This window comes from Acidisoma cellulosilyticum (assembly GCF_020621385.1).
GTDB classification, from domain to species: domain Bacteria; phylum Pseudomonadota; class Alphaproteobacteria; order Acetobacterales; family Acetobacteraceae; genus Acidisoma; species Acidisoma cellulosilyticum.
Genome location: NZ_JAESVA010000005.1, coordinates 283831 through 398407 on the forward strand (window position 1 = coordinate 283831; position 114577 = coordinate 398407).

Here is a 114577-nt window from a genome sequence, read left to right on the forward strand (position 1 = left end):
GGCGCCATTCTCCCAGCCGATCGACCCCGACAGGGTGAGGGAGGGGAACAGCGCGGCCCGCGCCGCGCGGGTCGTGGCGACGGCCGAGATCAGCGTCGCCTCGGCTTCCGCCACATCCGGCCGGCGGCGCAGCAATTCGATGGGCAGGCCCGGCACCACGGCGGGCGAGCCGAGCGTCGCGAGCGTGCCGGGGTCGATCGTGATCTCCTCCGGCGGGCGCCCGACCAGGATGCCGAGCGCGATGACCTCCTGCTTCTCCAGCGAAACGAGGTTCGGGATATCCGCGCGCTGGCCTGCGACCAGGGCGGCCTGCTGGGCCACGTCGAGCACGGAGGAATAGCCGGCGGCGAGCCGCCCTTGCTCGACCTTCAACAGATCCTCGGCGGTTTTCAGATTGGCTTGCGCGACGCGGATCTGGTCCTGATAGGACAGCGCCGAGAAATAGGTGTCCGCGACCTCGGACACGACCGTCAAGGCCGTCACCTGGGCGGCATAGCGGGCGGACATGGCATTGGCTTCGGCCGCGTTGAAGGTCGCGCGGTTCTTGCCCCAGAAGTCGATTTCGTAGGAGGCCGACAGCTCGGCACTATAGGTGCGGGTATCGACCACACCGCTGCCGCCGGTGGTGAGCGTACCGTTGGAATTGACCACCGCACCCGTGCTGCTGCCGCTGGTATTCACCTGGCTCCAGGACACGCCCGGCGCGGTGCTGAGCGTCGGCAGCAGCGCGCCGCCTGCGACCCGCACGGCGCCGTCGGCCGCTTCGACCGCGGCGATGGCGCTCTGAATCGTATAATTATGCGCCTTCGCCTCTTCCATGAACTGGTTGAGTTCGGGTGAACCGAACCCTTCCCACCAGGTCGCAGACGGCCAAATCGGCGCCGGTCCCGTATTGGACGCGCTTTGCGCGCCAGGCGCAGTAAAGATCGGCGGCACGGCCGTCGCCGGCCGATGATAATCCGGCCCGACATCGCATCCGGTCAGCGGAAAAAGGGTGAGCAGGCCGATAGGGCCAAGCATCAGGCGGCGAAGGGAAGGGATCACGCAATCCTCTATGGGTCGGCGTTCGGTATCAGGGCCGGGCGCCAGGGCCTAAAGCTGGTTTGTAACGGAGCTATGTCCGCGACTTGTCTGGCGGGAAAAAGGCAAGGCGGCGAATACCTCACGCCGCAACCGCTGCCAAAACCCGCCGCGCCAGCGCCCGTCGCTCTCCCACAGGTAAGCGATGGCCGCCTTGCTGAGGTCCGCCGGCGGGTCCGGCAAGGCCATCGACAACCCGGCACGAATGCCCCGCAACCCCTGACCGGGCAGTCCTATCCTGAAGCTTTTCAACGCGTAAGCGGCTGCACGGCATATCACTGCCGGCGTCGATCCGCGCCACTTGCGGGCGATATAGAGCCGGTTGCGGACATACAGAAACCAACGGGTTTCGTTCCATTGGACCCGTCCGGCGGTCGCGCGCTTGTGATGCACCGCGATATCACCGGTATAGAGCAGCCGCCACCCGGCGGCGATGGCACGTAGCGAGAGGTCGAACTCCTCCCAGGTGAAAACCAGGGCCTCATCATAGCCGCCGATCGCCGTCCAGGCAGCGCGGCGAATGGCATGGCCCGCGCCGACGAAGGTCGCACAGGCGAATCGCTCGGCCGCGCGGGTGTTCAGCGCCGTCGGATAGCCCCAGCATTCGGCATCATCGGCACTGCCGTCGCCGTTCAGGATACGGAAAGCAAGCACGGCACAATCCGGTGTTGTTCGCAGCAGTGATACGGCGCGCGCCGCCGTATCCGACGCCGCAAACACCGCATCATTGTCGAGTGCGATGATAAAACTGGCTTGCCCGAGGGCGCTGGCCCGGTTGCGCCCGCCGGCGACGCCCAGATTGCTGCCGGCCTCGGCCAGCAGCGCGTCCGTGCGTCCGTCGATCAGCCGCGCGAAACGAGCGAGGTTTTCGGGCGTCGACCCCTGGTCGAGGACGATGACATGGCGGGTCAGTCCGGTCTGGCCGAGCGCGGAGAGAATGGCCGCCTCGGTCTCCTCCGGGCGGTCCAGGCTCAGAATGACGATATCCGCGTCATAGCCGGCAGCCTGGGGCAGCCGGCCAGCGCGGAGATCGGTCACTGCGGCGTGGGGAAGGTCGGGACGGAGAGATAGGCGATGCGCTTGGCCTCTTTGCGGCCGCGAGCGACCGAATCGAGGATCAGGCCGCAGGCGAAGGAGGCAAAGCCCAGCCCGACGAAGGCGGCGGCCAGAATGGCGGTCGGCAGGCGCGGCACCAGCCCGCTCCGCATGAATTCGGCCACGACCGGCAGGCCCAGGGCCAGCCCGACCAGGACCGCGAAGCCGGCGGTGGCAGAAAAGAACATCAGCGGCCGTTCCTCCCGCACCAGATTGACGATGGTGCGCAGGATGCGGACGCCGTCGCGATAGGTGCGAAGCTTGGAGGCCGAGCCCTCGGGCCGCTCCTGATAGCGCGTGGGCAATTCCCCGAGCGGCATGGCGAGTTCCAGCGCATGCACCGTGAATTCGGTCTCGGTCTCGAACCCGGTCGAAAGCGCGGGGAAGGATTTGACGAAACGCCGGCTGAAGACGCGATAGCCGGACAGCATGTCGGTGATCTGGTCGCCGAAGATATTGCGAACGATGCCGGTCAGCATGAGATTGCCGAAGCGATGGCCGCGCCGGTAGCTGGCCTGGGAATTGTCGACGCGCACGCCGGTGACCATATCCAATTGATTTTGCAGCAGCATCTGCACCATGGCCGGCGCGGCCGAGGCTTCATAGGTGCCGTCGCCGTCGACCAATATATAGGCGTCGGCCTCGATATCGGCGAACATGCGGCGCACGACATTGCCCTTGCCCGGCCTGGTCTCGGCGCGGACGATGGCGCCGGCCTCCTGAGCCAGCCGCGCCGTGCCGTCCGACGAATTATTGTCATAGACGAAGATGCGCGCGCCGGGCAGCGCGGCCCGGAAGTCCGCGACGACCTGAGCGATCGTCACGGCCTCGTCCCGGCAGGGGACGAGCACGGCCAGACGCGCCTCGGTCAGCATGATGGCGGGCGTATTGGTCAGGGCAGAGGCCGGGGTCGGGTCGGTTTTAAGCATCACGGTCTCAGTCACTTGAACACGACGCGGCGGGACATGACAAAATTGATGCCGAGGCCGGCGATGGACCCGGCGGCCAGGGCGATAACCGGATGTTTCACGCAAAGCGCGCTGGTCGCGATCAGGGCGATATAGACGCCACGGTTCAGCACGAAGCCGAGCGCATTGCTGGCCAGATAGCGCAGCCATTCATGATGCACGCGGCCGGTGCTGGCACCCCGGAAGGTCCAGATACGATTGAGAAACCAATTCGCCGTCGCAGCAACGAAAAAGGACAGAATCCCGGCCAGGATGAGGCCGATGCCGAAGACGAAATGCGCCGTATAGACGAAAGCGTTATCGACCAGAAAACCAAAGGTGCCGACAACGCCGAATTGGAAGAACTGCCGGACAAGCTTGCCATGCCGTTCGACCAGGCCGGCCAAGCCGGATTTGGGCGTCGCGGGCGGGTTCGGCAGAGTGGTCGCCTCAGGCAAATTTCCGTCTTTCTCAGTCATGTCGGGACAGTCGCGGGGCTGCTCTTAGCATTGTCTTTCCGGCCCGTCATGCGAGCATTTCCGCGACAACTTGGTTTCGCTGTCAGCGTAATGCGAGCGAGACCAAAAGCATGAGGCCGAGAAGCAGCGCCACCGCGCGCCATACTGTCACCGGCTCCGGCATACGGTGCGGCAGGATTGGTCGGGCTGCTGCCGTCTCTGACCGGCTGGCCGTCTGCAAGGCATTGGACAATGCCTGCGCCAGAACAGCGGCATGGGCTGGCCGCCTGGCCGGATCGGTCTCCAGGGCCGAGGCGATGGCCGCGCATAGCGGCCGGGGCAGATCGGGCCGCCCCCTTATCAGCGCCTCGGCGATGTCGGACCCGGGCCGGGGAAAGCGCCCCTGGCCGGCCAGTCGATAAAGGATGGTGCCGAGCGCATAAACCTCCGTCCGATCGTCCGGCGCGCCGCCGCGCAATACCTCGGGTGCCATATAGCGCAGCGTGCCGGCCAGACCTTGCGCGGTGCTTGCGTCCGACCCGGCCAGATAGGCGAGGCCGAGGTCCAGCAGTCTGAGCCCGCCGCCGTTCAGCATCATGACATTGTCGGGTTTCAGGTCGCGATGCAGCACCTGCACGGCCCGCAGATCCTCGACCGCTTGCGCCAGTTGCTGGCCGATGGCGACGATGTCCGGCACCCCGAAGCGCGGTTCGCTCGCGATACGGCTCTCCAGCGTTTCGCCCAGGTAATAAGGCATGACGATATAGAGCTGCGACTTTCGGCCGGGCTCCGACGCCAGGATACGGCCGATCACTGGGCTGTGGATGCCGGTGCCTATCCAGCTTTCCCGCGCGAAACCGGCCTGAAAAACGCGGTCGTTCAGCATGGCGGGAAGCGGGAATTTCAGCACCACGGCTTCGCGCGTTGACGTATCGATCGCATATTTCAGCAGCGTATAGGCGCCCCGATGCAGCGTCCGTCCGATTGTATATCCGTCCAGACTGTCTCCCGCCTGCGGGATAGCGCCGAGCGGCAAGCCGGAAAGCTCTGTCTCGGTCGCGGCGACGGAGGGTTCGGGCAGGCTTTCGATATCCAGAATGACGACGCTGCGCGATGCCACCGCTGCAGGTAACGCCGCGGCCCCGGGCTCAAACTGGGCGAGGCTTTGGGCGAGAGCGTCGACCGCGCCACTGCTGCCCGGCCGGCAGAGTGCCAGCAAGGCAGGGGTATCGATCCGCCCGCCGGCCGCGTCGCGGATATCGCTGATAAGAATATAGCGGTCGCCGGCCAGCGCCGTATCTTCCTGATAATCCAGCAGGATGCGGCTATCATTGCCGATCGCCCGGCGTGGCGTGAGCTGACCCTGGGCCAAGCGCAGAAGCTGCGGCGTCGTGACGCGGACGATCTCGCCGGCCCTTATGCGCAGAATGAGGCCGCCACCGATCTGGATCAGCCCCACCCGGCTGCCGCTGAAAACCAGGGCGGATAGGGACGCGGAAAGCCCGGCCCCGGTGGCGTCCTGCCCGCGGCTCGCGAACATCCAGCGGTTGAGGGCTTCGGTCGCCTGGGCCAAGGCCTGGCCGCGACCGAAGGTCGGCCGCGCATGGTAATAGCCGTCGACGAGGCCGCAGAGCGTCAGCGTCGCAGCCGCTGGTCCGGCATCGATTGCATCCGTCACGATCGCGGATTCCTGCGCGACGGCCGCCAAAATGCCGCGCGGCGGTCCCGGCACGGGCAATGGGTCCGCTGGACCGGTGGTGACGACGGCGCCGCTGCCCGTTGCCGTCACCACCGTTTCGGTTATCGCCCAGCCGGCAAGATCGATGCGTCGGGTCATGCTGTCCTGTGGGCTCATCGGAACTCGCGGTATCGGGGCGTCACCCTGAGAAGGCCGGGCTTTGTCGCGTGTTGGCGGCTTCGCAATTTTGAGGCCGGGCAGGGGCTCATCTGAGCTTCACCGAAATCTTAGAGGAATTTCATTTATTTACAGCTTGAGGCTCATAACACTGCCACATTCACCGATTAGCGAACTGCCTATGTCGCATGCAGTTATGACCGCGGATGGATTTTTGACCTTGGGGTCCGATCGCTATCCGGCCTGTTTCGGGCGGGCTGGGATCACGCGCGAGAAGGAGGAGGGCGATTTCGCCACGCCGGTCGGCCTTCTGCCGCTGCGTCGTGTGCTGTATCGGGCCGATCGTCTGGCGGCACCCCGTACCGTCCTGCCGCTGGAGCCGCTCGGCCCGCGCGACGGCTGGTGCGATGACCCGAAAGACCCTGCCTATAATCGCATGGTGCGTCTGCCCTATGCCGGACGGCATGAGGCGCTGTGGCGAGACGACGCCGTCTATGATCTGATCGGGGTCCTGGGATGGAACGACTCGCCGGTCGCGAGCGGTCGGGGTTCGGCGATATTTCTGCATGTGACGACGCCTGATCGCGCGCCGACCGCCGGTTGCATTGCGCTCAGCCTCGACCATCTGCGGGAAGTTTTGGCGAAGGGACTGACCGGAATTGAAGTTTACGGGGCTTAAGCCGGAGGCAGGCCGTCCTGGGTCCACAGGCGCCCCAATTTCTTGCGGTAATCCGAAAGGAAATACTTAGCAAAATATAGTAAACCTCGTGAGCGCCCCCATATCGGGGCCTTGAGCAGAGGTGGGTTAGGCAAAGTCTAACAGTATTCGCGGGCGAGGCGCCTTGAGGGCGGTCTAGCCCTTGCCGCGCCTGACCTCTCGGATGAGACTTGGGGTTGGTCGATGGCAGATGTGCTTATGCAGAATGAGAGGGTCACAGTGGCAGACAAACCGAGCGGGGACGAGCGCTCCATCCTGATCGTGGATGACGACCTGGCGCTGAGGTCTACTTTGGCGGAGCAGCTTGTCGTCGACGGCGAATTCTGGGCGGCCGAGGCTGCGTCCGTGGCCGAAGCCGATGAGGCTTTGAACAAGGCGGGTGCCCGGTACGACGCCATCATCATGGATGTGAGTCTGCCGGACGGCGATGGGCGTGATTTCTGCACGCAGTTGCGCGCGCGCGGCTTCAAGATGCCGATCATCATGCTGACCGGTTCGGCGGAAGAGACCGACGTCGTGCGCGGTCTCGATTCCGGTGCGAATGACTATGTGTCGAAGCCTTTCCGACTGTCGGAACTGATGGCGCGACTGCGTGCCCAGCTCCGCATGTTCGAAAACAGCGAGGACGCGGTCTTCACCATCGGGCCTTATGTCTTCCGGCCGGCGACCAAGCTGCTGCATGAGCCTGTGAAGAACCGCCGCATTCGCCTGACCGAGAAGGAAGCGGCGATCCTGAAATTCCTCTATCGCGCCGGTGCCAAGCCGGTAGCGCGACAGGTGCTGCTGAACGAGGTCTGGGGCTATAATGCCGCGGTGACGACCCATACGCTGGAGACGCATATCTATCGTCTGCGGCAGAAGATCGAGCCCGACCCCAGCCATTCCCAGTTGCTGATAACGGAAGCCGGGGGCTATCGCCTGGACCCGAAAGCAAGCTGAACCGGAAGGTAGGGGCAACCCTGCCTTTTCCCAGGCAAGCCATCCCCGCGCCATTCTATGACCTCGCCTTGTCGCGGTCATAGAATGGCGCGGGGATTTTTTTGTCTGGAGTCTGTCAGGTTTTAATAGATAATTTGTCATCCGCGCACTTGTTGCGCGGACTGCGCGCCCCGGACCTACCCGCCGCGGCGCCCAGCCGGCCGATTGCTTGCTCCGCCGGGTAGATGCGCGGGTCGGGGTGCGGCCGGCCAGGCCCGCGCACGACAGATTTGGTGGCGTTTCCAACCAAACCTGACGGACTCTAAGGGGCGGTTCCCGTCGCGACCGAGCGTCAGGTTGAGCGTCCTGCAGTCGGAATAGGGACAGGGCGAACAAGCGCCGGCGCGTCGCACGAGCGTTGTGGTCGCGCCGATTATCCTGCCCGCAGGGCAGGGGCTTGGCGCCAAGATCCTGCCGGGTTCAGAATTTCTTGAGAGTTGTTGCGGAATCCAGACGAATATTGGATTAGTTCAGCGCGCCCCCTGAAATTATATTTCGAAATAACATCAAATACTGCCAATCCCGATCTGGCCGTTGATTCGGTCAGCTTTTTGATGCGCTTGCATCAGGCGGGCGATATGTCGTTGCGTGGTCAGAATTTTAGTATAATATATCTAAATAGTAAAATTTTATGCATGATGATGGTCGATTGGTGGCGTGCAGGATCTGATTGGAAAATAATTCGCTTTAAAAACAATACGGTGACCATGAACGAGTATTCTTCGAGCCGAGCGAAAGGTCTTGCTGGACGTAAAACGGAGGGTACAAGGGTTGCTTGGATTGACGCCTATTCCTTAACCCGTGAAGCGATTGCGTTGTCTCTGACGAATGTGAATCCGGATGTTGATCTGGCTGTATTCGGTTCGATTCAGGATTGCATCGCCAAGGGTGATGACGGATTCGCGCTGATTCTATTTTATTCGCATGGCTCGTCGCAGGATTGCGTGCGTGCGACCTCGGCTTTACGCATCGCCTTTCCCCGTATTCGCCTCGTCATCCTGTCCGATCTGGAATCCTATCATCAGGCGGAATTGGCGCGCGACCTTTTGAATGCTGGTGCTGATGGATTGATTTCCACCAGGGTCATGGGCATGTCGGTGGCATCCTCAGCGGTTCGTTTCGTCCAGAGCGGAGACGCATGTGCGGCGTTTGAGCCGGTTTCCACCGCAACGATCGCATCCGCGTTTCGCTCGCCGAAATCAAAGAACGGTTGCGACATCACACCACGCCAGAGAGACGTGCTCATACAACTTCAACGAGGAAAATCGAACAAGATCATCGCCTATGAACTGGGCATGAGCGAGAGTACCGCCAAAGTCCATATCAGGAATCTGATGAAAAAGATGGGCGCCAGCAATCGCACGCAGGTCGCGTTCAATGCCATGAAACTTTGCCCGGATCTGATGGATCGCCCCTGACGTCAGGCGGCGGATCAAGCCGGACGCATGCCCTGGACAGAGTCCGGTGTTTGTCTGAAACTGGGCGTGGTCAGGCTGAACGTCTGCCCAGGCCCCGGTCGGAAGGCCGGCGACCTCGCATACAAAGCCATTGCCGGAGAATAGCATGCCGATCTACGCCACGTTCGGAACTAATGACCTCGACAAGGCGACGGCCTTTTATGACGAAATCCTTGGAATGATCGGCGCGGAACGCGTGGCTGCGATCGACCGTGGGGTTTTCTACGGCCGAGGCATGATGGAGTTCGGCATTCTAAGCCCGGCTGATGGCGAGCCTGCGGTCGTCGGTAACGGCGCCATGATCGCCCTGGATGTGCCCTCGCGCGCCCTCGTGCATGACATCCACGCCAAAGCCCTGTCGCTCGGCGGAGTCTGCGAAGGCCAGCCTGGTCTGCGCGACGATGACCCGGACGGGTTCTACGGCGCTTATTTCCGCGACCCGGAAGGCAATAAGATCTGCGTCTTCCGTATCGGCGCGGTGTGAGCCAGCGTCAGGACGGCAAGGTTAGTTGAGCCCGAGGATGCCGTCGCGCACGGAAGGGGGCGTCGCGTCCGGTCCGATATAACCGCGCAGAATGACGTGGGTGAGGAGCGGATCGGTGACCTGACCCAGGCTGCGGCCATTGACGGTAAAATCGACCCCCTGCTGGTTGAACAGAAGATCCACCGTATCGCCTTTGCTCATGGCCGGAACGCTGGCAAGGAATTTAGCGACCTCGTCGCTCGGCAGGTGGCAGGGCGCCTCGCAATTCGTCGCGAGAGACTTCTTCCAGGAATTGCGGCTTTTCTCGATATCGACATCGTGGACAAAGACGAAGCGCAGCAGCTTAGGTTCGGGGGAGGCCATGATGGCCGCCGCGTCGTGGCTCGGCTGGCTGAGGAAAAGCCCGGCGACAAAAATATGGATATTGAGAACGGAATAGGTGCGCAGGGCCATCCCGTTCAGCGTCAGCGGCACGCCTTCGACGACCTTATGATCGGGCATCTGCACCCCGGCAAGTTCGGCGGCATGGGCAGAAGGCAGCCCGAGGAACAGGCCAGCGGCGCAGGCTGACATACGGAGCAGGGTTGTCGATTTTTGAACCAAGGTTTCGCTATATCCCCAATCTCAGTCGCCTCACCGCATCCAACCTGCCGCACCATGGCGGCGGCGGTATAGGTGCGATCCAGTGACACCCATAGTCCGACATGTCGGATTGCTTTTCAACCGAGCATCGGCCGGCTGTACGTCACGATCTCCGGCATAACGGTGGCGGCAGGCGCGGCCAGTCCCAGCTTGGCGGCAATGCAAGCTCATGGGATAACGCCAAACCGCACAACAATCGTGCGGTCCAAGAATGAGAATAAAGGCGGAGGAAGACATGCCAGCATCGATTGACGCGGCTTATGATCTGTCGGGCCAGGTGGCCCTTGTCACCGGCGGCGCGCGGGGAATCGGCCTTAGCATCGCGACTCTGCTGGCGGAGCAGGGGGCCCGTATCGTGCTGGTCGATTCCAACCCCGAGGTCACGACGGTCGCGACAGAACTCGGCCAGGACGGTTTCGGTCTGGTCGTGGATGTGCGGGATGCGGCGGCGGTGGAAGCGGCGGTGGCCGAGATCATCGCCCGCACCGGCCAGATCGACATCCTGGTCAATAATGTCGGCGTCGGCATCATCGCCCCGGCGACAGAGCTGTCGAACGACATCTGGGATCTGACGATGAGCGTCAATCTCCGTGCGCCCTTTCTGTTTTCGCGTGAGGTCGGCCGCCACATGATCGGCCGCGGCTATGGCCGCATCGTCAGCATGGCCTCCCAGGCGGCCTTGGTCGCGCTGGACGACCATGTCGCTTACGGCGCCAGCAAGGCCGGCATCATCGGCATGAGCAAGGTGCTGGCTCTGGAATGGGGGCCGAAGGGCATCACCAGCAACACGATATCGCCCACCGTCATCAATACGCCCATGGGCAAGATGACCTGGGTCGGCGAGCGCGGCGACAAGTTCCGCGCCAAAATCCCGGTCGGCCGTTTCGGCGAGGCCGAGGAAATCGCTCATGCCGTGCTCTATCTGGTCAGCCGGGCTGCCGGTATGATCAATGGCGAGAATCTGGTGATCGACGGCGGCTATACGATCACCTGAGAGCGGGAGCGGCTGATGCGGCGAATGGCGGGGCTTTCGATGGCGGCGGGTTTCCTGTCGCTGGCTGTGACGATCCCTGCCTTTGCCGCCGACAGCACCGGTATCGTCGTCACCGCGGCCTGGTCGCGCATCACGCCAATCGCGACCATTCCGGCCGTCGTCTATCTGACCGTCACGGATAGCGGTGCGCCGGATCAGCTGACGGCCGCCGCCACGCCCATCGCGCAGACGGCCAGCCTGCATCAAAGCCATTTGGTGAACGGGTTGATGGTGATGGATCCGGTGACCGATTTGCCGGTCAGCTCCGGCCATCCGCTGATGCTCTCGCCCGACGGCTATCATATCATGCTCGAAGGTCTCAGCCATTCGCTGACGGTGGGCGAGACATTTCCCCTCACGCTCACCTTCGCCCATGCCGGTCCGGTCAAAGTCACCGTGACCGTGCAGCCGATGACCTATATGCCGCCCGCGCCGATTGGCGCCCCTGCGATGTCGGGCATGAAGATGTAGCCTGCGAGCCCGTTCAGACGATCGGCGGATTGAGACGCGCGAAACCTGCCTGTCGCTGATAGGGGAAATAGGGATAGGGCGCCGTCACGTCGCTCGCTTTGTCGAGCGACGCCATCTGCGCTGGGCTGAGCGACCAGCCGACCGCGCCAAGATTCTGGCGAAGCTGTTGCTCGTTCCGGGCGCCGATGATGACCGAACTGACGGTCGGGCGGTTGATGAGCCAATTCAACGCGACCTGAGCGACCGTCTTGCCGGTGTCCTCGGCCACATCGGCAAGCGCGTCCACCACGCGATACAAGTATTCATCTTCGACAGGCGGACCGAAGGATGCCGTGTCATGCAGCCGGCTTTCGCGGGGCAGGGGCTGCCCCCGGCGGATCTTGCCGGTAAGGCGCCCCCAGCCGAGAGGGCTCCAGACCATGGCGCCGACCCCCTGGTCGCGCGCCAGCGGCATCAGCTCCCATTCGTAGTCGCGGCCGATGAGGGAATAATACACCTGATGCGCCACATAGCGGGTCCAGCCATGCCGGTCGGCCAGCCCGATTGACTTCATGACCTGCCAGCCGGAGAAGTTCGAGACCCCGGTGTATCGCAGCTTGCCGCCCCGTACGAGCTGATCGAGGGTCTGCAGCACTTCCTCGATCGCTGTTCCCGCGTCAAAGGCGTGAAGCTGAAGAAGATCGATGTAATCCGTGCCCAGGCGTCTCAGCGCATCATCGACGGCGCGGATAATCCGCGACCGCGACGTGCCGGCGTCATTGGCTCCGTCACCTATCGGCAGGCCCAGCTTGGTGGAGAGAAGAACCTCCGAACGGCGGCCTTTGATGGCCTGGCCGAGCACGATCTCGGATGCGCCATTGGAATAGACATCGGCCGTGTCGAACAGGTTGACGCCCGCTTCCAGGCAGATATCGACCAGGCGTCTTGCCTCATCGCCCTCCGTATTGCCCCAGGCGCCGAAGAGCGGGCCGGTTCCGCCGAATGTGCCGGCGCCGAAGCTGAGAACCGGCACCTTTAATCCCGACGCGCCGAGATGACGATATTCCATGGTGATTGGTCTCTTGCTGGATGGGGTGAAAGGCTGCACGCCTTTCCATGCAGACAAGATGGCGCAGGAGCGCTCAATGAATTAGACCTCACGTCGGAATGTTATTCGTGAAGTGAACGCCTGGAGTGAGACAGGAGCCTAACCGCGCTGGAGAGATGGCGGCCTTCGTCCGCGTGGTTGAGCATGGCGGCTTCGCCCGTGCGGGCCATGTGCTCGGCCTGTCGCCCTCGGCTGTCAGCAGGCTGATCACGCGGCTGGAACAGCGCCTGGGCGCCACATTGCTGCGCCGCTCAACCCGCAAGCTGGCGCTTACCCCGGAGGGAGAGCAGTTTCACGCCCGGGCCTTGACCATCCTGGCGGAAATCGACCTCGCGGAGCGGGAGATTGGGGGAGCGAGGCTGCCATCGGGGCGCATCCGCATCAACAGTTCCATGAGCTATGTGGCCCATGTGCTGGCCGATATCCTGCCGGATTTCCTGGCCCGCTACCCCGATATCAGCCTGGAGATCATCCAGACCGACAGGGTGGCTGATCTGCTCAAGGACGGCAGCGACATCGCGATAAGGGCGGGCGAACTGCCGGCATCCAGCCTCGTCGCGCGATCACTCGGCGAGACGCCTCTGGTGGTGGTCGCCGCACCGTCCTGGATCGAACGGAACGGCATGCCCGTTGACGCGGACGCGCTTTCCGCTCGCGACCGTTTGGGCTTTGCCTATGCCCGCGCATCGGGCGATTGGCTGCGCCCGGGGGAAAGTGCGCCCGCGCGGGTTAGGGTTAGCGACGGTGAGGGCATTCGGCGGCTGGCTTTGGCGGGTGTCGCATCGGCAAGGCTGGCGGAGTTCACGGTGCGGAGCGCCATCGCATCCCGCCAGCTGATTGTCCTACCGACGAAAACGACCCCTACGCGGCAGGAGCCGTTTCACGCGGTCTATGTCGGGCAGTCCGGCCAACTGCCAGCTCGGATTCGCGTGTTACTGGACTATCTGGCGATATCGGGCCGGGTGGACCGGCCATTTCGCGGATAGGCTCAGGCGTCTGCTTGCTCGGCTGCGGCATCATCGCCGGCACCGGCACGGCGGCGCGACAGCACGGTTTCCGTCTTCAGCTGACCGCAGGCCGCCAGAATATCCTGTCCGCGCGGCGTGCGGATGGGGGAGGCATAGCCCGCATCCATGACGATATTGGCGAAGCGACGGATGGCGTTCTTCGAGCTCGTCTCGTATTTGCTGCCGGGCCAGGGATTGAAGGGGATCAGGTTCACCTTCGCCGGCAGGCCCGCGATCAGCCGCACCAGCTCCCGCGCATCGGCCTCGCTGTCGTTCACGTCCTTGAGCATGACGTATTCGAAGGTGATGCGCCGCGCGTTGGACGCCGGCGGGTAGCGATGGCAGGCCGCCATCAGCTCCTTGATCGGGTATTTGCGGTTCAGCGGCACCAGCTCGTCGCGCAGTTCGTCGCGCACGGCGTGCAGCGAGACGGCGAGGTTGACGCCAAGCTCGGCGCCCGCACGGTCCATCATCGGCACGACGCCGCTGGTCGACAGCGTGATGCGGCGGCGGGACAAGGCGATGCCCTCGCCGTCCATGACGATCTTCATCGCCTTGGCGACGTTCTCGTAATTGTACAAGGGCTCGCCCATGCCCATCAGCACGATGGTGGAAAGCAGGCGCGGGGTCTCGCCCTTCGGGCTAGGCCATTCATTATAGCTGTCGCGCGCGGCCATGAACTGGCCGACGATTTCGGCCGCACCCAGATTGCGCATCAGGCGCTGGGTGCCGGTATGGCAGAAGCTGCAGGACAGGGTGCAACCGACCTGGGAGGAGATGCAGACGGCGCCGCGATCCTGCTCGGGGTCCGGAATATAGACCGTCTCGGCTTCCTGTCCGTCGCGGAAGCGGAACAGGAATTTGCGCGTCGCGTCCGTGCTGGTCTGGGTGACGGCGGCCAAGGGCCGGCCGACGACGAAATGCTCGGCCAGCTTGTCCCGCATCGGCTTAGCCATGCTGGACATCTTGGAGAAATCGGTCTCGCCCTGATGATAGATCCAGTGCCAGATCTGTTTCGCGCGGAAGGGCGCCTCCCCGATGTCGCGCACGACCTCGATCAGTTCCTCCCGCGACAGGCCGACAAGCTCGCGCCGTCCGTCCGCCATGCGCGCGGGCGGCGGGGCGAACAAAGCCGCCTTGGCCAGGATGCGGGCCGCATCCTCCGGCATGGCGCCGACGAAGGGCGTGCTGGTTTCGGTCTTGCGGGCTTCGGTCTTCAGGGGTGGGATGGCGTTCACTTCGCGGGGCAAGCCTTTACGATGGCGCCGTAAGCGGCGCTGAAGCCTGAGAGGGAGAATTTCTCGGTATGCTTCTTCTCGCTTTTCGTGGCCCAGGCGGCGCTCGCGCCATTGCCCTTCTGCATCGCGATCACGGTCGCGCGGCCGTCGCGGGAATAGGCGTGCGGGCCCGCGGTATAGAAGGACATGGCCGTCTGGTCATCGACCTGGACCGCGACTTCGGTCTTGGCCGGATAATCATGGGTTGCATTGACCACGACTTCGTCGCGGGAGGTCGGGCGCTCGGTCACGATGATCATCGCGGCGGTCGCGGTCTTGGCGCTGCCGATGGCCCGCGTGAAGGCGTAGCAGACATGGGAGCCCGGCAGGGACGCGGCTGTCCAGTCCGAGAAGACGCCCAGCGAGGTGGGGCCGCCCGTCTCAGCGGCGAATGCCGGTGCGGAAAGGGCCATCAGGGTCGATACGGTGATCATGATCTTGCGCATGGTGACGGGATAAGGGACCAGCCGGCTGCTTCGCAAGTGAAGCTTGCGCCATAAGCTGCATGTCTCGCCAGCGCGCGCAGGAGTCTTTAAAGCGGCGGGCATGACCGACAGCACCGACGCCCAGCTCGCCGCCCAGTATGAGGCCTATCCCTATCCGGCCCGCGACCCGAAGGAGGAGGCCAAGCGCCTTATCATCGGCAGTCCGTCGCATCTGCGGGAAATCGACTACTGGGTTTTCGGCGCCCGGCGCCCGCAGGCGCAGCCGTTGCAGGCGCTGGTGGCGGGTGGCGGTACCGGTGACGGCACCATCATGCTGGCGACCCACCTCTCGCGGCGCGGCAATGCGGGTCGCGTGACCTATCTCGACCGGTCGCTCGCCGCCATGCGCATCGCCCGCGCGCGGGCGGAAGCGCGCAATCTGACCAATATCGACTGGGTCCAGGGCTCGATTCTCGACCTGCCGACACTGGGCCTTGGCCCCTTCGACTATATCGATTGCTGCGGCGTGCTGCATCATTTGCCCGAACCTGCGGCGGGCCTCGCGGCGCTGGAAGTCGTGCTCGCCCCCGGCGGCGGCATGGGGCTGATGGTCTATGCGCCGCATGGCCGCACCGGCGTTTATATGGTGCAAGACGCACTGGCGCTGCTGGCGCCGCCCGACCAGACGCCCGCCGCCCGGATCGAGGTCGGCAAGCGCGTCATGCGCCATCTGCCGGAAAGCAACTGGCTGCGCTTCAACCGCAATTTCTCGGACCATATTTCGGGCGGTGATGCCGGGCTGTACGACCTGCTGCTCAACCCCCGCGACCGCGCCTTTACGGTTTCCGACTTCGCGGCACTGCTCGGCACGTCCGGGATGGCGGTCGCGGCCTTCATGGAGCCGATGCGCTACAACCCCGCGACCTGGCTGCCGGACCCCAAGCTGCGCGCCCGCGCGGCGTCCCTGTCAGCGACCGCGCAGGCGGCGCTCGCCGAAAGCCTGACCGGCAATATGAGCGTCCATATCGCCTATTGCCGGCGGGCCGCCGAGCCCGTCACGCGTGCCGACCCGATGGCCGATACGGCGGTGCCGGTGATGCGTGAAGTGCCAGGGTCGGAGCTGGTGAAGTCCATCCTGCCCAATGGCCAGCTTCCCTTCCTGTTCGATGGGCTGCGCGCGCCCGTCAGCCTGCCGCCGCAGGCGCCGGCCATTCTGCAGGCGATCGATGGGGAAAGGACGGTGGCGGACCTCGCCGCATTCTTCGCCGAGCGCGGCATGGCGGCGGACAAATTCCGCCGTGCCTGGGCCGAGGTTTTTGCGGCGCTGGAGCCCGTCAACCGCGTGCTGCTGGCCGCGCCAAAAGGATAGCGGCACGGCCCTAAATGGAAGAAGCATCGTTCAAACGCCCCTTCGAACTGCGCCCGATCGAGACGCTGTCGGCGCGCTACGTGCAGCGGTCGTTCAAGCCGCACGCCCATGAGGAGTATTTGCTCGGCATCATTACCGCCGGCGCCCATTCCGTCTGGTGCCGCGGTGAGCATCACTGCGTATCGGGCGGAACGATCGTCACCATGCATCCGGGGGATGTCCATCATGGCGGGGCCGGCGACGCCGAGGGTTGGTCGCAGCGGATGCTCTATATCGGTGAGGACGAATTGCGGGCGCTTCTGGGCGTGGGGGCATCATCCCCCAGCTTCCGCACGTCCTTTCACCACAGCCCGGATCTCGCGGGCCGTCTGGCGCGTCTTCATGACATGGTCCATCGCTCGCCGCTGGCCATGCCGCGTGACACGGCGCTGACTGGCTTGGCGACGCTGCTGAGGCCGATGGTGGGGGCTATCGGTTCGCCACCCGAACGGCGAGACCTTCCGGACGCGCGGGTGCAGCGCATGATCGACTTCCTCCATGCCCATGCGGCGGAGGACATTGGCCTGGACGCGCTCGGCGCGCTCGCCGGGCTCGGCCAGCGGCATACGATCGATGTGTTCAAACGTCGGGTCGGGCTGCCGCCGCATGCCTATCATCTCGGTCTGAAGGTGCGCATGGTGCAGAAACTGCTGCGGCAGGGTGTGACGCCGGCACAGGCGGCGGCCGATGCCGGGTTCGCGGACCAAAGCCACATGACGCGGCATTTCATCGCGATCGTCGGAACCACTCCTGCGGCCTTCGTGCGTGCCTGAGCGTCACCGCGTTTTCGTTCTATAGGCTGCGCGCCTCCCCCGTTAGCTGAAGGCGATCCGCCCCTGTCGTGTGGACGGTGTGATCGGGATCAGAGACGTGAGAAAAGCAGACCAGACTTGGTCGATCGGCTGGGCCGATCTGGCCATCCTCGGCATCGCGGTGATCTGGGGCGCCAGTTACCCGGTCACCAAGGTGGCGCTGGCATCTGCGTCCGTCCTGACCGTGATCCTCTATCGCTTCGGACTGACCGGTCTCCTGATGAGCGCGCTGGCCTGGCGTGATCTGGCCGCGATCTCGCGCGCGGACCTTGGCAGAGGCGTCCTGCTCGGTGCGATTCTGTGCTCGATCTTCCTGGCTGAGGTCGCGGGTATCGCCCTTGCGAGCGCGACCAATGCGGCCTTGATCATCTCGCTCAGCACCCTGCTCACGCCGATGCTCGACTACGGCCTGTCCCGGCGCTTGCCCCCGCTCGGTGTCGCGGTCGGCGCTGCCTTGGCTTGGATCGGTATCGCGCTGCTCGCGGGCGGCGCGACGTCCTGGTCGATCGGCGATTCCCTGCTGCTATTGGCTGCCGGATTGCGGGCCGTGATGGTGGTGACGACCAAAAGGGTCATGGCGGCCAGCACGCTTTCCTCCACCGCTTTGACGGCGCTGCAGGCCAATACCGTTGCGGTCCTGACCCTGGCGGTGGCGCTGGCGATGCAAGGACCGGCCGCCAGCCTGATCGCGGCGCCGATCCGCTTTTGGGCGAGCATCGGCTTTCTGACCTTGTTCTGCACCCTGGCCGCGTTCTACGTCCAGAACACCATGGTGCGGCGCACTAGCCCGACCCGCGTGGCGCTGCTGATGGGAACCGAGCCGCTGTTCGGTTTGGCGCTTGCCCATCTCCTGATCGCGGAGCCGGTCACGACAGCGACCTTCATGGGTGCCGCGCTGATCGTCGGCGGCACATTTCTGGGCATCCAGGCCGAGACGCGCCGCATCAAAAACGGGGCGAGCAGCCAGCATTTGCTGCCCGGTTAAAGCGGCGGGTCGACCGGACCGGTCTATCCCTTGGCGGCGTTCGGCACGCCGCCCGGCAGCCGCAGCCGCAGGAAGCTGAGCCCCATGCCGATGACGGCGAGCGCGCAGGCCAGGCTCATCGCGATCTGCATCTGCCCGTGATGCGGGAACAGCTTGAAGACCACGGCGCAGAGCGTGGCACCCAAAGTCTGTCCCGTGAGCCGCGCCATGCCCAGCATGCCATTGGCGCCGCCGGAGCGGTGCCGTGGCGCGGAGCCCAGGATCGCCCGGTTATTGGGCGACTGGAAGAGACCGAAGCCGGCGCCGCAAATCCCCAGCCGCCAGCAGATGTCCCAATTCTCCGGATGCGCCGGCAGCAGCGCGGTCAGACCCAGCCCGAGCGCATAGAGGCCGAGCCCGATCCCGCCGAGCAGCCCCGCCGGCATCCGGTCGGATAGCCGGCCGGCGATGGGGGCGACGACCATCAGGACAACGGGCCAGGGCGTCATCAGCAAACCCGTCATGACCTCGCTGCGGCCGAGCACGTCCTGCACGTAGAAGGGGATGGCGATAAAGGCCAGCAACTGCGCGCAGAAGGAGAAGATCGAGGTCATGATCGATAGGCGAAATAGCGGGATGCGCAGCAGGTCGATCGGCAGCAGCGGCTCGGCGCGGGTCAGCTGGCGCCGCACCAGGAAAACGCCGGCCAGGATGCCGATGATCACCTCCGCGGCGCCCTGAAGCCAGCTTCTGCCATGCGACAGGCCCATGATGCCGAACATGCCGATGCCGAAGCTCAAGACGCAAAGCGCGGCGCTGGTGAGGTCATACCGCATGGTGGAACGCTGGCTCAGCGGCAGCGCCCAATAAGCGACCGCGAAACAGACGAAGCCGATCGGCACATTGATGGCGAACAGCCATTCCCAATGCGCGACGGCCAGGATGGCGGAGGCGATCGAAGGCGCGGCGGCCGTGGACGCCGCGACCGTCAACGCGTTGATCGACAGGCCCTGGCCGAGCTTCGCCCGCGGATAGGCAAAGCGGATCAGCGCGCCGGAGACGCTCATCTGGCAGGCTGCGCCGCAGCCCTGGAAGATGCGGGCGATGGTCAGCTGGTCGAGCGTCGAGGACATCGCGCAGCCGAAAGACGCGCAGGTGAACAGCACGACGCCGTACAGGAAGATGCGCTTATAGCCGAGGATTTCACCGAGCGAGGCAAAGGGCAGCAGCAGCACCAGCACCGCGATCTGATAGGCATTGATGATCGAGACACTGTCATGCGGGCTGACATGCACGTCCGCCGCGATCGTCGGCAACGCCACATTGGCGATGGCACCGTCGAGCACGGCCATGACGAGGCCGAGGGCGACGGCGAGCACGGCCCAGAAACGCTGCGGCTGGTCCAGCCCATCCTGCGGGATCGCGTTGGAAAATGCGGTCATTCAGCTCAGCCTCTAGCAGATTGTCTCGGCAAATTATTTCTTTTCGGTTGTATCAGGCGTGTCGAGTTCGATCTGCTGCCAACCGCCGCCCAGCGCCTTATAGAGACTGACATAATCGGTCACGAGTGCGAGATCGCTCTGTGCCACCTCGTCACGCGCGGCAAAGACGGTGCGTTCGTCGGTCAGCACCGTCAGGAAGTCTGTCAGGCCGGCATGGTAAAGCTCGGTTGATTGGCCAAGCGCCTTCTCGGCGTCCTTCACTGAGGCAACGAGGGACGCATTGGTCTGCCGCTCGGTCATGACGCGGATCAGCGCGTCCTCGACCTGCTGCAAGGCCGAGAGTACCGCGGATTTATAGGATAGCTGCGCCTCGTCGGCGACAGCGCGAGCTTCGCGGATTTTCGCGTTGAGCTTGCCACCGGCATAAAGATGCTGGCTGCCCTCGATCGCCGCCGTGAAGGTTAGGGCCGCGCCCTCGAACAAGGTCGAGGCGAGGCTCGCTTGCGGGGTCAGCGTCAGCGGGATCGCGAAATGCGGCAACTCGGCCGCGATGGCGACGCCGATCTGGGCATTGGCGGCCGCATATTGCATCAGCGCCGCATGAACGTCCGGCCGGTTCGCGATGACGTCGGAGGGGACCGAATCCGGTAGCGTCGCCGGCGTCACCATCAGCGGCTGCGGCACGGTCAGCATCGCCTCCAGATCACCCGGATAGCGGCCGAGCAGAACCGCAATGGCATGCGCCATCACCGCGATGCCGGCGCGCAGATGCGGCAGGGTCGATTGCGTCTGTTCCAGCTGGGTGCGGGCCTGCAGCACGGCGACCGTGGTGCCAAGACCCTGCGTTTCCAGGTTCTCGGCGTAGGACAGCACATCCTGCGCCGTCTTGACGTTGCTTTCGGCGATCGCCAGCTCATCCTGACCGGACCGGAGTGTCGCGTAATCGGTCGCGAGTTCGGACAGCAGGCTCACCAGCAGCGCGCGGCGTTCGGCGATGGTCGCATCCACATTATAGCCGGCGGCTTCGGTCGCGCGCCGGTTCTCGCCGAAAATATCCAGCTCCCAGCTCGCATCGAAGCCAAGCTGGTAATACTGGTAATTGCCCACGCCGGGCGGCCAGACCAGTTCGGTGCTCGACCGGTCGCGGGAATACTGGGCGCCGAAATCGATCTGCGGCAGGGCACCGGCCGCCGCCTCGATCTTTTGCTGCCGCGCCTGCACCAGTCGGTCACGCGCGATCTGCAGGTCCAGATTGCCGGTGATGGCTTCGTTCACCAACCGGTTCAGTACCGGATCGTTGAAGGACTGCCACCAGCGCGTCAGCTCGGCATCCGTCAGCGCGATCTCGGTCGGCGTCGCCGGCTTTTCAGTGAATTGCGGTGGCAGGTCCAGCTTCGGCTTGGAGAAATTGGGCCCGACCGTGCAGGCAGCCAATAGGCTCGCGAGCGGCAGCGCCAGCGCCCCTTTCAGGGAGAAGGAGGGACGGCGCATCTTACAGATTATCCTCGAACCAAGACTGGACGCGGCCGGTGATGCCGTGGGCGACGGGCACTTCCCGCCCGACATTGACCGAGCAGGTCATGCCCGATGCCAGCACGACACCCGCGGGCAATTGGTCGATCGCGACATAGACGGGAATACGCTGGGCCAGGCGCACCCAGTCGAAGACGGGATTGACCTCAGGCAGGCCGTTCGGGTTGGCGGCATCGTTCTGATTGGCGATGCCGAGGCCGATGCTGCTGACTTGGCCGGTCAAGCGCTGCGGGAAGCCCATCAGCTTGATGCTGACGGCGTCGCCGATATGGATTTTAGAGATCTTGGTCTCTTCGAAATAGCCGATGACCTTGAAGGACCCGGTGTCGATCAGCGCGACATCGGGATGTCCCGCCGTCGCGAAATCCCCCGCCTGAAGACGCAGATGGCTGACGACGCCGGAGACCGGGGCGTAGATCGTGGACCGCGCGAGGTTGAGTTTCGCGAGGTCGACCGCCGCCTGCGCGCCTTCGACATTGGCCGAGGCGACGGAGGAGGCGATGCCGGTATTGACGACGTCTTCCTTGGAAATCAGACCGCTGAGGCCACGGCGCCGCGCCACGTCATCCTGCGCCTTCTTTTCCTGCAACTGAGCGGCGTCGAGATCGGCCTGGGCCTGTGCCAAGGCGATCTGGAAGCGACTTTTGTCGATCTGGTAAAGGACCTGGCCTTTCGTGACCGCCTCGTTATCGCGCAGCGGCATCGAGACGACGGTGCCCGAGACTTCGGGCGCGACCACGACCGTTTGCGCGAAGACGCGGCCGTCCCGCGTCCAGGGCGCCAGCATATAGACGTTCCACAATTGCACGACGATGAAGACCGCAACGGCCAGGATCGCGAGCGTGATCAGAAAGCGGATAAGGCGAAGGACAACAGACATGGGGTTCCGGTCAGGCCGCTAGGAGCACGATGGCGCCAGTGATGATGAAATACAGAGCAACCTCGAACAAAGCAGGGTGCCAGACGATGGAAAACACCCTGAGCCTGCCGAGTATAAAGCGCACCGGGACGAAGATGATCGCGCCCAGAATGCAGTAGAGGACGATCGGGGCGTAAAGAATGCTGCCGATTTGAGCTTCCGAAAACATGCCGTCATGCGCCCTTCGGCAAAGGCGCTTCAAGCGCCAGGAGGTGTTCCGCCTGGGGCATCAGCGCCGCGATGGTGCGGAAGCTGCCGGCGACGCGCAGCAGCCCGGGTCGCGCCTCGGCGCCGGCTGCGTGCAAGGCGAGCAGGCTCTCGCTCGCCCTCTCGGCACTTTTCGCCGCGCGGCGGGGCTGGCGCAGATGGGTCAGGTCGCGAATGGCGCGCGCTGTCTCGGCGGCTTCCGGTGCGGGCAGGGTGATGCCGCGCAACAGCGACTGCAGCCGGATGGCTTCCTGCGCGATGATGAGCAGCGCGCCGCTATCGCCGATGGAGCGGTTGCGCAGCGCAGGATTGACCTGAAGGCGCAAAAACAGCCGCTGCATCGCCTGATTATAGGTCACCAGCCAGCCCAGCCAGTCGCGCCGCCCCCGCGGGCGGCCGCAGCTTGCGATCATATGTTCGGTCGAACGGCGCATGCGGCGGGCCAGATAGCTCGCATCCCGCATCGGGTTAGGCGGCAGGATGACGCGGAAGACCAGAACCGTGCCCCAGGCGCCGAGCAGAAAAGCCATGCCGCCATTGGCGAAGGAAATGATGTCGTATTTCATGACATTCGCGAGGTTCAGCTGGGTGATGAAAAAGATCACGAAGCCCAGCGCCATCAGCCCGTATTTGGGGACGATCGTGTAATAGATCGCGATCATCAGGACCGGCGTCATGCTGAGAAACAGCATCGGATAGCCGGACAGATGCGGCAGGATCAAAAACTCCCAAACGAAGGCAAGCAGGGTCGAGAGCGTAATGCCTTTCGCGAATTGAAGGCTGGCAGCCGAGGCGCTGGGCGCACCCGACAGAAGGGCGCAGGACGCGGCCAGAATCAGCAGCAAGGTCGGGCCTTGGTCCCAGGCCGTGACATAGGCGAACAAACCGCCCAGCACGACCGCGATCATGCTGCGCAGGCCGTTGCGCCGAGCGGTCGCGTAATCCTTGAAGGTGATCAGCCGGCCGCCACGATGATAGGGCCGCTGACGCGCGCGCCAGGTCGCGAACGGCGCCACGGCGTCATAAAGCTGCTCCAACTCCTGGTGGATGCGGGCGAGGGTGGTCGCTTCGTCCAGCGTATGCGCGGCGGATTGCAGCGCCGTCACCTCTCGCGCACCGACCGCGATCTTTTCGGCCATCGCGATCGTCTCCCGGTCGGTGCGGGGCTCGAACTGCGATAGCTCCAGCAGCAAGCCGCGAACTTTCTCGACGATCGACGGGCTGTGTTCGGCGGTGCCTTGGGGGGCATCCTCGCCGGCTTCCTGCGCAGCGGCCAAGACGTCCTGACGGGTCTTCCTATGGGTGGTCTCGATCTCACCGAGGATGGTGAGGGATTGCCCGGCGATCGAGACCGACAGCAGCGCCGCATACAAAGCGGCGAGCCCGCGGCGGATGCTGGCGGCGTGGCGGCTGACGTCGGGGGCCTCGGTCCCGGCGAACTCGATCACCTCGTCCAGCCGTTCGATCTCTCCGGCCAGGCGCGTCCGTTCGGCGATGAAATTCTTGTCGTCCATCGGCGTGCCGTCGGCGCGGCTGAGCAGCAGTTTCGCAACCCCCCGCACTGCCGCGCGGGACCGCGCGCGCATCGCATCCGTGGTGACGCTGGGCTGCAGGATCATGGTCACCAGGGTGGAGACGACGACGCCGAGCGTGACGACGGCAAGCCGGGCCAGCGCGTATTGCAGGACATCGTCGGGCTCGGGGATGGCGCCGATCGCGATCAGCGCCACGGTATAGCCGGACAGCACGGCGCCATAGGCCCGGAAATGGCGGAACATGCTGGAGGCAAAAGTACAAAGCCCGAGCCAGGCGCCGAAGCCGACGATGAACAGGATGGGCGATTGGCCGAACCAGGCCATGATGACGACGGCGGCGACGGCCCCGGTCAGCGTGCCGAAAATGCGCCACAGACCTTTTGAGATCAGGCCGCCGCGTGAAAGATTGGCGACGATCATGACGGTCACGGCGGAGGAGGCCGGCGTCGCCAGTTGCAACCACAGCGCCGCATAGAAGGCGATGGCCATGGCCAGGATGGTGCGGAACACATAGGCCTGGGCGGGCGACAGACGCAGCGCCTGGCCCAGGCTGGGCCAGAAGTCAGCGAAACGCGGTCGGTCGGTGCCGGTCTCAGCCAGCCGCGCGCTCACGCCTGCTCTCCGTCACCGATCTCGATTCGGGCCGACTGAGACTCGATGGCCTGCTCGATCCGCTCAAGCACGGACGCGCAGATCGTCATCTCCTCAGGCGGAATGTCTTTGACGAAGGTCTCGGCAAGGCCCTGATGGATGGTGTCGACCCGCGCGTAAATCGCGCGGCCTTGTTCCGTCATGGTGATGCGTTTGGACCGACGGTCATCCGGGTCTTCGACGCGTTCGGCGAGGCCCGCGCGTTCCAGCGCATCGACCAGCCGCACCAGCGACGCTGCTTCGATCATCAGGGCGGCAGCGAGGTCAGTCTGACGCTGTCCGTCCCCCATGCGGCCAAGATAAAGCAGGGGGCGCCAGGTCGCTTCCGTCAGGCCGAAATCGCGGACCCGGACATCGATCTCCCGCCGCCAGGCGATGGATATGCGGTAGATCAATCGACCGAATTCGGTAGCGCGCATCCCATCCCCGATAATGAACCGAACTAACTGGGACGCTTATAGTTAGCGTCCTAACAATTAGCTAGGCACGGAAATGTGAGCAGGGTTGCGCGCTTTACGCTCGCCTGGAAACGAATGTGGCGGACCCTGAGATCCGCCACAGCCTGTTGATTCGAACAGAAGTCGAACGGTTCAGCCGGTTGTCTCGTCCACACCAAGCGTCGCCAGCAATTGCTGGCGCAGACGGATGAAGTCCGGATCGCCGTGACGGCGCGGGCGATCCAGATTGATCGGAATATCGGCGCCGATCTGACCGTCGATCAGCACCACGGCGCGGTCGCCCAGCAGCAGCGCCTCGTCCACGTCATGCGTCACCAACAGCACCGTCAGGTCATGCTGCTGCCATAGCTGCGCCACCAGCGCCTGCATGCGCATCCGCGTCAGCGCGTCGAGCGCCGCGAAAGGCTCGTCGAGCAGCATCAGCTTGGGGCGGCGGACGAGGGCGCGGGCCAGCGCCACGCGCTGGGCCTCACCGCCCGACAGCGTCAGCGGCCAGGCATCCAGCCGGTGCGACAGGCCGAGTTCGGCCAGCGCCGCACTGGCCTGCGCACGCGTATCGCCCTGACGCAGGCCAAGCGCGACATTCCGCCAGACGCGCTTCCAGGGCAGCAGGCGCGGCTCCTGAAAAACCACGGCGCGCTCCTTCGGCACCGAGACGGTACCGGCCGGCGCGGGATCGAGCCCGGCCAGCGTGCGCAGCAGGGTCGATTTGCCGGAGCCCGAGCGGCCCAGCAGCACGGTGAAGCTGCCGGCTTCCAGCTCCAGGTCCAGGTCGGTCAGGATCGCCGGGCCGCCGAAGCTGCGGGTCAGCCCACGGACGCTGACGGCGGCCTCGCCTCGCGTCAGGCGGGCCTCGTCCAGAATGGGCGCGCGGGTTTCGATCGCGGTCATCATGCAGCCCTCCGATTGGCGCGATTTCCGCTGGACTGGGTTCCGATGAAGCTCGGGCGCCAGGCAAGGGCACGCTGTTCGATCACGCGCACCATGTAATCGGTCGCGAGGCCCAGCAGCGCGTAGATGATAAGGCCGACGAAGATGACGTCGGTTTCCAGAAAGTCCCGCGCGTTCATCACCAGATAGCCGATGCCGCTATTGGCATTGACCTGCTCGGCCACCACCAGCGTCAGCCAGGCGATGCCGACGGAATAGCGCAGGCCGACCAGAAACTGCGGCAGCGCGCCCGGCAGCACCACGTTCCAGATGATCTCGGCATGGGTCAGGTCCAGCGTCGACGCCGCTTCGATGATCTTGCGGTCGACCGAGCGGATGCCGGCAAACAGGTTGAGGTAGATCGGGAACATGGCGCCGAGGGCGATCAGGGCGATCTTGGGTGTCTCGCCGATGCCGAACCACAGGATGAACAGCGGGATCAGCGCCAGATGCGGCAAGGTCCGGACCATCTGCAGCGTGGAATCGACCGTATCTTCGCCTAGGCGCGACAGGCCCGCGAAGAGGCCGAAACCGGTGCCGAGCAGCACGCCGATGCCAAGCCCGAGACCGACACGGATGAGGGAGGCCCAGAGATTGCCGAGCAGCTGGCCCGTCACCAGCAATTGCCAGAAGGATTCCGCCACCATCACGGGCGAGGGCATCAGCCGGCTGTTGATGAGATGGAAGGAATCCAGCGCCTGCCAGACGATCAGGATCAGCAAGGGTACGGTAAAGCGATGCGCCTGCGCCAGAAAGGCGCTGACATTAAGCGATATGGCGCGATCCTGCGGGCGCGCGGCGGAGACGGCTGCGCTGGCCATGGCGGATTTCCTCTGACAGAACTGTGGAACAACTGCGTTAAAGGATTATATGCACGATTGACGAGGATGAGATAGTTCAAATACCACTTACGCCAAGCGGGTGCGGCATGCTGCATCTGCGAAAAAACCGCCCATCACCCATCTCAGGACAGTCCGATGATCTCTCGCAGATCCCTTCTTGCCACGGCTCCGGCCTTGGTCACCGCCGGGCTCGTCATGGGCCGAAATGCGGCTCAAGCTGCTGATAAGACTATCCATATTGGCTATCAGAAATACGGCACACTGCTGCTGCTGAAGGCCGCCGGGACGCTGGACCAGATTCTGGCTCCGCTCGGTTTCACGGTGGCGTGGAGTGAATTCCTCTCCGGCCCGCCCTTGCTGGAAGCGCTGAACGCGGGCGCGATCGCCTTCGGCATCACCGGGGAAACGCCGCCGGTTTTCGCCCAGGCCGCCGGCACGCCTTTCGTCTATCTCGCCTCTGACCCGGCCGCGCCGCAGGGCGAGGGCATTCTGGTGCCGGCCGACAGCAAGGTGCAGACGGTGGCTGATCTACGCGGCAAACGCGTGATTACAACCAAGGGCTCCAACGCCCATTACTGCCTTGTCGCTCTGCTGCTGAAGGCTGGCCTGAAGCCGTCGGACGTGCAGTTGAGCTTCCTGGCCCCGCCGGACGCCTTCGCGGCGTTCCGCACCGGCAGCGTGGACGCCTGGTGCGCCTGGGACCCGCTCTTCGCGGCGGCCGAGGTGACGGGCGGTCGCCTGCTCGCGGACGGTACCGGCGTGGTGCCGAACCATCAGTTCTTCCTGGCCCGTCAGGATTTCGCGGATGCCAATCCGGCCGTGATCCATGCGCTGCTGAATGCCGTGGCGGCCGAGGAGAAGAAGGTCCAGGCCGATCCGGGGCCTGCCGCCGCGACGATCGGGCCCGCAACCGGTATCCCCATCCCGGTGCTGCAGAAGGCGCTGCCGCGGATGGGCTACGGGCTGGGACCGATGACGCCCGAAATCTTCGCCGACCAGCAGAAGATCGCCGATACCTTCTTCGGTCTCGGGCTCATCCCGAAGAAGATCACGGTCACCGACAACGCCTGGAAGGGGTGAGGGCTGGCCTTCAGGGGGCTATTGGCTCAAAACCCAATAGCGCCCTGATTTTCGTCTCGACCTCGGCCAATACCTGCGGGGACGCCCGACCCTTCAAACTTGCCTGCCGGGCGCGCCAGTCCAGGTTTTTGATTTGATCTGCCAGGACGACCGAGGGAGGGTCACCGGCAACGAACACTTCGAATGGATAGCCTTTGATGCGCGTGGTCAAAGGGCAGCACACCATCATGCCGCGCAGCCGATTATAGCGGTGTGACGACAGCACCAGGGCCGGCCGATGGCCCGCCTGTTCGTGCCCTGCTTGCGGGTCAAAGTTCAGCCAGACGATATCACCACGCGCAGGGGTGTAGACGGGCGTTACCAAAACTCTCCCCCGACGGGCCGTCCGAAATCGACGTCATCGGGTATATTGTCCGCCGTGATTTGATCGAGCAGCGAGTCCAGCGTGACTGCCGACTGCGGCACGGGTTCGATGATGATGCGGCCCTCTTCCTCGCGGACATCGACGATTTGGTCGAGTTGCAACGACATCGCTGCCATCACTGGCGCGGGAATGCGCACAGCCGCGCTATTGCCCCATTTCTTGACGAGAACTTTCATGAGGGCAATATAGGAGAATGTATCGACATATGTCGATACATTCCGGCTTGGCCCGGCTCAAATAGCCCATTCACCCGCGCGCATCACGGCCTCGGTTTCGCCGGAGGCGGAAACCCCGTCGATATCGATCTCGCCCGAGCCGATCATCCAGTCGATATGGATCAGGCTGCGATTGGCCCCGGCCTCGACCAACTGCTCCTCGGACTTATTCTCGAAATCGATGATGCATTTGTTATAGGCCTGCCCCAGCGCGATATGGCAGGCCGCGTTCTCATCATACAGCGTGTTATAGAACAGGATGCCGCTTTGCGAGATCGGGGATGAATGCGGCACCAGTGCCACTTCGCCGAGGCGGGACGCGCCGGCATCGGTCTCCAGCACCTTCTGCAGCACGGCCTCGCCCGTGCGCGCACGGGCTTCGACGATGCGCCCACCCTCGAAACGCACCGCGATATCCTCGATCAGCGTGCCCTGATAGGATAGCGGCTTGGTGCTGCGGACAAACCCGTCCACCCGCCGCGCATGGGGCGTGGTGAACACCTCCTCGGTCGGGATATTCGGGTTGCAGGTGATGCCGTTGCGCGCCTTTTCCGAGCCGCCGGCCCATTCGTGGTCATCGGCCAGGCCCACCGTCAGGTCGGTGCCTGGGCCCCGGAAGCGCAAAGCCGAGAAGCGCTTCTCGTTCAGGAAGGTCTTGCGGTCATGCAGGCGCGCGTTATGCGCGGCCCAGGCCGCGACCGGGTCGGCCTGATCGACGCGGGAGGCCGCGAAGATCGCGTCCCACAGCTTCATCACGGCGTCCGATTCGGTGGCGTCGGGGAAGACCATCCTCGCCCAGGCCGCGCTGGCGAAGGAGACGATGCTCCAATTGATATGGAAATCGACGATATGCTGCAGCGCCGGCTGATAGGCTTTGGACCGCGCGCGATTGGCACGGCTGACCTTGTCGGCGTCCTGGCCCGCCAGCAGCGCCGGGTCCTCGCCCGAAATCGCAAGCCGTGCGGCGCCGGCGCCGTAGGCCTTGGCCATGCCTTCGAACAGCCAGGCGGGGGCGGTGTCGAAACTCTCGGCCGCACCCAGTTCGAATCGTGCGAGCGTCGCCTGATCGTCGCCATAGAATGTCGTGACCAGAGACGCGCCGGCCTTATAGGCGTGGCGGGTGATCAGGCGCGCCAGCGGCAGGCTGTCCAGCGGCGCCGTCATCACCAGTTCCTGGCCGGGACGCAGGCCCAGCCCCGTCTTCACGGCGACTTCGGCCAGACGGTCGAGCTTGGTTTCAAAATCCATGACGCAATCCTCAATGACGCGACCCAAGGTCAGAACCAAATCGGCCTGCGGTCAAGTCATAGGCTGTCCCCAGGGCTGACGCGCGCGCCCATGCCGGCTATGCTCTGCGCATGAATGACGCCACGATTCTGCTTTCAGACGACGAACCCGCCCCCGTGGTCATCGACCACGCGCAAGGGACCTCCGATCTGTTCCTGACCTGCGATCATGCCGGGCGGCGTATTCCGCTCAAGCTCGGCCAGCTTGGTGTTTCGGACGCCGAGATGCAGCGCCATATCGCCTATGATATCGGCGCGCGCGCGGTCGCACTCCGCTTGGCCGATGCGCTGGACGCGACGCTGATCCGGCAGGTTTATTCGCGGCTGGTGATCGACTGCAACCGGGACCCTTCGGTGCCGAGTTCCATCCCTGAGATCAGCGAGACGACGGAAATCCCCGGCAATATCGGGCTGACGGATGACCAGCGCCTGGCCCGGCAGGTCGAGATTTTCCAGCCCTATCATGATGCGATTACGGCCGCGCTCGACGCCCGTCTGTCGAGCGGGCAGAGGACCGCCATCATCGCCGTCCATAGCTTCACGCCGGTCTATAAGGGTGAGGTGCGGCCCTGGCACGCCGGGCTGCTGTATAACCGCGACGCGCGCATGTCCCTGATCCTGAAGCGGATGCTGGAGGAGGAAGGCGGCCTCGTCATCGGCGATAACGAGCCTTATTTCGTCAGCGACCTGACCGACTACACCATCCCGGTTCATGCCGAGCGTCGGCGCCTGCCTTATCTGGAACTGGAAATCCGCCAGGACCTGATCGCGACGGAAGCCGGCCAGGCGGAATGGGCGGAAAGGTTGATCCGTCTATTGCCCAGGGTCTGGGCGGAGTTTCAGGCGAGCGTTTGATTGGATCGTCATCTGCGGGGTTTTATGGCTCATCCGCGCACTTGTTGCGCGGACCTACCCCGCGTAGCGCCTGAACGCCGTCAGGGTGCCTAACACTCCGTGAAATTCACAGCGAGACCGCCGAGCGAGGTCTCCTTATATTTCGACTGCATATCCATGCCGGTCTGGCGCATCGTCGCGATCACCTGATCCAGAGAAATGCGATGCGTACCATCGCCGTGCAGCGAGAGTGAGGCGGCGTTGATGGCCTTGATGGCGCCGAAGGCGTTGCGCTCGATGCAGGGAATCTGCACCAGCCCCGCCACCGGGTCGCAGGTCATGCCCAGGTGATGCTCCATGCCGATCTCGGCCGCGTTCTCCACCTGCAGGATGGAACCGCCGAGGGCCGCCGTCAGCCCAGCGGCGGCCATGGAGCAGGCAACACCCACTTCACCCTGGCAGCCCATTTCCGCGCCGGAGATGGAAGCGTTGATCTTGAATAAAGCGCCGATCGCCGCCGCCGTCAGCAGAAAATCCCGCATCCCTTCCAGCGATCCGTCCGGATAATGGTCGCGGTAATGGCGCAGCACCGCCGGCACCACGCCGGCCGCGCCATTGGTCGGCGCCGTCACCACACGCCCGCCGGCGGCATTCTCCTCATTCACCGCAATGGCATAGAGGCTGACGCGGTCCATCATGCTGTGCGGGGAGGGGATATTGCTGCGCGCGGCGGCGTCGATCCGGCCCAGCAGCGCGCGGGCGCGGCGGCGGACCTTCAGCCCGCCCGGCAATTCGCCTTCGCCTTCCATGCCGCGATCGATGCAATCCATCATCACCGCGATAATCGCGTCCAGCCGGCGCTCGATCTCGGCCTGTGGCAAGCGCGCGCGTTCGTTTTCCCACATCATCCCGGCGACGGAGAGGCCGGCCGCTTCACCCATGCGCAGCATCTCGTCGCCATTGGTAAAAGGATAGGGCAAGGGCACCGCGCCATCCTCGAAAGCCGCACCCACCTCATGCTCGCGGGCGATGAAGCCGCCACCGACGGAACACCATCGCTCAGCCAGCAGCACGCGGTCGTCAGCGTCCAGCGCCGTCAGCACCATCGTATTGGCATGGACCGGCGTCTCGGCCTCGGTATCGAAGATGATGTCGCGGGCAGGGTCGAATGCGATCATCTGCGTGCCGAGCGGCAGGCGATAGGCGCCGCGCGCATCGTTGATGATACGACGCGCGGCTTCGGCGGTGACGGTATCGGGCTTTTCGCCAGCCAGGCCCAGCATGACGGCGGTATCGGTCGCATGGCCTTTTCCGGTCCAGGCGAGGGACCCCAGCAGCCGTACCTCGATCCGCGCGGGCAGGCGCGGCAGGGCAGAGACGAAAGCGACGGCGGCCTTCATCGGCCCCACGGTATGGGAGGAGGAAGGGCCGATGCCGATCTTAAAAAGATCAAAAACGCTGATCATGAGGCCAATCCAGTCAGAAGACAGAAGCAGCCAGCAAGCTCAGGCGCCGAATTCGCGCATATGCTCGCGTAGAAACCCGCGGATATAGGGCGCGAAGCTGCGCCAGACCTCGATATGGAAACGGTCGGGCTCGGTCCGCCAGATCGCGAGTTCCGCCTTGCCCATGATGGTCCGCGTGCACATGCCGACCGGAAAGGTGCTGAGGTCGAAATCCAGCGGATTACCGCCCGCCAGCACGGTGGCGGCCAAGCGGCCGGACAGGCCCAGCGCGTATTGACGTTCGGAAATATCGACCAGGCTATGCGGCAGACCGGCGAGCGCGGACGCCGCCGCTGCGATGACGGCATCCGTCTCGGTGGGCAGCATCAGCAGCAACCACTCGTCGGGGCCGAGCCATAGGGCCGCCCGGCTGCCGGCAATCGCGGCGCGGCAGGACGCCTCGGGCAGAGCGAGACCGAAAGCCTCGCTCATGGCAGCGACGGCACCCGCACGGCCACGGAAATTCAAGCGACCGAAGGCGGGTAGCGTTTCCAGACGGACGCCATCGGCGTCGATCGCGGTGGTCTCGACAATATCAGACAGCATCGAGGCTTGCTCCCTCAGCGTCATAGAAGACAGGCGAGACGAGTTTGACGGCGACGGAGCCTTTCCCAGGCACCAATACTTGAAGGGTCTCGCCCATGCGGCTGCGTCCGGCTTCGACGAGTGCCAGCGCTATCGGATGGCCGAGGGCCGCGCTCATATAGGAGGAGGTCACATGGCCCAGCACCGTCATCGGCTTGGGCTGCTTCGGGTCGGCGACGATCTGCGCGCCTTCCTCCAGAACGGTGCGATTGTCGACCGAGAGCAGGCCGACCAACTGCTTGCGCTTCGGGTCCGTCATGCCCGGACGGGCGAGGGAGCGCTTGCCGACGAAATCCTTCTTTGCCTTGCCAATGGCCCAGGTCAGACCGACGTCATCGGGCGTCGCCGTGCCGTCCGTCTCCTGGCCCACGATGATAAAGCCCTTTTCGGCGCGCAGCACATGCATCGTCTCGGTGCCGTAAGGCGTGATGCTATGCTTGCGGCCTTCGGCATAAAGCGCTTCCCACACGCGGCGCGCGGCGCTGGGCGGTACGTTGATTTCAAAACCGAGTTCGCCGGTGAAGCTGACGCGGAACAGGCGGGTCTTCACACCGCAAATGCGGCCTTCGGCGATTGCCATATGCGGGAAGGCCGCAGGTGACAGGTCAATCCCCTCCACGAAGGGGGCAAGCACCTCACGCGCCTTCGGCCCCTGCAGGGCGATCACCGCCCATTGTTCGGTCGCCGAGGTCAGCCAGACATTCAGGCCCGGCCATTCGGTCTGAAGGTAATCCTCCATCATGTTCAGCACGGAGGCCGCGCCACCGGTCGTGGTGGTGACATGGAAGCGATCTTCGGCGATGCGGCCGACGACGCCGTCATCATAGACAAACCCGTCCTCCCGCAGCATCACGCCGTAGCGGCAACGCCCGACGCCGAGCTTGGTCCAGGGGTTGATATACATACGGTTCATGAATTCGGCCGCGTCCGGCCCCACGACTTCGATCTTGCCGAGGGTGGAGGCATCGAAAATGCCGAGCGCGCTGCGCACGGCCTTGCATTCGCGTGCGACGGCCGCGTGCATGTCTTCTCCCTGGCGGGGGAAATACCGCGCGCGCTTCCATTGCCCGACATCCTCGAAGACCGCGCCCTGGCCTTCGGCCCAGTGATGGATGGCGGTGCGGCGGATGGGGTCGAACAGATCGCCGCGCGCGGCGCCGGCGAAATTGCCGAAGGTCGTCGGCGTAAAGGGCGGACGGAAGGTGGTGAAACCGATCTCGGGGATGGTCTTGCCCTGGGCCTGCGCCATCACGCCCAGCATGGGCATATTGCTGGTCTTGCCCTGATCGGTCGCCATGCCGGTCGTGGTATAGCGCTTGGCGTGCTCGACGGAACGGAAGCCTTCGCGCACCGCCAGCTTCAGGTCCTTCGCCGTGCTGTCATTCTGGAAATCGACGAAGGCGCGGACGCGATTGGCGTCCCGGTTATGCGGCATCGCGCCGAGGAATGTGGAGGCATCGGCCTCAGCGCTGATGGTGACGAAAACCCGCGTCGTGACGCCGTCGCCACCGGCCGCGACGGCAGCCTCGGCGCCGGCCTTGAAACCGGTGCTCAGCGCCGCGTCCAGCCCATAGGCGCCACTGGCGGCACCGGCCGCACGCAAGGCCTGGGACGCCGCGACGGCACCCGGCACATAGGCCTGGATGGCGTCATCCCACTTTAATTTAGAGAGAGATTGCGAATACAGATGCAGGGTCGGCGTCCAGCCGCCGGCCATCAGCAGCAGGTCACAGCCGATATCCTGCGTGTTCCAGACCTTGCCGTCTTCGCCGACGGAGGCGATGGACGCGCCATCGACGCGCATCTTGCCGGACGTGCCGGCGATAGTTTTTCCGGTTTCAATGGACAGACCGGCGCGGCGGGCCGCGTCGTAACCGGAGCCGCTCGGGTTGCGGCGCAGATCGGCGATCATCGCGATCTCGACACCGGCTTCGGCCAAGGCGAGCGCCGCGCGATAGCCGCTGTCATTGGCGGCGGCGATGACGGCGCGCTTGCCCGGCTTCACGCCGTAGCGGTTGACGAAGGTTGTCGCCGCATCGGCCAGCATGATGCCGGGGCGGTCATTCTCGGGGAAGGTCAGCGGACGCTCGAAAGCGCCGGTCGCGAGCACAACCTCCTTCGCCCGCACCTGCCACATCCGCTCACGCGGCTGGGCGCTGTCCGGGCTCGCCAGATGATCGGTCACGCGCTCGACCAGGCCGACATGATTATGCGGGTAATAGCCGAAACCCGTGGTGCGCGGCAGCAGCGTCACATTGCTGAAGGTCGCCAGTTCAGCCAGCGTCTCCGTCAGCCAGACCCGAGCAGGCTTACCCGCGATCATCGATGTCGTGTCGGCGAGCAGGGAACCACCCAGCTCGCTCTGCTCGTCACACAGGATGACGCGCAGGCCGGATTCGGCGGCGGCGAGTGCCGCCGTCAGGCCAGCCGGGCCGGCGCCGATCACCAAGACTTCGCAGTGTGCGTTGCGCTGCAGATAGCGGTCCGGGTCCGGTGCGGTCGGCACTTTGCCCAGGCCGGCGGAGGCGCGGATCACCGGCTCGTAAACGCGGTCCCAGAAGCTGCGCGGCCACATGAATGTCTTGTAGTAGAAGCCGGCCGGCAGCAGGGCGGCGAAATGGTCGTTGATGCCGCCGACATCGAATTGCAGGCTGGGAAAGCGGTTCTGGCTGATGGCGCTCAGCCCTTCATACAGTTCCACCTGCGTCGCGCGCAGATTGGGTGCCGTCCGCCCGGCGTCGCGGCTGACCGTGACCAGCGCATTCGGCTCGTCCGATCCCGCCGTCATCACGCCGCGCGGGCGATGGTATTTGAAGGACCGGCCCATCAGATGCACGCCATGCGCCAGCAGGGCGGAAGCCAGCGTATCGCCGGCGACGCCGGAATAGGTCTGCCCGTCGAAGCTGAAGGACAAAGGCTTTGCGCGGTCAATGCGCCCACCGGATCGGGTTCGGAAAGGCTCGTTCACGGCTGCCACGCTGAGATTGGGTGCGAGAGAATCAGGCATCACACCGCCTCGGGGCGAAATTCGCCGGTCTTGTAACTGGCAAGGATCTGGTCGGTCGTCGTGTCGCGCACCACATTGAAGAAACGCGCGCAGCCGTGGATATGGCGCCAGCGCTCGGCGTGGATGCCGCGCTCATTGTCGCGGCTGTACAGGAAGGACGCCCATTCCTCATCGCTGAGGGGAGACGGGTCAACAGGGCGCGCGATATGCGCCTGGCCGCCGTAGCGGAATTCCAGTTCCGGCCGGGGGCCGCAATGGGGGCAGGGGATAATCAGCATGGTTCCGGCTCCCTATGCGATCAATGCGCGACGGCCGCGGCGGCGGCTTCGTCGATGAAGCGGCCGGTCACGAAGCGGTCCAGGCTGAAAGGTGCGTTGATCGGATGCGGCTCATCCTTCGCGATCGTATGCGCAAACAGATTGGCCGAGCCCGGCGTCGCCTTGAAACCACCGGTGCCCCAGCCGCAATTGACGTAAAGTCCCTTGACCGGCGTTTTTGAGATGATGGGCGAGCGGTCCGGCGTTGTATCGACAATGCCGCCCCAGTTGCGCAGCATCCGCAGGCGCCGGTACATGGGCACCAACTCGCAGATCGCATCCAGCGTATGGCTCGCGATATGCAATCCGCCGCGCTGCGTATAGCTGGTATAGGCGTCGGTGCCGGCGCCGATCACCATCTCGCCCTTATCGGACTGGCTGATATAGGCGTGGATGGTGTTGGACATGACGACGCAGGGGAAATCCGGCTTCACGGGCTCAGACACCAGGGCCTGAAGCGGAAAACTTTCCAGCGGCATACGCAGCCCGGCCATGGACATGACGACGGAGGTATTGCCGGCGGCCGAAACGCCGACCTTTTTGGTGCGGATGAAGCCGCGCTCGGTCTCCACCCCTTCGACCGCGCCAGAGGCATCGCGCCGGATGCCGGTGACCGCGCAGTTTTGAATGATATCGACGCCCATCGCGTCCGCCGCGCGGGCATAGCCCCAGACCACCGCATCATGCCGCGCCGTGCCGCCACGGCGCTGAAGCGCGCCGCCCACGACCGGATAGCGGATGTTCTGGGAGATATTCAGCGCCGGGCAATAGGCCTTGCACTCTTCCGCCGTCAGCCACTCGTTATCCACGCCGGCCGCCTGATTGGCGAAGACATGGCGCTTGAAGACCTGCACGTCATGCACCGTATGCGCCAGCATCAGCACGCCGCGCGGCGAGAACATGGTGTTGTAATTCAGGTCCTGGGACAGCGTTTCCCAGATCTTGAGCGCGTGATCGTACAGCGCCGCACTTTCGGGGAATAGATAATTGGAGCGGATGATGGTGGTGTTGCGGCCCGTATTGCCGCCGCCCAGCCAGCCCTTGTCCAGCACCGCGATATTGCGCAGGCCGTGTTCTTTCGCGAGGTAATAGGCCGCGCCCATGCCGTGGCCGCCACCACCGACGATGACCGCGTCATATTCAGCCTTCGGCTCCGGCTCACGCCAGAAGGGTTTCCATCCTTGATGGCCGCCGAGAGCATGACGAAGCAGGGATAGGCCAGAGAAGCGTTCCATATGGGCCGATCGTTTCTATGCGCGAGGTGCATTAGAGGTGCGCTGACCGCCGCACGGCAGCCAGAACGCAGGTGCCTGTAGATTTGAACGAAGGCGACGGACGCCGACAAGAGGCAAGCTAGGGGGCCAGGGGTTCGGCCAGGCCTTTGATATGGCGGCGGCCGGTACTGGCGACTGACAAGCCGACCACGCCCCAGGACCCGTCCGCCAATTGCGTGAACAGCGCCGCGCCGCTGGTGCCGGGCTCGCCGTGGCAGTCATCCATCAGCAGCCGATGTCCGCCCTGATCGACCCGGAAGCCCAGCAGGCGGCAGCGGTCCACTTGCAGGATCTCGTCATGGTCGCGGTTGTAGCCGCCGAGGAGCAGGGGGGCGCCCACGGGCGGCAAGGCTGGCGCGAATCGCACGCTGTCGGCGTCATCGCCGATCGGATGGTCCAGCGTCAAAAAGGCGCGGTCGAGGCCGAGCGTCCGCAATTCCTGCGTCGGGTCATAGCCGGGCGAGACGACGAAACTCAGCGCGCGGGCCTGATCGGCATAGGTCCCACGGTCATAGCGCCACAGGAAATGCACCGAACTCGGCTGCACGTAATGGCCCGTCACGGGCCGGAACAGGCAATGCGCGGCAGTCATGACCAGGCTTGGTGCGATCAGAAAGCCTGTGCAGCGGGTGCCGAGTTCCGTTTGCACACGCCCGATCGCCCGCCAGGGTTGGACCGCCAGATCGACGGATACCGGTTGCGCGCGGACGGGCGCCGCCAGCAATAGGCCAAGCGGGATCAGGGCTGCGGCCAGGGCAAGGATAGGACGATGCATGGACCAGACCTGGCGGTTTTGTCGGAAATTCTCAACTATCCTCGTCTGCCCCCGATAAAGGTCAGGCGATCGGGTCAGGCCGGTCCGCATTCGCTACCGATCTGGACTCCGTCGAAGGCCTGCCAGCAGACGGGCCAGACCCGACTTTGCCGGGAGTGGTTCGGGCTCCGACGGAGATGCCGCGACTGAGGGCTGCGCCGAGCGGGCCCTTTGATCTCGTTGCTTCGCGAGGATGTCATTAAAACTGCGCGGTGTCGTCGGTTGGTCCTCAAGACGCCTTCGCCACTTGGCTGCCTCGGCTTGGTCGCCTCGCTGAAGTGCGAGATCCTCCAAACCGCGAATGACCGTTGGGTCGTCCGGGCGGAATCCGATGATTAGCTTCCCGATTTCGGCGGCAGCAGCAAACTCACGGTTATTTTTCAAAATCTTAAAAAGATGCATATGGGCTTGACTAAACCCGATACTGTTTGTGACCGCTATTTTACCCCATTTGATAGCCTCGGCGGAGTTTTTTGCATTTGCATAGCGTTCAGAGGTGCAAGTCGCATAATTGATGCTCCTTTGCACAAGATAAGTCTGCCGTTCGTCGAGTCCCTCGGGGATCTTGTTGCTGAAAGCAGCAAGTTCGAGAACACTCGGCAGATCGTCAAGAGTCAGAGCGAAAATCCCGAGCGTTGTCAGCCCGTCAAGGGGAACAGAAAGGAAATGGCGATCGAATACAACGATAATAGGGAAGTTGCGTATATTTTGGACTTCCCGTGCAAGCCGCTCCAGCTTGGATACGATGCTGCCTTCGCTCTCATAATCAATTCTTGTTTCGTCAATGCATTTGATCATGAAGCGAAGGTCGTTGCATTCCACGTAGAGGTCGCGCAAATCGTTGATGGTCGTGTCGACCGCCCAACCTGCGCCAATAAACTGCCGTTCGACGGCTTTCAGGAGTTTTTTTCTCTGCGGCGGGAATGTAATCGATGCCATGACGACTAAGCTCCGGAGAAAGACAGGCTAGGCAATCAGGCTAGTTTCTCTCATCCTTGGCCCAAACGATAGAGGACATGGCGACAAAGCGGATGCGGATGCGGCAGTAGCGGATGGTCGAACTCCCTGCTCAGCCGCATGCCCAGGCGCTCCATGACAGCGCGGGAGGCCAGGTTCTGCGGCACCGTCAGGGCCAGGATTTCATCGAGCTTGAGGGTCTCGAACCCGAAAGCGACGGCGGCGCGGGCGGCTTCGGTCGCATAGCCAAGACCCCAGAAGCTGCGCGTCATCCGCCAGGCAATCTCGACCGCCGGGGTGAAATCCGCGTCAAAGCGCATGCGTTGCAACCCGAGGGCCCCGACGAATTCACCCGTCTCGGCCAGTTCCACGACCCATTTTCCGAATCCGTCCCGGGACCATTGCTCGCGCGTACCTATAATATAAGCGTCGCTCTGGGCGCGCGTCATTGGCCCCCCAAGGAAACGCATCGTCTCTTCATCCGCGTTTTGCGCGGCGAAGGGCGCGGCGTCGCGCGCCTCCCAAAAGCGCAGACGCAGGCGTGACGTGCGAAGTTCAGGCCAGGGGCCAGGCGCGGTCTCAATCATGGCTTCTCTTGCCCGGCCCTTGGGTTTCGATCAACCGACCTTCACGTTCCGCGTCCAGAGGTCGTCAATGCGCAAACCACCCCGGAACCGGGCTCGTCTGGTGCCTGGCGCCAAATTCTCCCATGCTTGACGGTAGGGTTTAAAGAGGATGCCGCAGAATGACTGACACCCCGCGCTTCGGCATGACCGTTTGCGGCATTGAGGAACTGGGCAGTCATGCGGGCCTGGCGGCGACGCATGTGCTCTCCATCCTCGACCCCGATCATCCGGTGCCGGAGGCTTTCGGCCAATATGGTGAGCATGCGAAGCTGGAACTCCGCTTTCACGATATCATCGACCCGCAGCCCGGCATGATCCTGCCGTCGGAGGCCGATGTCGCGGCTATCCTGGCTTTCGGCAGGCAAATGCAGGCGGAAGTGCCGGCGGCGAGGCTTCTGGTGCATTGCCATGCCGGCATATCCCGGTCGACCGCCGCCATGGCGCTGATCATTGCCCAGGCGATGCCCGAAACAGCGGCCGCCGCCGTGCTGGAACAGGTTCACGGCTTGCGGGAAAAAACCTGGCCTAATCTCCGGATGATCGAGCTCGGCGATCGCGCGCTGGGACGGCGCGGCAGCCTGGTCGCGGCGGCCTTCGCCCTTTACCGGCTGCAGATCGAAAAGCGCCCGCATGTCGCGGAGTTCATGGAAAAAGGCGGCCGTGGACGGGAGGTTGCAGGCGCCAGATTGCTGAGCCCATTAGATCTCTAGCGGGGTATCATCCAGGCGGGAGCCTCTCCGGTCGAAGGCCAGCCCGGCCAGAAGATCGGGCAAGAGATAAGGATAGGAAGCGACGATGAGTGACTTGTCTTCGGTCAAGATCAGGGGTTGCGTCGACGGCTATGAGTTTCCGGGCTGTGTTCGCGGATGGGGCTATTGGCAGATCGGAAAAGACCTGCGTCCGGGCCTCGCCTTCGAGGTGCTGCGCGGTGATGAGGTTATCGCCCGTTGCACGGCGACATTGCCCAGGCCCGATGTTTCGAGCGACGCCGCCTTCATGGCCGCCTTCATCCTCGATTTCAGCCGGGCCGGAACGCTTGCCGAATTGCTGAGCGGCAAGATTACGCTCCGCGCGATGACACCGGACGGCCATCCTGGCGAATTGCCGATCTGGGAGCCGACGCGTCTGGCGCTGGAGCAGGAGCTTAGCCGGAGCGAGATCGGCCTTCTGGCGCAGAGCCCGGCGACCGGCGGCGACCGGCCGCTGACAAGGCCCAAGATCGTCTTCATCGGCGCCGGTAGTACCGTTTTCGCCAAAAATCTCCTGGGCGATATCCTGCTGCGACCCGATCTGTCGGCCAGCCGCATCTGGCTTTACGATATCAATGCCGGGCGGCTGAAGGCCTCCGAGGATGTTGCACGCCGTATCGCCGGGCAACTCGGCGTGCCGGCAGAGATCAACGCGACCCTGGATCTTTCGGCAGCTTTGGCGGGGGCCGACTACGCCATCAACATGATCCAGGTCGGCGGCTATGAGCCTGCCACCCTGACGGATTTCGAGGTGCCGTCACGGTTCGGCTTGCGCCAGACCATCGGCGATACGCTTGGCATCGGCGGGATCATGCGGGCGCTTCGCACCATCCCGGTTCTGATCGAGATGAGCCGGCAGATGGAGCGGCTTTGCCCCAATGTGTTGCATCTGAATTATACCAACCCGATGGCGATGAACTGCTGGGCGCTCTCCCGCGCTTCGCCTATTCGGACTGTGGGGCTTTGCCATAGCGTGCCCCACACCGCCGCCGAACTCGCGCGCGATATAGGGGTGCCGCTCGGCTCCATCCGCTATCTCGTGGCCGGCATCAATCACATGGCGTTCTACCTGCGGTTCGAGGCTGGCGGGGAAGACCTCTATCCGCGTCTGCATGCGGTCCAGGCGGAAGGGCGCGTTCCGGCCCATAACCGCGTGCGCTACGATATGCTGAAACGTTTGGGATATTTTGTGACGGAATCGAGCGAGCATTTCGCCGAATATGTGCCTTGGTACATCAAGCGGAATCGGCCCGATTTGATCGAGGCGTTCAATATTCCTCTGGACGAGTATCCGCGCCGCTGCCGGTCTCAGATTGCTGATTGGGAGAGGCTGTCTCAGCGATTGGCTGATAAATCGCTCCCGCTCGATATCCGCCCCTCCATCGAATATGGCACGCAAATCATCAGTGCCATCGAGAGTGGAATACCGGCCGTCATCTACGGCAATGTGCCCAATCGCGGGCTGATAACCAATCTGCCGGACGGTTGTTGCGTCGAATTGCCCTGCCTGGTCGATTCGAATGGTTTGCAGCCGATCCCGGTCGGCGCGCTGCCGCCACAATTGGCGGCGCTGATGCAGACCAATATCGCCGTCCAATCGATGACGGTGGAGGCAGCGCTGACAGGCAGGCGCGACCATGTCTATCACGCAGCCATGCTCGACCCTCATACGGCGGCCGAGTTGAGCCTGGATGAGATCTGGCAGATGGTCGATCAATTGATCGATGCGCATGGCAGCTTGATTCCGCCTTTGCACTGACGGGCGGTTACCGTTGCCTGACGTTCGGGGCGGGATCAGCGCCTGCCAGATTTGAGCGGCAAGTCCGCCAAGCAGGCGCTTGACCTGCTTATCTGCTGGTCCGTGCACGTAAGGGGCCGGCAAGGTGCGATCAAAACCCGATACAATCTAGAGTCCGTCAGGTTTAGTTGGCAACGCCACCAAATCTGTCGTGCGCGGGCCTGGCCGGCCGCACCCCGACCCGCGCATCTACCCGGCGGAGCAAGCGATCGGCCGGCTGGCGCCACGGCGGGTAGGTCCGCGCAACAAGTGCGCGGATGACAAATTATCTATTAAAACCTGACAGACTCTAGCAGGTAGGCGCCCCGGCGTTATCGCTTTGTGTGTCGCACAGACAATTTTATAGAAAAGTTTATAAGAGAGTGGGACGGAAAATTTCCGATGGGAATTCTATTCATGTGGTCGTCTGTATAAAACGTTAATAGGTTTTGTTATAATTGAACGAACAACTTGAAACATAGCGGTTAATATTTATGGAGAAATGTTGACGTTAGCTGCGTTGACCACAAAAGAGAATCTGGTCAGAACACCGGCATGCAAGTGTCATGGTCATCCCGCGCTGTTCTGCTGGCAGGTGTTTCTTGGCTTCTGGCGTTATCGGGCTGTGGCTCCGTTCTGACCGAAGGTACCTCGGCCGGTGCCGGCGTGGCCGGTGCCGGTATTGCGAGCGCAGTCACCAAAAACGGCAGCGTGACGGCGGCGATCGGTCTTGGCACTCAGGCCGCCGCAGCAACGGCTCTCGGCTTCGTCGAGCGTTCGGTTCACGCGGATGAACAGCAGCGCATCGCGTCGGTAGCGGGGCCGCTGCCGATAGGAGGGGTCGCCCATTGGTCCGTCGATCATGCCATACCGATCGAGGCCGATGCCCATGGCGAGGTCGCGGTCAGCCGTGAGATCAGTGCCGCTCCCCTGGCCTGCAGGGAGATCGTTTTTTCGGTCGATCAAATCCATAAGCATCAGTCGGACCGGCAGTTCTTCGTCACGGATATCTGCCGCGACGGCAAGGCCTGGCGTTGGGCCAGCGCCGAACCAGCGGTCGCGCGCTGGGGAACGCTGCAGTGAATGCGCGACGGTTTGGTTTCTTTCTACCCGGGATTCCGCTGCTGCTCGGCGGATGCAGCATGGTCGGCCCCATTTCCGGTGCAGTGGCCGGCGGTGCGACGGGTGCTGTGACTGTCAACCCGATCGTCGGATATGCGACGGCGGTCGGCGTCAATGCCGGGGTTGACGAGTTACAGAAATATATCGCCCGGGTCCGTCAGAATGCCGAGCAGGATGCGATCCTTTTATCGGTCTCGGAAATGCAACCGGGCCAGATCAAGGACTGGAAGATCGTCCATAAAATTCCGATGTTCGATAACGAGCAAGGCACCGTGCAGGTGACGCGCGATATCGATAACCCGCTGACGGATTGCAAAGAAGTGCTGTTCACGGTCGATAAAGGGCAGGGTGCTCACCTCAAACAGACAGCTTACGTTACATCCGCTTGCCGCGACGATGTGACGTGGAAATGGGCCGAATCGGAGCCTGCCGTTGCCCGCTGGGGCTATTTCCAACACATCAGCCACTAATCTTGAGGAGAAAGCAGAGTAAAAAGTCATTGCGACAATAAAATTTACCTATTGTTACATTATTATTTCACGCACTTCGACTGAGTTGTCGCCTTTATGAAGCTTTTTGGATGAAACGTCTCCTTTGATGCCGAATCGTGAGTGCTGTTCTGATTTTCCTAGTTGTCGGCTGGGCTTTGCTTGGTGGGGCCAATTTGGCCAAGGGCAGGCTTGCTCTCTTCCTTTGCTCAAACTGTCTTGATGTCAGAATAAAAGATAAATTCTATGAAAATTTATATCTTGTTAACTAGAATTTGGATCCGGAAACGATAGTTTGGTCAGGCTTCTGCCCGGCCTCGTTCAGTTCAGCTTCGGCATTTGCAAGGAAGTTTTGGCGTAAAAGCGCCAGTTATTGACCTCTGTCTTGAAGACCTAGTCCTGGAGGAGAGTTTGTTGCTGCGGCGCATCATCGGGTTAGAAAAATGTTGCACTGCCAGCCAAATGACCAAAAAATCCTTTACTAATCGTTAACCTTTAATCATCATCCCCCCAAGGTTCGGGATTAAGGTTAGGTCTCGGAGGCTTCGTCTCAACATGACCCGGTGTGATTCGGGTTCTTAGCCGGCAGCGGCGCTTCCTAGTCGCTGAAACTGATGGCCATTTAGATTTTGGCTGAAGATCAAGGGGAGAGCTTGGTGGGCGATACGTTAACGCGTTGCAGAGCGTTTAAGGCGGCCTTTGGCTCGGTAGAGTCTGAAGTTCTGGCCTTTGACTCTTTCGCGCGTTTCTCCCGCCAGATGAAACCGGCGATCATGGAATATGGATCCGCCTGCAGCTTTGGCGTCCTGGTCGTAAAAAGCGGTCGGGCAGTCTGATGGTAACGGCGGATCATTCTTCGCTTTCGTCTCGGTTTCGTTCTCTCAAACAGGATGAGCCAGGTACTACCGCTACTGAGCCGTTGAGCGAGCGCTTTGCGACAATCTGGTCTGTCGAGGGTGAGGTTCGACCATCGGCAAGAGCCTGACCCATTAACGCGTCCCCTTTTTTCTAGCTGGAGTTGATGATGAGCGACATTATGACGGTTAACGGCGGGACTATCCCGTCGAATTTCAGTGCTGGTGCCGGGCAGACCGCCTTCGCCAGTTTCTTCAATTCTTCCACCGTCGTTTCTGACGTCTTTGGTAGCGGCGCCTATAATTTTAGCAGCACCGGCGCTTTTCCGTCGGAAGTGGCCGTTACCGCCCCGGCCATCACGGTCACCTTGTCCGGCGCCAATGCTGTCGCCATTTCCGGTCAGAACGATACGGTCACGTCGGGCGACGCGACCCCGTTCCAAGCCTTCCTGAACGGTAGCGACGGCATTGTTCTGAATACCGGCGCTGCGCCTTCGACGATTTTCGCCTCCTCCGGTTCGGCCACGGTCAATGCCGGTACCGGTTCGACCACGATCAATGGCAGCACGGGTAGCCTGACTTTCTCGGGCGGTTCCTCCAGCAATGACTCCATCACGGCGGGTTCCGGCGCCACGTCCCTGTTCGGTGGCAGTGGCGGCAACAACACCCTCATCGGTGGTTCCGGCCTGACGCTGATGTCGGTGACGGGCGCGGCCTCGGGCGACGTGCTCGTGGGTGGCACGGGCGTGAGCATCATCGATGCCTCGGGCACCACCGGCCCGCTGACCATCTCCACCTACCCGTTTGGTGGCGGCCAGATGGAGGCCACCATGGGCTCCGGCGCCGATACCTTTGTTGGTGGCAGCGGCTCTCATGCCGTGGTTCAGGCTGGCAGCGGCGCTGACGTCTTCGCTTTCGTCAGCAACGGCATGCCGGGCGCCGATACCATCATCGGCTTCAACGCGAAGGACAATGTTGCCTTCGGGTCGGGTCTGACGGTCACGGGCGAAGCGGTCGGTTCGCTTGGCGATGTCATTACCCTGAGCGATGGCACGACCATCACGCTGGCCGGCATCGACCACAAGCTTTGGTAGGACTGAGATAGTCTTGGTGGCCGGTGACGGTTGCCAAGACTGTTGCTAGACTAAAGGGGATGAAAATTGCGACGCCAAACCAAACGTTATGTTTGGTTTGGCGTCGTGATCGCTTGGATCTATGACAATGGGCCTGTCATCGCTGACATGGCCCTTTTTGTGCGACTAGAGTGTTTCCTGTTTGCTTACGTTTGTCTGATTCTAACTGAAGCTTGTCCCTAATATCGTCATGCCCGGCCCCAGAGCCGGGCATCCATTCGTTGGGGCGCCCAAGGACTGGATGACCGGGTCAAGCCCGGCCATGACGGGGCAACGGGTCGTTTCCACCTAAACCTGACGGACTCTAAGCAATCGTGACGTCGCGCCGCTCAGGCGGGTTTGGCAGTTCGGCCAGCCCAGCCAATCGCGCGTCAGCCTTAAAATACGCAAAATCGTCCTCGTAGAATCGTTGCACGAAATCGGTCAGGACCGATGACGTCAGGGCAGCGCCTAGATTGGAGGGCGAGACATTGTGATGGCGTATCGGCAGCTCGTCTAAGCCGAGGCAAAGCATCGCCTCACGCATAAATCGATCATCCCCGCCCATCGGAATCACGTGGCGGGGCAAGAATTCGTTCCCCAATTGCAAATACCAGATTTGGGGCGAGAAATGGATGAAGCGCCAGTCGCTCGTGATGCGCGCGACCGTCAGAATCTGACGAATGAAGGTCTCGACAGCCTCGACGCGCTGCGCCGGGGTCATCGACGACAGGTCGATCTGCGGCTGGAATTTCTTCATATGCTCGTTGACCGCGGACAAAAAGCGCTCATACGGATTCCGTACGAAGATCACTGAATTATACGCCATCGCGCAGGCGAATATGTCAGGAAACTGCGCCTGCATTTCCCATAGGCGGAGATGGGTATGGTCGATGTGGTTTTTGAAATAAGGCGCCCGAAACACGCCCCAGAACGTGAAGCCATCGTCGTGATAGGGCTTCAGCATGTCGCGGAAACTTGTGCCCGCACATTTCGGATTGTGAAAGAAGATAAATTTCCGGGCGTGCGAAACGATCACTCAATGCGTCCTAGAGCAGATCCCGGTCAGATGGACTCATCTGACCGGGTGAAGATGCTCGCAAAAATAACAACCTAGAGCGGCATCTGTGAGCCTAAGCGAACAGGAAACGCTCTAGGTCGGAAGATATCCGCCCGGGGACTATGCGAGCTGGCCGGCCGTCGCTGCAAGACGTCCGGTCTGTCCGTCAGATCATTACCACTCGGCGAAATTGCCGTCCTGCAGACGGAAAATCGGGTTGCGCCAGCCCTTGAAGTCGCTGGCCAGTTCGCGGATCAGAGCCTCGTCGACCTCGATGCCGAGGCCCGGCCCCATAGGGGCTTTCACAAAACCATTCTCCAGCGCGAAGACGGACTTATCGGCTAGATAGGTCAACAGATCATGGCCGCCGGTATTATAGTGGATGCCGAGAGACATCTCCTCGATCACGAAATTCGGGGTGGATACCGCAACCTGCAGGCAGGCGGCGAAGGCAATCGGCCCCAGCGGGCAATGCGGCGCCAAAGCGACGTCATAGGCTTCGGCCATCGCGGCGATGCGCTTCACTTCCGAAATGCCGCCGGCATGGGACAGATCGGGCTGGATGATGTCGACGATGCCGCGTTCCAGGAACGGCTTGAAGTCCCAGCGGGTGAACAGCCGCTCGCCGAGCGCGATCGGGATCGTCGTCATCCGCGACAGCTGTTCCAGGCCTTCGATATTCTCCGACAGTAGCGGCTCCTCGATGAACAGCGGCTCGATCTCTTCCAGGCGCTCGGCCAGGCGGCGGGCCATCGGCTTATGCACGCGGCCATGGAAGTCGAGGCCGATATCCAGCCCTTCCGCTTTCACCGCCGCCGCGCGTTCCACCACGGCGTCCAGATCGCGGGGGGAGGCGAGCCAGTTCAGGTCCGCCGTCGCGTTCATCTTCAGCGCGCGGAAACCCTGCGCCTTGCGGGCGCGGGCCGCTTCGCTCACCTCATCCGGGCGGTCGCCGCCAATCCAGGCATAGCATTCGACCTTGTCGCGGACCTTGCCACCCAGCAGCTGCCAGACCGGCACGCCCAGCGCGCGACCCTTGAGGTCCCACAGCGCCTGATCGAGGCCGGACAGCGCGCTCATCAGCACCGGGCCGCCGCGATAGAAGCCGCCACGATAGCCAACCTGCCAGATGTCCTCGATATCGGCGGCATCGCGGCCGATGAACCGCTCACGGAAAGACGCGAAGACGCCTTCGACCGCTTCGGAATGGCCTTCCAGGCTCGCTTCGCCCCAGCCGACGGCGCCGTCCTTGGTCTCGACCCGGACAAACAGCCAGCGCGGCGGCACGGCAAAGGTTTCGATGCGGTCGATGATCAGGGGCTGCATGGCAAGGGGCTCCATAATGGTCGGATCATTCCTAACCCGACCAACCCCAGGCTTCCAGCCGATCAAACCGGATGGCTTGGCCGAACGCGCTGCATAGGAGAGCCTAGCCGACCGGCGCAAAACCTTCCAGCATGCCGACATAAGGCTTCACGCCCGGCCGCGCATAGCCCGCGACCTTGGAGGTGGTAAGGCCAAGCCCGACCAGCCCCTCCGCCATCTTTACGGCAGCCGCGACGCCGTCGATCACCGGCAGGCCCATCTCGGCCGTCAATTCGCGGGTGAGGTCGGCCATGCCCGCGCAGCCGAGCAGAATGCATTCGGATCCGTCCTCGGCGATGGCGCGGCGGATTTCCGCGCGCACCTTCTCGACCGCGCCGCTATGGGGGTCTTCCAGCGCCAACACCGGCACGCCGGCGGCCCGCGCTTTCCCGCGCCCCTCCATGCCGTAGCGGCGGATAAGCCCGTCCATGGCCGGCAGCGAGACGGGCAGGGTGGTGACGATGGTGAAGCGATGGCCCAGGAATCCCGCCATACGCATCGCGGCCTCGCAGATGCCGATGACGGGCATGGCGGTCACGGTGCGCGCGGCGTCGATACCGGGATCGTCGAAACAGGCAACCACGACCGCCTGGGCGCCGCGCCTCTCGCCGGCCATAACCTCGGTGATCAGGCCGGGGACGCAAAACGCCTCGTCATAGAAACCTTCGATGCTGACCGGACCCATGGCGGGATTCACGGCCTCGATCTCCGTGCCGGGGCTTGCCACGGACCGCGCTGCCGCACCGATCTTCTCGGTCATGGAGGCCGTCGTGTTCGGATTGACGACAAGGATCTTCATCGGGGGATCTTCATGGCAAATCAGCCGAGCTTGGCCGCGCGCCGGCGGCGGATGATGGCCATGCTGGTCATGGCAACAATGATGATGAGAGCGGAGAAAGCGGTCGTCAGCGTGCCCAGGGCATAGATCACGGGCGTGGTGACATTCGCCGTCATGGCGAAGATTTCCAGCGGCAGCGTGTTGCTGTCGCCCGCCGTCATCATGGTGCGTGGATATTCGTCATAGGAGAGTGAGAAGCCGAACAGCGCGATGCCGACGACGCCCGGCAGGATGATCGGCAGGATGACATTGGTGAAGCTGCGCCAGGGGCCGGCGCCGAGATCGCGCGCGGCCTCCTCCCAGCTTTTGTTGAAGCGGTTGAAGACCGCGAACATGATCAGCAGGCCGAAAGGGATGGTCCAGGTGAGCTGCGCCCCGAAGGCCGAGCTGTACCAGGCGGGGTCGATGCCCAGCTGGCTGAACAGCAAGCCGATGCCGAGGCTGACGAGAATGGACGGCACGATCAGGCTGGCGATGACGAGGTAGAACAGAAAGGTGGAGCCCGCGAAGCGGCGCCGGAAGGCCATGCCGCCGGCGACGGAAATCACCACATTCGCGACCATGACCATGAAGGCGAGGATGAGCGAGCGGGTAATGGCGCCGCCGAAATCGCCCACCATCTGCTGCTGGAACAGCGCATGGAACCAGTGGAACGAAAAGCCCCTCATCGGGAAGGTGAGGCCGCCATTCGGTCCCTGGAAGGACAGGATGACGATGGTCGCGATCGGCCCGTACAGGAACAGCACGAAAGCCGCGAAGAGTGCCGCCAGGATATAGAAGGATTTGCCGTGCCGGTCCCGGTTCATGGCGTGACATTCCTTTCGTCGCTCGCGGGTTTGACGAAGGAGGGGGCGCCGCTCATCCCTTAAAGCTCCTTGCGGATATCGACGACGCGCAGGATCAGGAAGACCATGATCAGCACGATCGCGAGCAGGATGACGGCATTGGCCGCCGCCGCCGGATATTGCAGTTGCGACATCTCGTTCTGGATCATGATGCCGACGGAGGCGCTCTGCCCGCCGCCCATGATGCTGACGCTGACGAAATCGCCCATCACCAGCGTGATCACGAAAATCGTGCCGATGCCGATGCCGGTCTTGGACAGCGGCAGGATGACGTTGACGATCGTCTGCCAGAAGCCCGCGCCATTATCCCGCGCGGCTTCGATCAGCGTGCGGTCGATGCGCATCATCGAGTTGAAGATGGGCGTGACCATGAACAGCGTATTGAGATGCACGAAGGCAAGGATGATCGCGAACTGGCTATACAGCAGGAAGGTCAAGGGCTGGTGGATCAGATGGAAGTGCAACAGCACGCTATTGACGATGCCGTTGCGCCCCAGCGCCGGAATCCAGGAAATGGTGCGGATGATATTCGACGTCAGGAAGGGGATCGAGCAGACCAGGAACAGCCCCATCTGCCAGGCCGCACCCCGCACCTCGAAAGCCAGAAAATAGGATAGCCAGAAGCCCAGGAACAGCGTGATCGCCCAGGTGATGACAGCGTATTTCAGCGTCACCGCGAACGTTTCCCAGGTCGCGGAGGATGACACCGCATCGATATAGTTCTGGACGACGAAGCTCCACAGGATCTGGACGGAGTTGTAGTCCAGGAAGCTCACGATCACGAGCATCAGGATCGGGATGACAAGGAAAATCCCGAGTACGATTGCCAGTGGCGTCGCCAGCAGCCAGGCACCGGCGGACGAACCGCCGGGCCTTGCTTTTTTCACGGAAGCCGCTGGTCTGGCAGCGGCGGTATCAGTGGTGGTGCTCACGCGCTGCGGCTCCCGTACTCCGGATTAGGCGACCGAGAACTCGTTCCATTTCTGGATCAGGTAACGGTCGTTATCCATGACCGAGTTCCAGCAAGCGATATGGCCGATGCGGTCGTAGTAGGAACCGCCGTCGCGCACATCGCCGATCTTGGCGATCTGCTGGCCCTGCGGGCTCATGATGGCGGCGGTGGCCGGCTTGCCTTCCATCCAATAGCCCCATTCGTTCGGCGACATGTACTTCTGCGCCGTCGTCAGCACCGCCGAGTAATAGCCCTGGCGGTTGAGGTAAGCGCCGGTCCAGCCCGACAGATACCAGTTGATATATTCATAGGCCGCGTCACGCTCCAGCCCGGTCAGGTGCTTGGCGATGCCAAGACCGCCGCCCCAGCCGCGATAGCCTTCTGCCAGCGGCTGGAAGGTGCAGGCGATGCCCTTGGACCGCACGGCCGTCACGGCCGGGGACCACATCGACTGAATGACGACTTCGCCCGAGGCCATCAGATCGACGCTCTCCTCGAAGCTCTTCCAGAAGGCGCGGAACTGGCCGGCCTTCTTCTGCTCGATCAGGAAGGCGATGGTCTTGTCGATCTCGGCCTTCGTCATATTGCCCTTATCGGCATATTTCATCAGCCCCAGGCTTTCGATCGTCATGGCCGCGTCCATGATGCCGATGCCGGGGATATTGATGATGGCAGCCTTGCCCTTGAAGGCCGGGTCCACCAGTTCCTTCCAATGCGTGATCGGCTTGCCGACCAGGTCAGGGCGGATGCCGAGCGTATCGGCATTGTAGATGGTCGGGATCAGCGTCATCCACTCGGTCGGGGAGGGCGCGAATTTGGTGGAGCTTGCCCCTTCGACATAGCTCACGCGGCAGGGCGCGGTGCCCTGGCCGACGGAGGCCGTCGGCGTCACCTTGCCGTCTTTGAACAACGGCACGATCTCATCGTAATACTTGATCTTCTTGATATCGAGCGGCTGCAGGCGGCCGGTCGGGAAGACCTTCTTGACGGTGAAATATTCGATATCGGCAACGTCATAGCTGTTCGGCTGGGTGATGGCGCGGATGGCGGCGGCGTCGGTATCCATTGCCGTCATGGAAATGGTGATGCCGGTATCGGCCTTACAGCGCGTGGCGATGTCGTTCAGGTTCGACACGCCGGTGCCGAACTGGCGCAGCGTGATGTTCTTGATGTTCTGCGCCCAGATGGTCGGGAAGCCGGTGATCGCGCCGGAGCCGATGGCGGTGCCCGCCACGGCGGCGGCCCCTTTCAGCAATCCACGGCGGTCGATGGTTTTTTTCTCGGTCATTTCCAAAGATCCTTTTGTTGCGTGTGATCAGAGCGTGACGGGATGGGCGTCGGCCGTCGCCCAGGTCAGGCGGGTCGTTTCACCCAAGGTGAGCGGGGACGCAAAGAACTGGTCGTCCGGCACCAGGGCTACGACCTCACCGGTCGTTTCCGTCTCGATACCGACTTTGACGACGGTACCGAGATATTCGATGGAGCAGACAGCACCGCCGATGCCGCCCGCGCCGACAAGGGCACTATCCATCATGCCGATGCGGCAACGGTCCGCGCGTACGGCGACCGCGCCGCTATCCTGACGGATGACGTTATGCCCGCCCATGAAGCGTGCCACGAAGGCGGTCGCCGGGCGGTTGAAAATTTCCTGCGGGGGGCCGCTTTGCACGATGATGCCGTGATCCATCACCACGACCAGATCGGCCAGCGCCAGCGCCTCTTCCTGGCTATGGGTGACATGGATGAAGCTGATGCCCAATTCGCGTTGCAGGCGCTTCAGTTCTTCCCGCATCGTGCCGCGCAGGAAGGGGTCGAGCGCCGACAGCGGTTCGTCCAGCAGCAGGACTTTCGGCCGGGTGATCAGCGCCCGGGCCAGGGCCACGCGCTGCTGCTGGCCGCCGGACAGCTGGGCCGGCAGCCTTGCCGCGTATTTCTCCATCTCGACCATGGCCAGAAGCTTGCTTGCTTCCGCCCGCCGCTCGGCCTTGCCGACGCCGCGCATCTTGAGGCCGAAGGCGACATTGTCGACGCAATTCAAATGCGGAAACAGGGCGTAGTTCTGGAACATCATCGCCGTGCCGCGCTTCACCGGCGGCAGATTGCCGACATTCTGGCCAGCGATGATGACGTCGCCGTCGCTGATATCCTCATGCCCGGCGATCATGCGGAGGGTGGAGGTCTTGCCGCAGCCGGAGGGGCCGAGCAGGCAGCAGTAGGAGCCGCGCGGAATGCGCAGCGAAATATCGCTGACGGCTGTCGTATTGCCGTAGCGCTTGGTGACCGAGATCAGCTCGACATCCAGAACCGTCGTCACAATGGCTCGTCCCTCGGGCGTGGTGGTAACCGGCAACGCGCGCCAAAGGGCGCGTCGCATAGTCTCACGCAAACGTCATGCCAAAGGCGAGGCTGCCGTTTCTGCCGGCATCAAATGACAGAAGGCGCCGCATTGGGCGCCTTCTGCATCGAATGGGTCAAACTGTGTACAGTTTATGGGCGGCTTCTATTCTGTCGCCCGCGTGCTCGTCACGCGGGTCTACCCCTCACCGCTGACGAAACGCGATTGGGCAACCCGACGGGTCGACGCCCAAGACAATATCGTTAGTAGGGTGTGTTTCTAGCTCACGCCTCGCAGCCAGCCTCGCGCAGAAGCTCGACCACCGTTTCGGGCGGCACGTCGCGCGAGGTGAATGCCCGTCCGATGCCGCGCGCGAGCACGAAATGCAGCGCGCCGTCGCGCATCTTCTTGTCGCGACGCATATGCCCGACCAGATGCTCTACCGAAAAGCGACGGTTGAGCATCGCGATCTCGGACGGCAGACCGACGCTGTCCAAGTGCCGGCGGATGCGGGGTGCCAGGTCAGGGCTGCAATGGCCGAGCTTGGCCGAGAGGTCGAAGGCGAGGCCGAGGCCAATCGCCACCGCCTCGCCATGCAGCAGGCCGGCGCCATAGCCGACTTCGGCTTCCAGCGCATGGCCGAAGGTATGACCGAGATTGAGCAGCGCGCGGCCGTCATTCGGCTTTTCCTCGCGCTCGTCGTCGCCGACGACGCCGGCCTTGAAGGCGCAGGCGACCTGAATGGCCTTGGCCTGCAAGGCGCGATTGCCGCTGACCACACCAAGCCCGTTCTGCTCGCACCACTCATAGAAAGCAGCGTCGCCGATCAGCCCGGTCTTGACGATCTCGGCATAGCCGGCGCGCAGCTCCCGCGGCGGCAGGGTCGAGAGCGTATCGGTATCGGCCAGCACCATGCGCGGCTGATAGAAGGCGCCGATCAGGTTCTTGCCCTGGCGGGTATTGATGCCGGTCTTGCCGCCAACGCTGGAATCGACCTGGGACAGCAATGTCGTCGGCACCTGCACGAAGGGCAGGCCGCGCATGGTGGCGGCTGCCGCGAATCCGGCCAGGTCCCCCACCACGCCGCCGCCGAGCGCAATGACGGCGGTGCGCCGCTCCACCGCCTGGTCCAAAAGCTGGTCGATGACGGAGGCCCAGTTCTCGACCGATTTCGAGGGTTCACCGGGTTCCACGATAATGGTGCCGGTGGTGAAGCCCGCCGTCTCCAACCCGGTCAGCAGGGTCTGCAGATGGAGGCCCGCGACGGTCTTGTCCGTCACCACCACGGCGCGGCGCTGCGGCAGCACGGCGCCCAGCAATCCGCCGGCGCGGGTGATGAGGCTGCTGCCGATGATCACCTCATAGCCGCCGGCCGCAAGTTCCACCGGCACGGACAAGGCCGGCAGATGGTCCATCACGGTCTCGGCCATGCGTCCGGCCATGGCATCCACAGTTTCGTCGCGGGAGTCGATCACGATATCAGCCTCGGCATAGATGGGATGGCGGAGCTTCATCAGCCCCTGCAAAATCTGACCCGGGTCGCCGCTCATCAGCAGCGGGCGGTGGGTGCGCCCGGCGACACGTCTTAGCAGAAGCGGCAAGGTCGCGCGGATCCAGATGGACAGACCCTTGCCGCGGATCACCGTGCGGGTCTCGGAATCCATGAAGGCGCCGCCACCGGTCGCCAGCACGATTCGCGGACCTTCCAGCAGCCGGCGGATCACCCGGCGCTCCACATCGCGGAAAGCCGGTTCGCCGAAACGCTCAAAAATCTCGCTGACCGTGTAGCCGGAGGCCGTTTCGATTTCCTGATCGGCGTCGATGAAGGTCAGGCCCAGAGTCGCGGCCAGACGCTTGCCCACGGCCGTCTTGCCCGCACCCATGATCCCCACCAGCACAATGCTGCGATCGGCGAGGTGGCGGGGCAGGGTATCGCTCTTCAAGGCGTCGTCGTTGTTGCGCGTCATCAAGCCAGAGGTTAGCACAGCCGCAGTTTCCACGGGCAGGCCCACCCTATGCGCAGTTTCTTGTTGGTTCTCATCGTCGTCCTGTTGGTCGTCCTCGGCGGCGGGTTCGTGGCTTTGGGCATGTTTCCGCTGCCGCTGCACCAGCATCAGGTGCATGAAATCCTGCCAAACAGCGTGATTGACAAGACCTAGCCGCTTCTAGCCGGCCCGCGCCCAGGCAAGGCGCCCCGCGTTACGCCGGCGCAACGGCGGCTTTGCGGGTCGGCATGACCGTCCAAAGGACAGCCAGCATCACGATGGCGCCGCCAATGAGGGTCGCGCTGGGCGGAACCTCGCCGAAGCCAAGCCAGACCCAAAGCGGCGCCAGCGGTGTATCCAGCAATCCCAGCAGCGCGCCCTGGGTTGCGGTCACATGGCGCATCCCCAGGCTGAGAAATAACAGGCCGAGCCCAAGCTGGCAGGTGCCGAACAGGCCCAGATAGACCAGCGTGCGGGTGTCGAGTGGCCAGAAATGGGCGAAGGGTGCGGTCGCGACGGCGGTGATGATGCACATGACGGCGACCGCCGGCATCATCGATCCCTGACGGCCGCCGCGTCGCAGCAGCACCATGGTGACGGCGAAGGTCGCGGTCATCCCGACGGCCAGAAGGTCGCCCAGGATATGTCCGGCATGCAGCGCGCCCCGCGCCATGACGGCGACGCCGACCAGCGCGAGCAGGCTGCTGACCAGCACCCGCCAGCCTTCGCGCTCGGCCAGGAAGACCCAGGCTAGGGCCGCCGTCATGAAGGGCAAGGTCGCGTAGATGATCGCGACATCGGCGACCGTCGTATGGCGGAAGGCGGTGAGGTACAGGTAGGAGGAGAAGCTGCCCATGCAGGCGATCGTCAGCCCCGTGCGGCCGATGGCGCGCGTCTGCCGCCAGGCATCGCCCCGATAGCGCAGCAGCACCAGGACGGTCAGCATGATGCCGGCAATGATGGACCGCCAGCACAGCAGGCTCATGACATCCAGCGGGATCAGCCGGGTGAAAAACCCGGCCATGCTATAGGCGACGGCCGAGCCCGACAGAAAGCCAATTCCCAACCACCGCTGCATATCGCTGTCCGTTTCCCGTCGCGTGATCGGGGTTATAAGGGAAGAGGTCTGACAGCGTGGTGTCAGCAACCGGTGCTGCACGCCAGAGACAAAAGGAGCGGACATTCATGCGACCGGCGGACCGGCTGTTCGACATCATCCAGCTTCTGCGGTCGAGCCCGCGTGCGCTGACGGCGGCGGCCATCGCTGAACGGCTGGAAGTCTCCACCCGCACCATCTACCGCGATATCGCGACGCTGCAGGCAAGCGGCTTGCCCATCGATGGCGCCAGCGGTTTCGGCTATGTGCTGGGGCCGGGCTATGACCTGCCGCCGCTGATGTTCACGGCCGAGGAATTCCAGACCATCGCGGTGGCGCTCGATCTGGTCCGCCGCACCGGGGATCGCGGGCTGCAGGAAGCCGCGAGCGCCGTGCGCGCCAAGATCGCGGCGGTTTTGCCCTGCCGTCCGGCGCCTGTTGCGGAAACACCCTTCTACGTCTGGTCCGGCGGCGCGTCGGTGGCGGCGGTCGTCTGTATGGCGGAGGTGCGCGACGCCATTCGCGACGCGCGGAAAATCCGCATCGATTACCTGAGCCGCGATGGCGTGCCGAGCCAGCGGATCGTCTGGCCGCTCGCCGTCGCCTATTTCTCGGAATCGACGCTGCTCGGCACCTGGTGCGAGCTCAGACAGGATTACCGGCATTTCCGTACCGATCGCGTGCAGGACCTGGTCATTCTGGACGAGACCTATCCCGCCGACCGGCCCGGCCTGCTCGATGGCTGGCGCGCCTTGCAGGCGGGTTATGAGACGCGCGACCTACCGCTCACGGCATCATGAAAGGTGAAACAGATCCGCCATTGCTCGTCATGAAAGGCATAATTTTGGTGCGAGGTCAGGAGCCGGCAGGGCAGCCAGCGTCGGTCACATTCTATCGGAAGCGCCCTGAAATCTGTCGTGCGCGGGCCCCGACCCGCGCATCTACCCGTCTGCGCGGGCAAGCGGCCGTCTGGGCGCCGCGGCGGGTAGGTCCGCGCAACGCGTGCGCGGATGACGAGGCGCGACGGGCGAGGCTTCTATCAAAGCCTGACAGGTCCTTAGGCTCCGGCTATCGCAATTCGCAACCTTTATGAACCGACATCTCGAAGCCTTTCTGGAAATGATGGCGGCGGAGAAGGGCGCGGCGCGGAATACGCTGGCGGCCTATCGCGCCGATCTGGAAGACGTTCTCTCGTTCCTGAACGCGCGGGGGGAAGACATTCTCACCTGTCAGGCCTTGTCGCTCCGCGCCTATCTGGCGTCCCTCGCCGATCTGGGGCTCAGTGAACGTACCCAGGCGCGGCGCCTGGCCAGCCTGCGCGGGCTGACCAAATTTCTGCTCCGCGAAGGCATCCGGCAGGATGATCCCGCGCGGCTGCTCTCCTCGCCGAAAGCACGGCCGGGACTGCCCAAGAACCTGACCGAGGCCGAGGTCGACCTGCTGCTGACGACCGCCGCCGGCGAGGCGCAAAAAGGTCCGCGCGGACTCATGCTGCAGGCTGGGCTGGAAATCCTCTATGCCAGCGGTCTACGTATTTCGGAACTGCTCGCGCTGCCCGCCGTCGCGCTGACGCGGGACGCCGAGATGCTGATGGTCCGTGGCAAGGGTGGCAAGGACCGCGTGGTGCCGCTGTCGGAAACGGCGCGGGAGGTCGCGCGCGCGCTGCGTGCCACGCATCCGAAGGGCGCGAAATGGCTGTTTCCGGGGCGGGACGGGCGCGTGCCGCTGACGCGCCAGGCGTTCTTCCTCGCGCTGAAGGACCTAGCCCTCAAGACCGGATTGGACCCGGCGCGGGTATCGCCGCATGTGCTGCGGCACTCCTTCGCCTCCCATCTGCTCGGGCGCGGCGCCGATCTGCGCAGCCTGCAGATGCTGCTCGGCCATTCCGATATCGCGACGACGCAGGTCTATACGCATCTCCTGTCCGAGCGATTGCAGAAGCTGGTGGAGAACCACCATCCCCTGGCGCTCGCCTATCAGGAGGGCGGCAAGGTCGTCCCGCATCCAGCGGCGGACGAGGACCGTTAATCGAGGGAAACCAGCGGCATAAGGCCGGGAGCTTTCCTCATGCGCGTGCTCGCTTTCGTCTCACTCGCCGCGCTCGCTGGGCTCGCTGCCTGCGCGCGGCAGCCGGTCACGGCCTTTTCAGACCGCACGCCCGTCTTCAAGGTCGAGGATTTCTACAACGGGCATTCCCGTGGCTACGGGTTCTTCTTCGACCGCCGTGGCAATGTCGTGAAGCAGTTCACGGCGGATGAGAATGGTGTCTGGGACGGCAAAACCCTGCGCCTGCATGAGCATTACCTGTTTTCGGACGGCAAGACCCAGGACCGCGACTGGACCTTCGCGCGTGACGCCAAGGGTATTTGGATCGGCCGTACGCCCGATGTTGTGGGCGTCACGCGGGGCCAGACCTCAGGCAATGCCTATCGCATGCATTACGTCTTCGACCTCAAAAGCAGCGGCTCGGACCATACCCTGACCTTCGACGACTGGCAGTGGATGGTCGCTCCCAAGATCATGATGAACCGCGCCTGGGGCACCAAGCTCGGCTTCGAATTCGGTGAGATCGAGGCGACCTTCATCCACGACTGAGGACCGGGGGACGCGGGCGAGGGCGGAAGTATTCCGCCGCGCGGTCGCCCATGCGCCGCACGATGGTCCGCCCCGGCACTTCCACCCAATGGTGCAAGAAGCTGCCCACGACATAGAGGCTGGCGATGAGGAAGACAGCGGACATGGTCTGCGCCACTGCCGTCGGCATGGTGCTGGGTAGATGCTTGATCAGCCAATGCACGAGGCCGATCCAGACATTGTGGATGACGTAGATCGTGTAGCTCAGCACGCCGAGCTGCATCAGCGGCTTCCATGAGAACAGCTTGGCAAGCGCACCCTTGTCGCAGGCCAGGCACAGAACCAGCAGCGGGAAGGCCGGGTAGATGACCTGGTCCGGCAGATGCAGCACCAGGCAAAGCATGATGTAGGCCAGTGCCGTCCAGCCGATACCCGAAGCCGCGAGGCGTTTCGCCGGCGGCCATTGATACAGCCGGTAGGTCAGCAGGCCGAAGGTGAAGCCGCCCAGGCAGCGCAGCATGGGAATGAAGGTGCGGCCGTCATAGGCATCCAGCGCGCCGTTGTGATGCATCCCGTCATAGCCGGTCAAAGCGCCTGCCGCCACGATCAGCGCGGCGGCGGCCAGCAGCGACAGCATGGCATAGGCCGGGCGGCGGAACAGGATGCCGCCGACGATGAAGGGAAACACGAAATAGGCGCCCCATTCGGTGCTGATCGACCAGGTCGGCGTCGTCACCGCCTTCGCCACGCCCCAGGACTGGATCATGAAGATATTGGCAATCACGTCCTTGATCGGCAGCGGCAGGTTCATGGCGAACCAGCCGTTCGGCACCTGCAGGCTGCCATAGACCGCCAGCGAATAGGCGATCCGGAGGGCCAGAAAGCAAATATAGAGCGGATAGAGCCGGGCCACGCGGCGCATCAGGAAGGTAAAGAAAGCCGGGGCGGTCACGCCGTCGCGGAACATGCGGCCATAGGTCAGCGCCATCACGAAACCGCTGAGCACGAAGAAGATGTCGACGGCCAGATAGCCCCGCGCCACCAGATGGCTGATCCCATAGGGAAAATCCGCTGCCGGATAGCTGTGATAGGCGATGACGATGACCGCCGCAGCGCCACGTACGCCTGTCAGCGCATCGATCTCATCCTTGCCCTTGGGCGCGATCCGATCATCCTGGATCGCGGATCGGTCGATGACCGCCGTATGCTGCTCCATAGAGCGTCATAAAGGGTCGATGGTCCGAATTTGCACCGCTCACGGCTGGGTGATGGCCGAAAAGCGAGGCGAGCCGGTCTTCACGCTTTGGCGAGTGGGTTAGAGAAGGACCAGATCGTCGCGATGGATCAGCTCGTCGCGCCCCCGCCAGCCGAGAATGGCCTCGATCTCTTCCGAGCGATGGCCCGCGATGCGTTTTGCATCCTCGCTGCCATAGGCCGAAAGGCCGCGCGCGATCTCGTCGCCGCTGGGTCCGAGCACGCGTACCGCATCACCGCGCGTGAAATCCCCGCCGATGCCGCGCACCCCGGCCGGAAGCAGGGAACTGCCGCCTGACAGCGCGCGGGCCGCGCCGGCATCGATGGTGACGGCGCCGAGCGGCGACAGGCTGCCGCCGATCCACCGCTTGCGGGCGGAGCGTCCGTCCTGGCTCGGCAGGAACCAGGTGCAGCGGGCGCCGTCCATCAGCGCCTGCACCGGATGCGGCCGGTGACCGAGGGCTATGGCCATCGCACAGCCGGCGCTGGTCGCGATGCGGGCCGCGACCAGCTTGGTGCGCATGCCGCCCGAGGAATAGCCCGGCGGCGGCTCGCCGCCCATGGCGTCGATCTCGGCCGTCATGCCGGTCACGACCGGAATATGCTGGGCATCCGGATCGCGCCTGGGGTCGGCGGTATAAAGCCCGTCGATATCCGACAGCAGGATCAGCTGATCGGCCTGCACCATTTCGGCGACGCGGGCGGCCAGCCGGTCATTGTCGCCGAAACGGATTTCGGCGGTCGCGACGGTATCATTCTCATTGATCACCGGCACGCAGCCGAGCGACAGCAGCGTCGTCAGCGTCGCGCGGGCGTTGAGGTAACGGCGCCGGTCCTCGGTATCTTCCATCGTCAGCAGAAGCTGGGCGGCGGTGATGTCCTGCGCCGACAGCGCTTCCGTCCAGGCCTGGGCAAGGCGGATCTGGCCCACGGCAGCGGCGGCCTGCTTCTCCTCCAGCCGCAGCTTCGGTTGCATGAGATTGAGCGTGCGGCGCGCCAGGGCGATGGCGCCGGAGGAGACGACGAGCACTTCGGTCCCACGGGCGCGGAGCGCGGCGATATCCTGGGCGACCTCATTCAGCCAAGCCTGGCGCGGTGCTGCGGCTTCCCCATCGACCACAAGGGCGCTGCCGAGCTTGATGACAAGGCGGCGGGCCTGATTCAGCGCCGGCACGGCCAGAAGGCCGGCAGCCGCCGCACTCACGCCCGCGCGGCCCGTCTGGCGGCGGCGCGCTGCGCTTCCATCCGTTCGGCGCGGGCTTCGTTCACGAAACCCATCAGCGCGCGCAGCACTTCCGGCAGGCCGTCGCCGGAGACGCCGGAGGCGACGAAAACCTGCGCGCCGGACGCCTTGGCCAGGGCGGATTTGCGGGCGGAGGTCTCGCGTGGCGTCATGGCATCGGATTTGTTGAGAACCAGGATCTCCGGCTTGTCGAGCAGACCGGCGCCATAGGCTTCCAGCTCGCCACGGATCGTGCGCCAGGCATCGACCACGCTGCCGGCGGCACCATCGATAAGATGCACCAGGGCCGCGCAACGCTCGACATGACCCAGGAAGCGGTCGCCGAGGCCGACACCTTCATGCGCGCCTTCGATCAGACCCGGAATATCGGCAAGGACGAATTCCTCGTATTCCGTCGGTCGCACGACGCCCAGTTGCGGCACCAGCGTGGTGAAGGGGTAATCGGCGATCTTCGGCTTGGCGGCCGAGACGCGGGACAGGAAGGTCGATTTGCCGGCATTGGGCAGGCCGAGCAGCCCGACATCGGCGATCAGCTTCAGGCGCAGCCAGATCCAGCGTTCCTCGCCCGGCCAGCCTTTGTCGGCCCGGGTCGGTGCGCGATTGGTGCTGGTCTTGAAATGGGCGTTGCCGTTGCCGCCGTCGCCGCCACGGCAGAAAACGATGCGCGCCTCGGGGTGATCCAGATCGGCCAGCATCGTCTCCCGGTCGTCCGCCAGAATTTCGGTGCCGACCGGAACCTTGATCGTGATCGATTCGGCGTCGCGCCCCGTGCGGTCGCTGCCCGAGCCGTTGCCGCCCTTGGGCGACTTGAAATGCTGCGTATAGCGGAAGTCGATCAGCGTATTGAGATCGGCCGAGGCCTCGAAAATGATATCGCCGCCGCGCCCGCCGCGCCCGCCGTCCGGCCCGCCGAATTCGATATACTTTTCCCGGCGGAAGGCGACCGCGCCGTCGCCACCGTCACCGGAGCGGACATAGATCTTGGCTTGATCGAGGAACTTCATAAACGCACCAGAAAAAGAAATAGGGGCCGACAGAGCCGGCCCCTTGAAAGTCGATTGTATCAGCGCCCCGAGGGGCGCTGCGTCAATAAGGGACCGGTGTTACTCAGCGGCGAGGGGAAGCGGCTTCACCGAAACATGGACGCGCTCGGCCTTCTTTTCGAAGGACACGTGGCCGTCGATCAGGGCGAAGATCGTGTGATCCTTGCCGAGGCCGACATTCGCGCCCGGCTTCATCTTCGTGCCGCGCTGGCGGATGATGATGTTGCCGGCGATGACGCTTTCGCCACCGAACTTCTTGACGCCGAGGCGGCGGCCGGCGGTATCGCGGCCGTTGCGGGAAGAGCCGCCTGCTTTCTTATGTGCCATATCTGTATCTCCTGCTTAAAGCGTGGGCTCAGGCCGCGATGATTTCGGCGATGCGCAGCACGGTGACGTGCTGACGATGGCCGTTCTTGCGGCGGCTGTTCTGCCGGCGGCGCTTCTTGAAGATGATGATCTTCGCCAGGCGGTCCTGGGCGACGACAGTCGCCGTCACGGTCGCGCCAGCGACGAGCGGGGCGCCGATCTGGGCGGCAATGCCTTCGCCACCAAGGGCCAGGACTTCGTCGAAGGTGACCGTGCTGCCTTCTTCGACTTCCAGCTTCTCGATCTTAACGATCGCGTTGGGGACAACGCGATACTGCTTTCCGCCAGTGCGGATCACTGCAAACATAGTCTCAATCTCTTTCATGCTGCGCCCTCGTTGGAGCGGCTTCTTTTTTTGAGGCCGACATAGCAGGACGAACCCACTTCCTTCGCAGGAGGCCAGCGGCTGGGGTCTATCCAGCGCCCGTTCCTATGTCAATCTGATTGCATGCGGCAGGCCCTGCATCAGGGGCGGGGCAGGGTTCTTGCTGCCCTATCGTCACCTGCGCGCAAGGTCGATTCAGGGCAATGCCGCGTCAGTCCGCAGGATGCGCTGGCCGTAGGGGATCAGCGCGAGCAGCGCCAGCACTGGCAATACCAGACCGGTCGCGCCCAGATGCACCTCCGCCAGGCCGCTCGCCAGCGCGCCGACCAGGAAGGACAGGACCGTCAGCAGCATCCGCTTGGCCTGCCGCTCCAGGATGACGCGCTCACCCTTGCCATGGCTGATGGAGGGGAAACGGCAGGCATAGGCGACCGTATCGCTTAGCACCTGCGTCAGATTGCCGGTCATCACCGTGGTCGGCGGCAGGTTGTTCAGCACCAGCCGCATGATGGTGTTTTGCAGCGCCATGGCCAGGATTACCAGGACGCCGAGGACGATGCTGGTCAGGCTGTTGCCGCCACGGGCGGGTGGCAGCGCGAAGACGCCCAGCATCGCCACGAACAGCAGGGCGGCCTCCAGCAGCAAAGCCGGCAGGAACGCGTCGCGCCCGCGCTCGGCCAGGAAGCCGATCATCCAGGCGGAGGCCATCACGCCCAGGCAGAAGACGGGCATCGAGAGCAGGAACGTCACCACGCCGGGTCGCCCATGCGACACGTAAAGGGCGAGGAAGATGAGGTTGCCGGTGATATGCGCGGGCAAAAGCCCCGAAAGCCGAGAGAAGCCGAAGACGTCGATGAAGCCTGCGACGAAGCCGAGGCCGAGGATGAAGGCAGTATGATCGAACTTGCGCACAGGCTCGGCCTCGGCTTTCTCGTTCGAAAAAGCGTCAGCCCTCGGTTTTCACGACCTTGATGCCGGCATAGGCCTGGACCACGGGCATGATCTCGATGGCATTGACGTTGAAATGCTCGGGCAGGCTGATGATCCAGCGCACGGTCTCGGCCACGTCTTCCGAGGTCAGCGGCGTCGTATTGGCATAGACATTGGCGGCCTTGCCGTCGTCACCCGCGAAGCGGACGTTGGAGAATTCGGTGCCGCCCACCAGACCGGGCTCGATATTCGTGGCGCGGACCTTGGTGCCCAGCAGGTCGGTGCGCAGGTTGAGCGTGAACTGGCGCACGAAGGCCTTGGTCGCGCCGTAGACATTGCCGCCGAAATAAGGCCAGGACCCGGCGATGGAGCCGATATTGACGACATGGCCGCGATTGCGCGTCACCATGCCCGGCAGCACGGCACGGGTGACGTAGGTCAGACCCTTGATATTGGTGTCGATCATGCGCTCCCAGTTTTCCATATCGGCCTCCTGGGCGGGTTCCAGACCCAGCGCGAGACCGGCATTGTTCACCAGCACATCGATCTCCGCCCAATCCGCGGGCAGGTCAGCGATGGCCTTTTCGACGGCCGCGCGGTCGGTGACGTCGAAGACGAGCGGCAGAACGCGGTCGGTGCCGAGTTCCTGGGCGAGCTCGTTCAGCCTGTCCGCGCGACGGCCGGTCGCGATGATCTTGTGGCCGAGCGGGGCTAGCAGCCGCGCGATGGACGCGCCGAAACCGGCCGAGGCCCCCGTGATAAGAACGATCATCTTGCTTTCCTTCAAACCTGCGAGTGTCGGGTTCTGCCACCTCGGGCAACGCGGGAAAAGCCGGAAACGCCCGGCAAATCCAAGCCTGACGCAGATGGTGACCTCACATTGCCGGGGGCCGTGGTTGAGGCGGGCGGGCGGGTCGCCAACCTTCAAGGGCAAGGATGCCAAGGAAGGACAAGAAAATGGCGATGTCGAACAAGAAGATCGCGGCTCTGGTGACCGATGGGTTCGAGCAGGTGGAACTGACCGGGCCGCTGGAAGCGCTGCGTCAGGCGGGGGCGCAGGTCACCATCGTGTCGCCCAAAGCCGGGCCGATTCAGGGCATGAATCACGATCAGAAGGGCGACGCGTTCACGCCTGACCGCCAGTTGTCAGCAACGAGGCCCGAGGAATTCGATGCCCTGCTGCTGCCGGGTGGCGTCGCCAATCCCGACGCCCTGCGCATGGACCGCGCTGCCTTGGCCTTCGTCGGTCATTTCGCGCGCAGCGGAAAGCCCATTGCGGCGATCTGTCATGCGCCATGGACGCTGATCGAAGCCGGTGCCGTGAAGGGCCGCAGGCTGACCTCCTGGCCGTCGCTTCGCACCGATCTGACGAATGCCGGGGCGACCTGGCTGGACCAGGCGGTGGTTCAGGACGGCGCGTTGATCACCGCGCGCAAGCCCGATGATATTCCGGCCTTTTCCGATGCGTTCATCGGCCTGTTGAAGGCATGCTCAGGGCCCGAGAGACGCGTCGCATAACATAAGGCCGGCGGCAGTCGGCTGGTGCTGATGAAGGCCAGGGGGCATGATCCTCGGGCTTTCGCTTGTCTGAGGGAATGACATGAGCTTTCCGTCCGAATTGCTGACACCTGATGAGATGGCGGCGGTCGATCGCGCTGCACCCAGGCTCGGCGTTGCGGGTGTAACGCTGATGGAGAATGCCGGGCGGGCGGTGGCGCGGGCCATCATTCGACGCGTCGCGCCCTGCCGCACCCTCGTGCTCTGCGGTCCCGGCAATAATGGCGGTAACGGCTATGTCATCGCCCGGCATCTGGCGCAGGAAGGCTGGCCCGTCACTGTCGCGGCTTTGGCGGAACCGAATCCGGGCACGGATGCGGCGGTGATGGCGGCGCAGTGGCGCGGGCCGAGGACCGAATTCACCGAACAGGCCGCCGGCCGCGCCGATCTGGTCATCGATGCAATCTTCGGCGCCGGTCTTAGCCGCGACATAGAAGAGTCTGTTTCTAAAGTATTATCATCGGCCAAGCGGATCGTCGCCGTGGATGTGCCGAGTGGATTGGACGGCGCCACCGGCCAGCCGAAAGGGCGCGTGGCGCCAGCCGATTTCACGGTCACCTTCTTCCGCCTCAAGCCCGGCCATCTGCTTCTGCCGGGCCGGGAATTATGTGGAGAGATCGTGCTCGCCGATATCGGCATGCCTGCCGGCGTTCTGCTCACAGATCAGGTGAAGACTTTCGCCAATGGTCCTGATCTTTGGGACATTCCCCCGCTTGCCATGGCTGGGCAGAAATATACGCGCGGCATGCTGACGGTCCTTGCGGGCAGTGAGATGGCGGGTGCCGCGCGGATGGCGTCCCTCGGCGCCAGACGGGCAGGGGCCGGGCTGCTGACGATCGTCGTCGCCGGCAACGGCGATGTGTTGCGCGCGACCGAGCCGGGCTTGATCGTGACGGAAAGCCCGGTCGATGAATTGCTGCAGGATCAACGTCGTAAGACATGGATTTGCGGTCCTGGGTTAGGAATCGACCGCGCGCGGGCGACACTGCCCCAGCTTATCGCGGCGGGTCGGCAGATCGTGGCGGATGCCGATGCCCTTGGTGCCTGCGCGGGCGCGCCGGAAAAGCTGCGCGGTGTCACCATCATCACCCCGCATGGCGGGGAGTTCGCGAAACTCTTTGGTCCCGTTGGACAGGATAAGCTGGCGGCGGTCCGCGCGGCGGCGCGTCGGATCGACGCGGTCGTGGTGCTGAAGGGCGCCGATACCGTCATCGCGGCGCCGGACGGGCGGGCCGCCATCAATCACAACGCCCCGCCCTCGCTCGCGACCGCCGGGTCGGGCGATGTGCTGGCCGGCATCATCGCTGGGCTGCTGACCCAGGGCATGGCGCCGTGGAGCGCGGCCGCCGCCGGCGTCTGGCTGCATGGGGAGGCTGCCAACCTGGCTGACCCCGACAGCGGCGGCGCCGGATTGATCGCGGAGGATCTGGCCGACGGCCTGCGCCGCGCCCTTGCTGCATTGCAGCGCCGCTAACGGCCCAATTTTCAATCAAGCTCTGTTACGCCCACGCTTGTGGGGGTGGCACTTCTCCTGTAAAGCGCCGCCCCTACGGCCATCGGCCTGCGGGCGTGGTGAAATTGGTAGACACGCCAGATTTAGGTTCTGGTGACGCAAGTCGTGGGGGTTCAAGTCCCTCCGCCCGCACCATTCTTGCCGCGTTCGGGCTTCGGCCTTGCGGTCTCTCTCCGCCCGCCGATCCGTTCGCCTTCACGGATTAACCCTAACGCCTTTTCGTTCGACCGGAGCCCAGTCTTTCAAATGCAGATCAACCAAACCCAGTCCGACGGGCTGAAGCAGGCTTTCACCGTCACGCTGCCCTTCGCTGAGCTCGACCAGAAGCGACAGGCGCGGCTGGTTGAACTGGGCCGCACCATGCGCCTCCCCGGTTTCCGTCCGGGCAAAGTGCCCATGAGCCTGCTGCAGAAGCGCTACGGCTCCGCCGTGATGGCCGAAGTGACCGACGAATCGGTGAACGAGGCGACCCGCCAGCTGCTCTCCGAGCGCGGCATCCGCCCGGCCATGCAGCCGAAGGTGGACCTCGTCTCCGCCGGCGAAGACAAGGACCTGGAATTCACGCTCGAACTCGAAGTCCTGCCCGAGATTTCGGTGCCGAACCTGGGTGAGATCACGCTGACCCGTCTGAAGGCCGAGCCGACCGACGATGCCGTGACTCAGGGCCTCGACAATCTGCTGAAGAGCCGCCGCAAGGAAATCGACGTCACCGAGGACCGTGCGGCCGTTGCCGGCGACGCGGTCGTGGTGGATTTCCTGGGCCGCATCGACGGCGTCGCCTTCGAAGGCGGCAGCGCGAGCGATGTGTCGGTCGAGATCGGTGGCACGGGCTTCATTCCGGGCTTCGCCGAGCAGCTGGACGGCATCAAGGCCGGTGAAAACCGCACCATCAAGGTGACCTTCCCGGCCGAATACGGTGCGGCCGAACTGGCCGGCAAGGATGCCGAATTCGACATCACCGCCAAGGGCCTGAAGACCTTCGAGACCGCTACCGCCGATGACGCGCTGGCGACCGAACTGGGCTTCGAGGATCTGGAAGACCTCAAGAAGTTCATTCGGGACCGTCTGCAGCGCGAGCTCGACTCGGAAGCCCGCCAGAATCTGAAGCGCCAGCTGCTCGACGCGCTCGCCGAACGCATCAGCTTCGACGTGCCGCCGACCCTCTCTGCCAGCGAATTCAAGCAGATCTGGGATCGCCTGGAGGAGGAGCGCAAGGCCGGCCGTCTGGACGAAGCCGACAAGGACAAGGACGAGGACACGCTGCGGACCGAGTATCAGGCGATCGCCGATCGTCGCGTCCGCCTCGGTCTGCTGCTCGCCGAAATCGGCCAGAAGAACGGCATCACCGTCACCAATGACGAGCTGAACCGGGCGATTTTCCAGCACAGCATGATGTATGGCGCCCGCCAGAAGGAAGCGCTCGACATGTTCCGCAAAAACCCGCAGGCGGCGGAATTCCTGCGCGGCCCGATCTTCGAAGAGAAGGTCGTGGACTATGTGCTCGAACTCGCGAAGGTCGAGGACAAGGCGGTTTCCCAGGAAGAGCTGACGGCTGCTGCGTCCGAGGAATAATCGTCCCCTCTTTTAATTTTCGATCTGCGGCCTCACATTGCCTTGAGGCCGCAGGTCGCCTCTGGCTGAAAGCCCGTCGCCATTATGGGACGGCAAACGCCAGGGTCGGTTCTAGGCCGAGAGCTCTTGCGACACGGACAGGTTCATGAGGAAATGTCCCCCTATCGCATCGTGACGCTGCGGGCTGATGCCCGCGCGGGGAAAGGACTGAGCATGCAAGACCGGGACCCCTTAACCGTCTATAACAACACGCTGGTTCCGATCGTCGTCGAGCAGACGTCTCGCGGTGAGCGTTCCTACGACATCTATTCGCGCCTGTTGAAAGAGCGAATCATCTTCATGACCGGTCAGGTCTTCGATGAGATGAGTTCGCTGATCTGCGCCCAGCTGCTGTTCCTGGAGAGCGAGAATCCGACCAAGGATATCGCCTTCTACATCAATAGCCCCGGCGGCGTGGTGACGTCGGGCCTCGCGATTTATGACACCATGCAATACATCCGCTGCCCGGTCAGCACCGTATGCATTGGGCAGGCCGCGTCGATGGGCAGCCTGCTGCTGACGGCAGGTGCGGCCGGCAAGCGCTTCGCGCTGCCGAATGCCCGGATCATGGTGCATCAGCCCTCCGGCGGTGCGCAGGGTCAGGCGACGGATATCCAGATCCAGGCGCAGGAAATCCTCCGGATTCGCCAGCGCCTGAATGAGATCTACGTCAAGCATACGGGCCAATCGCTCGACACCATCGAAAAGAAGCTGGAGCGTGACAGCTTCATGTCGGCGGTCGAGGCGAAGGAATTCGGTCTGATCGACGAGGTCGTGGATAGCCGCCCGGCCATGGGTGATGAGACGAAGACGAGCTGACACCAAGACCGGTCTTCCCGCCGCGCAACGCAGCACGGCGGGATGGCCTGAAACTTGGATAGCTTTGTCCGCGAATACCTAATCGGCGACGAGCCTGGGCGCAGGCATCCCCTGATTTGCGCCCCGGCGATAAGGTCTTTGATGTGAAGGCGGGCCCGGCTGTCGGGGCGATCGGGCCACCACCTTGTTTTTTAAAGCTTCCGGGGCGTAGTCTGACAGACTGACGCCTGGGCCGACCCGGGAGAGGAGCCTGCCATGAGCAAGACCAGCGACTCTAAGAACACCCTGTACTGCTCGTTCTGCGGCAAGTCCCAGCACGAAGTGCGCAAGCTTATCGCAGGACCGACGGTCTTCATCTGCGACGAATGCGTTGAACTCTGCATGGATATCATCCGTGAGGAGAACAAGACGCATCTTGTGAAGTCGCGTGATGGCGTGCCCACACCGCGCGAAATTTGCAAGGTGCTGGACGATTATGTCATCGGCCAGACACATGCGAAGAAGGTGCTGAGCGTCGCGGTTCACAATCATTACAAGCGTTTGGCCCACGGTCAGAAGCACAATGATGTGGAGATCGCGAAGTCCAACATCATGCTGATCGGGCCGACCGGCTCGGGCAAGACGCTGCTCGCGCAGACCCTGGCCCGCATGCTGGACGTGCCCTTCACCATGGCCGACGCGACGACGCTGACGGAAGCCGGCTATGTCGGTGAGGATGTCGAGAACATCATCCTGAAGCTGTTGCAGGCGGCTGACTACAACGTGGAACGCGCGCAGCGCGGCATCGTCTATATCGATGAGGTCGATAAGATCAGCCGCAAGTCGGACAATCCCTCGATCACCCGCGACGTGAGCGGTGAGGGCGTGCAGCAGGCCTTGCTGAAGATCATGGAAGGCACGGTCGCCTCCGTGCCGCCGCAGGGCGGCCGCAAGCATCCGCAGCAGGAATTCCTGCAGGTCGACACCACCAATATCCTGTTCATCTGCGGCGGCGCCTTCGCGGGCCTCGACAAGATCATCGGCGCCCGTGGCAAAGGGTCCGGCATCGGTTTCGGGGCTTCGGTGAAGGACCCGGACGAGCGCCGTACCGGCGAGCTGCTGCGGGAGGTTGAGCCCGAGGATCTGCTGCGCTTCGGCCTGATCCCGGAATTCATCGGCCGTCTGCCTGTGCTCGCGACCCTGGAAGACCTGGACGAAGGCGCGCTGATCGAAATCCTGACCAAGCCGAAGAACGCTCTGGTCAAGCAGTATGGCCGTCTGTTCGAAATGGAAGGCGTCAAGCTGAACTTCACGGACGAGGCTTTGAAGGCGGTGGCGGGCCGGGCCATCAAGCGCAAGACCGGCGCGCGCGGCCTGCGCTCCATCATGGAGCAGATCCTGCTGAGCACGATGTACGAGCTTCCCGGCCTGAGCAATGTCGAGGAAGTCGTCATCAACGGCGAAGTCGCCGAAAGCCGGGCCGAGCCCTTGTTCACCTACGGCAAGGAACGGGCTGAAGAGAGTGCCTGATTCGGGTGCCGCTGACGGGCCCGAAGATGAAGAGAGACTGTCCTTGAAAGGAGGTCATCGTGAGTGAGAATGAAGTGAAGGAAGAGCAGAGGCCTGTTGAAGGCCGCATGCCTGTCCTACCGCTGCGGGACATCGTGGTGTTTCCGCATATGATCGTGCCGCTCTTCGTGGGACGCGAGAAATCCGTCCGCGCGCTGGAGGCGGTCGCCAAGGAAGGCAAGCAGATCCTCCTCGTCGCGCAGAAAAACGCGGCGCAGGATGATCCGACGGCAGACGATATCTATCGCGTCGGCACGGTCTCCACGATCCTGCAGCTGCTGAAACTGCCGGACGGCACCGTGAAGGTGCTGGTCGAAGGCTCCAGCCGCGCGACCGTGACGCGCTTCACCGAGGTCGATAATTTCTTCGAGGCCGAGGTCGAGCCCTTGGCGGAGGAATTGGGCGACCCGAAGGAGCTGGAAGCGCTCGGCCGCACGGTCGTCGGCCAGTTCGAGCAGTATATCAAGCTCAACAAGAAGATCGCCCAGGAAGTCCTGGTCTCGCTGAACCAGATCGACGACTCGGGCAAGCTGGCCGATACGGTCGCCAGCCACCTCACGCTCAAGATCGCCGAGAAGCAGGAACTGCTGGAAACCCGCGTCGTCGGCGACCGGCTGGAACGGCTCTTCGCCCATATGGAGAATGAGATCGGCGTTCTGCAGGTGGAAAAGCGCATCCGTAACCGCGTGAAGCGGCAGATGGAGAAGACCCAGCGCGAATACTATCTGAACGAGCAGCTCAAGGCGATCCAGAAGGAACTCGGCGAGGGCGAGGACGGCAAGGACGAGACGGCGGAGATCGAAGAGAAGATCCGCACGACCAAACTGTCCAAGGAAGCCCGCGAAAAGGCTCTGGGCGAGCTGAAGAAGCTCCGCACGATGAGCCCGATGAGCGCGGAAGCGACCGTCGTGCGCAATTACCTGGATTGGATTCTGTCCATCCCCTGGAAGAAGCGCAGCAAGATAAAGTCTGACCTCGATGGTGCGGAAAAGGTGCTCAATGACGAGCACTACGCCATGGAGAAGATCAAGGAACGCATCCTGGAATATCTGGCGGTGCAGGTCCGCAGCCAGAAGCTGAAGGGTCCGATCCTTTGCCTCGTTGGGCCGCCGGGTGTGGGTAAGACCTCGCTCGCCAAATCGATCGCGCATGCCACGGGCCGTAACTTCGTCCGCATGTCGCTGGGCGGCGTGCGGGACGAGGCGGAAGTGCGCGGCCATCGCCGGACCTATATCGGCTCGATGCCGGGCAAGGTCATCCAGGGCATGAAGAAGGCCAAGACCTCCAACCCGCTGTTCCTGCTCGACGAGATCGACAAGCTGGGCGCCGACTGGCGCGGTGACCCGAGTTCGGCTCTGCTGGAAGTGCTGGACCCGGAGCAGAATGCCACCTTCGCGGATCATTACCTGGAGGTCGATTACGACCTGTCGGACGTGATGTTCGTGACGACGGCGAATAGCCTGCGCATGCCGCAGCCGCTGCTGGACCGCATGGAGATCATCCGCATCCCCGGTTACACCGAGGATGAGAAGATCGAGATCGCCAAGCGTCATCTCGTGCCGAAACAGGGTCAGGCCCATAACCTGAAGAAGGATGAGTGGTCGGTCGCCGATGAGGCGCTGCGCGATCTGGTCCGCTACTACACGCGGGAAGCCGGCGTCCGCAGTCTGGAGCGTGAGATCGCCAATCTCGCCCGCAAGGCGGTGAAGGAGATCGTCACCGGCAAAGCCACCAAGGTCGATTTCACGGCGGAAAATCTTGAGACCTATGCCGGCGTGAAGAAGTTCCATTACGGCGAGGCCGAGTCGGAAGACATGGTCGGTGTCGTGACGGGCCTGGCCTGGACGGAAGTCGGCGGCGAGATCCTGACCATCGAAAGTGTGCTGCTGCCCGGCAAGGGTGGCGTGAAGCAGACCGGCAAGCTCGGCGACGTGATGCAGGAGAGTGTGGCGGCCGCCATCAGCTACGTGCGCAGCCGGTCCATCACCTTCGGCATCAAGCCGACGCTGTTCGAGAAGCGGGACATCCATGTCCATGTGCCGGAAGGCGCGACACCGAAGGATGGTCCGTCCGCCGGTATCGCGATGGCGACCTCCATCGTCAGCGTGCTGACGGGCATTCCGGTGCGGCGCGATGTCGCCATGACGGGCGAGATCACGCTGCGCGGCCGAGTCCTGCCGATCGGCGGATTGAAGGAAAAACTGCTCGCGGCGCTGCGTGCCGGGATCACGACGGTCTTCATTCCGAAGGAAAACGAGAAGGACCTGGCGGAAATTCCCGATAATGTGAAGAAGGGCATCAAGATCATACCCGTTTCACATGTGGACGATGTGATCAGCCAGGCGCTGGCAAGAAAGCCGGAGCCTATCGAATGGTCCGAGCCTGATGAGGACGCGATTCCCGCGAAATCGGAAGCGTCCGCGAAGGCGCCGCTTCTGCCCCATTAATCGGCTGGTTTTCTACAGAAACGTGACTGAAAAAGGCGGCGGGTGACTATCCGCCGCCTTTTTCCTGCCCTATGGCATCTTTAGGCACAAAACATGGCTTGCCAGCTTGTGCTGCAAGCCCAAGACGCTTCCGGCTTGTGCCGATGTCGGTACGAACCGTTGGTTGGTAGCCCGCAGACACCCGGACCCAGATGCCCGGGGATTCCACGTCGTGGGTTTGATTTTTTGAGAACAGGGAGTTCGAGCGTGAACAAAAATGATTTGATCGCGGCGGTTGCGGAAGCGACCGATCTCTCCCGCGCTAAGGCCGGTGAGGTTGTGGACGCGGTTTTCGCCAAGATCACGGAAGGGCTGAAGTCCTCTGAAGTGCGTCTGGTCGGTTTCGGCAACTTCGTGACCGCCCATCGCAAGGCCGGCACGGGTCGCAATCCCCGCACCGGTGAGGAGATCGCCATTCCGGCTTCTACCTCCGTGCGCTTCAAGCCCGGCAAGGCTCTGAAGGACTCGCTGAACTAATCAGGCGCTTCACCCCGCCTTTGCGCCCTTGTGCCAAGGGTTGCTCTGACGGGGCGGTTTGACGTCAAGCTTAAGCCGCCGGGTGGTGGAGTGATCCCCGCCGGCGGCCTGGTTTGGGATCGAAGTCCGGTCTTGATTGGCCGGGCACAGAGATCCCGGACGATAAGGCAAAGCCCGATGCGTCCAGCGCACTTGTGCTGCATGCATCGGGACGCTACCCGGTCTCCCATTCCTTGATTGCTTGATCGGATGGCCTTGCCGCCGATCTTTGCTTGGTTCGACTAGCGGGCGGTTAGCTCAGCGGTAGAGCGTCTCGTTTACACCGAGAGGGCCGGCGGTTCGAATCCGTCACCGCCCACCAGTCCTTATCCAGTCCTTTTCCATCTGCATGTTTACTGTCCACAGCGCGCGCGGTCTTTCGCGTTGGCTTTGATCGCGGAGACAGGGCCGGAAAAGCCCGTTTCAGGCGGGCCGGGCAGGGGCCGACACGGCATCCACGCGAATCACGGAATATGCGTCAACTTGATGTCAACGCCCAAAGGCAGGATGGCGGCTATCTCCGCCAGCTGAGCAGAACGGCGTTTTTCCGGGGTTTGCGCGCTTGACGCTGTCAGGCCAGCGGGTTAATTCCCCTCCCGTCGCTGCGGGTGTAGCTCAGTTGGTTAGAGCGCCGGCCTGTCACGCCGGAGGTCGCGGGTTCGAGCCCCGTCACTCGCGCCAGTGGCGACAATCTTCCCCTTCATAAATCAATCTGTCATCATCGAAAAAGCCAAGGGTCCCCCTGGCTTTTCGGTGCGTTTGGTGCATGTTTTGCCATGCCTTGCGGCTGGGTGTGCCATGATTACAAGTCTTTCATGACAGTGGCTTAAGAGGGGTGGCGCGGCGCGGGCGGAGGGATTAGGGTCCCGTTCGCAAATGCGGCAAAGCGCTGCATAAGTGCTCTGCCTATTCTGGCTTTCGACCGAGGAGATGAAGGTGCAACCTCTGCTTTCGCAGTACTGGCCCATTCTGATCTTTGGAGCGATCGCCGCGGTGATCGCCGGTGCCATGATGGCAGGGGCGATGCTTGCCGCCCGCCAGAAGCCTTATGCCGAAAAACTGTCTGCCTACGAATGCGGTTTCGAGCCGTTTGACGATGCGCGCCGCCGTTTCGACGTGCGCTTCTACCTCGTCTGCCTTCTCTTCATTATCTTCGACCTGGAAGTGGCCTTCCTCTTTCCCTGGGCCGTCAGCCTCTCGCATATCGGCATCATGGGTTTCCTGACCATGCTCGCCTTCCTGGCCGAGCTTGGGGTCGGCTATGTCTACGCATGGCGCAAGGGCGCCCTGGATTGGGAGTGACAGCGATGAGCGGTTCAATGTCCGGCGATACCGGAACCGAGCTCGTCTGGAACGGGCGTGAGCTGCCGCCGGGGCCGGATCAGGACGCGGTGATGAAGGCCATTACCGGTGAGATCACCGGCAAGGGCTTCGTCGTCGGCAATCTGGACAGGATCGTCAATTGGGCGCGCACCGGCAGCCTTTGGCCGATGACCTTCGGCCTGGCCTGCTGCGCGGTCGAGATGATCCACGCCTATATGCCGCGCTACGATCTTGACCGTATGGGCGTCATCCCGCGCGCCTCTCCCCGCCAGAGCGACGTCATGATCGTCGCCGGCACGCTGACCAATAAAATGGCCCCGGCGCTGCGCAAGCTCTACGACCAGATGGCCGAGCCTCGCTACGTCATCTCCATGGGTAGCTGCGCCAATGGCGGCGGCTATTACCACTACTCCTACTCGGTGGTGCGCGGTTGCGACCGCATCGTGCCGGTGGACGTCTATGTCCCGGGCTGCCCGCCGACGGCCGAAGCCCTCGTCTACGGGATCATGCAATTGCAGAAGAAGATCCGCCGCACGGGGACCATCCTCCGTGGCTGATACCCCTGAGACCGCACCGACCGAGGATCAGGTCCCTGTCGTTCTGACGCCGACCGAGGCGCTGTGCGCGGCTGTCGGCGGTCTGCAGCGCGTTCTCTCGGCCAAGATCGCCGTGGGGGAGATCGTCATCCGCACCGATCTCGCCTCGCTGCTTGAGCTGATGACGGTGCTGAAGGACGATCCGCGCTTCGCTTTCGAGCAGGTGATGGATATCTGCGGCGTCGATTGGCCGCAGAACGCCGAGCGGTTCGAGGTCGTCTACAATCTGCTCTCCGTCTCGCTGAACCATCGCCTCCGCGTCATCGTGACGACGGACGGCGTGACCCCGGTTCCCTCCGTCTCCCATATCTGGGCGGTCGCGACCTGGTGGGAGCGTGAGGCCTGGGACCTGTTCGGCATTCCCTTCTCGGGCCAAAGCGATCTGCGCCGCATCCTCACCGATTACGGCTTCGTCGGGCATCCGATGCGGAAAGACTTTCCGCTCACCGGCTATGTCGAGGTCCGCTACGACGAGGAGCGCAAGCAGGTCGTCTATGAGCCGGTTAAGCTGGTTCAGGATTTCCGCCGCTTCGATTTCATCTCGCCCTGGGAAGGCATGACGACGCTTCCCGGTGACGAGAAAGCCCATCGGGAGGGCTGAGACATGAGCGAAACCGCCACCGTGTCGGAACACACGATCGTCAATCCTGAGACCCGCGTCATCGAGATCGACAGCCACGCGCTGAATTTCGGTCCCCAGCATCCGGCCGCCCATGGCGTGCTGCGCCTGATCCTGGAAATGGACGGCGAGGTCGTGGACCGCGCCGATCCGCATGTCGGGCTGCTGCATCGCGGCACCGAAAAGCTGATGGAATATCGGACCTATATCCAGAATATTCCTTATTTCGACCGGCTCGATTATGTCAGCCCGATGGCACAAGAACAGTGCTATGTGATGGCGATCGAGAAGCTGCTGGGCATCGAAGCGCCGGAGCGCGCCGAGTGGATCCGCACGCTGTTCGCGGAAGTCACCCGCATCCTCAACCATCTGCTCAATGTCACCTCCTTCGCGCTCGATGTCGGCGCGACGACGCCGAGCCTTTGGGGCTATGAGGTGCGCGAGCAACTGATGGAATTCCATGAAGCCGCGTCCGGCGCGCGCATGCATGCGAATTACATCCGTCCGGGTGGCGTCAATCGCGATCTGCCGGCGGGTCTGGAAGACCGGATGCTGGCCTGGTGCGATACCTTCCCGGGCTTTCTGGACGATATGGAAGGCCTGCTGACCGGCAATCGCATCTGGAAGCAGCGCACCGTCGATATCGGCATCGTCACGGCCGAGGAAGCCTTGAACTGGGGTTTCAGCGGTCCCAACCTGCGCGCCTCCGGCGTGCCGTGGGATCTGCGGCGCTCGCAGCCCTATTCCAAATACAGCGAAGTCGATTTCGATATTCCCGTCGCGCGCAACGGCGATTGCTATGATCGTTACCTGGTGCGCGTGCAGGAAATGCGCGAGAGCCTGAAGATCATCCGCCAGTGCCTGACCAAGATGAAGCCCGGTCCGGTGCGCGTTTTGGACAATAAGTTCACGCCGCCTAATCGGGGTGAGATGAAGCGGTCGATGGAAGCGCTGATCCATCACTTCAAGCTCTTCACCGAAGGCTTCCATGTGCCGGCGGGCGCGACCTATACGGCCATCGAAGCGCCCAAGGGCGAATTCGCGGTCTACCTGGTCGCGGACGGTACCAATAAGCCCTATCGCTGCAAGATCCGGCCCACGGGCTTTGCCCATCTGCAGGCCATGGACAAGATGGCCAAGGGCCACATGCTGGCCGACGCGGTCTCCATCATCGGGTCCATCGACCTCGTCTTCGGCGAAATCGACAGGTAATCATGAGCTCTTCCCACGTTGCCGAGGTCGCGGAGCCGGCAAGCTTCGCTTTCGATGCCGCAAGCCTCGCCGAGATCGAGACGATCCTGAAGCGCTATCCGCCCGAGCGGAAGGCGAGCGCTGTCATTTTTCTGCTGTACGAAGTGCAGAAGCAGATGGCGCGTCACACCAATAGCGGCTGGGTGCCGCAGGTGGCGATGGATGTGGTCGCCGAGGTGCTGGATATGGCGCCGATCCGTGTCTACGAAGTCGCGACCTTCTACACGATGTTCAACCTCAAGCCGGTCGGCCGCTATCACCTGCAGGTCTGCACGACGACGCCCTGCTGGCTGCGTGGGTCGGACGATGTCGTGGCTGCCTGCTTCAAGAAAACCGGCCTGTCGCATTTCGGCGAAGTCAGCGCCGACGGCCTCTTCAGCATGGCCGAGGTCGAATGCCTCGGCGCCTGCGTCAATGCGCCGATGATGCAGGTCAATAACGAATCCTATTACGAGGATCTCGACGGTCCGCGCACGGAAGCGCTGCTCGATGCCTTCCGTCGCGGCGAACCGCCGGCGGCGGGCCCGACCATCGATCGTCTGGGGTCGCAGGCCGAAGGCGGCCCGACGACCTTGACCCATGCCGGTGAATTCTGGTCGCCGGAGAAATATGCCGTGGTGAAGCGCGAGCGGGCGGAAGCGGCCGAGCGCGCTGCCGCCGAGGCCGCCGCCGCTGAAGCCGCCGCGCAGGCGGCCGCCGCCGCCAATCCGCCGCCGGCAGATCCCGCTGCCAAGCCAGGAGCGTAAGACATGGTCATGGCGCTTGAAGACAAGGACCGCATCTTCACCAATATGCACGGTCAGCGGGATTGGGGGCTGGACGGCGCCCGCACGCGCGGCGATTGGGACGGCACCGCCGATATCATGGCGCGCGGCCGTTTTGCCGTGGTCGATGAGATCAAGGCGTCCGGCCTACGCGGCCGTGGCGGCGCAGGTTTCCCGTCCGGTCTGAAATGGTCCTTCATGCCGAAGGATCGCGGCGCGAAGCCGGCCTATCTCATCGTCAATTGCGATGAGAGCGAGCCCGGCACCTGCAAGGACCGCGAGATTTTGCGCAACGAACCGCATAAGCTGGTCGAGGGCTGTCTGCTCGCCGGTTTCGCGATGGGCGCGACCGCCGCCTATTGCTATATCCGCGGCGAATATCACCTGGAATATACGCGTCTGCAGGCAGCCGTAGAGCAGGCCTATGCGGCCGGCCTGATCGGCGAGAACGCTTCCGGCTCGGGCTATGATTTCGACGTCTTCGTGCATCGTGGTGCCGGCGCCTATATCTGCGGCGAAGAGACGGCGATGCTGGAAAGCCTCGAAGGCAAAAAGGGCATGCCGCGCTCCAAACCGCCTTTCCCGGCGGCGATGGGCCTGTACGGTCTGCCCTCGACGGTCACGAATTGCGAGACGGTGGCGGTCGCGCCGACCATCATGCGCCGTGGCGCGCAATGGTTCGCGAGCTTTGGCCGCGACAAGAACCAGGGCACCAAGCTGTTCTGCATCTCGGGCCATGTGAACCGGCCCTGCACCGTCGAGGAATCGATGGGCATCACGATGCGCGAGCTGATCGACAAGCATGCCGGTGGCGTGCGCGGCGGCTGGGACAATCTTCTGGCGATCATTCCGGGCGGCGTCTCCGTCCCCATGATCACCAAGGACATGGCCGAAAAGGCGCTGATGGATTTCGACAGCCTGCGCGAAATGCGCTCAGGGCTAGGCACCGGCGCCGTCATCGTGATGGACAAGTCAACCGATCTGATCAAGGCCATCGCGCGCATCTCGGCTTTCTACAAGCATGAAAGCTGCGGCCAGTGTACGCCTTGCCGCGAAGGCACGGGCTGGATGATGCGGATCATGAACCGCATGGTCGAAGGCCGCGCCGAAGTCGATGAGATCGACATGCTTGAGCAGGTCACCCGTCAGGTCGAAGGCCATACGATCTGCGCGCTGGGTGACGCGGCGGCCTGGCCTATTCAGGGCCTGATCCGGCATTTCCGCCCCGTGATGGAGGAGCGCATCGCCGCCTATAAGGCGGCGCGCGGCTTGTCTCCCACGGCCACGCAACCCATGGCGATCGCGGCGGAGTAGCACCGATGACCAAGCTGACCATCGACGGGATTGAGGTCGAGGTTCCTGCCGGCTTCTCCGTGCTGCAGGCGGCGGAAGCCGCCGGAAAGGAAATCCCGCGCTTCTGCTTCCATGACCGGCTTTCGGTCGCCGCCAATTGCCGCATGTGCCTGGTGGAAGTGGAGAAGGCGCCGAAGCCCGTCGCCTCCTGCGCTTTCCCGGTGGGTGAGGGCATGGTGGTGAAGACCGACAGCCCGCTGGCCCGCAAGGCCCGTCGCGGCGTGATGGAATTCCTGCTCATCAACCATCCGCTGGATTGCCCGATCTGCGATCAGGGCGGCGAATGCGATCTGCAGGATCAGGCCATGGCCTATGGCCGTGACCATTCCCGCTATACCGAGGATAAGCGCGCGCAGCGCGACAAGGACCTGGGGCCGCTCGTTCGCACCGTCATGACGCGCTGCATTCAGTGCACGCGCTGCATCCGCTTCGCGACCGAAATCGCGGGCGTGCCGGAACTGGGCGGTGTCTCGCGCGGCGAGAATATGGAAGTCACCACCTATGTGCAGAAGGCTCTGTCGTCGGAGCTGTCCGGCAATCTGGTCGATATCTGCCCGGTCGGCGCGCTGACCTCCAAACCCTATACGTTTAGCGCCCGGTCGTGGGAGCTGAAGAAGACCGACAGTATCGACGTGATGGACGCCGTCGGCTCCGCCATCCGCATCGATACGCGCGGTCCGCAGGTCATGCGTATCCTGCCGCGCCTGAATGAGGACGTGAACGAGGAATGGCTGGCCGATAAGTCCCGCCATATCGTGGACGGTCTTACCCGTCGCCGGCTCGACAAGCCCTGGCTGCGCGTGGGCGGCAAGCTGCAGCCCGCGACCTGGGAAGAGGCCTTTCTCGCCATCGCCGGCCGCCTGAAGGATGTCGCCGGTGATCGTATCGGCGCGCTGGCGGGTGACCTCGCCGATGCCGAGAGCATGCTGGCGCTGAAGGACCTGCTCGCCTCGCTCGGCTCCCGCAACGTCGATGCCCGTCAGGGCGGTGCCGCTTTCGACACCAGCCGCCGTGATTTTTATCTGTTCAACAGCACCATCGCCGGCATCGAAGAGGCTGACGCGCTGCTGCTGATCGGCACCAATCCGCGTCACGAGGCGCCGATCCTCAATGCCCGTATCCGCAAGCGCTGGCGCCAGAACCGCCTTCCCGTCGGTGTTATCGGCCAGGCGGCCGATCTGACCTATCCGTCCGAGATCCTGGGCGCCGGCCCCGACGCGATCACCGCGCTGCTCGACGGCAGCCACGCTTTCGCGGACGTGCTCGCCGGTGCGGCCAAGCCGATGATCGTGGTGGGTGAGGGGGCTTTGCAGGGTCCCGGTGGTGCAGCCGTTCTGGCCGCCGCCTGGGCCTTGGCTGAAAAAGTCGGTGGCTTCGTCGAAGGCTGGCACGGTTTCAACGTGCTGCATCGGGCCGCGGCCCGTGTCGGCGCGCTCGACCTCGGCTTCGTGCCGGCAGCCGGTGCCAAGGATTGGGCCAGCATGGTCGCCGGTGGCGTCGATGTGCTTTGGCTGCTCGGTGCCGATGAATTCGCGGCCAGCGCCATCGCGCCGGAAACCTTCGTCATCTATCAGGGCCATCACGGTGATCGCGGTGCGGCCCGCGCCGATGTCATTCTGCCGGGCGCCGCTTACACTGAAAAGAGCGGCACCTACGTCAATACCGAAGGCCGCGTGCAGTGCATTCAGCCGGCGACCTTCCCGGTGGGTGATGCCAAGGAAGATTGGCGCATCCTGCGCGCCTTCAGCGCGGTGATCGGCAAGACCTTGCCCTATGACAGCATCGCCGCCCTCCGCGCGCGTCTGGTCGCCGTCAACCCGATCTTCGGCACCGTTGATACCTTCACGCGACTGGCGACGACAGATAAGACCGGCCCGGTTAATACCGGTGCGGCGCTGAGCAGCGCGCCTTTCGCGATTGCCATCGCCGATTACTACCAGACCGATCCGATCAGCCGCGCGAGCCCGACCATGCAAGCTTGTACTGAGACCTACGTCCCCGTTCTGCAGGCGGCGGAGTAAGAGACGGTCATGGGTTTCTTCTCCACCATTCTGGGCCAGATCATCCTCGCGGCCCTTGAGACGCTGGCGGTGCTTGTCCCGCTGCTGATGATCGTGGCTTACGCCACTTACGGCGAACGCCGCGTGATGGCGGCCATGCAGCTGCGCAAAGGGCCGAATGTCGTCGGCCCCTTCGGTCTGTGGCAGCCCTTCGCCGACGCCGTCAAAATGGTGATGAAGGAAACCATCGTGCCGAGCGGCGCGAACCGGGTTCTGTTCATGATCGCGCCGATGCTGACCTTCGGCCTTGCCATGGTCGCCTGGGCCGTGGTGCCGACCGGCAACCACCTGGCGGTCGCCAATATCAATGTCGGTATTCTGTATCTTTTCGCGATCAGCTCGCTCGGCGTCTACGGCATCATCATCGCCGGCTGGGCGTCCAATTCCAAATACGCCTTCCTCGGTGCGCTGCGCTCGGCCGCGCAGATGGTCAGCTACGAAGTCTCCATCGGCTTCGTCATGGTCTGCGTCCTGCTGTGCGTCGGCAGCCTGAACCTGAACGACATCGTGCGCGCGCAGAACGGTCTCTGGTTCTGCATTCCGCTTTTCCCGATGTTCATCGTCTTCTTCATCTCGGGCCTGGCCGAATGTAACCGCGTGCCCTTCGACTTGGCGGAAGGCGAGAGCGAGATCGTCGCGGGCTTCATGGTGGAATATTCCTCCATGAGCTACGCCATGTTCTTCCTCGGCGAATACGCGAATATGACGCTGATGAGTGCGATGACCTCCATCCTGTTCCTGGGTGGGTGGATGTCGCCGGTGCCGTTCCTGGCCTTCATTCCCGGACCGATCTGGCTGATCCTCAAGATCTGCTTCGTCATGTTCGTCTTCATCTGGGTGCGCGCGACTTTCCCGCGCTTCCGGTATGACCAGCTGATGCGTCTGGGCTGGAAGGTCTTCCTGCCGCTGTCGATCGGCTGGATGGTGCTGACCGCCGCCGCGCTCGAAATCTTCGGATGGCTGCCCCATGGCTGAGTTTCATAAAGCCAGCTTGGCTGCGACGACTAAAAGGGGAATGGAATAATGGGTGTCCTCGACCGTGCAGCGCGCAGCCTCTTGCTGACGGAACTCGTCGGCGGCATGGCCATCACGCTCCGCTACATGTTCAAGCCGAAGGTGACGATCAACTATCCCTTCGAGAAGGGGCCGCTATCCCCGCGTTTTCGGGGTGAGCATGCGCTGCGCCGCTATCCCAATGGGGAGGAGCGCTGCATTGCCTGCAAACTGTGCGAAGCGATCTGCCCGGCCCAGGCCATCACCATCGAAGCCGAACCGCGCGAAGACGGCTCCCGCCGGACCACGCGCTATGACATCGACATGGTGAAATGCATCTATTGCGGCCTCTGCGAGGAAGCCTGCCCGGTCGATGCGATCGTCGAAGGCCCGAATTTCGAATACGCGACCGAAACGCGCGAGGAGCTGCTGTATAACAAGGACAAGCTGCTCTCGAACGGCGACCGCTGGGAGCCGGAGATTGCACGGCGCCTCGAACTAGACGCCCCGTACCGGTAACAGCGCGCCATGATCTTCGCTCAAATCTTCTTCTATATCTTTGCCGCCATCCTCATCGTCTCCGCGGTGATGGTGGTGACGTCCCGGAACCCGGTTCATTCCGTGCTGTTCCTGATCCTGTGCTTCTTCAACGCGGCTGCCTTGTTCCTGATCGCGGGGGCCGAGTTCCTGGCCTTCATCCTGCTGATCGTGTACGTCGGCGCCGTCGCGGTGCTGTTCCTGTTCGTCGTCATGATGCTCGACATCGACTTCACCGAACTGCGCGCGGGCGTGCAGCGCTACGCGCCGATCGGCGCTGTCGTCGGCATCATCCTGCTGCTGGAACTGGTGATGGCGGTGGGCGGTTGGAAGATCGCACCGGCGGCCGCCGTGCTGCGTATGTCGCCGATGCCGCTTGGCATCAGCAATACCGACGCCATCGGCCGTATCCTTTACACGCAATATGCCTTCCTGTTCGAAACCTCATCGGTCGTGCTGATGGTCGCCATGATCGGCGCCATCGTGCTGACGCATCGGGAACGGACGCGCTCGAAATCACAGAACATCGCGCGTCAGAACGCCCGCCAGCCGGCCGATACGCTGACCATGATGGATGTGCCGATCGGCGTCGGCGTGAAGCAGCTCGGCATCCTGCGGCCCGGCCCGGCGCTGGCCGCGCCGGGCGAGAAGATCACGCTGCCGGAGACAGATCATGTCGCCGTCACGCATAAGCCGGGAGCGCATTGATATGCCCATTGGCATCGGCCCCTATCTGGTCGTCTCCTCCATCCTGCTGGTGGTGGGCATCTTCGGGATCTTCATGAACCGGAAGAACGTCATCACCATCCTGATGTCGATCGAACTCATCCTGCTCGCGGTGAACCTGAACTTCGTGGCCTTTTCGGGCCAGCTGCATGACCTCACCGGGCAGATCTTCACGATGTTCGTGCTGACGGTGGCCGCGGCCGAGGCCGCCATCGGGCTCGCCATCGTCGTCACCTACTTCCGCAACCGCGGCTCGATCGCGGTCGAAGACGTCAATCTGATGAAGGGCTGAGACGTGATCTTCGCTATTGCCGTCTTCGCACCGCTCTTCGGCTCGCTGATCGCGGGTCTGTTCGGTCCTTGGCTCAAGGACCAGGGCGCTCAATTCGTCAGCATTCTGGCGATGCTCATCGCCGCCGTCTGCGGCGTCATCTCAGGCGTCAGCCTGCTCTCGGGCTCGGCTCACCCGACCACCGTCGCCATCGCCGAATGGCTGCATGTCGGCGGTTTCCAGGTCGATTGGGCGCTGCGCTACGATAGTCTTTCCGCCGTCATGGTGCTGATGGTGACGGTGGTCTCCACCCTCATCCACATCTATTCGGTCGGCTATATGAAGGGCGACCGCTCGGTCCCGCGCTTCTTCTCCTACCTGTCGCTGTTCACCTTCGCCATGCTGATGCTGGTGACGGCCAATGACCTGGTGCAGCTGTTCTTCGGCTGGGAAGGTGTCGGCCTCGTCTCCTACCTGCTCATCGGCTTCTGGTATGAGAAGGATTCGGCGAATGCGGCGGCCATCAAGGCCTTCGTCATGAACCGCATCGGCGATCTGGGCTTCGCGCTCGGTATCGGCCTTGTGTTCTTCCTGTTCGGCTCGGTGCGCTTCCCGGACATCTTTGGCGCCGCTGCGGCGCAGAGCCATGCCGTCTACCACCTGTTCGGCACCAATCTGCATGCGCTGGACGTGATCGGCATCCTGCTCTTCATCGGTGCCATGGGTAAGTCGGCCCAGCTCGGTCTGCACCCCTGGTTGGCGGATGCGATGGAAGGCCCGACGCCGGTTTCCGCCCTCATCCATGCGGCCACCATGGTCACCGCCGGCGTCTTCCTGATGGTGCGGATGTCGCCCATCCTGGAATACGCGCCGGTCGCGCTTGCGGTCGTCGGCATTGTCGGCGGCACCACGGCGCTGTTCGCGGCGACGATCGGCTGCACGCAGACCGACATCAAGCGCGTCATCGCTTATTCGACCTGTTCGCAGCTCGGCTATATGTTCGTGGCCGTCTCGGTCGGTGCCTATCAGGCCTCGATCTTTCACCTCATCACCCATGCCTGCTTCAAGGCGCTGCTCTTCCTCACGGCGGGCTCCGTCATCCACGCCATGTCGGGCGAGCAGGACATGCGCAAGATGGGCGGTCTCGCGAAGCTCATTCCTTATACCTATGCCATGATGTGGATCGGCAGCCTGGCGCTGGCCGGCATTCCGCCGCTGTCGGGCTATTTCTCGAAGGACGCCATCGTCAACGCGGCCTTCATGGGCCAAGGCGGCGGCTATGCCTGGTTCTGCGTCGCGGCTGCGGCCTTCCTGACGGCCTTCTATTCCGGGCGTCTGCTGTTCATGACCTTCCACGGCAAGTCGCGCGCGGATGAGCATGTGCTCAGCCATGTGCATGAAAGCCCGCTGGTGATGACGGGGCCGCTGTTCTTCCTGGCCCTCGGCGCCATCTTCGTCGGCGGTATATTCGCGCATGACTTCATCGGCGCGGATCAGGCCAAGTTCTGGAACGGCGCCATTTCCGCCATCAACCACCCGTCGATCCTGCTCGATATCGACAAGGTTCCCTTCCTGATCGGTATCCTGCCGACCATCCTCGGCGTCCTCGGTTTCGCGCTGTCCTATGTGATGTATATCGCGCGCCCGGAACTGCCCGCGATGCTGGCGACGCGCTTCGCGCCGGTCTACCGACTGCTGCTGAACAAATACTATTTCGATGAGATGTATGACGTCATCTTCGTGAAGCCCTATTACGCCATCGCCCGCGCGATCTGGCATGTGGGGGACGAGGATATCATCGACGGTATTCCCCGCGGCGGCGCCGGCATCGCGCGCTTCTCGGCCGGCGGCATCGCCCGGATACAAAGCGGCTCGCTGGCCCAATACGCCTTTGTCATGCTGATCGGACTTGTCGTCCTGATCACCGTCTTCCTGATCTTCCGGTGAGCCCGATGAACCAAGCAGGCTTCCCGCTTCTGTCACTGCTGACCTTCCTGCCGCTGGCGGGCGTGGTCGTCATCTTCTGCCTGCGCGGCGATGAAGAGGCGACGGCCCGCGCGGCCCGTTGGACCGCACTTTGGACCAGCCTCATCGTCTTCGTGCTTAGCCTCGTGCTGTGGTTCGATTTCGACAAAAGCTTCGTGGGCTTCCAGTTCCAGGAAAACCTGCCCTGGCTGCCGCAATACGGCGCCTCCTACCGGATGGGCGTCGACGGCATCAGCGTCATGTTCGTGCTGATCTCGACCGCGCTGACGCCGATCGCGATCCTCTCCGCCTGGAAACAGGGCGGCGGACGCGCGCGGGAATATATGACCGCCTTCCTGGTGCTTGAGACGACCATGATCGGCATCTTCAGCGCGCTCGATTTGCTGGTCTTCTTCGTCTTCTTCGAAGCCGTGCTGATCCCGATGTTCGTCATCATCGGCGTCTGGGGCGGGGAACGCCGGCGCTATGCCGCGATCAAATTCTTCCTCTTTATGTTCGCCGGCTCCATGCTGATGCTGCTCGGCATCGTCGCGCTGTGGATCCATGACGGCACCACCAGCATCCCCGACATGCTGCATATCCCGCTGCCCGCGCATCTGCAGTTCTGGCTGTTCCTGGCCTTCTTCGCCGCCTTCGCGGTGAAGATCCCGATCTGGCCGGTGCATACCTGGCTGATCGACGCGCATCGCGAAGCGCCGATCGCAGGTTCCGTTCTGCTCGCCGGCGTGCTCGCCAATATGGGCGGTTACGGCTTCCTGCGCTTCTCGGTCAGCCTGCTGCCGCAGGCCTCCCAAAGCTTCGCGCCGCTGATGTTCGCGTTGGCGGTCGTCGCCATCATCTACACCTCGATCGCGGCGCTGGTGCAGCGTGACCTGCTGAAATTCTGCGCTTATTCCTCGATCGGCCATATGGCCATCGCGGTCGTCGGCATCTTCACCTTCTCGGTGCAAGGCATCGAAGGCTCGCTCTTCCGCATGCTGTCCCATGGCTTCATCACGGCCGCCTTGTTCATCTGCGTCGGCGTGCTGATGGACCGGATGCGCAGCCAGAGCATGGACGGGTACGGCGGGCTGGCGCGCACCATGCCCTTCTATGCGCTGCTGTTCATGATCTTTGCCATGGGCACTGTCGGCCTGCCGGGCACTGCCGGGTTCATCGGCGAAATCCTGGTCATCGTGGCCGCCCTGAAGGTAAACTTCTGGCTGTCGTTGCTGACCGGCACGACGCTGATCCTGAGCGCGATCTACACGCTCGTCATGTATCGGCGTGTCATCTTCGGCGGGCTGGAACGGCCCGAGCTGAAGGTGCTGCAGGATATCGGCCCGCGTGAGATCGTCATGCTGGTGCCGCTGGTGATCCTGACCATCTGGATGGGCATCTATCCCTCCAGCTTCTCGACCTTCTTTGACGCGACGGCGAATGCCATGGCCCAGGCCCATACCGTGGCTTTGGCCGGCACACCCGCGCATCTGGCCTCTGCGGCAGGCAATCTCGCCGTGGGCAGCGTTACGGCCGGGGGGGCCAACTGATGAACTGGTTGGTCGCACTCCCCGAACTCGCGCTATCGCTATGCGGGCTCGCCATTCTGATTGCCGGCGTCTTCTCGCCCAATAAGCATGCCTTCCAGCTGACCAGCATGCTGTCGCTCGGCGCCTTGCTCGGTGTCGGCGGGTTGGTTCTGGTCTCGCCGACCGGCCTCGGTTTCGGCGGCTTGTTCATCAACGACGCTTTCAGCCGTTTCGCGCAATTGCTGATCCTGGCCGGTGCCGGCCTCGCCATCATCCTCTCGCTCGATTTCAATGAGCGCGAGGAGGGCATGGCCCGTTTCGAATACCCGGTCCTGATCCTGTTCGCCTCGGCGGGCATGATGATCATGGTCGGCGCCACCAACCTCATGACCCTTTATCTCGGGTTGGAGCTGCAGTCCCTCGCGCTGTATGTCGTGGCGGCCTTCGCCCGCGACAGCCTGAAATCCTCGGAAGCCGGTCTCAAGTATTTCGTCCTCGGCTCGCTCGCCTCCGGCATCCTGCTCTATGGCATGACGCTGACCTACGGCTTCTCGGGCAGCACCGATTTCATCCATATCGCCAAGGCGCTGGTTACCAGTACGCCCTCCGTCGGCCTCGTCATCGGCATGGTTTTCGTGATGGTCGGCATCGTCTTCAAGATCGCCGCCGTGCCTTTCCACATGTGGTCCCCGGATGTGTACGAGGGCGCGCCGACATCGGTGACGGCGCTGTTCGGCTCCGCCCCGAAAGTGGCGGCCATGGCTCTGCTCATCCGCGTGATGGCCTGGCCCTTTGGCCATCTGTTCGTGCAATGGCAGCTGCTGATCGAGATCATCGCCATCGCTTCGCTGATCCTGGGGGCGCTGGCGCCGCTGGTGCAGACCAATATCAAGCGCCTGATGGCCTATTCCTCGATCGGCCATGTCGGATACGCGCTGATGGGTCTGGCCGCCGGCAACGGCAATGGCATCAGCGCCATGCTGGTCTATCTCGCGACCTATATCTTCATGACGCTCGGCGCCTTCGGCATCATCATCGCCATGCGCCGTCAGGGCCGTCCGGTCGAGAAGATCACCGACCTCGCGGGCCTCGGCCGCAACCATCCGGGTCTGGCGATTGCCATGACCATCTTCATGCTCAGCATGGCCGGCGTGCCGCCGCTGTCGGGTTTCTTCGGCAAGCTTTACGTCTTCCTGGCCGCGATCCAAAGCGGGCTCTGGCTGCTCGCCGTTATCGGCGTCATCACCAGCGTCATCGGCGCCTATTACTACCTGCGTATCATCAAGCTGATGTATTTCGATGCGCCGGAAGGCGCGTTTGACCATCCGGCGCCGTCGCTATCTTTCGTCGTGGCGCTAACCGGCGCGGTGACGCTGCTGTTCATTCTGGTGGCGGGTCCCGTCACCACCGCGGCGCAGGCCGCGGCCATGGCCCTGTTGGGGTGACGGATAGCGTCGCGGCAGATCTGCTTCCGCTTGCCTCGGGGTATCGGCTCGAAGAAGTCCAGCTGATCCCTTCCACCTCGGATGCCTGCATCGCCCGCGTCCATGAAGGCGCGGCCGACGGGCTGGCCATTCTGGCGGCGGCGCAGTCCGCCGCCCGCGGCAGTCGCGGCCGAAGTTGGAGCGCACCGCTCGGCAATCTCTATCTGTCTGTCCTGCTGCGGCCGCGCAATGCGGCCGAGGCCGGTGGTGCCGGGCAATGGGCGCTGCTGGCCGGCCTCGCTTTCGTCGAGGCGCTATCGGCCTATGACGCCGACCCTGAGCAGCTGACCGTGAAATGGCCGAATGACGTGCTGCGCGCCGGTGCGAAGCTCGGCGGCGTGTTGGTCGATGCCGGCATGGGAAAGAATGGCCTCGATTGGCTGGTCATCGGCGTCGGCGCCAATCTGGCGGTTGCACCGGTGGTGACAGGGCGCCTTACCGCCGCGATCCTGCCCCGCGCGGGGACTGCGCCGTCACCGCGCGACGTCGCCCACAGCTTTATCGCGCGAATCGCGTATTGGCGCGGCTTGCTGGCCGAGCGAGGCTTCGCGCCCATTCGGTCGGCCTGGATGGCGCGTGCCCACCCGATCGGCACCCCGATCGCAGTCCGCGACGCCCGCGGCGACAGCATGGCGGAAGGGACCTTCGCCGGGCTATCGGAAACCGGCGAGTTGTTACTATCCATGGGCGAAACAACGCGCGCCATCTCCACAGGTGATGTGCTTTTGGGCCAAGGGAGCTGACCCGCCATGCTTCTGGTGATCGATGCCGGCAATACGAATATCGTTATGGCCTTGCATGATGGGTCTGGTTGGCGCGGAACCTGGCGCATTTCGACCGATGCGCAACGCACCTCTGACGAATATGCCGTATGGCTGATGACGCTGATGCGTCATAGCGGGCTGGAACCGAAGACGGTCAGTCGGGCCGTCATCGGTATCGTGGTGCCGGCGGCGCTCTATCATCTGCGCCGTCTGTGCCGGGAATGGTTCGAGGTCGAGCCGATGATCGCATCGGCGGAGCTCGATTGGGGTTTTGAGATAAGGGCCGACGCGCCGACCGAAGTGGGGGCGGACCGCCTGCTGAATACGCTGGCCGCCCATCACAATTACGGGGGGCCCTTGGTGGTTGTGGATTTCGGCACCGCCACCAATTTTGATGTCGTGGACCAGGATGGAAATTTCGTCGGCGGGATCATCTCGCCGGGTGTCAATCTCTCGATCGAGGCCTTGCACAGAGCCGCCGCGCGGTTGCCGCGCATTGCGATCGGCCGGCCTCAGGTCGTGATTGGACGCTCGACGGTACCCGCCATGCGGTCCGGCATTTTCTGGGGCTATGTCGGCATGGTGGAAGGGCTGGTGGCCCGCATCCGTGGCGAGCTCGGTGTGCCGATCAAGGTGATCGCGACCGGCGGACTCGCCCCGCTTTTTGCCGAAGGCACCGCAATTTTCGAATCGATCGACCCCGATCTTACGCTGGAGGGGATGCGCTTGTTGGCGCTGCGCAATCCCGCTCCCAGCCTGCCGAAGGACTGGAAGCGCCATTCCACAGGAGATTGACCAAGGATAAGGGCCTAATGACCAATTATGACGACGATCTAGCTTTCCTCCCGCTTGGGGGGACGGGCGAGATCGGCATGAACTTGAACCTCTACCGCTGCAACGGGCAGTGGTTGGCGGTTGACTGCGGCCTGGGCTTCGGCGGGCCGGAACATCCCGAAGTGGATGTCATGGTGCCGGACGCGAGTTTCATTGCGGAGCGGCGCGACAAGCTGCTCGGCCTTGTGATTACCCATGCTCATGAAGACCATCTGGGCGCCGTCGCCTGGCTGTGGCGCGGCTTGCAATGTCCGGTCTATGCGACACCGTTTGCTGCCGCCGTCCTGCGGCGCAAGCTGACGGAAGCCGGATTGCTGAGCGAAGTGCCGCTGTATGTCGTGCAGTCGGGCAGCACGCTGGTGCTGGGTGATTTTTCCATCGAATTCGTCGCCATGGCGCATTCGGTGCCGGAAGCGCAGGCGCTTGCCATCACCACGCCGTACGGGGTGATCCTGCACAGCGGCGACTGGAAGCTGGACCCTGATCCGGTCGTGGGACCGGTCTCGGATGAGGCGACCTTGAAGCGCCTGGGTGACCAGGGCGTGCTCGCCATGGTCTGCGATTCGACCAATGCGCTGGTCGAAGGCCATTCCGGGTCGGAAGCCGAAGTGCGCCGCGCCTTGCCGGAACTGATCCGTCATCTGAGCGGTCGGGTGGCGATCACCTGTTTCGCGAGCAATGTCGCGCGGCTGGAAAGCATAGCGCTCGCCGCCAAGGCCGTCGGCCGCCAAGTGGCGATTGCCGGGCGGTCCTTGCGTAATATCGAGGCAGCCGCCCGCGAATGCGGCTATCTGGCCGATGTACCGCATTTCCTGAGCGAAGACGCGGCGGCGGATGTGCCGGATGACAGGCTTCTGCTCATCCTCTCGGGCAGCCAGGGCGAGGCGCGGAGTGCCATGTCCCGCGTGGCGCTCGATACGCATCCCCGCATCGCATTGGGGGAGGGCGATACCGTCATCTTCTCCAGCCGCGTCATTCCCGGGAATGAGCGGGCGATCAGCCTGGTGCAGGATAATCTCGTCCGTCGCGGCGTAAGGCTGATGACGGACAATGACCATATGATCCATGTCTCGGGCCATCCGGCGCGGGACGAGCTGCGGCGGATCTATGCGCTGGTGCGGCCGACTTATTCCGTGCCGGTCCATGGCGAATGGCGGCATCTGACGGCTCATGCCGGCCTGGCGGGTGAAGCCGGCGCCAAGCCGTTGATGCTGGAAGACGGCGATATTCTGGAACTGGCACCCGGCAAGCCGCAGATTATCGACAGCGCGCCGGTGGGCCGCCTGGCGGTCGACGGCAATCGGCTGGTGCCGATGACGGGCGGCGTGCTGGCGGCGCGCCGGCGCATGCTGTTCAACGGTGTCGTCATCGGCAGTCTGGTGGTGGATGAGCAGGGCCGTATTCGCGGCAATGCCCAGATCAGCGCGCCGGGACTCTTCGATACCGAAGACCCTGAGCGCACGCGCATGGAGGCAGAGTTCACAGCGGCCGTCGCCGATCTGCCGGCGCCGCTGCGGCGGGATGATTTCGCCCTCGCGGAATCGGCCCGTGCGTCGCTGCGCCGTGCTGTCGGCAAGCGCGTGCAGAAGCGCCCGTTGGTCGATGTGCATCTGATGCGGATCGCCGGATAGTCCGGTTTGGGGACGGGCTGCGGCGGGTGGTGAGCCACTGGCCGTGGCCCGAATCGCCTTTGGATTCGCAAAAATTCCAGAGCCTGTCGGGCGAAACGCTGCAAACCGCAGGGCGCAGAGCCGATCCCCAAGCGAAGAGGGGCTCGAATGTGACAGCCCTCTTGCAGCGTCCGGCAACAGCCGTTAGGAAGACCTCCATCGGAACCGTGGGCGCATAGCTCAGCGGTAGAGCACCACCTTGACACGGTGGGGGTCACAGGTTCAATCCCTGTTGCGCCCACCACGGTTCTGATTAATCCCCCCTTAAAATTCGCTTTAGATTCAACACCGTCCCTGGCACAGCTTGCGGTTGTGATTGGGGTCGAATTCGTATCGCGTTGAAAATATTGTGTATTTTGATGAAACGGGCAGAAGGGACCTGATGATCCTGTTTCGATATGATCACGAATTCGCGATGATTATGAATCAATGCTCAATAATATTGAGTCATCATCCTTCCAATGCACGGGTTTGTCAGCTTTCTTGTCACATTCCTAACGACACATCCTATAGTTGTGCTTATTATTGACGAATACACGTTCCGGTAGCAAAGTCGCTTTGCAACCAGTGGATGTAGACCGATGCGTGTCCTTCTTGTTGATAATGACGCCCAGGCTGCCTCGACGATCCAGCGTGCTTTGAAATCCAACGGTGCGGTGTTGGAGCATGTCGAGACTGGGGAAGAGGCCTTTCAGCTCGCCAAGCGCTACGACTATGACGCGCTGGTGATGGACCTGATGCTGCCCGATACGGACGGGTATGAGGTCATCCGCCGCCTGCGGTGGAGTTCGATCACCGTGCCCATCCTCGTGCTGTCCAGCCTCACGCGGCCCCAGGCGAAGGTGAAGGCCTTCTCCCTCGGCGCGGACGATTTCCTGGCGAGACCCTTCGACGAGTCCGAGCTTAGCGCGCGAATTCAGGCGCTGGTTCGCCGCTCCAAAGGGCTCAGCCATTCCCGTATCTCTCTCGGCCTCACCATGCTGGATATGGAGTCCAATCTCGTCACGGTCAGCGGGCAGACGGTCCATCTGACGGAGAAGGAATACCGCATTCTGGAACTGCTGTTCCTGCGCAGCGGCAGCATCGTCGCCAAGGAATCCTTCCTGAACCATCTTTACGGCGGCAATGACGAGCCTGACATCAAGATCATCGATGTCTTCGTCTGTAAGCTCAGGCGGAAACTGGCGCAGGCCGGGGCGGCGGACGTTATCACCACGGTGTGGGGGCGGGGCTATATCGTGCGGGATGCGGTGGCGACGACGCAGCCGGCCTTGCGGCCGCCGGGGGCAGAGACGGGCGGCCAGGGCATGGCTTTGATCTAGGAAAAGAGCAAGGAAATGCGCGATTTACGCTCCGGCAGCACTGGCGCCGGGGCGTAATGCGTTTTAGTTTGCCGACGACCGCAGGAGAGGTGGCCGAGCGGTTTAAGGCAGCGGTCTTGAAAACCGCCGTACGTGCAAGCGTACCGTGGGTTCGAATCCCACCCTCTCCGCCAGACCCTCCTGACATTGTCGAACATCCGAAAACCCCGCTGACCAGCCGCGCCTGGCCATACCTGTCAGGTGCGATCGGACGCGCCCCAAATCTGTCGCCCGCGGACCCGTTCCGCGGGTCTACCCGCCCAAGCGCCGAAACGCCGGCGAGGCGCGGCCGGCGAGGCGCGGCCAGCCAAGCCCTATCAAAACCTGGCAGACTCTGGAGAGGAATGAAGCGTGATGGATGGCACGTTATGATTTCAGTAAGAAAAATGTGACTGACTCTGGCTGGAAACATCAAAATTCAAACTTTTTTAAGCTCTTCCAAAAAAGACTAATCCATTGGGCAAAACTCATCGACAGACCTAATCATTAGAATGAGAAACCACAAAGTCTCAGGACAGAGATTTTCGACGCATTTAGAAAATCTCTTCAAAAAATCTAGATAATTTTTATGTATAATAAAAATGGGATGAATACTTAGGGCTAGGACCTAATCATCAAGACTAGTCCGATTACAAAACGGTTAAATGCATCCTCAGGGCAAGGTCGATCCGGGGTGAATTCCAGGTCAGATAGGCAGGAATTTCGCGGAAGAAAAGCGCCATTCAATTAAGTTTGGCTCGGCGATTTGGCACTATTTTTAGAAATTTGCAGCCATATTTTGCCAGAAAAATAATTTTATCGGTAAATATATATATATTTTAGAATAATTTTCTATTCACTCATATCTGTCCATTCAGCCTGTCATGTATAGCTTGAACGCTCCGACAAAATTTCGGAGAAATTAACCGAGCAAGAAACGGTTTTTTGTGTGCTGCAGCATGACTTTGCCAATGACGCTCCTGCAGCAAAATCCGATTGACCATACTTTGTTAATCTTATTACGGTGTCGCTAGGGCGATACTTCCTAGGAAAGATGCTTCTGGAAGCGGGAAAGATCGCGAAAATTCGCATTAAGTAAGAATATTGTTTCTTATTCGTTGATTCTCCCTAGAAGTTCTCATTTGCAGGAGTAACGCCCTTGTCTAGCACAACGTCGCCGACAAACGCTGGTGGCATATCCTTCGTTACGACTTACAGCCGTGCCAATCAGGGTGGTCATATTACGAAGGTGGTGATCGATTACACCGCAGGCGGCACAACGACCGCTGTCGATACAGTAACTGCGACGGTTGTCTTGGGTGTTAGCAACCTCACCCTCGCCACAACGGATGGTGCCTCTGTTACTACTCCGCTGATTGCGCTCGGCGCTACGCGATACTATTTCGATCCAACCTCAATCAGCCAAACGTACAATATTACGTCGGTTCTCTCCAGTCTTGAATATGATGTGGCTGGAACCGCCACCATCAATCAGGAAATATCGGCTGCTTCAGGTGAAGTCGTTAATATCTGGGGCGGTGCAGCAACTTATGAGATCGGTGTTGCGAATATTGCTTCCGCACTGACCGTTGATATTGGCTATGGCGGCAGTTTTGCCCTGAGTTCTGCTGGCTTGGGTGGATTGGTCAGCGTTAGCCTTTTGAACGGTTCGTCAATCAATTTTGGCACCAATGGCGGCACCTTCGACACTGGACTCGACAACAGCTTCATTAATGTCAGTTTGCTGACTGGCCTGGATGTTACCGGATTCAAAACCAGTGGTGTTGATTTCATCAACGATCAGGCGATCACTCAGACCATTGCCTCCTACGCAATTGTGACCGACCCTTCCAATGCAGCCGATCAGGTCATCGATTTCTATAATGCCAGTGGCGCGCTCGCGGGCGACTTTGTCGTGGCGGGCAATAACCTCACCAATGGCAATTGGGCGGTCACGAACACCCATGGCGGCCTGATCGTTGAGAGTAGCGGCGCGGGTGGTGTCAAATTCACGCCGGGCGTGCTCTGCTTCCTCGCCGGCACCATGATCGCGACCCCGGACGGTGAGCGCGCAATCGAGACGCTGAAGATGGGCGATCTGGTCTTGACCGCCGAAGGCAATGCCGAGCCTGTCCGCTGGATGGGTATCAGCACCAATTCGGCCGTGGACGGCGATCCGCTGAATGTTCTGCCCATCCGCATCCTTGCCGGTGCATTGGGCGAGGGCATGCCGGTGCGCGACCTGCTGGTCTCCTCCGATCATGCGCTGCTGGTCGACGGGGTGCTGGTTCAGGCCGGCGCCATGGTCAACGGCCTGTCGGTGGTTCGGGAATACGATGTCCCCGAAACCTTCACCTACTACCATGTCGAACTATCCAGCCACGAACTCATCCTCGCGGAAGGCGTTCCGGCTGAGACCTTCGTGGACAATGTCAGCCGCATGGCCTTCGACAATTGGGCCGAGCATGAAGCCCTTTACGGCGAGGAGACGCGGATCGAGGAGATGCTGCTGCCGCGTGCGCAGTCTCAGCGTCAGATGAAGTCCTTCACCCAGCGCCGGCTTATGGCCCGCGCCGAGGCTCTGTTCGGTCAGCCTCTGCCGATCGCCGCCTGATAACCTAGGCCTAAGACCCCTTGTCCATTGGGCAAGGGGTCAGGTTTTGCCTGCTTTATTGCCGTCTTGGACAAAAACGCCTAGCCTTCACATGGCCGTGCTGTGGGGGTGTTGGGCTGTTCAACCTCCTTCCTTGATCCGGCCTTTGGGGCCGCTATGCTGCTTGCGCTTCGTTCCTTTCAGATTCAGGGAAAGCTCGAAGCGGCGGAGCGCAATTTCACACGCATCCTCTCAGCGACACCCCAGCATATTCATGCCCGCATCGGCCTCGGCTATTGCGCCTGGCTGGCGGGGGACCTCGGCCGCGCCGCCCAAGCCTTCGACGAGGCCGCAGCCCTCGATCCGGCGGACGAGGATGCGGTCACGGATTGCGCAACCGCTCTGGCTCAGATCGGCAAACACGCAGCCGCGGATGCGTTCCTCGCGCAAAGACCGCAGACGCCGCGGTTATTGATCGCGCGTGGCACCATCGCCGAGCAACAGGGCGAGGATGATCGCGCGCGGGGCTTCTACCAGGCCGCGCTGGACAGCGAGGAGAAGCCGGGCGAAGCGGCGTTTCAACGTCTGATCACCCTGCATCGCCGGGCCGGACGGTTCGACGCGGCGCTTGCGGTCGCGGAGGGGCTGGCGGCATCGGACAAGCAAAGGGGCGCCACAGCGGCGCAGGCCCGCGGCGCGATCTATCTCGCCATCGGCCGCAGCGATGATGCCATCGATGCTTTTCGTGCTGGCCTGGCGGCTGACCCGGATTCGGAGACCTGCGCGCTTGCCTTGGCGCGGGAATGGCGCCGCCGCGGGCGCCATGAGGATGCAGCCGCTGTGCTCGCTGACCGGCCCGAGACGGTGTCTTTGCTGCTCGAACGGAGCGAACTGGCTCTCGCGATGCGTGACCCGGACGCTGCACGGGGTCATGCGCAGGCGGCGGACCGCCTGCAGCCCAAGCGCCCCGAAGCGCTGGTTCAGCTCTGTCGGATCGAAATCGATCGCGGAGACTATGCGGCGGCGCGGGCGGCGGCTGACCTCATTCCCGGCAAAGGGGCGGAGTTCAAGGCGGTGCATTTGCGCGCTCTGCTCGATATCGCGCGCGCGAGGGAGGATGACAGGGAGGCAGAGGCCGTTCTGTCACAGCTCGTCACGCTGCTGCCCAGCGATGCCCTTATGCGCGTCGAACACGCGCGCGCGCTGCGCAAACTGGGGCAAGGTGTCGCGGCGGCAGCCGAGGTGATGCTGGCCCTTGACTGGGATCCAAGGTCCACCGCCGCGCTCGGCGAGGCCGGAGAGCGGGCGCAAAAAGACGACGACTACGAAACCGCGCGGCATTTCTTTCGCCGCGTGCTCGACATCGCGCCCGATCACATTTTCCACCATCTCCGCCTTGTCCGGCTTCTGCAGACCATGGGCAGCGACGAGGAGATGCAGGCGCTCGAAGCCTGTAACGCGAGATTCGGCGATGTCGCGGATCTGCGGAGCGAGGCTGTCCGTCGCTTGCGCGAGGCGGGCAATCTTGAGGAAGCTTTGGCGGCGGCGGCGGCGGCGACATCCGCCCATCCGGGCAGTTTCGCTCTATGGGTCGATTATCTGGACCTTTCCCTTCGGTTGCGTCCGGTCGCCGAGGTCGAGCGGCTGCTCGCGCGCATACCCGCGCAGAACCGCAGGGAGGAGCTTGTTGTCCTATTGCATCGGGCGCGGCTGGCCATCCGCCTGAACAGGCGTGACGAGGCCCGCCTTATCCTGGAAAAGGGGCTGTTGCAGGACCCCCATAACCGATCCTATCTCAACGAGCTTTTCCTGCTCAGCCTTTGGCGTAACGATGTGGAAGACGCGACCAGGCATCATCTGCACCTTGCAAGTCTGTCCCTGGTCGAACGGCGTATGAACGGCCAGACAATCAACGCATCGCAATCCCATAACGGTCAGATGATCAATGACCTGAAGCTGGATGCGGAGGCGATGGAGGCTTTGCATCAGAGCGAGCACGGCACCAGCCGCGGTCGCATCCGCCGGCTGATGGAGCTTGTGCGGGAACGGCCGGACCATATTCCGACCGCTCAGGCTCTTGTCGTCACGGCCATGGAGGCGGGGCGCTTCGCGCCGCCGCCTCGGGATGCAGCGGCAGCACAGGTGGCGCATGCCCATATCCCGCAGCGCGTCGCGCAATATTGGGATGAGGATCCGCCGCCGGCCGATCTGCGTGCCATTTCTGACAGCTGGCGTCAGATCAATCCGGGCTACGAATATCGGCTCTATAATGACAAGACTGCGCGCGCCTATCTGCAGGAACGGCTGCCTGCCGGCGCATTGCAGGCCTATCTGCGCGCCCGGGACGCAACGACCAGGGCCGATCTTTTCCGTCTGGCGGTGCTGGTGCTGGACGGCGGGATCTGGGCGGATATGGACGACCGTTGCCTGAAGCCGGTCGGCCAATTGTTCAGGCCCGCGGACCTTGCCGTTTTCTGGCAGGAGAGAAGCGGCCATATCTGCAACAATTTCATGGCGGCGGCCCCAAACCATCCGATCCTGCGCCGCGCCCTTGTGACCGCTGTCACGGCGATCAATCGCGGGGATCATGACAAGGTCTGGATGCTGACCGGACCGGGTCTGATCACGCGGTCTTTTGCGCAGGAGATGGCAGCGTCCGGAGAATTGTGGTCATCCTGGCTCGGTCAGGTCAATGTCATCGGCGAATTCGATCTTTGGCCTGTCGTCGGCATGCATTGTGCGGCGCTCTATAAGCGGCAGGGCCGTCACTGGCACAAGGAAGCCTTTCAGCAGGCGAAGCCGAGGCCGGGTGCCCGGGCAATCGCCGATGCCGGCGATCTCGACGGCACCCCCCGGTCCCCGACATCCGCCGTCGCCAGTGCGCCGTCGGATCAGCCGAGCTTGGCGGCCGCTTCGGCCTCGGACTGACGCGGACCTCTGCTCACAGGATCGGATGATGTCAGCTTAGGCTGACATCCTGAAGTCCGTCAGGTTTAGGTGGAAACGCCCCAAAATCTGTCCTGCGCGGGCCTGGCCGGCCGCACCCCGACCCGCGCATCTACCCGACGCAGCAAGCAATCGGCCGGCTGGGCGCCGCGGCGGGTAGGTCCGGGGCGCGTAGCCCGCGCAACAAGTGCGCGGATGACAAATTATCTATTAAAACCTGACAGACTCTAGGTCCGAGGCGCGCAGCCCGCGTAACAAGTGCGTGGATGACGCATTATCTATTAAAATCAAGCAGGCTCTAATAATAAAATATTATCATAATGAAATAAGAACAAAACAATAAAATGTTTGAAATTTAAAAATTCGTTAATCAATCTTTTTATTTAAAGCTATCTTTCAGTATTGGTTGCGTTGAAAACAATTGATCTAGCATTTGTTATTATGGACAGGTTTTTTTTGATCGGCTATTGCACGAGATCAAGAAAGAGGGAGCGTTCTCCGTGCTTCAGACGGACATGCAGCGGCGCCTCGTGGCTGAATTCATCGGCACTTTCTGGCTCGTCTTCGGAGGTTGCGGTGCCGCAATTTTTTCGGCGGCCTTTCCCCAGCTCGGCATCGGCTTCGTGGGCGTCGCCTTCGCCTTCGGATTGACGGTCCTCAGCATGGCCTATGCCGTCGGGCATATTTCCGGTGGCCATTTCAACCCTGCGGTGACGCTCGGCCTGTGGTCGGCGGGACGTTGCGCCAACAAGCATGTGCTGCCCTATGTCATTGTGCAGGTCGTCGCCGCGATCGTCGCTGCGGCAGCGCTTTATCTCATCGCGTCCGGTAAGCCGGGCTGGGTGCCGGGCGGTTTCGCGGCCAACGGCTACGGCGCGCTCAGCCCCGGAAAATTCGGCATGGCGTCCTGCTTCTTTGCGGAATTCCTGCTGACCTTCTTCTTTCTGATGATCATCATCGGCACGACGTCCAAAGGGGCAGCCAGCGGTTTCGCAGGCATCCCGATCGGACTGGCGCTGACGCTCATCCACCTGATTTCGATCCCGATCACCAATACCTCGGTCAATCCCGCGCGCAGCACCGGCCCGGCTTTGTTCGCGGGCGGTGCCTATACGGCGCAGCTTTGGCTGTTCTGGCTGGCACCGATCCTGGGAGCGCTGGCGGCGGGTGCCCTGGCACGCGTTCTCTGGGAACCGATGACCATCACCGAGACGGTCATCATCGAGGAAAGCCGCGTGGCCTAGAGCATATCCCGGTCAGATGGAATCATCTGTCCGGGTGAAGATGCTCGCAAAACAATAAACTAGAGCGGCACCTGTGAGCATAAGCGAACAGGAAACGCTCTAGGGCAGCATCTGCTCAGCCTTACACCTCCGTCGGATAATCCGTGCTCAGCGTTACGGCCTCCCAGGTGTCGATTTCCGCGTTCACATCGGCCAGTTTCGCCCGCGCGCGGCGCAGCGCGTCCGACCCCAGCAGCAGATGCAGCGGCGGCGCGGCACTATCGACCAAAGCGATGATCGCCATCGCCGCGCGGTCCGGGTCGCCGATCTGCTTTCCGGCCATGCCGTCCATATAGGCCAGCGCCTTGCCGACGGTCGGGGCATAGGCGTCCGCGACATCGGATTTGCTGCGGCGGATCGAATGATCGGACAGGAAATCCGTGCGGAAACCGCCGGGTGCCACGGCCGTCACCGTAAGTCCGAACGGCGCCACTTCCTGTGCCAGCGCCGCCGACAATCCCTCCATGGCGAATTTGGTCGCGGCGTAGAGCGCGGAGGAGGCCATGGGCGCGCGGCCGGCGATGGAGGTCACATTGATGATATGCCCGGCACCTTGCGCGCGCAGGCGCGGCAATGCCGCGCGGATGAGCTGGAACGGCCCGAAGACATTGACGGCGAACAGCCGCGCCACTTCCGCGTCGCTCGCTTCCTCGGCAGCGCCCAGCAACCCGTAGCCGGCATTATTGACGATGACGTCGATACGCCCGGTCAGCGCGAAAGCCCGCGTCACAGTCTCGGTGACGGATGTCGCATCGGTGATTTCCAGCGGCAGAATATGCAGCTGGCCCTGGCCGACCGCGATATCGGGCTGCCCCTCGCGCACCGTGCCGATCACGGTATCGCCGCGCGCCAGCGCCGCCTCGGCCATTGCCTTGCCCAAGCCCCGGCCGATGCCGGTGATAAGCCATGTCGTCATGATCTTTCTCCTTGAAGACAAGGAGAGACATAGACCCATGCCGAGACAGGATAATCCGCGATCTGCTACAGGGGTTGCTTAGCTACACTTACTAATGCCGGAGAGGCCGATGGTACAGCCCGCCGATTACGGAGCCTTGCGCGCTTTTGCGGCGGTGGCTGAGACGCTGAGCTTCGCGCGCGCGGCCGAAACCCTGGGCGTGTCATCCTCGGCGCTCAGCCAGACCATCCGCGGTTTGGAGGATCGCGTCGGTGCGCGGTTGCTGAACCGCACCACGCGCAGCGTGTCGCTGACCGAGGCCGGCACGAATCTGTTGCATGAGGCGCGGCCGGCGATTGACGCCCTGGCGGCTGCTTTCGGGCGAGCCCGGCACAGTGAGGGCCGCCCGGCGGGTGTCGTGAAAATTCTGTCTTTCCGGATCGCCGCCGACATCTTTCTTCTGCCCATGCTTGCCCGCTTCCAGCAGAATTTTCCCGCTGTCGTGCTGGACATCACGCTGGATGACGCGGTGGTCGATCTCGTCGCCGCCGGTTTCGATGCCGGCATCCGCGTGGGGGAGGTGATCGAGCGTGATATGGTGGCGGTGAAGCTGGGCGACGCGATCCGTCAGATCGCGGTTGCCTCGCCCGCCTATATCGCGGAATGCGGCGCGCCGGACAGCCCGGCCGATCTGCTGCATCACCGCTGCATCAACTGGCGCTGGCCGGGAAAGACCACGCTCTATGAATGGGAATTCTGCGAGAATGACCGCTGGTTCTCGGTCGCGGTCGATGGCCCGCTGATCGTCAATAGCCGCGCCTTCGCGGTGCAGGCGGCAGCAAACGGCGTCGGCATTGCCTTCGTAAAGGATTCCGACGCCGCCGGGTTGATCGCCGAAGGGACGCTGGTGCCGTTGCTGGAGCAATGGTCGGCGCCCTTCGAGGGTTTCTATCTCTGCTATCCCCAGCAACGGCATATGGCGCCCGCGATACGCGCCTTCATCGACGCGCTGACAGCATCGGTGAAGGCAGGCTCTCAGCCCTTGGCCCAGTAAAGGGCCGCGTCGGCCGCGAAGGCGGCGTAGGATCGCGGCGCATGGCCCAGCAGGGTCGTCAGCCGCGCGATGCTATCGGGCGAGGCGACGGCGCCATCCGCCTGATAGCGGGCGAACATCAGCCGCAGATCCAGCGCGTGCCAGGCGGGCAGCATGCCCTTCATGCGCTGTTCCATGACCGCCAGGTCATCGCCGCCATAGCGGATCGTGCGACCCAATACCTTGGTCCAGATCGCCGCGATGGCCTCCCCGGTCAGGCTGTCCGGCCCGACGAGGTCGTAGACCTCGCGGCCAAGCGGTGCGGCTGACTGGTCAAGCCGCGCAAGCTCGATCGCCGCTGCCTCGGCGATATCGCGGATATCGACCATGGAAACGCCCTTGGCACCGATGGGTGAGCCATAGGCGCCGGCCTTCAGCAGCACGTCCTTCTCGCGCAGATCGTTCTGGATGAAATAGGCCGGGCGCAGGATCGTGGCCGGCATATCCAGCGCTGCGATCATCCGTTCCACCGTGAATTTGCCGGCGAAATGCGGCACATCGGCATAGTCCTCGCCCTTCATGACCGACAGATAGACGACGCCCGTGACGCCGGCTTCCCGCGCGACCGTCAGCGCCAGCATGGCCTGGGTCAGTTCGTCCGCCACATTGGGCGCGAGCAGGAACAGGGTACTGATTCCGGTCATCGCCGCGCGCAGGCTATCGACATCCGCCAGATCGCCGCGCAGGGCGGTGACGCCAGCGGGCAGTGTCGCGTTGTCCGGCGAGCGGGTCAGTGCCCGAACCTCGCGATTGAAGGGCTGCAGGGCGGCCAGAACCTGGGTGCCAATGGTGCCGGTGCTGCCGGTGACAAGAATGGTCATTCTTTCTCTCCTGATGATGGGGCGGGCATTGCTGCTTGCCTGGGGAAACAAATAATCGTTCCGGTTTTCAGAAGAAGACGCCAGGATAGAGACAACACGTCTCAAAAACGGAACACGGTAATGAACCTCGAAGCCCTGACCGACTTCAATCTGGTCGCCAGCCATGGCGGTTTCGGCCGCGCCAGCCGCGTCTCCGGCCGGTCCAAGGCGACGCTGTCGCGCCGGGTGGCGGAACTGGAGCAGAGCCTGGGCGTGCGGCTGATCGATCGCGGGTCCCATAGCCTGCGCCTGACCGACGAAGGCCGCAGCCTGCATGACCGGACGGATGGGCTGCTGTCGGAGATTGCGGAGGCGGGTGAGGCGGTGGTGCTGGGCGCCGCCACGCCGCGCGGCCGGTTGCGGGTCAGCGCGCCGGTCGTCTTCGCCCATGTCGTGCTCGGGCGGATCGCCGCCCGCTTCGCTTTGACCTATCCGGACGTGCAGCTTGAGATCGTGGCTGAGGACCGCAAGGTCGATCCGGTGGAGGACGGCTTTGACCTCATCATCCGGATCGATCCGTCAGCGGATGAGCAGTTGGTCGGCCGGCGCTTTCTGTATGATGAGCGGTTTGTCGTTGCGCCCCCGGATATGGCGATGCCGGAGGGTGACGGCTCTGTAGTCAGGGCCGTGCTGCTATCCGCCAGCCCGCCGGGCCAGGTCTGGCGTCTGGCCAAGGGCGAGGGCAGGGAGGTCGCGCTCACGCCGCAGCCGATCCTGCGTCTGTCATCCCTGCTGATGGTGCGGGAGGCCGTTCTGGCCGGCGCCGGGGCCGCTTTGCTGCCGAAACTGCTGGTGGCGGATGATATCGCGGCCGGCAGGCTGGTCTTATGGGGCGTGCATGCCGGGCCGCCGGTCGAAATCTGGGCTTTGCAAAGCGCCCGCCGGCTGATCGGCGCCAAGGTCCGCGCCTTCCTCGATATCCTCGACAGGTCCTTCCCCGAGCGGATTGTCACACCTGCATCGTGAAGGTCATCTACACAGTTTAACTTTGAAGTTTACCTTCGTATCGGCTAAATATTGTCCATGAACGGTACCGATCCCCAAACCTTGCTGGCCGCTACCCTGGCCAGCGACCTCCGCGCCATTGCCAGCAAGCTGAAGCGCCGCTTGCGCGAACAGGCGGGGACAGGGGATCTGACTCAATCCCAGATTGCGGTGCTGCTGCGTCTGGAGAAGGACGGGCCCGCGACCACCTCCACACTCGCGCGGGCGGAGGGGATGCGTCCGCAATCCATGGGCGCGGCCATCGCGCCGATGGAAGCGGCCGGCCTTTTGGACGCCAAGCCGGACCCGCATGACGGGCGGCAGACCATCCTGTCGCTGTCGGATGCCTGTCGCACCATGATCCGGGAGGGCCGGGCGGCCCGGCAGGATTGGCTGACGCGCAAGATTGCGGCGCAGCTGTCACCCGATGAGCAGACCACGTTGGCGACGGCCGTCCACCTGCTCAAACGCCTCGTCGAAGACTGATCCCGTAAAACCAAGGGAAGGAGCGACAGATGCCTGTCACGACCCTGGATAAACAGACCGCTCTTATCCTCATCGATCTGCAGAAAGGCATTGTCGGACTTCCGTTGCTGCATCCGATCGACGGCATTTTGGCGAAGGCGCGTCTGCTGGCCGATGCGTTCCGGGCAAAGGGCTTGCCGGTCGTGCTGGTCAATGTCGATGGCAGCGCACCGGGACGGACCGAACGGGCGCGTCCGGAGCAAAACTGGCCCGAAGGCTGGACCGATTTCGTGCCGGAGATCGACCGGCGCCCGAGCGATATCGTGGTGACGAAACAGACCTGGGGCGCTTTCGCCAGCACGGATCTTGACGCGCGGCTCAAGCGCCTCGGTGTCACGCAGGTCGTCATCCTGGGGATCGCGACCGGTGGCGGTGTCGAGTCAACGGCGCGTCAGGCCTATGAGCAGGGTTTCCATGTCACGCTTGCCATCGACGCCATGACCGACCGGCGCGCGGAAGCGCATGACTATTGCCTTGCCCATGTTTTTCCTCGGCTGGGTGAGACCGGCACCACGCAGGCGATCATCGACCTGCTCGATACAAGGAATGCGTCATGATCGGCGGCCATTTTCTGCTGACCTATTTCTTCGGCGGCGCCTTTCTGGCCAATGCTGTGCCGCATACGGTCGCCGGCATGATGGGCCGGCCGTTTCAAAGCCCTTTCGCCAAGCCGCGCGGTGAGGGGTTTTCGTCCTCCACCGTCAATGTCCTCTGGGGCTTTTTCAATCTCATCATCGCCTATCTGCTGATCTGCCGTGTGGGGCAATTCGATCTGCGCAGCACGGCCGATGTGGTGGCGCTCGCGCTCGGGATGCTTGCCTTGTCACTATTCGCCGCCCGGCATTTCGGCCGCTTCAACGGCGGCAATAGGCCCGAGCGCGCGTGAGCGATACCGCGCCCGGCGGCACCTTCCGGTCGCTCAGGGTCTATAATTACCGCGTCTGGGCCGGCGGTGCCGTCGTCTCCAATATCGGCACATGGATGCAGCGCACGGCGCAGGATTGGCTGGTGCTGACGCAATTGACGCATCACAATGCCGCGGCCGTCGGTATCGTCATGGGGCTGCAATTCGGCCCGCAGCTGTTGTGGCTGCCTTGGACCGGCTCCGCCGCCGATCGCTTCGACAAACGTCGGCTGCTGATGCTGACCCAGGCGGTGATGGGTTTTCTGGCCCTGGTGCTTGGTCTGCTGACCGTCACAGGCCAAGTCCGGCTATGGCAGGTCGATGTCTTTGCCTTTCTGTCCGGCACGGCGGCCGCCTTCGATGCGCCGGCAAGACAGACCTTTGTCGGTGAATTGGTGGGGGAGCGCGATCTGTCGAACGCGGTCTCGCTCAACTCCACCTCCTTCAACGGCGCGCGGATGGTGGGGCCGGCTTTGGCCGGCGTCATCATCGCATCCGTTGGCACCGGCTGGGCTTTCCTGCTCAACGGGTTGTCGTTCATCGGCGTGCTATTCTCGCTGACGCTGCTGCGTGTCGGCGATTTGCACGGACAGGCGCGGGCGGGACGGGGAAAGGGCAGTTTCGCCGAAGGGGTGCGCTATGCCTGGAACCGGCCGGATCTGCGGGCGATCCTGATCATGCTGTCGTTGATCGGCACCTTCGGGCTGAATTTCCCGATCTTCATCTCAACCATGGCGGTCCGCGTCTTCCACGCCGATGCCGGCGGCTACGGCATGCTGTCCTCCATCATGGCGGTCGGCACCATGAGCGGCGCGTTGTTCGGCGCCAGCCGCGGCCGGGTCCGCTTTCGCTCGCTGCTGTTCGGCACGGCGATTTTCGGTGCCGGTTGCCTGGCTGCGGCCGTCTCGCCCGGGTATTGGTTTTTCGCGGCGGCCCTTGTCGTCATCGGCGTCGCGGCCTTGATCGTGACCAACGCCACCAATAGCCTGATGCAGCTCTCCACCGAACCCGCCATGCGCGGCCGCGTGATGGCATTGCGCATTGGTATCGCGCTCGGCGGCACCTTTGTCGGTGCGCCAATGGTCGGTTGGGTCGCCGACAATTGGGGGCCGCGCTGGGCCATGGGCGTGGGGGCTGCCTCAGGCTTCGCCGCCGCGATGGTCGTGGCCTATGCCATGCTCCGCCGAATGCATCATGGGCTGACCGGCCCCGCCGTTTAGGGCTGGTGCGCCGCAGGCGTTGCGCTTACCGATAGCGGGATAAACGTCCTGCGACTCTGAGAGTTTCCGCATCTGATGCTGCCCGCGACCGGACGGCTGGGCCGCCGCGACTGGCTCGATATCGCTGTGCTCGGCCTATCCCAGGTCCTGGGTTACGGCACGCTCTATTACAGCTTCAGTACCCTCGTTCCCGCCATGGCGCGCAGTTTCCACTGGCCGCGCGACTGGATTTTTGGCGCGCTCTCCCTGGCGTTTCTCGCTGGCGGCCTGGCATCGCCCTGGGTCGGGCGCTGGATCGATCGCGTCGGCGCCGGCCGGGTGATGAGTATCGGCTCGGTCGCGGCGGCAGTGTCCTTGGCAGCCTGCGCACTGGCGCCGACCGGCGCGCTTTTCGTGCCGGCGCTGATCGCCATGGGTTTGGCCTCCACACTCGTGCAATACGGCGCGGCCTTTCCCTTGCTGGTGCAGCGTCACCCGGCGACGGCGCGGGCCAGCATCGTCTATCTGACGCTGATCGCGGGCTTTTCCTCAACTTTGTTCTGGCCGCTGACAAGTTGGCTGGACCATATGATGACCTGGCGACAGGTCTATTTCATTTTTGCGGGCCTTAATCTTTTCCTTTGCCTGCCGCTGCATCTGTTTCTGTGCCGTCGCCCATCGGCAAGGCCCGAGTCCGCGGCCAACCCGCCGGCCCGCATTCTGGCATCGGCCTCGGGTCTATTGCCACCCCATGCGCGCATGCGTGGTTTCGTGCTGATGGCGGTTGCCTTCTCATTCCAGAGCTTCGTGGGCTCGGCGATCCTGGTGCATATGCTGCCGATGCTCGATGCCTTGGCCCTGGGGCCGGCGGCGGTTGCCGTCAGCGCCCTGTTCGGCCCCGCCCAGGTCGCCAGTCGCTTCATCAACCTGGTCTTCGGAAAAGATATGCCGCAGCTGACACTGGCGACGATCTCGGCTGCGCTCTTTCCGGTCGCGCTGGTCGCACTTTGCCTGACCGCGCCATCCTTTGCCGGTGCCATGCTCTTCGCCGTCCTGTTCGGCATCGGCGGCGGGCTGAACAGTATCGTCGCCGGGACGCTGCCTTTGGCGCTGTTCGGGGCGGAGGGCTACGGCGCCCGCCAGGGCAAGATCATGTCCGTCCGCCTTGTGGTGGGCGCCATTGCGCCTTTCGCCTTTGCCGTCATGACGGATCGCATCGGCATCACGCCCACGCTTCTGACCATGGCCGTCATAGAACTCGGCGCCGTTGCCGGTTTCGCGATGATCGCCCGGCTGGTCTGATCCCTGACCGGTCTCTAGAGTCCGTCAGGTTTAGGTTGAAACGACCCGTTGCCCCGTCATGGCCGGGCTTGACCCGGTCATCCAGTCCTTGGGCGCCCCAACGAATGGATGCCCGGCTCTGGGGCCGGGCATGACGATATTAGGGACAAGCTTCAGTTAAAATCAGACAAACTCTAATGCGCGGCGATAATATGCTCGCGGAGTTCGGCATGGGTGAAAGCCCGGCCGATCACCCGGTTCCGGCCCGCATTCTTGGCGAGATAAAGTTGCCGGTCGGCGGCATTGATCCAGGCTTCCGGCGGGATATCCAGCGTGCAAGGGGCGGTCGCGACGCCCAGGCTCACCGTCACGAAGGCCGCGGTATCGGAGGCATCATGCGGAATGCCGAGAGCCGAGACCCGCATGCTGATCGTCTCGGCGATCTCCATCGCTTCCTCATGCCCGATATCGGGCAGGATGCAGGCGAATTCCTCGCCGCCATAGCGCACCGTCACATCGGCCGCGCGTCTGGCCGCCCGGTGCAAGGTCGCTGCCACCTGCACGATGCAGCGGTCTCCGACCATATGGCCGTAAAGGTCGTTGAAGCGCTTGAAGAAGTCGATATCGAGGATGATGACAGAAAGCAGGCCGCCGGTCACGGATAGGCGTCTGGTTTCCCGCGCCAGGCTCTGCTCAAGCTGCCGACGGTTGCCAAGCCCGGTGAGCGCATCCGTCACGGCCAGCGTCGCCAGCTGATCGCGCATGCGCTTCAGTTCAAGATGGTTGCGCACCCGCGCCTGCACGATGGCGGGGGAGATCGGCTTGGCGATGTAGTCGATCGCGCCGAGCGCGAGACCTTCCAGCTCCGCCCCCTCATGGCCCAAGGCGGTCGTGAAAATGATAGGAATATCGGCGAGCAAGGAATCGGATTTGATATGCTTGCAGACCTCATAGCCATTGGTGCCGGGCATCAGCACGTCGAGCAGCACAAGATCCGGCATCACGTTGCGCAGCAGTTCGTAGACTTCGTCGGCCGAGGTCGCGAAGCTGATGTCGTAGTCATCTTCCAGGGCAGCGCTGAGAATCTCGATATTGGAGACTTCGTCATCGACGATCAGAATGACAGGGCGCTTGTTCATGGCAATATGTCCTCGGGCACCACGGCGGATGCCGTCAACTCCTCAAGATAGGCAAGTGCCTTGGGGTAATCGAGAGCGGACAGCGCCTGCCGGATGGGATCAAGCCGCAGACCTTCAGGCGAATTGCCCAGACGTGCCTCGACGGTTTCGAACATTTTCCGCGCCTTCAGGCTGCGTCTTTGCAGAAGCTGTTGCAGCTCGGCCAGTTCGGACGCGACCGGCGTATAGTCCAGCGTGCCGGCGCGCAGCAAAGCCGGTGCCACGGGCGCGACAGGGGATTGGCTGCGCAGGCTTTGCGCGGCGGCGATGGCGGGCTTCATGGCCTCGTCCAGGCGCTGCGTCAGTCGGGGCAGGTCGTCCAGGACTCGCTTGGCGAGCGCGTCTTCCAATTGCCGCGCGCATTCCGCGACGTCGCGAATTTCCAGCGCGCCGGCGGTGCCCTTCAATGTATGGGCGCTCCTCCGGGCCTCGTCCCATTCGCGGTCGGTGATCTGGTTCTCCAGCACCGACACGGCATCCGCGAATTTATAGCTGAAATCGATGATCAGCTTGCGCAGCAGTTTCCGTCGGCCGTTCAGACGCGCCAGCGCCGTGCCGAGATCGAAGGGCGGCAGCTCCGCCGGCAGCATGTCGTCGGCAAGCTGCGGCGGTGCGACCTCCGCTGCGGGTGCGGGTGCGGCCGCCGTGGCGGCTGTCCTGTCACGGCCGCCGGGCCTGAGCCAGCGCGACAGCTTTTCCAGCAGCAGCGGCGGTTCGATCGGCTTGGTCGAATGGTCGTTCATGCCGGCATCCAGGCAGTTCTGCCGCTCCTGCTCATAGGCATGGGCGGTCATCGCGATGATCGGCAGGTCTGTCGCCGAGAAGGTCTGCCGGATGCGCTTGGTCGCCTCTATCCCGTCCATCTCGGGCATCTGCACATCCATCAGAACGGCATCATAGCGCGTCGGCGCGGCCTCGATCATCTCGCAGGCAATGCGCCCGTTCTCTGCCTGCTCCACCACCAGACCGGCATCGGTCAGGATTTCATAGGCCAGTTCGCGGTTGATCTCGTTATCTTCGACGAGCAGCAGAACGGCACCGCGATAGGGGGCGGCGATCATCACCGTTTCTTCCGGTGCCATCGTCTGCCGTAGTTCCTCGCTGCCAAAGATCGCGGCCAGGGTTTCCAGAAGAATATCGGTATCCAACGGCTTGACGAGGAAGGCCGCGATACCGGCGGCACCGGCGGCGGTGATGGCTTCTTCGCGACTATAGGCCGTCACCATCATGATCGTCGGCATTTTGGGAATGCTATGATCCTGACGCATCTGATTGACCGTCTCGATGCCGTCCAGCCCGGGCATGCGCCAGTCGAGCAGAACGAGGTCGAAGGGTTTGCCGCTGCTATTCGCGGTGCGCAGCATGCTCAAAGCCTCGCTGCCGGACGCGGCCAGATCCAATTGGCTGAACCAGGGGCTGAGGGTTTCGGACAAAATCTCGCGCGAGCCGGCATTATCATCCGCGATCAGAACGCGCAGGTTGCGCAGCTGACTGAGGGTCGCGTTAGAGGGCGCGGCGATCTTGGTGGACAAGGACAAGCGCGCGGTGAAGGAGAATTGGCTGCCGATACCCTGCTGGCTTTGCACGGTCAGCGTGCCGCCCATCAACTCCACCAGCTGGCGGCTGATGGAAAGGCCCAGACCGGTGCCGCCGAAGCGCCGGGTCATGGAGGTATCGGCCTGGGTGAAGGCCGTGAAGAGCTGGTTCACCTGGGCCGGCGTCATGCCGATGCCGCTGTCCCGCACTGAGAATTCCAGCAGCAGGTCGTCGCCTTCCTGCCGGATCACCCGCACCGAGAATTGCACATGCCCGGCATCGGTGAATTTGATGGCGTTGCTGACGAGGTTGGTCACCACCTGGTTCAGCCGCAGCGGGTCGCCGATCACCGTATCCGGCGTATCGGCGCTGATGTTGAACTCAAGCTCGATATTCTTCTCGACAGCGCGCAGCGCCAGCATCTGCCGCACGGAATCAAGCGAATGGCGCAGCTGGAAGCTCGTCCGCTCCAAGACCAGCTTGCCGGCTTCGATTTTGGAGAAGTCGAGAATGTCGTTGATGAGATCGAGCAGGCTGGTCGTCGCCGATTTGATCTTGACCAGATAGTCCCGCTGCTTGGGCGTCATTTCCGTGCGCAGCGCCAGATGGCTGAAGCCGAGGATGGCGTTCATCGGTGTGCGGATTTCATGGCTCATATTTGCCAGGAACAAGGATTTGGCGATGCTCGCCGCCTGGGCGTCCTTCGTCCGCTCGGCGACCGTTTCCTCCAGCGTCTCGTTATGGCGCTGGATCTCCGCGCTCATCTGCTCGACGCGGGCGAAGCTTTCCACCAGCCGGTTGCTGACCCACATCAGCACGCTGCCTTCCAGCAAGACGATGACCGCATGGAAGACGACACGCGCGATACCGCCGCCATTCGGAAAGACCGCAAAGGGCAGCAGCAGATCGAGTGCCAGATGATGAAGCATAATGGCGACAGAGGCGAGCAGGATGGCCCGCCAGTCGCACCAGGCAATCAGCAGCGCCAGACATGCGAAGAAATACATATGCATGTCGATCTGCCAGGGATTGCCGCGCAGCAGATAGACGAGAAGCGCCGGCTCCCCCACCAACGCTACGGCCGAGATATAGCGCGTGGCCGGGCCGATGCCGCTCATCTTCCAGCTCAGATGATAGGCGCCGGCCAGAACCACGGCGAAAAGCGTCGGCAGCAGGATCGGCTCGCCGAGACCCCAGGATACGATGACGATTATCGGCACGTGACCCCAGAGCATCAGGGCCATCAGCTGTCCGAATCGGGTCCTGAGAGCGAGGATCTCAGCCATGTCAAAAGCCTTGGGGTTGCGGCGCGGACAGACAGCCGTGCGCGGCGATGGGGTTGATCACAAGCCAGGCGCCGGCGCGGTACAGGGCAGCGACGAAATCAGGTCGGTCGGAGGTTACGATGAAAATATTTCGCAGACCGCCGGCATCGACAAGCGCGCCGCCGGCACGGCCGACAAGGGCCGCCGCCTGCAAGGCGCCGTCCCATGGCGGCAGTACGATCGCGACTTCCTTTTGTCCCGGACGCGGTTGCGCGACGAGGAGCAGGATAGCCAAGACCGAGACAAGAAGAAGCAGACCGGCGGGCAGCAGATGTTTCCAGCTTGGCGCAGGGTCGGCCGGGGCAGGGCGCCGGCTGAGGGCGATTTTCCCTTGCGGTCTAGGCCGATCCGGTAGGACGCCAGCTTGGATCATCGGACGCGCAAGTCTCCCGCAGCGGCTTCGGCCGGCGTTACAGCGTTAAAAACAGACCAGTCAGGGTGTAGAGGGTTCATAAAGCAACCGGATTAACCCACTTGGCTAGGTGGTGTTAGCTGGGCTTCATCAAAAACTCATCTGAAATTTCGCACGCCCCGGCTGTCCCGCGCTTTTCGAAAACGAGGGAGACCAAGGACTAGGGAAATTTTGGTGTTTTTGGAGAGGGAAACAGCCGGCCTAGAGCATCTTCACACAGTCAGATGGAATCATCTGACTGTGTGAAGATGCTCGCAAAAACAATAACCTAGAGCGGTATCTGTGAGCGTAAGCGAGCAGGAAACGCTTTAGGGCCGGATAGACGAGGCGATCTTTCCGGGTCTTGGCGCGGATCAGCTTTCCTCGTCGGTCGGCCAGACCCATCCGGCCGAGCGGTAATAGCGATGCAATTGCTTCACGATGGCGGTCGCGGTGCTGTTCGTGGGTTTGCTCAGCCCGCCGTTCAGATTCGTCACGACGTCGATGCCGCCGCCGATGGCAAGGTGAATAAGATTGCCGGTGGCAAGTGCGATGCCGCCGGGCAGGATCAGCCCCGGCTTGATGCCGGTATCGCTGGCCGTATCGAAGGCAGTGAGGGACGAATGCGCTGACGGCAGGGTGGTTTCCAGATCGGCGCGCGCCTCCAGCTTGGCGCTGCCCATGCCGAAGCCGATCAGGAAACGCTCGGCGCGGCTGCCGGGGTCCGCCTGCTGGATCGAGACATGCAGTACGGCCGCGCCCGGTCGCGCGCTGCCTGCTGTGTAGGGGATGGCCGCGATATGCGCCTTGCCGAGCCGTCTCACCACCGCTGCCTGCAATTGCGGTGCGACAGCGGCCGCTGCCCTTGTCTGATCCGCGTTCGGCATCGGCGCGGTATCGACCGCGACGAGGATTTCGCTCGGTGCCGGGGTGGTGGTGCTGACCGAGGCGATATTGCTGACATGCGCGCCGGCGCAGGATGACAGCAAAAACAGCGACAGGCCGGCCAGCGCGGCGCGGCCAGGCTTCCGTTTAAGGGCAGCGGGCATCGTCTTGGGAAGTGAGTCTTGCATGCGAGGTCCCTGCGTCATCATGAATTATGATACGCAGCCTGCGAAATCATCCCCCGCGGCCGATGCCGCGCGGGATGATAGGTCACCGTCAGGGTGTGTAATAATAAGCCGGCGGCGGCGCATAGACCACCGGCGGCGGCGCGGCATAGATAACCGGGGGCGGTGCCACATAGGTCGGATAGGCCGGGTGCGAAGCCGCCGCGATACCAACGGCGGTGCCGACAGCCAGACCCGCGACACCCGCCGCCGCAACGGCGCCGCCCGCATAGCAGCAAGGGCCATGCCCATAATAGCCATGGCCGTAGTAACCATGCCCATAATAGCCGTGGCCGTAATAACCGCCACCGCCCCAATGGTTGAAGGTCGCCGTATTGCCGTGCGGGCCGGTATAGCGCCAGCCGCCGGCCATGGCCGGGCCGGCGAATGCCGC

At 63.1% G+C, this 114577-nt stretch carries 106 protein-coding genes, 5 tRNA genes and 1 pseudogene (2 of these 112 running past the window's edge); 61 read left to right on the plus strand and 51 right to left on the minus strand.

Translation table 11 applies throughout. From position 1 onward, the window contains the following. The 5 genes from ACELLULO517_RS16220 to ACELLULO517_RS16240 all read right to left on the minus strand — a co-directional run. Positions 1 to 1044, minus strand: the 5' portion of a protein-coding gene (locus tag ACELLULO517_RS16220; RefSeq protein WP_227308453.1) for an efflux transporter outer membrane subunit. The gene continues 477 nt to the left of window position 1, outside the view; only the first 1044 of its 1521 coding nucleotides appear in the window; it begins with the start codon at positions 1042 to 1044; its stop codon lies off the left edge, out of view. Positions 1045 to 1092: 48 nt separating this feature from the next. Next, entirely contained in the window at positions 1093 to 2118 is a 1026-nt protein-coding gene (locus tag ACELLULO517_RS16225; RefSeq protein WP_227308454.1) for a glycosyltransferase family 2 protein, read from the minus strand. Beyond that, positions 2115 to 3104: a glycosyltransferase gene (locus ACELLULO517_RS16230; RefSeq protein WP_227308455.1), complete on the minus strand. Its 990-nt coding sequence runs from the start codon at positions 3102 to 3104 to the stop codon at positions 2115 to 2117. Before ACELLULO517_RS16230 ends, ACELLULO517_RS16225 begins: the two co-directional genes overlap by 4 nt. 11 nt (positions 3105 to 3115) lie before the next feature. Then, on the minus strand, positions 3116 to 3601 hold the full coding sequence (locus tag ACELLULO517_RS16235; protein ID WP_227308456.1) for a GtrA family protein: 486 nt from the start codon (positions 3599 to 3601) through the stop codon (positions 3116 to 3118). Between the two features lie 82 nt (positions 3602 to 3683). After that, positions 3684 to 5417 (minus strand): bifunctional protein-serine/threonine kinase/phosphatase, encoded by a 1734-nt coding sequence (locus ACELLULO517_RS16240; RefSeq protein ID WP_227308457.1) that lies wholly within the window; start codon positions 5415 to 5417, stop codon positions 3684 to 3686. Positions 5418 to 5631: 214 nt separating this feature from the next. Here ACELLULO517_RS16240 and ACELLULO517_RS16245 point away from each other — a divergent pair, with 214 nt between their 5' ends. The 4 genes from ACELLULO517_RS16245 (at position 5632) to ACELLULO517_RS16260 (ending at position 9072) form a co-directional block, all read left to right on the plus strand. Next, entirely contained in the window at positions 5632 to 6114 is a 483-nt protein-coding gene (locus ACELLULO517_RS16245) for a L,D-transpeptidase family protein (protein ID WP_227308458.1), read from the plus strand. A 258-nt stretch (positions 6115 to 6372) separates the two neighbouring features. Further along, entirely contained in the window at positions 6373 to 7092 is a 720-nt protein-coding gene (locus tag ACELLULO517_RS16250; RefSeq protein ID WP_227308459.1) for a response regulator transcription factor, read from the plus strand. Positions 7093 to 7766: 674 nt separating this feature from the next. After that, entirely contained in the window at positions 7767 to 8549 is a 783-nt protein-coding gene (locus ACELLULO517_RS16255; RefSeq protein WP_227308460.1) for a helix-turn-helix transcriptional regulator, read from the plus strand. A gap of 145 nt (positions 8550 to 8694) precedes the next feature. Further along, positions 8695 to 9072 (plus strand): VOC family protein, encoded by a 378-nt coding sequence (locus ACELLULO517_RS16260; RefSeq protein WP_227308461.1) that lies wholly within the window; start codon positions 8695 to 8697, stop codon positions 9070 to 9072. Between the two features lie 21 nt (positions 9073 to 9093). On the opposite strand, the gene ACELLULO517_RS16265 is transcribed toward ACELLULO517_RS16260, so the two are convergent. After that, the gene (locus ACELLULO517_RS16265; protein WP_227308462.1) at positions 9094 to 9675 is read right to left on the minus strand and encodes a chalcone isomerase family protein; all 582 of its coding nucleotides are present in this window, start codon (positions 9673 to 9675) and stop codon (positions 9094 to 9096) included. A 274-nt stretch (positions 9676 to 9949) separates the two neighbouring features. Between ACELLULO517_RS16265 and ACELLULO517_RS16270 the strand changes: the two genes are divergently transcribed. Next, positions 9950 to 10708: a GolD/DthD family dehydrogenase gene (locus ACELLULO517_RS16270; protein ID WP_227308463.1), complete on the plus strand. Its 759-nt coding sequence runs from the start codon at positions 9950 to 9952 to the stop codon at positions 10706 to 10708. Positions 10709 to 10723: 15 nt separating this feature from the next. Next, the gene (locus tag ACELLULO517_RS16275; RefSeq protein WP_227308464.1) at positions 10724 to 11218 is read left to right on the plus strand and encodes a copper chaperone PCu(A)C; all 495 of its coding nucleotides are present in this window, start codon (positions 10724 to 10726) and stop codon (positions 11216 to 11218) included. A 13-nt stretch (positions 11219 to 11231) separates the two neighbouring features. Here ACELLULO517_RS16275 and ACELLULO517_RS16280 read toward each other — a convergent pair whose 3' ends face one another. Continuing rightward, the gene (locus ACELLULO517_RS16280; protein WP_227308465.1) at positions 11232 to 12266 is read right to left on the minus strand and encodes an aldo/keto reductase; all 1035 of its coding nucleotides are present in this window, start codon (positions 12264 to 12266) and stop codon (positions 11232 to 11234) included. Between the two features lie 125 nt (positions 12267 to 12391). Here ACELLULO517_RS16280 and ACELLULO517_RS16285 point away from each other — a divergent pair, with 125 nt between their 5' ends. Continuing rightward, positions 12392 to 13291: a LysR substrate-binding domain-containing protein gene (locus ACELLULO517_RS16285; protein WP_227308466.1), complete on the plus strand. Its 900-nt coding sequence runs from the start codon at positions 12392 to 12394 to the stop codon at positions 13289 to 13291. 2 nt (positions 13292 to 13293) lie between these two features. On the opposite strand, the gene rlmN is transcribed toward ACELLULO517_RS16285, so the two are convergent. Together rlmN and ACELLULO517_RS16295 are read right to left on the minus strand one after the other, a co-directional pair. Further along, entirely contained in the window at positions 13294 to 14481 is a 1188-nt protein-coding gene (gene rlmN / locus ACELLULO517_RS16290; protein ID WP_227308701.1) for a 23S rRNA (adenine(2503)-C(2))-methyltransferase RlmN, read from the minus strand. Between the two features lie 65 nt (positions 14482 to 14546). Further along, on the minus strand, positions 14547 to 15071 hold the full coding sequence (locus ACELLULO517_RS16295) for an invasion associated locus B family protein (RefSeq protein WP_227308467.1): 525 nt from the start codon (positions 15069 to 15071) through the stop codon (positions 14547 to 14549). A 64-nt stretch (positions 15072 to 15135) separates the two neighbouring features. Between ACELLULO517_RS16295 and ACELLULO517_RS16300 the strand changes: the two genes are divergently transcribed. From ACELLULO517_RS16300 to ACELLULO517_RS16310, 3 genes are all read left to right on the plus strand, one after another. Then, a complete protein-coding gene (locus ACELLULO517_RS16300; protein WP_227308468.1) occupies positions 15136 to 16383 on the plus strand; it encodes a class I SAM-dependent methyltransferase in 1248 nt (415 codons plus the stop codon). 14 nt (positions 16384 to 16397) lie between these two features. Continuing rightward, positions 16398 to 17195, plus strand: a complete 798-nt coding sequence (locus ACELLULO517_RS16305; protein ID WP_227308469.1) for an AraC family transcriptional regulator — start codon at positions 16398 to 16400, stop codon at positions 17193 to 17195. 97 nt (positions 17196 to 17292) lie between these two features. Beyond that, the gene (locus ACELLULO517_RS16310; RefSeq protein ID WP_227308470.1) at positions 17293 to 18219 is read left to right on the plus strand and encodes a DMT family transporter; all 927 of its coding nucleotides are present in this window, start codon (positions 17293 to 17295) and stop codon (positions 18217 to 18219) included. A gap of 23 nt (positions 18220 to 18242) precedes the next feature. Here ACELLULO517_RS16310 and ACELLULO517_RS16315 read toward each other — a convergent pair whose 3' ends face one another. The 8 genes from ACELLULO517_RS16315 to ACELLULO517_RS16350 form a co-directional block, all read right to left on the minus strand. After that, the gene (locus tag ACELLULO517_RS16315) at positions 18243 to 19640 is read right to left on the minus strand and encodes an MFS transporter (RefSeq protein ID WP_227308471.1); all 1398 of its coding nucleotides are present in this window, start codon (positions 19638 to 19640) and stop codon (positions 18243 to 18245) included. A 33-nt stretch (positions 19641 to 19673) separates the two neighbouring features. Further along, complete coding sequence (locus ACELLULO517_RS16320) at positions 19674 to 21131, minus strand: efflux transporter outer membrane subunit (RefSeq protein ID WP_227308472.1); 1458 nt, start codon at positions 21129 to 21131, stop codon at positions 19674 to 19676. A gap of 1 nt (position 21132) precedes the next feature. Further along, positions 21133 to 22053, minus strand: coding sequence for an efflux RND transporter periplasmic adaptor subunit (locus tag ACELLULO517_RS16325; protein WP_227308473.1), 921 nt, complete (start codon positions 22051 to 22053; stop codon positions 21133 to 21135). 10 nt (positions 22054 to 22063) lie between these two features. Next, positions 22064 to 22261, minus strand: coding sequence for a DUF1656 domain-containing protein (locus tag ACELLULO517_RS16330; RefSeq protein WP_227308474.1), 198 nt, complete (start codon positions 22259 to 22261; stop codon positions 22064 to 22066). Positions 22262 to 22265: 4 nt separating this feature from the next. Next, a complete protein-coding gene (locus ACELLULO517_RS16335; protein ID WP_227308475.1) occupies positions 22266 to 24446 on the minus strand; it encodes an FUSC family protein in 2181 nt (726 codons plus the stop codon). Next, positions 24443 to 24904 carry a MarR family winged helix-turn-helix transcriptional regulator gene (locus ACELLULO517_RS16340; protein WP_227308476.1) on the minus strand — a complete coding sequence of 154 codons (462 nt, stop codon included), beginning with the start codon at positions 24902 to 24904 and terminating at the stop codon, positions 24443 to 24445. The genes ACELLULO517_RS16335 and ACELLULO517_RS16340 overlap by 4 nt, the downstream gene beginning before the upstream one ends. A 171-nt stretch (positions 24905 to 25075) precedes the next feature. Next, on the minus strand, positions 25076 to 25837 hold the full coding sequence (locus ACELLULO517_RS16345) for an ABC transporter ATP-binding protein (protein WP_406566272.1): 762 nt from the start codon (positions 25835 to 25837) through the stop codon (positions 25076 to 25078). Continuing rightward, entirely contained in the window at positions 25834 to 26694 is an 861-nt protein-coding gene (locus tag ACELLULO517_RS16350; protein WP_227308477.1) for an ABC transporter permease subunit, read from the minus strand. The genes ACELLULO517_RS16345 and ACELLULO517_RS16350 overlap by 4 nt, the downstream gene beginning before the upstream one ends. A 156-nt stretch (positions 26695 to 26850) precedes the next feature. Between ACELLULO517_RS16350 and ACELLULO517_RS16355 the strand changes: the two genes are divergently transcribed. After that, positions 26851 to 27795, plus strand: a complete 945-nt coding sequence (locus ACELLULO517_RS16355; RefSeq protein WP_227308478.1) for an aliphatic sulfonate ABC transporter substrate-binding protein — start codon at positions 26851 to 26853, stop codon at positions 27793 to 27795. A gap of 10 nt (positions 27796 to 27805) precedes the next feature. Here the strand turns inward: ACELLULO517_RS16355 and mazF are convergent, their stop codons facing one another. Genes mazF through ACELLULO517_RS16370 form a run of 3 tightly spaced genes read right to left on the minus strand, consistent with a single transcriptional unit; the run spans position 27806 to position 29682 of the window. Then, positions 27806 to 28159 carry an endoribonuclease MazF gene (gene mazF, locus ACELLULO517_RS16360; RefSeq protein WP_227308479.1) on the minus strand — a complete coding sequence of 118 codons (354 nt, stop codon included), beginning with the start codon at positions 28157 to 28159 and terminating at the stop codon, positions 27806 to 27808. Beyond that, the gene (locus ACELLULO517_RS16365; RefSeq protein WP_227308480.1) at positions 28153 to 28395 is read right to left on the minus strand and encodes an AbrB/MazE/SpoVT family DNA-binding domain-containing protein; all 243 of its coding nucleotides are present in this window, start codon (positions 28393 to 28395) and stop codon (positions 28153 to 28155) included. The genes mazF and ACELLULO517_RS16365 overlap by 7 nt, the downstream gene beginning before the upstream one ends. A 57-nt stretch (positions 28396 to 28452) precedes the next feature. Further along, positions 28453 to 29682 (minus strand): aminopeptidase, encoded by a 1230-nt coding sequence (locus tag ACELLULO517_RS16370; RefSeq protein ID WP_227308481.1) that lies wholly within the window; start codon positions 29680 to 29682, stop codon positions 28453 to 28455. 110 nt (positions 29683 to 29792) lie between these two features. Between ACELLULO517_RS16370 and ACELLULO517_RS16375 the strand changes: the two genes are divergently transcribed. Beyond that, positions 29793 to 30575, plus strand: a complete 783-nt coding sequence (locus ACELLULO517_RS16375) for an N-formylglutamate amidohydrolase (protein WP_227308482.1) — start codon at positions 29793 to 29795, stop codon at positions 30573 to 30575. 89 nt (positions 30576 to 30664) lie between these two features. Here the strand turns inward: ACELLULO517_RS16375 and ACELLULO517_RS16380 are convergent, their stop codons facing one another. The 8 genes from ACELLULO517_RS16380 to ACELLULO517_RS16415 all read right to left on the minus strand — a co-directional run bounded on the left by ACELLULO517_RS16380 (position 30665) and on the right by ACELLULO517_RS16415 (position 39600). Next, positions 30665 to 32020: an L-serine ammonia-lyase gene (locus tag ACELLULO517_RS16380; RefSeq protein WP_227308483.1), complete on the minus strand. Its 1356-nt coding sequence runs from the start codon at positions 32018 to 32020 to the stop codon at positions 30665 to 30667. Positions 32021 to 32059: 39 nt separating this feature from the next. Further along, entirely contained in the window at positions 32060 to 32605 is a 546-nt protein-coding gene (locus ACELLULO517_RS16385; RefSeq protein ID WP_227308484.1) for a sarcosine oxidase subunit gamma, read from the minus strand. Further along, positions 32595 to 35651 carry a sarcosine oxidase subunit alpha family protein gene (locus ACELLULO517_RS16390; RefSeq protein ID WP_227308485.1) on the minus strand — a complete coding sequence of 1019 codons (3057 nt, stop codon included), beginning with the start codon at positions 35649 to 35651 and terminating at the stop codon, positions 32595 to 32597. Before ACELLULO517_RS16390 ends, ACELLULO517_RS16385 begins: the two co-directional genes overlap by 11 nt. Then, the gene (locus tag ACELLULO517_RS16395) at positions 35651 to 35929 is read right to left on the minus strand and encodes a sarcosine oxidase subunit delta (RefSeq protein WP_227308486.1); all 279 of its coding nucleotides are present in this window, start codon (positions 35927 to 35929) and stop codon (positions 35651 to 35653) included. The genes ACELLULO517_RS16390 and ACELLULO517_RS16395 overlap by 1 nt, the downstream gene beginning before the upstream one ends. A 20-nt stretch (positions 35930 to 35949) precedes the next feature. Then, the gene (locus ACELLULO517_RS16400) at positions 35950 to 37203 is read right to left on the minus strand and encodes a sarcosine oxidase subunit beta family protein (RefSeq protein ID WP_227308487.1); all 1254 of its coding nucleotides are present in this window, start codon (positions 37201 to 37203) and stop codon (positions 35950 to 35952) included. Between the two features lie 118 nt (positions 37204 to 37321). Next, positions 37322 to 38017: a trypsin-like serine peptidase gene (locus ACELLULO517_RS16405; protein ID WP_227308488.1), complete on the minus strand. Its 696-nt coding sequence runs from the start codon at positions 38015 to 38017 to the stop codon at positions 37322 to 37324. Positions 38018 to 38110: 93 nt separating this feature from the next. Then, a complete protein-coding gene (locus tag ACELLULO517_RS16410) occupies positions 38111 to 38995 on the minus strand; it encodes a tetratricopeptide repeat protein (protein ID WP_227308489.1) in 885 nt (294 codons plus the stop codon). A gap of 50 nt (positions 38996 to 39045) precedes the next feature. Then, a complete protein-coding gene (locus tag ACELLULO517_RS16415) occupies positions 39046 to 39600 on the minus strand; it encodes a GNAT family N-acetyltransferase (protein ID WP_227308490.1) in 555 nt (184 codons plus the stop codon). 158 nt (positions 39601 to 39758) lie between these two features. On the opposite strand from ACELLULO517_RS16415, the gene ACELLULO517_RS16420 reads away from it, so the two are divergent. From ACELLULO517_RS16420 to ACELLULO517_RS16440, 5 genes are all read left to right on the plus strand, one after another. After that, positions 39759 to 40349, plus strand: coding sequence for a tyrosine phosphatase family protein (locus ACELLULO517_RS16420; protein WP_227308491.1), 591 nt, complete (start codon positions 39759 to 39761; stop codon positions 40347 to 40349). Positions 40350 to 40434: 85 nt separating this feature from the next. Further along, positions 40435 to 42147 (plus strand): alpha-glucosidase/alpha-galactosidase, encoded by a 1713-nt coding sequence (gene melA / locus ACELLULO517_RS16425; RefSeq protein ID WP_319796434.1) that lies wholly within the window; start codon positions 40435 to 40437, stop codon positions 42145 to 42147. A 573-nt stretch (positions 42148 to 42720) separates the two neighbouring features. After that, positions 42721 to 43248, plus strand: coding sequence for a hypothetical protein (locus tag ACELLULO517_RS16430; protein WP_227308492.1), 528 nt, complete (start codon positions 42721 to 42723; stop codon positions 43246 to 43248). Further along, a complete protein-coding gene (locus tag ACELLULO517_RS16435; RefSeq protein WP_227308493.1) occupies positions 43245 to 43757 on the plus strand; it encodes a hypothetical protein in 513 nt (170 codons plus the stop codon). Before ACELLULO517_RS16430 ends, ACELLULO517_RS16435 begins: the two co-directional genes overlap by 4 nt. Positions 43758 to 44799: 1042 nt before the next feature. Continuing rightward, a complete protein-coding gene (locus ACELLULO517_RS16440; protein WP_227308494.1) occupies positions 44800 to 45723 on the plus strand; it encodes a hypothetical protein in 924 nt (307 codons plus the stop codon). Between the two features lie 343 nt (positions 45724 to 46066). Here the strand turns inward: ACELLULO517_RS16440 and ACELLULO517_RS16445 are convergent, their stop codons facing one another. The 8 genes from ACELLULO517_RS16445 to aroB all read right to left on the minus strand — a co-directional run bounded on the left by ACELLULO517_RS16445 (position 46067) and on the right by aroB (position 55121). Next, on the minus strand, positions 46067 to 46780 hold the full coding sequence (locus ACELLULO517_RS16445) for a sulfotransferase family 2 domain-containing protein (protein WP_227308495.1): 714 nt from the start codon (positions 46778 to 46780) through the stop codon (positions 46067 to 46069). Between the two features lie 195 nt (positions 46781 to 46975). Continuing rightward, complete coding sequence (gene dgoD / locus ACELLULO517_RS16450; RefSeq protein WP_227308496.1) at positions 46976 to 48127, minus strand: galactonate dehydratase; 1152 nt, start codon at positions 48125 to 48127, stop codon at positions 46976 to 46978. 103 nt (positions 48128 to 48230) lie between these two features. Next, complete coding sequence (locus ACELLULO517_RS16455; protein WP_227308497.1) at positions 48231 to 48965, minus strand: aspartate/glutamate racemase family protein; 735 nt, start codon at positions 48963 to 48965, stop codon at positions 48231 to 48233. 20 nt (positions 48966 to 48985) lie between these two features. Then, positions 48986 to 49810, minus strand: a complete 825-nt coding sequence (locus tag ACELLULO517_RS16460) for an ABC transporter permease (protein ID WP_227308498.1) — start codon at positions 49808 to 49810, stop codon at positions 48986 to 48988. A 59-nt stretch (positions 49811 to 49869) separates the two neighbouring features. Beyond that, complete coding sequence (locus tag ACELLULO517_RS16465) at positions 49870 to 50781, minus strand: ABC transporter permease (RefSeq protein WP_319796435.1); 912 nt, start codon at positions 50779 to 50781, stop codon at positions 49870 to 49872. A gap of 24 nt (positions 50782 to 50805) precedes the next feature. After that, positions 50806 to 52089 (minus strand): ABC transporter substrate-binding protein, encoded by a 1284-nt coding sequence (locus tag ACELLULO517_RS16470; protein WP_227308499.1) that lies wholly within the window; start codon positions 52087 to 52089, stop codon positions 50806 to 50808. A gap of 27 nt (positions 52090 to 52116) precedes the next feature. Then, positions 52117 to 53175, minus strand: a complete 1059-nt coding sequence (locus ACELLULO517_RS16475; protein ID WP_227308500.1) for an ABC transporter ATP-binding protein — start codon at positions 53173 to 53175, stop codon at positions 52117 to 52119. 245 nt (positions 53176 to 53420) lie between these two features. Beyond that, positions 53421 to 55121, minus strand: coding sequence for a 3-dehydroquinate synthase (gene aroB, locus ACELLULO517_RS16480; protein WP_227308501.1), 1701 nt, complete (start codon positions 55119 to 55121; stop codon positions 53421 to 53423). 30 nt (positions 55122 to 55151) lie between these two features. Between aroB and ACELLULO517_RS16485 the strand changes: the two genes are divergently transcribed. Beyond that, a complete protein-coding gene (locus ACELLULO517_RS16485; RefSeq protein WP_227308502.1) occupies positions 55152 to 55295 on the plus strand; it encodes a hypothetical protein in 144 nt (47 codons plus the stop codon). Positions 55296 to 55335: 40 nt separating this feature from the next. On the opposite strand, the gene ACELLULO517_RS16490 is transcribed toward ACELLULO517_RS16485, so the two are convergent. Next, a complete protein-coding gene (locus ACELLULO517_RS16490; RefSeq protein ID WP_227308503.1) occupies positions 55336 to 56199 on the minus strand; it encodes a DMT family transporter in 864 nt (287 codons plus the stop codon). A 107-nt stretch (positions 56200 to 56306) separates the two neighbouring features. Here ACELLULO517_RS16490 and ACELLULO517_RS16495 point away from each other — a divergent pair, with 107 nt between their 5' ends. From ACELLULO517_RS16495 to ACELLULO517_RS16505, 3 genes are all read left to right on the plus strand, one after another. After that, positions 56307 to 57017: a helix-turn-helix transcriptional regulator gene (locus ACELLULO517_RS16495; protein WP_227308504.1), complete on the plus strand. Its 711-nt coding sequence runs from the start codon at positions 56307 to 56309 to the stop codon at positions 57015 to 57017. A gap of 289 nt (positions 57018 to 57306) precedes the next feature. Continuing rightward, on the plus strand, positions 57307 to 58245 hold the full coding sequence (locus ACELLULO517_RS16500) for a site-specific tyrosine recombinase XerD (RefSeq protein ID WP_227308505.1): 939 nt from the start codon (positions 57307 to 57309) through the stop codon (positions 58243 to 58245). Between the two features lie 39 nt (positions 58246 to 58284). Next, a complete protein-coding gene (locus tag ACELLULO517_RS16505) occupies positions 58285 to 58812 on the plus strand; it encodes a DUF3833 family protein (protein WP_227308506.1) in 528 nt (175 codons plus the stop codon). Here the strand turns inward: ACELLULO517_RS16505 and ACELLULO517_RS16510 are convergent. The 7 genes from ACELLULO517_RS16510 to ACELLULO517_RS16540 form a co-directional block, all read right to left on the minus strand. Then, positions 58799 to 60007, minus strand: a complete 1209-nt coding sequence (locus ACELLULO517_RS16510) for an acyltransferase family protein (protein ID WP_227308507.1) — start codon at positions 60005 to 60007, stop codon at positions 58799 to 58801. The two genes, ACELLULO517_RS16505 and ACELLULO517_RS16510, sit on opposite strands and share 14 nt — an antisense overlap. Positions 60008 to 60106: 99 nt before the next feature. After that, positions 60107 to 61249, minus strand: coding sequence for a glutamate 5-kinase (gene proB, locus ACELLULO517_RS16515; RefSeq protein ID WP_227308508.1), 1143 nt, complete (start codon positions 61247 to 61249; stop codon positions 60107 to 60109). After that, positions 61246 to 62292, minus strand: coding sequence for a GTPase ObgE (obgE, locus tag ACELLULO517_RS16520; RefSeq protein ID WP_227308509.1), 1047 nt, complete (start codon positions 62290 to 62292; stop codon positions 61246 to 61248). Before obgE ends, proB begins: the two co-directional genes overlap by 4 nt. A 99-nt stretch (positions 62293 to 62391) precedes the next feature. Further along, positions 62392 to 62658: a 50S ribosomal protein L27 gene (gene rpmA, locus ACELLULO517_RS16525; protein ID WP_227308510.1), complete on the minus strand. Its 267-nt coding sequence runs from the start codon at positions 62656 to 62658 to the stop codon at positions 62392 to 62394. Positions 62659 to 62686: 28 nt separating this feature from the next. After that, complete coding sequence (gene rplU / locus ACELLULO517_RS16530) at positions 62687 to 63004, minus strand: 50S ribosomal protein L21 (protein WP_227308511.1); 318 nt, start codon at positions 63002 to 63004, stop codon at positions 62687 to 62689. 213 nt (positions 63005 to 63217) lie between these two features. After that, positions 63218 to 63934 (minus strand): YoaK family protein, encoded by a 717-nt coding sequence (locus ACELLULO517_RS16535; RefSeq protein WP_227308512.1) that lies wholly within the window; start codon positions 63932 to 63934, stop codon positions 63218 to 63220. A gap of 34 nt (positions 63935 to 63968) precedes the next feature. After that, on the minus strand, positions 63969 to 64724 hold the full coding sequence (locus tag ACELLULO517_RS16540; protein ID WP_227308513.1) for an SDR family oxidoreductase: 756 nt from the start codon (positions 64722 to 64724) through the stop codon (positions 63969 to 63971). 185 nt (positions 64725 to 64909) lie between these two features. On the opposite strand from ACELLULO517_RS16540, the gene ACELLULO517_RS16545 reads away from it, so the two are divergent. The 33 genes and pseudogenes from ACELLULO517_RS16545 (at position 64910) to aqpZ (ending at position 100864) form a co-directional block, all read left to right on the plus strand. Beyond that, positions 64910 to 65470 (plus strand): type 1 glutamine amidotransferase domain-containing protein, encoded by a 561-nt coding sequence (locus ACELLULO517_RS16545; RefSeq protein WP_227308514.1) that lies wholly within the window; start codon positions 64910 to 64912, stop codon positions 65468 to 65470. Between the two features lie 82 nt (positions 65471 to 65552). Continuing rightward, positions 65553 to 66983, plus strand: coding sequence for an NAD(P)H-hydrate dehydratase (locus ACELLULO517_RS16550; protein WP_227308515.1), 1431 nt, complete (start codon positions 65553 to 65555; stop codon positions 66981 to 66983). A gap of 89 nt (positions 66984 to 67072) precedes the next feature. Further along, positions 67073 to 67157 (plus strand) — tRNA-Leu (locus tag ACELLULO517_RS16555). Between the two features lie 111 nt (positions 67158 to 67268). Beyond that, positions 67269 to 68594 (plus strand): trigger factor, encoded by a 1326-nt coding sequence (tig, locus tag ACELLULO517_RS16560; protein ID WP_227308516.1) that lies wholly within the window; start codon positions 67269 to 67271, stop codon positions 68592 to 68594. A 213-nt stretch (positions 68595 to 68807) separates the two neighbouring features. Beyond that, positions 68808 to 69452 (plus strand): ATP-dependent Clp endopeptidase proteolytic subunit ClpP, encoded by a 645-nt coding sequence (gene clpP / locus ACELLULO517_RS16565; protein ID WP_227308705.1) that lies wholly within the window; start codon positions 68808 to 68810, stop codon positions 69450 to 69452. Positions 69453 to 69707: 255 nt separating this feature from the next. Next, the gene (clpX, locus tag ACELLULO517_RS16570; RefSeq protein WP_227308517.1) at positions 69708 to 70961 is read left to right on the plus strand and encodes an ATP-dependent Clp protease ATP-binding subunit ClpX; all 1254 of its coding nucleotides are present in this window, start codon (positions 69708 to 69710) and stop codon (positions 70959 to 70961) included. A 107-nt stretch (positions 70962 to 71068) separates the two neighbouring features. Next, entirely contained in the window at positions 71069 to 73447 is a 2379-nt protein-coding gene (gene lon / locus ACELLULO517_RS16575) for an endopeptidase La (protein WP_227308706.1), read from the plus strand. A 246-nt stretch (positions 73448 to 73693) separates the two neighbouring features. Beyond that, positions 73694 to 73963, plus strand: coding sequence for an HU family DNA-binding protein (locus tag ACELLULO517_RS16580; RefSeq protein ID WP_227308518.1), 270 nt, complete (start codon positions 73694 to 73696; stop codon positions 73961 to 73963). Positions 73964 to 74249: 286 nt separating this feature from the next. Then, a tRNA-Val gene (locus ACELLULO517_RS16585) sits at positions 74250 to 74324 on the plus strand. Between the two features lie 282 nt (positions 74325 to 74606). Beyond that, positions 74607 to 74683, plus strand: a tRNA-Asp gene (locus ACELLULO517_RS16590). 249 nt (positions 74684 to 74932) lie between these two features. Beyond that, positions 74933 to 75304, plus strand: coding sequence for an NADH-quinone oxidoreductase subunit A (gene ndhC, locus ACELLULO517_RS16595; protein WP_264481527.1), 372 nt, complete (start codon positions 74933 to 74935; stop codon positions 75302 to 75304). A gap of 5 nt (positions 75305 to 75309) precedes the next feature. Then, a complete protein-coding gene (locus ACELLULO517_RS16600) occupies positions 75310 to 75882 on the plus strand; it encodes a NuoB/complex I 20 kDa subunit family protein (protein WP_264481528.1) in 573 nt (190 codons plus the stop codon). A 61-nt stretch (positions 75883 to 75943) separates the two neighbouring features. Next, a complete protein-coding gene (locus ACELLULO517_RS16605; RefSeq protein ID WP_227308708.1) occupies positions 75944 to 76522 on the plus strand; it encodes an NADH-quinone oxidoreductase subunit C in 579 nt (192 codons plus the stop codon). Between the two features lie 3 nt (positions 76523 to 76525). Continuing rightward, positions 76526 to 77752, plus strand: coding sequence for an NADH-quinone oxidoreductase subunit D (locus ACELLULO517_RS16610; protein WP_227308520.1), 1227 nt, complete (start codon positions 76526 to 76528; stop codon positions 77750 to 77752). Positions 77753 to 77754: 2 nt separating this feature from the next. Continuing rightward, positions 77755 to 78366 (plus strand): annotated as a pseudogene (locus tag ACELLULO517_RS16615) (complex I 24 kDa subunit family protein); the annotation flags it as partial. Positions 78367 to 78546: 180 nt separating this feature from the next. Then, positions 78547 to 79869: an NADH-quinone oxidoreductase subunit NuoF gene (nuoF, locus tag ACELLULO517_RS16620; RefSeq protein WP_456304392.1), complete on the plus strand. Its 1323-nt coding sequence runs from the start codon at positions 78547 to 78549 to the stop codon at positions 79867 to 79869. Between the two features lie 5 nt (positions 79870 to 79874). Beyond that, entirely contained in the window at positions 79875 to 81929 is a 2055-nt protein-coding gene (gene nuoG / locus ACELLULO517_RS16625; protein ID WP_227308522.1) for an NADH-quinone oxidoreductase subunit NuoG, read from the plus strand. A 9-nt stretch (positions 81930 to 81938) separates the two neighbouring features. Beyond that, on the plus strand, positions 81939 to 82943 hold the full coding sequence (gene nuoH / locus ACELLULO517_RS16630; RefSeq protein WP_227308523.1) for an NADH-quinone oxidoreductase subunit NuoH: 1005 nt from the start codon (positions 81939 to 81941) through the stop codon (positions 82941 to 82943). A 48-nt stretch (positions 82944 to 82991) separates the two neighbouring features. Further along, positions 82992 to 83480: an NADH-quinone oxidoreductase subunit NuoI gene (nuoI, locus tag ACELLULO517_RS16635; protein ID WP_227308524.1), complete on the plus strand. Its 489-nt coding sequence runs from the start codon at positions 82992 to 82994 to the stop codon at positions 83478 to 83480. Positions 83481 to 83492: 12 nt separating this feature from the next. Further along, positions 83493 to 84206: an NADH-quinone oxidoreductase subunit J gene (locus tag ACELLULO517_RS16640; protein ID WP_406566275.1), complete on the plus strand. Its 714-nt coding sequence runs from the start codon at positions 83493 to 83495 to the stop codon at positions 84204 to 84206. Position 84207: 1 nt separating this feature from the next. Continuing rightward, positions 84208 to 84516: an NADH-quinone oxidoreductase subunit NuoK gene (nuoK, locus tag ACELLULO517_RS16645; protein ID WP_227308526.1), complete on the plus strand. Its 309-nt coding sequence runs from the start codon at positions 84208 to 84210 to the stop codon at positions 84514 to 84516. 3 nt (positions 84517 to 84519) lie between these two features. Then, positions 84520 to 86442, plus strand: coding sequence for an NADH-quinone oxidoreductase subunit L (gene nuoL / locus ACELLULO517_RS16650; RefSeq protein ID WP_227308527.1), 1923 nt, complete (start codon positions 84520 to 84522; stop codon positions 86440 to 86442). A 5-nt stretch (positions 86443 to 86447) separates the two neighbouring features. Continuing rightward, positions 86448 to 88010: an NADH-quinone oxidoreductase subunit M gene (locus ACELLULO517_RS16655; RefSeq protein WP_227308528.1), complete on the plus strand. Its 1563-nt coding sequence runs from the start codon at positions 86448 to 86450 to the stop codon at positions 88008 to 88010. Then, positions 88010 to 89434 (plus strand): NADH-quinone oxidoreductase subunit NuoN, encoded by a 1425-nt coding sequence (gene nuoN / locus ACELLULO517_RS16660; RefSeq protein ID WP_227308529.1) that lies wholly within the window; start codon positions 88010 to 88012, stop codon positions 89432 to 89434. Before ACELLULO517_RS16655 ends, nuoN begins: the two co-directional genes overlap by 1 nt. Beyond that, positions 89431 to 90216 carry a biotin--[acetyl-CoA-carboxylase] ligase gene (locus ACELLULO517_RS16665; RefSeq protein ID WP_227308530.1) on the plus strand — a complete coding sequence of 262 codons (786 nt, stop codon included), beginning with the start codon at positions 89431 to 89433 and terminating at the stop codon, positions 90214 to 90216. Before nuoN ends, ACELLULO517_RS16665 begins: the two co-directional genes overlap by 4 nt. Positions 90217 to 90222: 6 nt before the next feature. Then, on the plus strand, positions 90223 to 91032 hold the full coding sequence (locus tag ACELLULO517_RS16670) for a type III pantothenate kinase (RefSeq protein WP_227308531.1): 810 nt from the start codon (positions 90223 to 90225) through the stop codon (positions 91030 to 91032). Positions 91033 to 91049: 17 nt separating this feature from the next. Beyond that, positions 91050 to 92702, plus strand: a complete 1653-nt coding sequence (locus ACELLULO517_RS16675; protein WP_227308532.1) for a ribonuclease J — start codon at positions 91050 to 91052, stop codon at positions 92700 to 92702. A 208-nt stretch (positions 92703 to 92910) separates the two neighbouring features. Then, positions 92911 to 92985, plus strand: a tRNA-Val gene (locus ACELLULO517_RS16680). A gap of 337 nt (positions 92986 to 93322) precedes the next feature. Next, a complete protein-coding gene (locus ACELLULO517_RS16685) occupies positions 93323 to 94063 on the plus strand; it encodes a response regulator transcription factor (RefSeq protein ID WP_227308533.1) in 741 nt (246 codons plus the stop codon). Positions 94064 to 94146: 83 nt separating this feature from the next. After that, positions 94147 to 94236, plus strand: a tRNA-Ser gene (locus ACELLULO517_RS16690). A gap of 1004 nt (positions 94237 to 95240) precedes the next feature. Next, positions 95241 to 96695 carry a Hint domain-containing protein gene (locus ACELLULO517_RS16695; RefSeq protein ID WP_227308534.1) on the plus strand — a complete coding sequence of 485 codons (1455 nt, stop codon included), beginning with the start codon at positions 95241 to 95243 and terminating at the stop codon, positions 96693 to 96695. Positions 96696 to 96851: 156 nt separating this feature from the next. Beyond that, complete coding sequence (locus tag ACELLULO517_RS16700) at positions 96852 to 99602, plus strand: tetratricopeptide repeat protein (RefSeq protein ID WP_227308535.1); 2751 nt, start codon at positions 96852 to 96854, stop codon at positions 99600 to 99602. Positions 99603 to 100120: 518 nt separating this feature from the next. Beyond that, a complete protein-coding gene (gene aqpZ / locus ACELLULO517_RS16705; protein WP_227308536.1) occupies positions 100121 to 100864 on the plus strand; it encodes an aquaporin Z in 744 nt (247 codons plus the stop codon). A 121-nt stretch (positions 100865 to 100985) separates the two neighbouring features. Here the strand turns inward: aqpZ and ACELLULO517_RS16710 are convergent, their stop codons facing one another. After that, positions 100986 to 101819 (minus strand): oxidoreductase, encoded by an 834-nt coding sequence (locus ACELLULO517_RS16710; RefSeq protein ID WP_227308537.1) that lies wholly within the window; start codon positions 101817 to 101819, stop codon positions 100986 to 100988. Positions 101820 to 101928: 109 nt separating this feature from the next. Here ACELLULO517_RS16710 and ACELLULO517_RS16715 point away from each other — a divergent pair, with 109 nt between their 5' ends. After that, on the plus strand, positions 101929 to 102852 hold the full coding sequence (locus ACELLULO517_RS16715; protein ID WP_227308538.1) for a LysR family transcriptional regulator: 924 nt from the start codon (positions 101929 to 101931) through the stop codon (positions 102850 to 102852). On the opposite strand, the gene ACELLULO517_RS16720 is transcribed toward ACELLULO517_RS16715, so the two are convergent. After that, the gene (locus ACELLULO517_RS16720; RefSeq protein ID WP_227308539.1) at positions 102834 to 103712 is read right to left on the minus strand and encodes an NmrA family NAD(P)-binding protein; all 879 of its coding nucleotides are present in this window, start codon (positions 103710 to 103712) and stop codon (positions 102834 to 102836) included. The two genes, ACELLULO517_RS16715 and ACELLULO517_RS16720, sit on opposite strands and share 19 nt — an antisense overlap. A gap of 120 nt (positions 103713 to 103832) precedes the next feature. On the opposite strand from ACELLULO517_RS16720, the gene ACELLULO517_RS16725 reads away from it, so the two are divergent. The 6 genes from ACELLULO517_RS16725 to arsK all read left to right on the plus strand — a co-directional run bounded on the left by ACELLULO517_RS16725 (position 103833) and on the right by arsK (position 108665). Continuing rightward, positions 103833 to 104717: a LysR family transcriptional regulator gene (locus ACELLULO517_RS16725; protein WP_227308540.1), complete on the plus strand. Its 885-nt coding sequence runs from the start codon at positions 103833 to 103835 to the stop codon at positions 104715 to 104717. 57 nt (positions 104718 to 104774) lie between these two features. Beyond that, on the plus strand, positions 104775 to 105221 hold the full coding sequence (locus ACELLULO517_RS16730) for a MarR family winged helix-turn-helix transcriptional regulator (RefSeq protein WP_227308541.1): 447 nt from the start codon (positions 104775 to 104777) through the stop codon (positions 105219 to 105221). A 29-nt stretch (positions 105222 to 105250) separates the two neighbouring features. After that, on the plus strand, positions 105251 to 105817 hold the full coding sequence (locus ACELLULO517_RS16735; RefSeq protein WP_227308542.1) for an isochorismatase family protein: 567 nt from the start codon (positions 105251 to 105253) through the stop codon (positions 105815 to 105817). Continuing rightward, positions 105814 to 106146 carry a hypothetical protein gene (locus tag ACELLULO517_RS16740; protein ID WP_227308543.1) on the plus strand — a complete coding sequence of 111 codons (333 nt, stop codon included), beginning with the start codon at positions 105814 to 105816 and terminating at the stop codon, positions 106144 to 106146. Before ACELLULO517_RS16735 ends, ACELLULO517_RS16740 begins: the two co-directional genes overlap by 4 nt. Continuing rightward, a complete protein-coding gene (locus tag ACELLULO517_RS16745) occupies positions 106143 to 107384 on the plus strand; it encodes an MFS transporter (protein ID WP_227308544.1) in 1242 nt (413 codons plus the stop codon). The genes ACELLULO517_RS16740 and ACELLULO517_RS16745 overlap by 4 nt, the downstream gene beginning before the upstream one ends. Positions 107385 to 107459: 75 nt before the next feature. Further along, positions 107460 to 108665, plus strand: a complete 1206-nt coding sequence (arsK, locus tag ACELLULO517_RS16750) for an arsenite efflux MFS transporter ArsK (protein WP_227308545.1) — start codon at positions 107460 to 107462, stop codon at positions 108663 to 108665. A 173-nt stretch (positions 108666 to 108838) separates the two neighbouring features. On the opposite strand, the gene ACELLULO517_RS16755 is transcribed toward arsK, so the two are convergent. The 5 genes from ACELLULO517_RS16755 to ACELLULO517_RS16775 all read right to left on the minus strand — a co-directional run. After that, entirely contained in the window at positions 108839 to 109783 is a 945-nt protein-coding gene (locus tag ACELLULO517_RS16755; RefSeq protein ID WP_227308546.1) for a diguanylate cyclase, read from the minus strand. Then, the gene (locus ACELLULO517_RS16760; protein WP_227308547.1) at positions 109780 to 112602 is read right to left on the minus strand and encodes a response regulator; all 2823 of its coding nucleotides are present in this window, start codon (positions 112600 to 112602) and stop codon (positions 109780 to 109782) included. Before ACELLULO517_RS16760 ends, ACELLULO517_RS16755 begins: the two co-directional genes overlap by 4 nt. A 43-nt stretch (positions 112603 to 112645) precedes the next feature. Further along, complete coding sequence (locus ACELLULO517_RS16765; RefSeq protein WP_227308548.1) at positions 112646 to 113056, minus strand: hypothetical protein; 411 nt, start codon at positions 113054 to 113056, stop codon at positions 112646 to 112648. A 392-nt stretch (positions 113057 to 113448) separates the two neighbouring features. After that, positions 113449 to 114147 carry a DUF4410 domain-containing protein gene (locus ACELLULO517_RS16770; RefSeq protein ID WP_227308549.1) on the minus strand — a complete coding sequence of 233 codons (699 nt, stop codon included), beginning with the start codon at positions 114145 to 114147 and terminating at the stop codon, positions 113449 to 113451. 88 nt (positions 114148 to 114235) lie between these two features. Beyond that, positions 114236 to 114577, minus strand: partial view of a hypothetical protein gene (locus ACELLULO517_RS16775; protein ID WP_227308550.1) — the 3' portion only. The gene runs 48 nt beyond the window's last position; the window shows 342 of its 390 coding nt (coding positions 49–390); the start codon falls outside the window, past its right edge; its stop codon occupies positions 114236 to 114238.

Coding starts and splice junctions, on each gene's coding strand:
- ACELLULO517_RS16230 (WP_227308455.1), bottom strand. CDS start 3,104: ATGCTTAAAACCGACCCGACCCCGGCCTCTGCCCTGACCAATACGCCC.
- ACELLULO517_RS16235 (WP_227308456.1), bottom strand. CDS start 3,601: ATGACTGAGAAAGACGGAAATTTGCCTGAGGCGACCACTCTGCCGAAC.
- ACELLULO517_RS16240 (WP_227308457.1), bottom strand. CDS start 5,417: ATGACCCGACGCATCGATCTTGCCGGCTGGGCGATAACCGAAACGGTG.
- ACELLULO517_RS16245 (WP_227308458.1), top strand. CDS start 5,632: ATGACCGCGGATGGATTTTTGACCTTGGGGTCCGATCGCTATCCGGCC.
- ACELLULO517_RS16255 (WP_227308460.1), top strand. CDS start 7,767: ATGATGATGGTCGATTGGTGGCGTGCAGGATCTGATTGGAAAATAATT.
- ACELLULO517_RS16260 (WP_227308461.1), top strand. CDS start 8,695: ATGCCGATCTACGCCACGTTCGGAACTAATGACCTCGACAAGGCGACG.
- ACELLULO517_RS16270 (WP_227308463.1), top strand. CDS start 9,950: ATGCCAGCATCGATTGACGCGGCTTATGATCTGTCGGGCCAGGTGGCC.
- ACELLULO517_RS16275 (WP_227308464.1), top strand. CDS start 10,724: ATGCGGCGAATGGCGGGGCTTTCGATGGCGGCGGGTTTCCTGTCGCTG.
- ACELLULO517_RS16280 (WP_227308465.1), bottom strand. CDS start 12,266: ATGGAATATCGTCATCTCGGCGCGTCGGGATTAAAGGTGCCGGTTCTC.
- rlmN (WP_227308701.1), bottom strand. CDS start 14,481: ATGCCGGAGGATGCGGCCCGCATCCTGGCCAAGGCGGCTTTGTTCGCC.
- ACELLULO517_RS16300 (WP_227308468.1), top strand. CDS start 15,136: ATGACCGACAGCACCGACGCCCAGCTCGCCGCCCAGTATGAGGCCTAT.
- ACELLULO517_RS16305 (WP_227308469.1), top strand. CDS start 16,398: ATGGAAGAAGCATCGTTCAAACGCCCCTTCGAACTGCGCCCGATCGAG.
- ACELLULO517_RS16315 (WP_227308471.1), bottom strand. CDS start 19,640: ATGACCGCATTTTCCAACGCGATCCCGCAGGATGGGCTGGACCAGCCG.
- ACELLULO517_RS16320 (WP_227308472.1), bottom strand. CDS start 21,131: ATGCGCCGTCCCTCCTTCTCCCTGAAAGGGGCGCTGGCGCTGCCGCTC.
- ACELLULO517_RS16325 (WP_227308473.1), bottom strand. CDS start 22,053: ATGTCTGTTGTCCTTCGCCTTATCCGCTTTCTGATCACGCTCGCGATC.
- ACELLULO517_RS16330 (WP_227308474.1), bottom strand. CDS start 22,261: ATGTTTTCGGAAGCTCAAATCGGCAGCATTCTTTACGCCCCGATCGTC.
- ACELLULO517_RS16340 (WP_227308476.1), bottom strand. CDS start 24,904: ATGCGCGCTACCGAATTCGGTCGATTGATCTACCGCATATCCATCGCC.
- ACELLULO517_RS16345 (WP_406566272.1), bottom strand. CDS start 25,837: ATGATGACCGCGATCGAAACCCGCGCGCCCATTCTGGACGAGGCCCGC.
- ACELLULO517_RS16350 (WP_227308477.1), bottom strand. CDS start 26,694: ATGGCCAGCGCAGCCGTCTCCGCCGCGCGCCCGCAGGATCGCGCCATA.
- ACELLULO517_RS16355 (WP_227308478.1), top strand. CDS start 26,851: ATGATCTCTCGCAGATCCCTTCTTGCCACGGCTCCGGCCTTGGTCACC.
- ACELLULO517_RS16365 (WP_227308480.1), bottom strand. CDS start 28,395: ATGAAAGTTCTCGTCAAGAAATGGGGCAATAGCGCGGCTGTGCGCATT.
- ACELLULO517_RS16370 (WP_227308481.1), bottom strand. CDS start 29,682: ATGGATTTTGAAACCAAGCTCGACCGTCTGGCCGAAGTCGCCGTGAAG.
- ACELLULO517_RS16375 (WP_227308482.1), top strand. CDS start 29,793: ATGAATGACGCCACGATTCTGCTTTCAGACGACGAACCCGCCCCCGTG.
- ACELLULO517_RS16380 (WP_227308483.1), bottom strand. CDS start 32,020: ATGATCAGCGTTTTTGATCTTTTTAAGATCGGCATCGGCCCTTCCTCC.
- ACELLULO517_RS16385 (WP_227308484.1), bottom strand. CDS start 32,605: ATGCTGTCTGATATTGTCGAGACCACCGCGATCGACGCCGATGGCGTC.
- ACELLULO517_RS16390 (WP_227308485.1), bottom strand. CDS start 35,651: ATGCCTGATTCTCTCGCACCCAATCTCAGCGTGGCAGCCGTGAACGAG.
- ACELLULO517_RS16395 (WP_227308486.1), bottom strand. CDS start 35,929: ATGCTGATTATCCCCTGCCCCCATTGCGGCCCCCGGCCGGAACTGGAA.
- ACELLULO517_RS16400 (WP_227308487.1), bottom strand. CDS start 37,203: ATGGAACGCTTCTCTGGCCTATCCCTGCTTCGTCATGCTCTCGGCGGC.
- ACELLULO517_RS16405 (WP_227308488.1), bottom strand. CDS start 38,017: ATGCATCGTCCTATCCTTGCCCTGGCCGCAGCCCTGATCCCGCTTGGC.
- ACELLULO517_RS16410 (WP_227308489.1), bottom strand. CDS start 38,995: ATGGCATCGATTACATTCCCGCCGCAGAGAAAAAAACTCCTGAAAGCC.
- ACELLULO517_RS16415 (WP_227308490.1), bottom strand. CDS start 39,600: ATGATTGAGACCGCGCCTGGCCCCTGGCCTGAACTTCGCACGTCACGC.
- ACELLULO517_RS16420 (WP_227308491.1), top strand. CDS start 39,759: ATGACTGACACCCCGCGCTTCGGCATGACCGTTTGCGGCATTGAGGAA.
- melA (WP_319796434.1), top strand. CDS start 40,435: ATGAGTGACTTGTCTTCGGTCAAGATCAGGGGTTGCGTCGACGGCTAT.
- ACELLULO517_RS16430 (WP_227308492.1), top strand. CDS start 42,721: ATGCAAGTGTCATGGTCATCCCGCGCTGTTCTGCTGGCAGGTGTTTCT.
- ACELLULO517_RS16440 (WP_227308494.1), top strand. CDS start 44,800: ATGAGCGACATTATGACGGTTAACGGCGGGACTATCCCGTCGAATTTC.
- dgoD (WP_227308496.1), bottom strand. CDS start 48,127: ATGCAGCCCCTGATCATCGACCGCATCGAAACCTTTGCCGTGCCGCCG.
- ACELLULO517_RS16455 (WP_227308497.1), bottom strand. CDS start 48,965: ATGAAGATCCTTGTCGTCAATCCGAACACGACGGCCTCCATGACCGAG.
- ACELLULO517_RS16460 (WP_227308498.1), bottom strand. CDS start 49,810: ATGAACCGGGACCGGCACGGCAAATCCTTCTATATCCTGGCGGCACTC.
- ACELLULO517_RS16470 (WP_227308499.1), bottom strand. CDS start 52,089: ATGACCGAGAAAAAAACCATCGACCGCCGTGGATTGCTGAAAGGGGCC.
- ACELLULO517_RS16475 (WP_227308500.1), bottom strand. CDS start 53,175: ATGCGACGCGCCCTTTGGCGCGCGTTGCCGGTTACCACCACGCCCGAG.
- ACELLULO517_RS16485 (WP_227308502.1), top strand. CDS start 55,152: ATGCGCAGTTTCTTGTTGGTTCTCATCGTCGTCCTGTTGGTCGTCCTC.
- ACELLULO517_RS16490 (WP_227308503.1), bottom strand. CDS start 56,199: ATGCAGCGGTGGTTGGGAATTGGCTTTCTGTCGGGCTCGGCCGTCGCC.
- ACELLULO517_RS16495 (WP_227308504.1), top strand. CDS start 56,307: ATGCGACCGGCGGACCGGCTGTTCGACATCATCCAGCTTCTGCGGTCG.
- ACELLULO517_RS16500 (WP_227308505.1), top strand. CDS start 57,307: ATGAACCGACATCTCGAAGCCTTTCTGGAAATGATGGCGGCGGAGAAG.
- ACELLULO517_RS16505 (WP_227308506.1), top strand. CDS start 58,285: ATGCGCGTGCTCGCTTTCGTCTCACTCGCCGCGCTCGCTGGGCTCGCT.
- ACELLULO517_RS16510 (WP_227308507.1), bottom strand. CDS start 60,007: ATGGAGCAGCATACGGCGGTCATCGACCGATCCGCGATCCAGGATGAT.
- obgE (WP_227308509.1), bottom strand. CDS start 62,292: ATGAAGTTCCTCGATCAAGCCAAGATCTATGTCCGCTCCGGTGACGGT.
- rpmA (WP_227308510.1), bottom strand. CDS start 62,658: ATGGCACATAAGAAAGCAGGCGGCTCTTCCCGCAACGGCCGCGATACC.
- rplU (WP_227308511.1), bottom strand. CDS start 63,004: ATGTTTGCAGTGATCCGCACTGGCGGAAAGCAGTATCGCGTTGTCCCC.
- ACELLULO517_RS16540 (WP_227308513.1), bottom strand. CDS start 64,724: ATGATCGTTCTTATCACGGGGGCCTCGGCCGGTTTCGGCGCGTCCATC.
- ACELLULO517_RS16545 (WP_227308514.1), top strand. CDS start 64,910: ATGGCGATGTCGAACAAGAAGATCGCGGCTCTGGTGACCGATGGGTTC.
- ACELLULO517_RS16550 (WP_227308515.1), top strand. CDS start 65,553: ATGAGCTTTCCGTCCGAATTGCTGACACCTGATGAGATGGCGGCGGTC.
- tig (WP_227308516.1), top strand. CDS start 67,269: ATGCAGATCAACCAAACCCAGTCCGACGGGCTGAAGCAGGCTTTCACC.
- clpP (WP_227308705.1), top strand. CDS start 68,808: ATGCAAGACCGGGACCCCTTAACCGTCTATAACAACACGCTGGTTCCG.
- clpX (WP_227308517.1), top strand. CDS start 69,708: ATGAGCAAGACCAGCGACTCTAAGAACACCCTGTACTGCTCGTTCTGC.
- lon (WP_227308706.1), top strand. CDS start 71,069: ATGCCTGTCCTACCGCTGCGGGACATCGTGGTGTTTCCGCATATGATC.
- ndhC (WP_264481527.1), top strand. CDS start 74,933: ATGAAGGTGCAACCTCTGCTTTCGCAGTACTGGCCCATTCTGATCTTT.
- ACELLULO517_RS16600 (WP_264481528.1), top strand. CDS start 75,310: ATGAGCGGTTCAATGTCCGGCGATACCGGAACCGAGCTCGTCTGGAAC.
- ACELLULO517_RS16610 (WP_227308520.1), top strand. CDS start 76,526: ATGAGCGAAACCGCCACCGTGTCGGAACACACGATCGTCAATCCTGAG.
- nuoF (WP_456304392.1), top strand. CDS start 78,547: ATGGCGCTTGAAGACAAGGACCGCATCTTCACCAATATGCACGGTCAG.
- nuoG (WP_227308522.1), top strand. CDS start 79,875: ATGACCAAGCTGACCATCGACGGGATTGAGGTCGAGGTTCCTGCCGGC.
- nuoH (WP_227308523.1), top strand. CDS start 81,939: ATGGGTTTCTTCTCCACCATTCTGGGCCAGATCATCCTCGCGGCCCTT.
- nuoI (WP_227308524.1), top strand. CDS start 82,992: ATGGGTGTCCTCGACCGTGCAGCGCGCAGCCTCTTGCTGACGGAACTC.
- nuoK (WP_227308526.1), top strand. CDS start 84,208: ATGCCCATTGGCATCGGCCCCTATCTGGTCGTCTCCTCCATCCTGCTG.
- ACELLULO517_RS16655 (WP_227308528.1), top strand. CDS start 86,448: ATGAACCAAGCAGGCTTCCCGCTTCTGTCACTGCTGACCTTCCTGCCG.
- nuoN (WP_227308529.1), top strand. CDS start 88,010: ATGAACTGGTTGGTCGCACTCCCCGAACTCGCGCTATCGCTATGCGGG.
- ACELLULO517_RS16670 (WP_227308531.1), top strand. CDS start 90,223: ATGCTTCTGGTGATCGATGCCGGCAATACGAATATCGTTATGGCCTTG.
- ACELLULO517_RS16675 (WP_227308532.1), top strand. CDS start 91,050: ATGACCAATTATGACGACGATCTAGCTTTCCTCCCGCTTGGGGGGACG.
- ACELLULO517_RS16685 (WP_227308533.1), top strand. CDS start 93,323: ATGCGTGTCCTTCTTGTTGATAATGACGCCCAGGCTGCCTCGACGATC.
- ACELLULO517_RS16700 (WP_227308535.1), top strand. CDS start 96,852: ATGCTGCTTGCGCTTCGTTCCTTTCAGATTCAGGGAAAGCTCGAAGCG.
- ACELLULO517_RS16710 (WP_227308537.1), bottom strand. CDS start 101,819: ATGACGACATGGCTTATCACCGGCATCGGCCGGGGCTTGGGCAAGGCA.
- ACELLULO517_RS16715 (WP_227308538.1), top strand. CDS start 101,929: ATGGTACAGCCCGCCGATTACGGAGCCTTGCGCGCTTTTGCGGCGGTG.
- ACELLULO517_RS16720 (WP_227308539.1), bottom strand. CDS start 103,712: ATGACCATTCTTGTCACCGGCAGCACCGGCACCATTGGCACCCAGGTT.
- ACELLULO517_RS16725 (WP_227308540.1), top strand. CDS start 103,833: ATGAACCTCGAAGCCCTGACCGACTTCAATCTGGTCGCCAGCCATGGC.
- ACELLULO517_RS16730 (WP_227308541.1), top strand. CDS start 104,775: ATGAACGGTACCGATCCCCAAACCTTGCTGGCCGCTACCCTGGCCAGC.
- ACELLULO517_RS16735 (WP_227308542.1), top strand. CDS start 105,251: ATGCCTGTCACGACCCTGGATAAACAGACCGCTCTTATCCTCATCGAT.
- ACELLULO517_RS16740 (WP_227308543.1), top strand. CDS start 105,814: ATGATCGGCGGCCATTTTCTGCTGACCTATTTCTTCGGCGGCGCCTTT.
- arsK (WP_227308545.1), top strand. CDS start 107,460: ATGCTGCCCGCGACCGGACGGCTGGGCCGCCGCGACTGGCTCGATATC.
- ACELLULO517_RS16755 (WP_227308546.1), bottom strand. CDS start 109,783: ATGAACAAGCGCCCTGTCATTCTGATCGTCGATGACGAAGTCTCCAAT.
- ACELLULO517_RS16760 (WP_227308547.1), bottom strand. CDS start 112,602: ATGGCCCTGATGCTCTGGGGTCACGTGCCGATAATCGTCATCGTATCC.
- ACELLULO517_RS16765 (WP_227308548.1), bottom strand. CDS start 113,056: ATGATCCAAGCTGGCGTCCTACCGGATCGGCCTAGACCGCAAGGGAAA.
- ACELLULO517_RS16770 (WP_227308549.1), bottom strand. CDS start 114,147: ATGCAAGACTCACTTCCCAAGACGATGCCCGCTGCCCTTAAACGGAAG.